Origin of the sequence: Stutzerimonas sp. R40042, assembly GCF_026642215.1 — a bacterium.
In the GTDB taxonomy this organism is placed as follows: domain Bacteria; phylum Pseudomonadota; class Gammaproteobacteria; order Pseudomonadales; family Pseudomonadaceae; genus Stutzerimonas; species Stutzerimonas frequens.
Genome location: NZ_CP113258.1, coordinates 3,281,930 through 3,394,131, shown reverse-complemented (window position 1 = coordinate 3,394,131; position 112,202 = coordinate 3,281,930). Strand labels below are relative to the sequence as shown.

109 protein-coding genes and 4 tRNA genes (2 of these 113 running past the window's edge) are annotated in these 112,202 nt (G+C 65.4%); 66 read left to right on the top strand and 47 right to left on the bottom strand.

Annotated elements, in window-relative coordinates; genetic code table 11:
• The 6 genes from gltX to OUY36_RS16065 form a co-directional block, all read left to right on the top strand.
• Positions 1–183, top strand: the 3' end of a protein-coding gene (gltX, locus tag OUY36_RS16090; RefSeq protein WP_267935101.1) for a glutamate--tRNA ligase. It extends 1,299 nt beyond the left edge of the window; 183 of the gene's 1,482 nt are visible here — the last part of the coding sequence; the start codon falls outside the window, past its left edge; the stop codon is at positions 181–183.
• A gap of 177 nt (positions 184–360) precedes the next feature.
• Positions 361–436 (top strand) — tRNA-Ala (locus OUY36_RS16085).
• A 67-nt stretch (positions 437–503) separates the two neighbouring features.
• Positions 504–579, top strand: a tRNA-Glu gene (locus OUY36_RS16080).
• 44 nt (positions 580–623) lie between these two features.
• A tRNA-Ala gene (locus tag OUY36_RS16075) sits at positions 624–699 on the top strand.
• Positions 700–741: 42 nt separating this feature from the next.
• Positions 742–817, top strand: a tRNA-Glu gene (locus OUY36_RS16070).
• A gap of 183 nt (positions 818–1,000) precedes the next feature.
• A complete protein-coding gene (locus OUY36_RS16065) occupies positions 1,001–1,450 on the top strand; it encodes an acyl-CoA thioesterase (protein ID WP_267935099.1) in 450 nt (149 codons plus the stop codon).
• 9 nt (positions 1,451–1,459) lie between these two features.
• On the opposite strand, the gene OUY36_RS16060 is transcribed toward OUY36_RS16065, so the two are convergent.
• Positions 1,460–1,711 (bottom strand): hypothetical protein, encoded by a 252-nt coding sequence (locus tag OUY36_RS16060; protein WP_063542518.1) that lies wholly within the window; start codon positions 1,709–1,711, stop codon positions 1,460–1,462.
• A 94-nt stretch (positions 1,712–1,805) separates the two neighbouring features.
• On the opposite strand from OUY36_RS16060, the gene dinB reads away from it, so the two are divergent.
• The 17 genes from dinB (at position 1,806) to OUY36_RS15975 (ending at position 19,672) form a co-directional block, all read left to right on the top strand.
• Positions 1,806–2,870, top strand: coding sequence for a DNA polymerase IV (gene dinB / locus OUY36_RS16055; protein WP_267935097.1), 1,065 nt, complete (start codon positions 1,806–1,808; stop codon positions 2,868–2,870).
• Positions 2,871–3,189: 319 nt separating this feature from the next.
• Complete coding sequence (locus tag OUY36_RS16050) at positions 3,190–4,113, top strand: MSHA biogenesis protein MshI (protein WP_208216501.1); 924 nt, start codon at positions 3,190–3,192, stop codon at positions 4,111–4,113.
• A complete protein-coding gene (locus OUY36_RS16045; RefSeq protein ID WP_267935094.1) occupies positions 4,113–4,718 on the top strand; it encodes a PilN domain-containing protein in 606 nt (201 codons plus the stop codon). Before OUY36_RS16050 ends, OUY36_RS16045 begins: the two co-directional genes overlap by 1 nt.
• On the top strand, positions 4,711–5,385 hold the full coding sequence (gene gspM, locus OUY36_RS16040; RefSeq protein WP_110776218.1) for a type II secretion system protein GspM: 675 nt from the start codon (positions 4,711–4,713) through the stop codon (positions 5,383–5,385). Before OUY36_RS16045 ends, gspM begins: the two co-directional genes overlap by 8 nt.
• 91 nt (positions 5,386–5,476) lie before the next feature.
• Positions 5,477–5,704, top strand: coding sequence for a Type II secretory pathway component (locus tag OUY36_RS16035; protein WP_232244563.1), 228 nt, complete (start codon positions 5,477–5,479; stop codon positions 5,702–5,704).
• A complete protein-coding gene (gene mshL / locus OUY36_RS16030; RefSeq protein WP_156244663.1) occupies positions 5,701–7,302 on the top strand; it encodes a pilus (MSHA type) biogenesis protein MshL in 1,602 nt (533 codons plus the stop codon). The genes OUY36_RS16035 and mshL overlap by 4 nt, the downstream gene beginning before the upstream one ends.
• 5 nt (positions 7,303–7,307) lie before the next feature.
• On the top strand, positions 7,308–8,237 hold the full coding sequence (locus OUY36_RS16025) for an ExeA family protein (protein ID WP_267935091.1): 930 nt from the start codon (positions 7,308–7,310) through the stop codon (positions 8,235–8,237).
• Complete coding sequence (locus OUY36_RS16020; protein WP_267935089.1) at positions 8,234–9,604, top strand: tetratricopeptide repeat protein; 1,371 nt, start codon at positions 8,234–8,236, stop codon at positions 9,602–9,604. Before OUY36_RS16025 ends, OUY36_RS16020 begins: the two co-directional genes overlap by 4 nt.
• Positions 9,601–11,325, top strand: a complete 1,725-nt coding sequence (locus OUY36_RS16015) for a GspE/PulE family protein (protein WP_063542532.1) — start codon at positions 9,601–9,603, stop codon at positions 11,323–11,325. The genes OUY36_RS16020 and OUY36_RS16015 overlap by 4 nt, the downstream gene beginning before the upstream one ends.
• A gap of 57 nt (positions 11,326–11,382) precedes the next feature.
• Positions 11,383–12,621 carry a type II secretion system F family protein gene (locus OUY36_RS16010; RefSeq protein ID WP_267935087.1) on the top strand — a complete coding sequence of 413 codons (1,239 nt, stop codon included), beginning with the start codon at positions 11,383–11,385 and terminating at the stop codon, positions 12,619–12,621.
• Positions 12,622–12,665: 44 nt separating this feature from the next.
• A complete protein-coding gene (locus OUY36_RS16005; protein ID WP_267935085.1) occupies positions 12,666–13,190 on the top strand; it encodes a prepilin-type N-terminal cleavage/methylation domain-containing protein in 525 nt (174 codons plus the stop codon).
• A gap of 23 nt (positions 13,191–13,213) precedes the next feature.
• A complete protein-coding gene (locus OUY36_RS16000) occupies positions 13,214–13,696 on the top strand; it encodes a pilin (RefSeq protein WP_133456439.1) in 483 nt (160 codons plus the stop codon).
• Positions 13,697–13,871: 175 nt separating this feature from the next.
• Complete coding sequence (locus OUY36_RS15995; RefSeq protein WP_133456440.1) at positions 13,872–14,309, top strand: pilus assembly FimT family protein; 438 nt, start codon at positions 13,872–13,874, stop codon at positions 14,307–14,309.
• A 259-nt stretch (positions 14,310–14,568) separates the two neighbouring features.
• Entirely contained in the window at positions 14,569–15,000 is a 432-nt protein-coding gene (locus OUY36_RS15990; RefSeq protein ID WP_267935082.1) for a type IV pilus modification PilV family protein, read from the top strand.
• 56 nt (positions 15,001–15,056) lie between these two features.
• On the top strand, positions 15,057–15,899 hold the full coding sequence (locus OUY36_RS15985; protein ID WP_166082520.1) for a prepilin-type N-terminal cleavage/methylation domain-containing protein: 843 nt from the start codon (positions 15,057–15,059) through the stop codon (positions 15,897–15,899).
• Positions 15,889–16,305, top strand: coding sequence for a hypothetical protein (locus tag OUY36_RS15980; RefSeq protein WP_041106890.1), 417 nt, complete (start codon positions 15,889–15,891; stop codon positions 16,303–16,305). The genes OUY36_RS15985 and OUY36_RS15980 overlap by 11 nt, the downstream gene beginning before the upstream one ends.
• 1 nt (position 16,306) lies before the next feature.
• Entirely contained in the window at positions 16,307–19,672 is a 3,366-nt protein-coding gene (locus OUY36_RS15975) for a LamG domain-containing protein (RefSeq protein WP_267935079.1), read from the top strand.
• Positions 19,673–19,924: 252 nt separating this feature from the next.
• Here the strand turns inward: OUY36_RS15975 and OUY36_RS15970 are convergent, their stop codons facing one another.
• The 8 genes from OUY36_RS15970 to OUY36_RS15935 all read right to left on the bottom strand — a co-directional run bounded on the left by OUY36_RS15970 (position 19,925) and on the right by OUY36_RS15935 (position 26,853).
• On the bottom strand, positions 19,925–20,329 hold the full coding sequence (locus OUY36_RS15970) for an META domain-containing protein (RefSeq protein ID WP_063542736.1): 405 nt from the start codon (positions 20,327–20,329) through the stop codon (positions 19,925–19,927).
• Positions 20,329–20,763 carry a hypothetical protein gene (locus tag OUY36_RS15965; RefSeq protein ID WP_063542548.1) on the bottom strand — a complete coding sequence of 145 codons (435 nt, stop codon included), beginning with the start codon at positions 20,761–20,763 and terminating at the stop codon, positions 20,329–20,331. Before OUY36_RS15965 ends, OUY36_RS15970 begins: the two co-directional genes overlap by 1 nt.
• A 95-nt stretch (positions 20,764–20,858) precedes the next feature.
• Positions 20,859–21,665 carry a dienelactone hydrolase family protein gene (locus tag OUY36_RS15960; protein WP_267932904.1) on the bottom strand — a complete coding sequence of 269 codons (807 nt, stop codon included), beginning with the start codon at positions 21,663–21,665 and terminating at the stop codon, positions 20,859–20,861.
• A 170-nt stretch (positions 21,666–21,835) separates the two neighbouring features.
• Positions 21,836–22,537 carry an ABC transporter ATP-binding protein gene (locus OUY36_RS15955; protein WP_063542550.1) on the bottom strand — a complete coding sequence of 234 codons (702 nt, stop codon included), beginning with the start codon at positions 22,535–22,537 and terminating at the stop codon, positions 21,836–21,838.
• Between the two features lie 2 nt (positions 22,538–22,539).
• Positions 22,540–23,307: a high-affinity branched-chain amino acid ABC transporter ATP-binding protein LivG gene (gene livG / locus OUY36_RS15950; protein WP_063542552.1), complete on the bottom strand. Its 768-nt coding sequence runs from the start codon at positions 23,305–23,307 to the stop codon at positions 22,540–22,542.
• On the bottom strand, positions 23,304–24,560 hold the full coding sequence (locus OUY36_RS15945) for a high-affinity branched-chain amino acid ABC transporter permease LivM (RefSeq protein ID WP_063542554.1): 1,257 nt from the start codon (positions 24,558–24,560) through the stop codon (positions 23,304–23,306). The genes livG and OUY36_RS15945 overlap by 4 nt, the downstream gene beginning before the upstream one ends.
• The gene (gene livH / locus OUY36_RS15940; protein WP_063542556.1) at positions 24,557–25,480 is read right to left on the bottom strand and encodes a high-affinity branched-chain amino acid ABC transporter permease LivH; all 924 of its coding nucleotides are present in this window, start codon (positions 25,478–25,480) and stop codon (positions 24,557–24,559) included. The genes OUY36_RS15945 and livH overlap by 4 nt, the downstream gene beginning before the upstream one ends.
• A 254-nt stretch (positions 25,481–25,734) precedes the next feature.
• On the bottom strand, positions 25,735–26,853 hold the full coding sequence (locus tag OUY36_RS15935) for a branched-chain amino acid ABC transporter substrate-binding protein (protein ID WP_063542558.1): 1,119 nt from the start codon (positions 26,851–26,853) through the stop codon (positions 25,735–25,737).
• A 199-nt stretch (positions 26,854–27,052) separates the two neighbouring features.
• Here OUY36_RS15935 and OUY36_RS15930 point away from each other — a divergent pair, with 199 nt between their 5' ends.
• The 10 genes from OUY36_RS15930 (at position 27,053) to OUY36_RS15885 (ending at position 33,913) form a co-directional block, all read left to right on the top strand.
• On the top strand, positions 27,053–27,364 hold the full coding sequence (locus tag OUY36_RS15930; RefSeq protein ID WP_110776231.1) for a DUF2288 domain-containing protein: 312 nt from the start codon (positions 27,053–27,055) through the stop codon (positions 27,362–27,364).
• Positions 27,365–27,463: 99 nt separating this feature from the next.
• Entirely contained in the window at positions 27,464–28,876 is a 1,413-nt protein-coding gene (gene atpD / locus OUY36_RS15925) for a F0F1 ATP synthase subunit beta (protein ID WP_267935075.1), read from the top strand.
• Positions 28,873–29,310: a F0F1 ATP synthase subunit epsilon gene (locus OUY36_RS15920; RefSeq protein ID WP_267935073.1), complete on the top strand. Its 438-nt coding sequence runs from the start codon at positions 28,873–28,875 to the stop codon at positions 29,308–29,310. The genes atpD and OUY36_RS15920 overlap by 4 nt, the downstream gene beginning before the upstream one ends.
• Entirely contained in the window at positions 29,307–29,591 is a 285-nt protein-coding gene (locus OUY36_RS15915) for an AtpZ/AtpI family protein (protein WP_267935071.1), read from the top strand. The genes OUY36_RS15920 and OUY36_RS15915 overlap by 4 nt, the downstream gene beginning before the upstream one ends.
• A 10-nt stretch (positions 29,592–29,601) precedes the next feature.
• Positions 29,602–29,868 carry an N-ATPase subunit AtpR gene (locus OUY36_RS15910; protein WP_041106788.1) on the top strand — a complete coding sequence of 89 codons (267 nt, stop codon included), beginning with the start codon at positions 29,602–29,604 and terminating at the stop codon, positions 29,866–29,868.
• Positions 29,865–30,530, top strand: a complete 666-nt coding sequence (locus OUY36_RS15905; RefSeq protein WP_267935069.1) for a F0F1 ATP synthase subunit A — start codon at positions 29,865–29,867, stop codon at positions 30,528–30,530. Before OUY36_RS15910 ends, OUY36_RS15905 begins: the two co-directional genes overlap by 4 nt.
• A gap of 22 nt (positions 30,531–30,552) precedes the next feature.
• Positions 30,553–30,801 carry a F0F1 ATP synthase subunit C gene (locus OUY36_RS15900; RefSeq protein ID WP_041106786.1) on the top strand — a complete coding sequence of 83 codons (249 nt, stop codon included), beginning with the start codon at positions 30,553–30,555 and terminating at the stop codon, positions 30,799–30,801.
• Between the two features lie 7 nt (positions 30,802–30,808).
• The gene (locus OUY36_RS15895) at positions 30,809–31,549 is read left to right on the top strand and encodes a F0F1 ATP synthase subunit delta (RefSeq protein WP_267935067.1); all 741 of its coding nucleotides are present in this window, start codon (positions 30,809–30,811) and stop codon (positions 31,547–31,549) included.
• On the top strand, positions 31,536–33,068 hold the full coding sequence (locus tag OUY36_RS15890) for a F0F1 ATP synthase subunit alpha (protein WP_267935065.1): 1,533 nt from the start codon (positions 31,536–31,538) through the stop codon (positions 33,066–33,068). The genes OUY36_RS15895 and OUY36_RS15890 overlap by 14 nt, the downstream gene beginning before the upstream one ends.
• A complete protein-coding gene (locus OUY36_RS15885; RefSeq protein ID WP_267935063.1) occupies positions 33,065–33,913 on the top strand; it encodes a F0F1 ATP synthase subunit gamma in 849 nt (282 codons plus the stop codon). The genes OUY36_RS15890 and OUY36_RS15885 overlap by 4 nt, the downstream gene beginning before the upstream one ends.
• 10 nt (positions 33,914–33,923) lie before the next feature.
• Here OUY36_RS15885 and phnE read toward each other — a convergent pair whose 3' ends face one another.
• From phnE to OUY36_RS15860, 5 genes are all read right to left on the bottom strand, one after another.
• Positions 33,924–34,691, bottom strand: a complete 768-nt coding sequence (phnE, locus tag OUY36_RS15880; RefSeq protein ID WP_267935061.1) for a phosphonate ABC transporter, permease protein PhnE — start codon at positions 34,689–34,691, stop codon at positions 33,924–33,926.
• Positions 34,688–35,521, bottom strand: a complete 834-nt coding sequence (locus OUY36_RS15875) for a PhnE/PtxC family ABC transporter permease (RefSeq protein ID WP_267935059.1) — start codon at positions 35,519–35,521, stop codon at positions 34,688–34,690. The genes phnE and OUY36_RS15875 overlap by 4 nt, the downstream gene beginning before the upstream one ends.
• On the bottom strand, positions 35,515–36,369 hold the full coding sequence (locus OUY36_RS15870; protein WP_267935057.1) for a phosphonate ABC transporter ATP-binding protein: 855 nt from the start codon (positions 36,367–36,369) through the stop codon (positions 35,515–35,517). Before OUY36_RS15870 ends, OUY36_RS15875 begins: the two co-directional genes overlap by 7 nt.
• A gap of 19 nt (positions 36,370–36,388) precedes the next feature.
• Positions 36,389–37,240 carry a putative selenate ABC transporter substrate-binding protein gene (locus OUY36_RS15865; protein WP_102839907.1) on the bottom strand — a complete coding sequence of 284 codons (852 nt, stop codon included), beginning with the start codon at positions 37,238–37,240 and terminating at the stop codon, positions 36,389–36,391.
• A gap of 470 nt (positions 37,241–37,710) precedes the next feature.
• A complete protein-coding gene (locus OUY36_RS15860) occupies positions 37,711–38,523 on the bottom strand; it encodes an undecaprenyl-diphosphate phosphatase (RefSeq protein WP_267935055.1) in 813 nt (270 codons plus the stop codon).
• A gap of 245 nt (positions 38,524–38,768) precedes the next feature.
• On the opposite strand from OUY36_RS15860, the gene OUY36_RS15855 reads away from it, so the two are divergent.
• The 5 genes from OUY36_RS15855 (at position 38,769) to OUY36_RS15835 (ending at position 44,352) form a co-directional block, all read left to right on the top strand.
• Entirely contained in the window at positions 38,769–39,656 is an 888-nt protein-coding gene (locus OUY36_RS15855; RefSeq protein ID WP_102839909.1) for an NAD(P)-dependent oxidoreductase, read from the top strand.
• Positions 39,653–40,435, top strand: coding sequence for a hydroxypyruvate isomerase family protein (locus tag OUY36_RS15850; protein ID WP_110776243.1), 783 nt, complete (start codon positions 39,653–39,655; stop codon positions 40,433–40,435). The genes OUY36_RS15855 and OUY36_RS15850 overlap by 4 nt, the downstream gene beginning before the upstream one ends.
• A 119-nt stretch (positions 40,436–40,554) precedes the next feature.
• On the top strand, positions 40,555–41,901 hold the full coding sequence (locus OUY36_RS15845; protein ID WP_200599375.1) for a spinster family MFS transporter: 1,347 nt from the start codon (positions 40,555–40,557) through the stop codon (positions 41,899–41,901).
• Between the two features lie 157 nt (positions 41,902–42,058).
• Positions 42,059–43,324 (top strand): Hsp70 family protein, encoded by a 1,266-nt coding sequence (locus OUY36_RS15840; RefSeq protein WP_267935052.1) that lies wholly within the window; start codon positions 42,059–42,061, stop codon positions 43,322–43,324.
• Positions 43,325–43,428: 104 nt separating this feature from the next.
• The gene (locus OUY36_RS15835; protein WP_267935050.1) at positions 43,429–44,352 is read left to right on the top strand and encodes a CHAD domain-containing protein; all 924 of its coding nucleotides are present in this window, start codon (positions 43,429–43,431) and stop codon (positions 44,350–44,352) included.
• A 60-nt stretch (positions 44,353–44,412) separates the two neighbouring features.
• Here OUY36_RS15835 and rapA read toward each other — a convergent pair whose 3' ends face one another.
• On the bottom strand, positions 44,413–47,262 hold the full coding sequence (rapA, locus tag OUY36_RS15830; RefSeq protein ID WP_267935048.1) for an RNA polymerase-associated protein RapA: 2,850 nt from the start codon (positions 47,260–47,262) through the stop codon (positions 44,413–44,415).
• A 149-nt stretch (positions 47,263–47,411) separates the two neighbouring features.
• On the opposite strand from rapA, the gene OUY36_RS15825 reads away from it, so the two are divergent.
• The 4 genes from OUY36_RS15825 (at position 47,412) to ccoM (ending at position 48,862) form a co-directional block, all read left to right on the top strand.
• Positions 47,412–47,708, top strand: a complete 297-nt coding sequence (locus tag OUY36_RS15825) for an aspartate-semialdehyde dehydrogenase (RefSeq protein WP_110776248.1) — start codon at positions 47,412–47,414, stop codon at positions 47,706–47,708.
• 1 nt (position 47,709) lies between these two features.
• Positions 47,710–48,327 carry an alpha-ketoglutarate-dependent dioxygenase AlkB family protein gene (locus OUY36_RS15820; RefSeq protein WP_267935046.1) on the top strand — a complete coding sequence of 206 codons (618 nt, stop codon included), beginning with the start codon at positions 47,710–47,712 and terminating at the stop codon, positions 48,325–48,327.
• Positions 48,324–48,485 (top strand): hypothetical protein, encoded by a 162-nt coding sequence (locus tag OUY36_RS15815; RefSeq protein ID WP_267935044.1) that lies wholly within the window; start codon positions 48,324–48,326, stop codon positions 48,483–48,485. Before OUY36_RS15820 ends, OUY36_RS15815 begins: the two co-directional genes overlap by 4 nt.
• A 263-nt stretch (positions 48,486–48,748) precedes the next feature.
• Positions 48,749–48,862, top strand: a complete 114-nt coding sequence (gene ccoM / locus OUY36_RS22005; RefSeq protein WP_285361209.1) for a cytochrome c oxidase subunit CcoM — start codon at positions 48,749–48,751, stop codon at positions 48,860–48,862.
• A 68-nt stretch (positions 48,863–48,930) separates the two neighbouring features.
• Here the strand turns inward: ccoM and pulA are convergent, their stop codons facing one another.
• A complete protein-coding gene (gene pulA, locus OUY36_RS15810) occupies positions 48,931–52,050 on the bottom strand; it encodes a pullulanase-type alpha-1,6-glucosidase (RefSeq protein ID WP_267935042.1) in 3,120 nt (1,039 codons plus the stop codon).
• Positions 52,051–52,279: 229 nt separating this feature from the next.
• On the bottom strand, positions 52,280–52,750 hold the full coding sequence (locus tag OUY36_RS15805) for a MaoC family dehydratase (protein ID WP_063542590.1): 471 nt from the start codon (positions 52,748–52,750) through the stop codon (positions 52,280–52,282).
• A 274-nt stretch (positions 52,751–53,024) separates the two neighbouring features.
• Between OUY36_RS15805 and fadD2 the strand changes: the two genes are divergently transcribed.
• The 7 genes from fadD2 (at position 53,025) to OUY36_RS15770 (ending at position 66,633) form a co-directional block, all read left to right on the top strand.
• Positions 53,025–54,713 (top strand): long-chain-fatty-acid--CoA ligase FadD2, encoded by a 1,689-nt coding sequence (gene fadD2 / locus OUY36_RS15800; protein WP_133456459.1) that lies wholly within the window; start codon positions 53,025–53,027, stop codon positions 54,711–54,713.
• Positions 54,714–54,936: 223 nt separating this feature from the next.
• A complete protein-coding gene (gene fadD1, locus OUY36_RS15795; RefSeq protein WP_133456460.1) occupies positions 54,937–56,628 on the top strand; it encodes a long-chain-fatty-acid--CoA ligase FadD1 in 1,692 nt (563 codons plus the stop codon).
• 173 nt (positions 56,629–56,801) lie between these two features.
• Positions 56,802–58,487, top strand: coding sequence for a methyl-accepting chemotaxis protein (locus OUY36_RS15790; RefSeq protein ID WP_267935039.1), 1,686 nt, complete (start codon positions 56,802–56,804; stop codon positions 58,485–58,487).
• Between the two features lie 241 nt (positions 58,488–58,728).
• Positions 58,729–60,333, top strand: coding sequence for a M28 family metallopeptidase (locus OUY36_RS15785; RefSeq protein WP_267935037.1), 1,605 nt, complete (start codon positions 58,729–58,731; stop codon positions 60,331–60,333).
• Positions 60,334–60,447: 114 nt separating this feature from the next.
• Positions 60,448–64,566 carry an ATP-dependent RNA helicase HrpA gene (hrpA, locus tag OUY36_RS15780; RefSeq protein ID WP_267935035.1) on the top strand — a complete coding sequence of 1,373 codons (4,119 nt, stop codon included), beginning with the start codon at positions 60,448–60,450 and terminating at the stop codon, positions 64,564–64,566.
• A gap of 32 nt (positions 64,567–64,598) precedes the next feature.
• Positions 64,599–65,510 (top strand): EamA family transporter RarD, encoded by a 912-nt coding sequence (rarD, locus tag OUY36_RS15775; protein ID WP_267935034.1) that lies wholly within the window; start codon positions 64,599–64,601, stop codon positions 65,508–65,510.
• Positions 65,511–65,628: 118 nt separating this feature from the next.
• Positions 65,629–66,633: a potassium channel family protein gene (locus OUY36_RS15770; protein ID WP_267935032.1), complete on the top strand. Its 1,005-nt coding sequence runs from the start codon at positions 65,629–65,631 to the stop codon at positions 66,631–66,633.
• Positions 66,634–66,668: 35 nt separating this feature from the next.
• Here OUY36_RS15770 and OUY36_RS15765 read toward each other — a convergent pair whose 3' ends face one another.
• The 12 genes from OUY36_RS15765 to OUY36_RS15710 all read right to left on the bottom strand — a co-directional run bounded on the left by OUY36_RS15765 (position 66,669) and on the right by OUY36_RS15710 (position 78,367).
• Positions 66,669–67,517 (bottom strand): FHA domain-containing protein, encoded by an 849-nt coding sequence (locus OUY36_RS15765; RefSeq protein ID WP_267935031.1) that lies wholly within the window; start codon positions 67,515–67,517, stop codon positions 66,669–66,671.
• Positions 67,518–67,574: 57 nt separating this feature from the next.
• Complete coding sequence (locus tag OUY36_RS15760) at positions 67,575–69,131, bottom strand: serine/threonine-protein kinase (RefSeq protein WP_267935029.1); 1,557 nt, start codon at positions 69,129–69,131, stop codon at positions 67,575–67,577.
• An 18-nt stretch (positions 69,132–69,149) separates the two neighbouring features.
• Positions 69,150–69,926, bottom strand: a complete 777-nt coding sequence (locus tag OUY36_RS15755; protein ID WP_267935027.1) for a PP2C family protein-serine/threonine phosphatase — start codon at positions 69,924–69,926, stop codon at positions 69,150–69,152.
• Between the two features lie 182 nt (positions 69,927–70,108).
• Positions 70,109–70,924: an alpha/beta fold hydrolase gene (locus OUY36_RS15750; protein WP_267935025.1), complete on the bottom strand. Its 816-nt coding sequence runs from the start codon at positions 70,922–70,924 to the stop codon at positions 70,109–70,111.
• Positions 70,925–71,038: 114 nt separating this feature from the next.
• A complete protein-coding gene (locus OUY36_RS15745) occupies positions 71,039–72,046 on the bottom strand; it encodes a ribonuclease Z (RefSeq protein WP_267935023.1) in 1,008 nt (335 codons plus the stop codon).
• Between the two features lie 159 nt (positions 72,047–72,205).
• On the bottom strand, positions 72,206–73,759 hold the full coding sequence (locus tag OUY36_RS15740) for a type IV pilus assembly protein FimV (RefSeq protein WP_267935021.1): 1,554 nt from the start codon (positions 73,757–73,759) through the stop codon (positions 72,206–72,208).
• Positions 73,760–73,947: 188 nt separating this feature from the next.
• Positions 73,948–75,111 carry a DUF1624 domain-containing protein gene (locus OUY36_RS15735; RefSeq protein WP_267935019.1) on the bottom strand — a complete coding sequence of 388 codons (1,164 nt, stop codon included), beginning with the start codon at positions 75,109–75,111 and terminating at the stop codon, positions 73,948–73,950.
• A 195-nt stretch (positions 75,112–75,306) separates the two neighbouring features.
• A complete protein-coding gene (locus OUY36_RS15730; RefSeq protein ID WP_110776266.1) occupies positions 75,307–75,723 on the bottom strand; it encodes a VOC family protein in 417 nt (138 codons plus the stop codon).
• 16 nt (positions 75,724–75,739) lie between these two features.
• Complete coding sequence (locus OUY36_RS15725; RefSeq protein ID WP_267935017.1) at positions 75,740–76,159, bottom strand: YciI family protein; 420 nt, start codon at positions 76,157–76,159, stop codon at positions 75,740–75,742.
• A gap of 120 nt (positions 76,160–76,279) precedes the next feature.
• Positions 76,280–77,029, bottom strand: a complete 750-nt coding sequence (locus OUY36_RS15720; protein WP_253748482.1) for a CPBP family intramembrane glutamic endopeptidase — start codon at positions 77,027–77,029, stop codon at positions 76,280–76,282.
• Position 77,030: 1 nt separating this feature from the next.
• Complete coding sequence (locus OUY36_RS15715; protein WP_267935015.1) at positions 77,031–77,585, bottom strand: hypothetical protein; 555 nt, start codon at positions 77,583–77,585, stop codon at positions 77,031–77,033.
• 89 nt (positions 77,586–77,674) lie between these two features.
• On the bottom strand, positions 77,675–78,367 hold the full coding sequence (locus OUY36_RS15710) for an MOSC domain-containing protein (protein ID WP_267935013.1): 693 nt from the start codon (positions 78,365–78,367) through the stop codon (positions 77,675–77,677).
• Positions 78,368–78,591: 224 nt separating this feature from the next.
• Here OUY36_RS15710 and OUY36_RS15705 point away from each other — a divergent pair, with 224 nt between their 5' ends.
• The 4 genes from OUY36_RS15705 to OUY36_RS15690 all read left to right on the top strand — a co-directional run bounded on the left by OUY36_RS15705 (position 78,592) and on the right by OUY36_RS15690 (position 81,537).
• Positions 78,592–79,035, top strand: a complete 444-nt coding sequence (locus OUY36_RS15705; protein WP_013983560.1) for an HIT family protein — start codon at positions 78,592–78,594, stop codon at positions 79,033–79,035.
• Between the two features lie 108 nt (positions 79,036–79,143).
• A complete protein-coding gene (locus OUY36_RS15700; protein ID WP_267935011.1) occupies positions 79,144–80,151 on the top strand; it encodes an ABC transporter substrate-binding protein in 1,008 nt (335 codons plus the stop codon).
• Positions 80,148–80,909, top strand: a complete 762-nt coding sequence (locus tag OUY36_RS15695; RefSeq protein ID WP_063542633.1) for an ABC transporter permease — start codon at positions 80,148–80,150, stop codon at positions 80,907–80,909. The genes OUY36_RS15700 and OUY36_RS15695 overlap by 4 nt, the downstream gene beginning before the upstream one ends.
• Complete coding sequence (locus OUY36_RS15690; RefSeq protein WP_267935009.1) at positions 80,902–81,537, top strand: ABC transporter ATP-binding protein; 636 nt, start codon at positions 80,902–80,904, stop codon at positions 81,535–81,537. The genes OUY36_RS15695 and OUY36_RS15690 overlap by 8 nt, the downstream gene beginning before the upstream one ends.
• A gap of 5 nt (positions 81,538–81,542) precedes the next feature.
• Here OUY36_RS15690 and OUY36_RS15685 read toward each other — a convergent pair whose 3' ends face one another.
• On the bottom strand, positions 81,543–82,808 hold the full coding sequence (locus tag OUY36_RS15685) for a DUF445 domain-containing protein (RefSeq protein ID WP_267935007.1): 1,266 nt from the start codon (positions 82,806–82,808) through the stop codon (positions 81,543–81,545).
• Between the two features lie 206 nt (positions 82,809–83,014).
• Entirely contained in the window at positions 83,015–83,413 is a 399-nt protein-coding gene (locus tag OUY36_RS15680; RefSeq protein WP_200593346.1) for a hypothetical protein, read from the bottom strand.
• 205 nt (positions 83,414–83,618) lie between these two features.
• Between OUY36_RS15680 and OUY36_RS15675 the strand changes: the two genes are divergently transcribed.
• The 3 genes from OUY36_RS15675 (at position 83,619) to OUY36_RS15665 (ending at position 84,742) form a co-directional block, all read left to right on the top strand.
• Complete coding sequence (locus OUY36_RS15675) at positions 83,619–83,807, top strand: hypothetical protein (protein WP_110776275.1); 189 nt, start codon at positions 83,619–83,621, stop codon at positions 83,805–83,807.
• A 53-nt stretch (positions 83,808–83,860) separates the two neighbouring features.
• Positions 83,861–84,070: a hypothetical protein gene (locus OUY36_RS15670; protein ID WP_063542643.1), complete on the top strand. Its 210-nt coding sequence runs from the start codon at positions 83,861–83,863 to the stop codon at positions 84,068–84,070.
• Between the two features lie 84 nt (positions 84,071–84,154).
• Positions 84,155–84,742 carry a LysE family translocator gene (locus tag OUY36_RS15665; RefSeq protein ID WP_063542645.1) on the top strand — a complete coding sequence of 196 codons (588 nt, stop codon included), beginning with the start codon at positions 84,155–84,157 and terminating at the stop codon, positions 84,740–84,742.
• On the opposite strand, the gene OUY36_RS15660 is transcribed toward OUY36_RS15665, so the two are convergent.
• Positions 84,739–85,587: an AraC family transcriptional regulator gene (locus tag OUY36_RS15660; RefSeq protein ID WP_267935004.1), complete on the bottom strand. Its 849-nt coding sequence runs from the start codon at positions 85,585–85,587 to the stop codon at positions 84,739–84,741. The two genes, OUY36_RS15665 and OUY36_RS15660, sit on opposite strands and share 4 nt — an antisense overlap.
• A gap of 113 nt (positions 85,588–85,700) precedes the next feature.
• Between OUY36_RS15660 and OUY36_RS15655 the strand changes: the two genes are divergently transcribed.
• The gene (locus OUY36_RS15655) at positions 85,701–86,126 is read left to right on the top strand and encodes a 3-isopropylmalate dehydratase (protein WP_267935002.1); all 426 of its coding nucleotides are present in this window, start codon (positions 85,701–85,703) and stop codon (positions 86,124–86,126) included.
• Positions 86,127–86,160: 34 nt separating this feature from the next.
• Here the strand turns inward: OUY36_RS15655 and OUY36_RS15650 are convergent, their stop codons facing one another.
• Positions 86,161–86,511: a DUF6746 family protein gene (locus OUY36_RS15650; protein ID WP_102839943.1), complete on the bottom strand. Its 351-nt coding sequence runs from the start codon at positions 86,509–86,511 to the stop codon at positions 86,161–86,163.
• 493 nt (positions 86,512–87,004) lie between these two features.
• Here OUY36_RS15650 and OUY36_RS15645 point away from each other — a divergent pair, with 493 nt between their 5' ends.
• Complete coding sequence (locus tag OUY36_RS15645) at positions 87,005–88,624, top strand: methyl-accepting chemotaxis protein (RefSeq protein ID WP_102839944.1); 1,620 nt, start codon at positions 87,005–87,007, stop codon at positions 88,622–88,624.
• Between the two features lie 119 nt (positions 88,625–88,743).
• Entirely contained in the window at positions 88,744–89,757 is a 1,014-nt protein-coding gene (locus tag OUY36_RS15640; RefSeq protein ID WP_267934999.1) for an alpha/beta fold hydrolase, read from the top strand.
• A 6-nt stretch (positions 89,758–89,763) separates the two neighbouring features.
• Here OUY36_RS15640 and OUY36_RS15635 read toward each other — a convergent pair whose 3' ends face one another.
• The gene (locus OUY36_RS15635) at positions 89,764–90,711 is read right to left on the bottom strand and encodes an alpha/beta hydrolase (RefSeq protein ID WP_267934997.1); all 948 of its coding nucleotides are present in this window, start codon (positions 90,709–90,711) and stop codon (positions 89,764–89,766) included.
• Positions 90,712–90,838: 127 nt separating this feature from the next.
• Complete coding sequence (locus OUY36_RS15630; RefSeq protein ID WP_230725523.1) at positions 90,839–92,065, bottom strand: MFS transporter; 1,227 nt, start codon at positions 92,063–92,065, stop codon at positions 90,839–90,841.
• Between the two features lie 348 nt (positions 92,066–92,413).
• Here OUY36_RS15630 and OUY36_RS15625 point away from each other — a divergent pair, with 348 nt between their 5' ends.
• Positions 92,414–94,435, top strand: coding sequence for a methyl-accepting chemotaxis protein (locus OUY36_RS15625; RefSeq protein WP_267934995.1), 2,022 nt, complete (start codon positions 92,414–92,416; stop codon positions 94,433–94,435).
• A gap of 96 nt (positions 94,436–94,531) precedes the next feature.
• Here the strand turns inward: OUY36_RS15625 and OUY36_RS15620 are convergent, their stop codons facing one another.
• The 4 genes from OUY36_RS15620 to OUY36_RS15605 form a co-directional block, all read right to left on the bottom strand.
• Entirely contained in the window at positions 94,532–95,212 is a 681-nt protein-coding gene (locus OUY36_RS15620; protein ID WP_267934993.1) for a transmembrane anchor protein, read from the bottom strand.
• Positions 95,213–95,224: 12 nt separating this feature from the next.
• Entirely contained in the window at positions 95,225–95,956 is a 732-nt protein-coding gene (locus OUY36_RS15615; RefSeq protein WP_267934991.1) for a HupE/UreJ family protein, read from the bottom strand.
• Between the two features lie 58 nt (positions 95,957–96,014).
• Positions 96,015–96,353 (bottom strand): hypothetical protein, encoded by a 339-nt coding sequence (locus OUY36_RS15610; protein ID WP_267934989.1) that lies wholly within the window; start codon positions 96,351–96,353, stop codon positions 96,015–96,017.
• 240 nt (positions 96,354–96,593) lie between these two features.
• Positions 96,594–98,441: an SLC13 family permease gene (locus tag OUY36_RS15605; RefSeq protein WP_267934987.1), complete on the bottom strand. Its 1,848-nt coding sequence runs from the start codon at positions 98,439–98,441 to the stop codon at positions 96,594–96,596.
• Positions 98,442–98,670: 229 nt separating this feature from the next.
• Between OUY36_RS15605 and OUY36_RS15600 the strand changes: the two genes are divergently transcribed.
• A complete protein-coding gene (locus OUY36_RS15600) occupies positions 98,671–99,627 on the top strand; it encodes an alpha/beta hydrolase family protein (protein ID WP_267934985.1) in 957 nt (318 codons plus the stop codon).
• Complete coding sequence (locus OUY36_RS15595; protein WP_267934983.1) at positions 99,624–100,100, top strand: GreA/GreB family elongation factor; 477 nt, start codon at positions 99,624–99,626, stop codon at positions 100,098–100,100. The genes OUY36_RS15600 and OUY36_RS15595 overlap by 4 nt, the downstream gene beginning before the upstream one ends.
• Positions 100,101–100,345: 245 nt before the next feature.
• Here the strand turns inward: OUY36_RS15595 and OUY36_RS15590 are convergent, their stop codons facing one another.
• Entirely contained in the window at positions 100,346–102,292 is a 1,947-nt protein-coding gene (locus OUY36_RS15590) for a DNA topoisomerase III (protein ID WP_267934981.1), read from the bottom strand.
• 188 nt (positions 102,293–102,480) lie between these two features.
• Here OUY36_RS15590 and OUY36_RS15585 point away from each other — a divergent pair, with 188 nt between their 5' ends.
• Positions 102,481–102,690 (top strand): DUF3079 domain-containing protein, encoded by a 210-nt coding sequence (locus OUY36_RS15585; RefSeq protein ID WP_063542673.1) that lies wholly within the window; start codon positions 102,481–102,483, stop codon positions 102,688–102,690.
• Positions 102,691–102,696: 6 nt separating this feature from the next.
• Here the strand turns inward: OUY36_RS15585 and OUY36_RS15580 are convergent, their stop codons facing one another.
• Positions 102,697–103,926, bottom strand: coding sequence for a dicarboxylate/amino acid:cation symporter (locus OUY36_RS15580; RefSeq protein WP_267934979.1), 1,230 nt, complete (start codon positions 103,924–103,926; stop codon positions 102,697–102,699).
• Between the two features lie 200 nt (positions 103,927–104,126).
• Here OUY36_RS15580 and OUY36_RS15575 point away from each other — a divergent pair, with 200 nt between their 5' ends.
• Positions 104,127–104,450 carry a hypothetical protein gene (locus tag OUY36_RS15575; RefSeq protein WP_267934977.1) on the top strand — a complete coding sequence of 108 codons (324 nt, stop codon included), beginning with the start codon at positions 104,127–104,129 and terminating at the stop codon, positions 104,448–104,450.
• 72 nt (positions 104,451–104,522) lie between these two features.
• Positions 104,523–105,248: an SIMPL domain-containing protein gene (locus OUY36_RS15570; protein ID WP_267934975.1), complete on the top strand. Its 726-nt coding sequence runs from the start codon at positions 104,523–104,525 to the stop codon at positions 105,246–105,248.
• Between the two features lie 743 nt (positions 105,249–105,991).
• Here the strand turns inward: OUY36_RS15570 and OUY36_RS15565 are convergent.
• The 3 genes from OUY36_RS15565 to OUY36_RS15555 form a co-directional block, all read right to left on the bottom strand.
• A complete protein-coding gene (locus OUY36_RS15565) occupies positions 105,992–106,918 on the bottom strand; it encodes an ABC transporter permease (RefSeq protein ID WP_011914010.1) in 927 nt (308 codons plus the stop codon).
• Positions 106,919–106,983: 65 nt separating this feature from the next.
• Positions 106,984–108,090 (bottom strand): ABC transporter permease, encoded by a 1,107-nt coding sequence (locus tag OUY36_RS15560; RefSeq protein ID WP_267934973.1) that lies wholly within the window; start codon positions 108,088–108,090, stop codon positions 106,984–106,986.
• 12 nt (positions 108,091–108,102) lie between these two features.
• Positions 108,103–109,659 carry an ABC transporter ATP-binding protein gene (locus tag OUY36_RS15555; RefSeq protein ID WP_267934971.1) on the bottom strand — a complete coding sequence of 519 codons (1,557 nt, stop codon included), beginning with the start codon at positions 109,657–109,659 and terminating at the stop codon, positions 108,103–108,105.
• A gap of 251 nt (positions 109,660–109,910) precedes the next feature.
• Between OUY36_RS15555 and OUY36_RS15550 the strand changes: the two genes are divergently transcribed.
• Positions 109,911–110,831: an AraC family transcriptional regulator gene (locus OUY36_RS15550; protein ID WP_267934969.1), complete on the top strand. Its 921-nt coding sequence runs from the start codon at positions 109,911–109,913 to the stop codon at positions 110,829–110,831.
• 1 nt (position 110,832) lies between these two features.
• On the opposite strand, the gene OUY36_RS15545 is transcribed toward OUY36_RS15550, so the two are convergent.
• The 3 genes from OUY36_RS15545 to OUY36_RS15535 all read right to left on the bottom strand — a co-directional run.
• Positions 110,833–111,288, bottom strand: a complete 456-nt coding sequence (locus OUY36_RS15545) for a carboxymuconolactone decarboxylase family protein (RefSeq protein ID WP_267934967.1) — start codon at positions 111,286–111,288, stop codon at positions 110,833–110,835.
• Positions 111,289–111,298: 10 nt separating this feature from the next.
• Positions 111,299–112,036, bottom strand: coding sequence for an SDR family oxidoreductase (locus tag OUY36_RS15540; protein WP_267934965.1), 738 nt, complete (start codon positions 112,034–112,036; stop codon positions 111,299–111,301).
• A gap of 122 nt (positions 112,037–112,158) precedes the next feature.
• Positions 112,159–112,202 carry the 3' portion of a nucleoside deaminase gene (locus OUY36_RS15535; protein ID WP_267934963.1) on the bottom strand. It continues 427 nt past the right edge of the window, so only the last 44 of its 471 coding nucleotides appear in the window; its start codon lies beyond the right edge, outside the window; it ends in the stop codon at positions 112,159–112,161.

Genomic DNA, 112,202 nt, shown 5'->3' with positions numbered 1-112,202 from the left:
GTGATGCCGTTGATGTTCGCCGCGATTACCGGTCAGGCCAGTTCTGTCTCCGTGCTCGATGCAATGGAGATTCTCGGCCCGGATCTGACGCGCTTCCGCCTGCGCAACGCGCTGGAGCTGCTTGGTGGGGCCTCGAAGAAGGAAGTCAAGGAGTGGGAGAAGCTTCTGGCCAGCCTCGCCTGAGCCGAGGCGGTGCCGAGTCAGGCCCCGCCATGCTGCTTGGTGGTTCGGCAGCATCGTGTTGCGACCGTTGGTCGGCGGTAAGTAATTGTTCCTGCTGCCAAAAAAACTGCGGTCGCGCCGAAATTTGTTGTTGACACTGCCCAGGGGCGCCCCTAATATGCGCCCCGTCCTCGAGATGGGGCTATAGCTCAGCTGGGAGAGCGCTTGCATGGCATGCAAGAGGTCGACGGTTCGATCCCGTCTAGCTCCACCAATCTCGAAGAGCAGAATTGCCACCAGCCTGTAGCCATCGAATTACAGGTTGCGCTTGAAGGGATTGCGTCCCCTTCGTCTAGTGGCCTAGGACACCGCCCTTTCACGGCGGTAACAGGGGTTCGAGTCCCCTAGGGGACGCCACTATTCAGCGATGTTCGCATCGCACGTCGAGAGACGCTAAATCCGGGGCTATAGCTCAGCTGGGAGAGCGCTTGCATGGCATGCAAGAGGTCGACGGTTCGATCCCGTCTAGCTCCACCAAATTGCCAGCGATTCCAAAATTTCGGAATCGTCGAAGGTTTCGTCCCCTTCGTCTAGTGGCCTAGGACACCGCCCTTTCACGGCGGTAACAGGGGTTCGAGTCCCCTAGGGGACGCCATTTTTATTGCCCGTTTTGGGCTTCAAGGGGTCATCTTTCATGAGATGGCCCTTTTTGTTTTGCGCGGCGAAAATGCGTTGCGTTGGCTGAATGGCTTGTCATAGCCGTCGGCAGCGGGCGTGACTTGCCGGCTCAGCTGCGCTTTCATAGGCCATCGCATCGGTCATCAAGAGTATCTGACGAATGAGCTGGGACCAGCCGCAGGCGTTTATCATTGACCTGCAAGTCGAGATGGAACATATCGACGAGCTTGGGCATGCCAACAACGCGGTCTATGTGACGTGGCTGGAGCAGTGCGCCTGGCAGCACTCGCAGAGCCTGGGGTTGGGAATAGCCGACTATCGGCGGCTCGACCGGGCCATGGCGGTGCTGCGCCATGAAATCGATTACCTCGCCGCGGCCTATGAAGGCGATGAGCTACGGCTCGGCACCTGGATTTCGGAGTCCGATCAGCGCCTGAAGATGAAGCGCAGTTTTCAGCTGATCAGGCCCGCCGACGGCGCGACGCTGCTGCGCGCTCAGACCACCTTCGTCTGCATCGAGCTTTCCAGCGGCAGGCCTAAGCGCATGCCGCCGGAATTCATTGAGGGCTATGGCAAGGCGTTGATACAGCCCTATCCGCTAGAGCTTTAATGGGGTGGCTTAGCCGCGTTGCTCCGGTTTCATCACGTCGCTTTCGCGGCGCTTCTCGGCGTCGTCGCGCCAGTCATCCTGGACTTCTTCCTTCATCCGCTGTTTATCGCCATCCTTGTTGTCGTGCATCTGGTCGTCGCCGTGCTTCTGCTGCTGGATGTTGGTACCTTGCGGCTGCGTGTTCATCATGTCCTGATCGGCGGTCGCCATCGCGGAGAACAAGCTGCCTAGCGTGATGATGCCTGCGTACAAGATTTTCATCTGAGCCTCCGACTATCGGGTGGTAAGGGGCTTGCCCTTTCATTAACGACCCGTCGTGCTGAAGTTTCGTTCATTCCATTCCGGTAGCGGTTCCGTGAGTCAGGCCAGTTCCCGCAAGATCATCCATATCGATTGCGATTGCTTCTACGCCGCGATCGAAATGCGCGACGATCCGAGCCTGGCGCGCCGGCCGATCGCGGTCGGCGGCGCAGCGGACAGGCGTGGCGTCATCGCCACCTGCAACTACGAGGCGCGCGCGTACGGGGTCCGCTCGGCCATGGCGTCCGGCCACGCCCTCAAGCTCTGCCCAGACCTGCTGATCCTGCGTCCTCGGATGGATGCCTACCGTGAAGCCTCGCGTGAGATCCATAACATCTTTCGGACCTATACCGAGCAGATCGAGCCGCTGTCGCTGGATGAGGCCTACCTGGACGTCACCGCCTGCGAGCACTTTTCCGGTAGCGCCACTCGCATAGCGGAGGACATCCGCCGGCGCGTCTGGCAGCAGTTGCGCATCACCGTGTCGGCAGGCGTGGCGCCCAACAAGTTCCTGGCCAAGATTGCCAGCGAATGGAACAAGCCCGACGGGCTGTTCGTGATCACCCCGACGCAGGTCGAGGAGTTCGTGCGGGCGTTGGAAGTGAAGCGTCTGCATGGTGTCGGTCGAGTCACTGCCGAGAAACTTGGGCGCCTGGGAATCCACACCTGCAATGACCTGCGTGAGTGGGGCAGATTGGCGCTGGTCCGCGAGTTCGGGGCGTTCGGCGAGCGGCTCTGGGGGCTGGCGCGCGGCATCGATGAGCGCCCGGTACAGGTGGAAAGTCGTCGCCAGTCGGTGAGTGTCGAGCAGACCTACGACCGCGATCTGCCGGACCTGGCGGCGTGCCTTGAGCGTCTGCCGGAGCTGCTGCAGCAGCTGGCTACGCGCATGGCGCGCCTGGGCAGCGGCTATCGGCCGGGCAAGCCGTTCGTCAAGCTCAAATTCCATGACTTTACCCAGACCACGATGGAGCAGGCTGGCGCTGGACTCGAGCTCGACGACTATGCCGATCTGCTTGCCATCGCCTTCTCCCGCGGTGCCCGGCCGGTTCGCTTGATCGGTGTCGGCATACGCTTGGTCGATCTGCGCGGTGGTTTCGAGCAGCTCACTCTGTTTTAGCTCGTCATTTCCTGGCGCCGTCGCTTGGCGCTCTGCTGGTTACCGTTCGTCAGGTGCGGAATTTGTGATGACCTCGCGCGACGAAAGGACTTAAGCCGATATAGCGCGAGCTAATTAATTGACCCAGAATGCCGCGTTCGTTGACGTCCGTGGATTGACGGTTTTCTGTTGCGCGATTGATTTACGACAATATTTGGACCTGTGCGCCGGATATTGTTAGAGTCCGGGTAGATGGCAATATGCTATCTATTGACGTCATCCGTATCGATCATCTGTTTTCTGGCGGTTGAAGCCTGACGTCCTGGCAGGGGAGCCATTGGTGGGTCTGTTTTCTTCTTCATCCAGAAAGTCCAAGCCGGCCGGCACGCTGGGCATCGAGCCGGGACCGCAAGGTATCGCGCTGGCGCATCTGCTGCGCTCACCAGGGGAGCGGCCCGCGCTGCTGCGCTGTGAATATTTCGAAGGTCCGGTCGATGCCCACGCTGCGCTGCTGGAGCGGGCGGTGAGCGAGCGCACCCTGCAGGGGCTACCGGTCAATCTCCTGCTACATCCATCCGAGTACCAGCTGTTCCTGCTCGAGGCCGCAGACGTCCCGCCGCAGGAGCTTCGTGACGCCATGCGTTGGCGAATCAAGGACATGATCAGCCAGTCGCTGGACGACGTCGTGATCGACTGTTTCGCCCTTCCGGAGGATGCCTATCGCGGGCGTACGCGCATGGTCTATTGCGCGGTGCTGGACAAAGGCCGCATGCAGCAGTGCGTCGAGCTGGTGCAACAGGCGGGGCTGCGGTTGGCCAGTATCGATATCACCGAAATGGCGTTTCGTAACCTGGGGATGCTCGCCGGCGCCGAGGGCGTCAACATCGCCTTGCTGCGTCTGCGTACCAGCGAAGGTCTGATCTGTATCCAGAACGGTGCGGATCTCTACATGGCACGGCGCATCGAGCAGGGGCTGGCTCGTGCCGCCCAGGAGCTGGGCAGCATGACGCTGGAGATCCAGCGCTCGCTCGACTATTTCGAGAGTCAGCTCGGCAAGGGCTACATCAACCGGCTGATGCTTCTCCCCATGAAGCAGGACGGCGAGCGGACCTACCAGGGGCTTGCCGGCGGATTGGCAGTAAACCTTCAGCGCCTCGATCTGCGCGATCTGTTCCCGGGCCAGCCGGCCGCGGATCTGAGCGAAGCGCAGCAGGCCTTCTGTCTCGGCGCCGTTGGCGCCGCGCTGCGGCAGGACGCCCCCTGATGCAGAACGTCAACCTCTATCAGCGTGAGCGCCGCGCACAGGGTGGGCCGCGCCCGCGGATGATTCTGCTCGGTGCATGCGCGCTGCTCGTGGTGCTGCTGGCGCATGCGGCCTGGCAGGGCTGGATGCTGAAGCAGAGTGCGCTTGCGCGCCAGGCGGCCGAGGCGCAGGCGCTGGCTGCCGAATCCGAGCTGACGGCCTTCAGGGCCGGTTATCGCGAGCCGACGCTGGACAACCGGCTGCCGGAACAGCTGGCGGAACGCGAGGCGCGAAACCGCCAACTGCAAGCGCTGGCGACGCACCTGCAAACGCTCGACAGCCAGCTGCGTGATGGTTTCGCACCGCTGCTCGCGGCGCTCTCCGAGCGCCATCCACCCAGCGGGATCTGGCTGACGCGCATCCGCCTGCAGGCCGGAGGCAACGACATGCTGCTGAGAGGGCTGAGCCAGGATCAGGAGCTGCTGCCGCTCTACCTGGAAAGCCTGGGACGCAGCGACGCCCTGCGCGGACGCGAGTTCGGCAGCTTCGACCTGCAGCGCGAAGACGATGGCCTGCTGCTGTTCCACCTGTCGTCCCGTGCCATCAAGGAGAGCGAGAATGAATGATCGCGTGGATAGCTTGCGGCAACGCTGGCAGGCGCTGGCTCCGCGTGAGCAATGGTTGTGCTTGCTGGTAGGCCTGGCCTTGCTGTCGCTGCTTTATGTGCTTCTGGTTGCCGATCCGCTGACCCGGCGCATCGCTGAAGAGGACAGCCAGCGTCGCCTCGCGGAGGCCCGTCGGCTGGAGGCGACCAATACACGCCTGGAGCTACAGGCGAGACTGGCTGCCGATCCAAATCTGCCTTACCAGCGCGCGATCGAGGCGGCTGATGCCAGCCGCGAACAGATCCTGCGACGTATCGACGAGCAGACCAGCTCGCTGGTGTCACCGTCCCGCATGAAGGTCCTGCTGCAGGACCTGTTGCGTCGCCAGCCGCGGCTGCAGATGGTTGGGCTGCAGAGCTTCAGCACGCCGCTGGAGCTGCCGGGCGCCGCCTCGGTGGACGCCGACGCGACTTCAGCCGCGCCAGGCTTTTATCGTCACGGTCTACGCCTGACGCTGCAGGGTGGTTATTTCGACCTGCTCAGCTATCTGCAGGCGGTGCAGGACAGCGGCTGGCGCCTGCATTGGGACAGCCTCGACTACCTGATCGAGGACGCCGGTCCGGACGCGGCGCGCATTACCTTGGAACTGCATACCCTCAGTCGCCATGCGGGGTGGGTCGGTGTCTAGAGTTCTACCCCTCGTTTGTCTGATGTGCCTGCTGCCGGCTTCGGCATTCGCCCTTGATCCGACACGACCGCCGGCGGCGCTTGTCTCCGCGATGCCTGCACAACAGCCATCGGCCGCGTTGCAATTGCAGGCGATCTTCCGTGGCGCGCAAGGCGCGCGAGCCGTTCTCAATGGCCGTTCGCTGCGAGTCGGCGACAGCCTGGCCGAGGCCCGGCTGCTGGCCATCAATACCAACTCCGTTCTGATCGAGCGCGACGGCCAGCGGCAACTGCTGCGCCTGGTTGCGCCTATCGTCACCCCGAGCCAAACCCGACCATGATGCCGACCTTTCTGCCGCGCCTCGGCTTGCTGAGCCTGTTCTGTCTTCTGGCCGCCTGTCAGACCTTCGAGGATGGCGATCAGCGTCTTTATGAGCAGAGCAATCGGCTGTTCGAGCAGAGCCTGGAACAGAGCCAGGCCAAGGCAGTGCCACCACCTTCGGTACAGGCGGCGCTGATTCCGCCGCTGGACATTGCGGGCGATGCACTCGCCAGCGGTCCGCGCTTCGACGTGGTGGCCAACGATATGCCGGCCCGCGAGTTCTTTCTCAGTCTCATGGACAACGCCGGGCAGAACCTGCTGGTACACCCTGACGTGACCGGCAATATCACCTTCAGCCTGCGCAACGTGACGCTGGAGGAGGTGCTGGCAGCGGTGCGTGACAGCTACGGTTATGACTACCGCCGCACCAGCTACGGCTATCAGATCCAGGCCAATACCGCGGTGACGCGGACCTATGACCTGAACTATCTGAACCTGCAGCGCCAGGGCATGAGCGATACGCGGGTCAGCTCCGGCCAGGTCACGACCAGCGACAATACCGGCACGGGTGCAGGCGGCACCACGACCAGCACCACTTCGAGCACCGTCAATGCCAGCCAGCTGCTGACCAGCAGCAATGTCGACTTCTGGAGCGAAGTACGCGAGGTGGTGGCGATGATGATTGGCGGCGAGGCTGGCAACAGCGTGGTGGTCAATCCGCAGGCCGGCCTGCTGGTGGTGCGCGCATCGAGCAGCGACCAGCAAAGCGTCGAGCGCTTCCTGCAGCAGGCCCAGCGCAATCTGCAGCGCCAGGTGATTCTGGAGACCAAGATTCTCGAGGTGAATCTCTCCGACGGATTCCAGTCCGGCATCAACTGGGCGCAGCTGGGATCGATGGGCAACGCCGAGTTTGCCCTGGGCGTGCAGGGCGACGCGCTGAGTGGCGTGAACAACGTCGGCGGCGTGTTCAGCGCAGCAGTCAGCGTCGGCGATTTCAGCGGTGTGCTGCAGCTGCTCGAGACCCAGGGTGATGTGCGAGTACTGTCCAGTCCGCGCATTTCCACGCTGAACAACCAGAAGGCAGTGATCAAGGTGGGCACCGACGAGTTCTTCGTCACCGACGTCTCGACCACCACCACGTCGCTCGCCGGCGGTACCACCGCGCCCGACCTGGACATCACCCTGACGCCGTTCTTCTCCGGTATTTCGCTGGACGTAACCCCCCAGATCGACGAGCACGAGCAGGTCACGCTGCATGTGCGGCCGACCGTCAGCCGCGTGCAGGACCAGAACAAGAGCATCCAGCTGGGCAGCTCCGACAATGTCTTCAATCTGCCCCTGGCACTGTCTACCACGCGCCAGTCGGATTCCATCGTGCGCGCTCGTAGCGGTCAGGTGGTGGTGATCGGCGGTCTGCTGGAGAACCGCAATACCAACAACGATGCCAACATTCCCTGGGCGTCCAAGCTGCCCATCGTCGGCGGCCTGTTCCAGCAGCAACGCAAGGCGTTCCAGCAGACCGAGCTGGTGATTCTGATGCGCCCGCAGGTGATCGATGATCAGGTCTGGCTCGACGAGCTGCGGCGCAGCGCCGAATCGTTCCGCCAGGTCAGGTAGGGCGCATGTACGAGGCATTCTTCGGGCTGCGCGAAAAGCCGTTCGCTCTGACGCCCAACACCGGCTTCATGGTGCGCCTGCCGCCGTATCAGGCTTGCCTGAACCTGCTGCGCGTGGCGCTGGCCGAAGGCGAGGGCTTCATCAAGGTGACCGGGGAGGTCGGAACCGGCAAGACGCTGCTCTGCCGCGAGCTGCTCAAGCGGCTGGACGCCGAGTGCTATCAGGTCGCCTGGCTGCCGAATCCGGCGCTCGGCCCGATGGCGTTGCGTCAGGCACTGGCGCATGAGCTGCATGTCGCCCATGTAGAGCGCCTGGATGATCACGGTCTGCTGACCGCGTTGCATCGCCGGCTGATCGAGCTGGCGGCCGCCGGACGCAGCACCGTGCTGTTGATCGATGAGGCTCAGGCGTTGCCCGCGGAAACGCTGGAGGCCCTGCGCTTGCTGACCAACCTGGAGACGGAGCAGCGCAAGCTGTTGCAGGTGGTGTTGTTCGGTCAGCCAGAACTGGACGAGACGCTGAGCCATGTGAGCTTTCGCCAGCTGCGCCAGCGCATCACCTTTTCCTACCGGTTGCGGCCGCTCGATGCCAGCGATGTTGGTCGCTATCTGCATGAGCGCCTGACGTTGGCCGGCTATCAGGGCAGCCCGCTGTTCGGGCCTGCCGCGGTGCGATTGCTGGCCCGGGGCAGCGGCGGCATTCCGCGCGTGCTCAACATTCTCGCCAACAAATGCCTGATGGTCGCCTTCGGTGAAGGGCGACCACGGATCACGCGGCGTCACGTGCAAAGGGCACTGGCGGATACCGAAGGGGCGCGCCCGTTCCTGCAGCGCGCGTCGCCACTGCGCTGGGCGATGGCTGCCGGCGTCGCCACCCTGAGCCTGTTGCTGGGTGTTTGGCCTTGGCTCTCGCGCCTGATCGAGGTGCAGCCATGAGTCTGGTCAACGACATGTTGCGCGATCTGGAAGCCCGCGGCGCCGCATCGGGCGGACAAGGGCCGCTGATCGGCATGCAAGCGGTGGATGAAGCTGCGGCGCTACGCCGGCAGCGGTCGGCGCGTGCCAGGCGCTGGTCGGTGTTGGCGGCGGTGGTCGTCGTTCTGGCAGCCGGCGCCGGGCTTGCCGTGAAACGCTGGGCGGCGGTGCCCGAGCGCGCCGAGGCGCCTGCAGCCGTGCCCGCTTCGACGTCGGTCGACGTCGTACGTCTGCTCGATGTGCTGCCGCATCAGGAGCCAGGCCGTTTCGTGCTGCAGCTGCTGCTGGATCGCCCGGTCAGTTACCAGCGTACCGATGAGGGCGGCGCGGTCAGTCTGCGATTGTCTGGTGCCGAGCTTGCCGGTGAGGCGCGTAGCGGACGTTTCGAACAGGATGGGCTGAGCCTGTCCTGGCGTGTCGAGGCTCGCGGCGACGAGGTGCGAGTGCTGCTGTTCGGCTTGACCGAGCGTCTCGACATCCGTGATCGCCTCGAGCCGGCCGGTGGCCATGCTCAGCTCTGGCTGGAGGTGAAGCGGCAGGCGAACGAACCGGCGGTTACGAGCGAGGCCCTTGAATTGCCGGTGGCCGAAGCCGCCGACGTGCAAGTGGATCTACCCGACTGGGTGACCCGCACCGTGCCGGAAGCCGTGACCGCCGATGTTGTGCCACCTGCGCGGCAGCCCACCGAAACGACCGTCGAGCCCGAGCCCGTGCCCGCGCCGGAAATTGCCGCGCAGGCATCGCTGCGTATCGGCAGCCACCGGCCGGACCCGTTGCTCGAGGCGCAGCAGGCCTTGCAGCAGCAGAACTACCCACGTGCCGTCGAGCTGCTGCAAGCGCTGCACGAGGCACAACCGGACAACCCGGAGGCAACGCGCTGGTTGGCCCGGGCCTACCTGGCTGGCGGCCAGCTCGAAGCGCTCATGGCCTGGCTGCCTGGGCAGCTGCGGGCCCGGCCTGAGGATGCCGAACTGCGCATGCTGCTGGGCCGGGCACAGCTGCTCGACGGCGACAAGGCCGCGGCGCTCGCCACCCTCGAACAGAAGTCGCCAGCTCTTGCGGCCAACCCGGGCTATCACGCGCTGCTGGCCGCATTGCGGCAGCAGGTCGGAGATTGGTCGGGCAGCGCTGCGCTCTATCGGCAGCTGGTCGCGCTACAACCGCAGCAAGCCGCCTGGCAGCTGGGTCTGGCCATCGCGCTGGAGCAGCTCGACCAGCCGACCCAGGCCGCCGAACGCTATCGGCTGGCCGTACGTGGCCAGGGGCTGGATGGCAATGCACGGCGTTTCGCCGCCGAACGGGCTGCTGCCCTGGGAGATGGTCGATGACCCAGCAAGACATGCGTCAACGCAAGATCCGCCTGGGCGACCTGCTGGTCCAGGCCGGGCTGATCAGCGAGGCCCAGCTGCAACTGGCCCTGCAGGATCAGAAACGCACCGGCTCCAAACTTGGCCGTACCGTGCTCGACCTCGGCTTCATCGACGAAGGCCGGCTGCTGCGCGCGCTCTCAGAACAGCTGCAGATCCCCTTCGTCGAACTCAAGCATTACAAATTCGACAACGGGCTGACCCAGAGCCTGCCCGAGGCGGTCGCCCGGCGCTTCCGCGTCATCGTGCTGTCGCGGCAGGGCGACGGCTTGCTGGTGGGCATGACCGATCCGCTGGACATCTTCGCCCAGGACGAGATCGAGCGCCTGCTGGGCAAGCGCGTCCACCCGGCGGTGGTGCGTGAGAGCGAGTTGCTCGGCGCCCTGGACCAGCTCTACCGCCGCACCAGCGAAATCGCCTCGCTGGCCGGCGAGCTGGAAGGCGAGCTGCAGGAAAGCGACTTCGACCTCTCGCGCCTCGGTGAAAGCAACAGCGACGCGCCGGTGGTGCGCCTGCTGCAGACGCTGTTCGAAGACGCGGTGCAGATGAAGGCCTCCGACATCCACATCGAGCCGGACGAAGGCGTGGTGCGCATCCGCCAGCGCATCGACGGCGTGCTCAACGAGCAGGTGATGAAGGAGCACCGCGTCGCCTCGGCGCTGGTCATGCGTCTGAAGATCATGTCCGGCCTGGATATCTCGGAAAAGCGCCTGCCGCAGGACGGGCGTTTCAATATCCGGGTGAAAAACCGCAACCTCGATGTGCGGGTCTCGACCATGCCGGTGCAGTTCGGCGAGTCGGTGGTCATGCGCCTGCTCGACCAGAGCGGGGCGATGTTCCAGCTCGACGGGACCGGCATGCCGCCGGTGATGCTCGAGCGCTTCCGCCGCCTGCTGCAGCGTCCGCACGGGATGGTACTGGTCACCGGCCCGACCGGCTCGGGCAAGACCACTACGCTCTATGCCGGGCTTTCCGAGCTGAACAGCCCGGAAAAGAAGATCATCACCGTCGAGGACCCGGTCGAATACCGGCTGCCGCGGGTCAATCAGGTGCAGGTCAACGCCAAGATCGAACTGACCTTCGCCCGCGTGCTGCGCGCCGCGCTGCGCCAGGACCCGGACATCGTGCTGGTCGGTGAGATCCGCGACCAGGAAACCGCCGAGATCGGCCTGCGCGCCGCGCTGACCGGCCACCTCGTGCTCTCGACGCTGCACACCAACGACGCCCTGACCTCGGCCATGCGCCTGATCGACATGGGCGTCGAGCCGTTCCTCGTAGCCACCGCGCTCAACGCCGTGCTGGCCCAGCGTCTGGTGCGCCGGGTGTGCGAGAACTGCATGGAGGACGACACGCCCGATCCGCGCCAGCTGGCCTGGCTGCAGAGCCTGCACGACGCGCCGCTCAGCGACTACCGCTTCAAGCGTGGCAGCGGTTGCCACCATTGCCACAACTCCGGTTATGCCGGGCGCGTTGGCGTCTACGAACTGCTCGAGCTGGACGAACCGATGATCGCCGCGCTTCGTCGGGGTGATCCGCAGGGCTTCGCCGAGGCCGCGCGCCAGCAGGCGCACTATCGACCCTTGGCGGCCTGCGCGCTGGATTACGCCATCGCCGGGGTCACCAGCCTCGAGGAAGTGCTGAAAGTCTGCGCGACGCTCGCCGATGATGAGGTGGCGGCATGATGCTGCGGCGCATGACGCGTTCGACCGGGCCGGCTCGCCAACGGGGGGCAGCCGGCGATGCCTAGCTTCCGCTACACCGGCCGCGATCTGCGTGGCGCGCGGGTCAGCGGCGCGCTGGAAGGTGCCAGTGCCGACGCCGTGGCCAGCGAGCTGATCTCACGGCAGATCACCCCGCTGACCATCGATGCGGAGCGTGCCCAGGCCGATAGCGTCGACGTGTTTGCCGTGCTGCGCGAGAAGCTGCGGCGCAAACGTGTCGATCTGGACGAACTGATCATCTTCAGCCGCCAGATGTACAGCCTGAACAAGGCCGGCGTGCCGATCATTCGCGCCATCGGCGGGCTGGCCGAATCCAATCGCAACCTGTATTTCCGCGGCATCCTGCAGGACGTGCGCGCCAGCCTCGAAAGCGGCCAGTCCATGGCCGTGGCGCTGAACGCGCATCCCAAGGTGTTCAACAATCTGTTCGTCAGCATGGTCAGCGTTGGCGAGAACACCGGTCAGCTCGATCAGGCGTTCAAGCAGCTGTCTGCCTATCTCGAACTGGAGCGAGAGACCCGCAAGCGCATCAAGCAGGCCACGCGCTATCCGATCTTCGTGCTGGTGGCCATGGGGGTGGCGCTGGGCGTCATCAGCCTCTTGGTGATCCCGGCGTTCGCCAAGGTCTTCGCCCAGTTCCACGCGCAACTGCCGTGGGCCACGCGCGTGCTGATCGGCACCTCCAACTTCATGCGCGACTATTGGTGGCTGTTGCTGCTGGGCATCGTTGGTGGGCTTTACGCCTTCTTCAAATGGATCGAAACCGACGCAGGGCGCTTGCGCTGGGACCGCATCAAGCTGCGCCTGCCCATCGTTGGCGGCATCTTCGAACGCATCGCCCTGGCACGCTTCACCCGCACCTTCGCGATGATGTACCGCGCCGGCGTGCCGTTGCTGCAGACCCTCTCGATCAACAGCGCCAGCGTCGGCAACCAGCATATCGGCCAGGCGATTCTCGGCATCCGCGAAAGCGTCGAGCGAGGCGAAGCACTGACCCGCTCGGCGCACAACTCCGGCCTGTTTACCCCATTGGTACTGCAGATGATGGCCGTCGGCGAAGAAACCGGCGCGCTGGATGACCTGTTCATTGAAGTCGCCGACTTCTACGAGCAGGAGGTGGATTACGACCTCAAGCAGCTGGCCGATGCCATCGAGCCGATTCTTATCGTGGCCATGGGCGTGATGGTGCTGGTTCTCGCGCTGGGCGTGTTTCTGCCGATGTGGGAGCTGGGTAGTGCGGCGCAGGGGAGGGGTTGATGGACATACGAATCGCGACATTCCACAGGAGCCACGGAGGCAAGATGCAACGACACAAGGGTTTCACCATGATCGAGTTGGTCGTGGTCATCGCCATCCTCGGCATCCTGGCCGCGGTGGCCTTGCCGCACTTCATCGACTCGGCCAAAGACGCCCACCGCGCCAGCGTACGCAGCGCTGGTGGTGCGCTCACATCCGCCGTCTCGCTGGTGCGCGGCCAGTACGAGCTGAATCGCGGCGGCGGCAGCAATGCCTGCCTGGCCGGCAACTGCCAGATCAACGTTCAGGGCTACGGCAACGGTGCGATGGACGTGAATTCCGCTGGCTGGCCCATCGGCACCGAACGCAGCGGCACTCCGCTCGCCAGCACCAGCATGTCCGCCGATGAATGCCGCAACCTCTGGAGCAACCTGCTGCAGGCGTCCTCGCAGAGCCTGACCGGCACCAATCCGGCATTCACCGCCACGGCCAACGGCACGCGCTGCCTGTTCACCTACAACTTCGATGGCGGCGACGACGTCATCGAATACAACGCCAATACCGGCGAAGTCTTCGTCAACTTTCAATGATTCATAAACAAGGAGCGACAATTATGAAGAAGCAGCAGAGCGGTTTCACCATGATCGAGTTGATTATGGTTATTGTGATTTTGGGGATTCTGGCGGCGTTTGCATTGCCGAGATTTGCGAACTTTGGAACTGATGCTCGCGTAGCTGCGATGCAAGGCTTGGCTGGTGCTGTTAAATCTGCTTCCGCTATAGCACATGCTTCGGCTCTTATTACCCCGCCAGTAAGTAACTCAATAACGCTCGAAGGTGCCTCGATTGCAATGGCGGGGACTTACCCTGCCGCAAGCATGGCAGGAATTGGTGCTGCAGCACAGTTGGAGCAGGGTGGTGCAGATTATGAAGTTACTGCTACTGGTAGCACTTTAACGGTGGCTTCTACGTCGAATGCTGCTTGTTTGTTTACTTACACGACTAATTTTACTGCTGCTAACGGTACTGATCCAGAAGTTGACTCGGCTCCGACTATCAATTCTGCTGCACTAACTGAGGCAAACTGTGGTGGCTAATTGTCTAACCATGTTGGGCGGGTGCAACCCGTCGTTGGCGGCAATTTCGTCTCGGTTATGCTGATTGCACCCCTCCTACAATTCTAGATCGCAACCCGGCTTTGGGCCGGGTTGCACAATTTCCGGAGGCTGGTTGATTCCAGGCTCCAATCCGCTTCGATGAAAGGACCGGCTAATGGTTAAACAGGGCGGTTTTACGATCGTCGAGTTGATCATGGTGATGGTGATTCTCGGCATTATCTCCGCCGTGGCCGCTCCGCGCTTTTTCGACCGCAAGGTCTTCGATGAACGCTTTTATTTCGAGGAAGTGCTCTCAACTGTTCGCTATGGGCAGAAACTGGCAGTGGCGAGTGGTTGCGCAATTGCCTTTCAAGTCGATGCTTCGGGATATTCATTGAGTTACAGCGGCGGTGATTGCGGTGTTATGTCTGTCGGAAACGACTACGTTAAGTCGCTGCCGACTGGCGTTGCTGTCACTAAAACACTCGCCATAAGTTTCAATTCCCTCGGTAGCGTAAACGAAGCCTGCCCAGGCGGGCGGTGTGTGGCCACGATTGGCAGCCACACCTTCACCGTGCACGCCGCCACCGGCTTTATCGAGGTGGGCCAATGACTCGATTCCGGTCTGTAGGTTGGGTTGAGCCTGCGAAGCCCAACGAGCAGAGTATCGGTACGCTCCGGTCATTGCTTCGATGCGCATTAAACGTCGCCGCCATTTGCCTCCACAGCCTAGCGGGCTTCAACGTAGGGTGGATGACGCTTCACCCATCCACGAGCGTGCCTTATGCCACCGGTCATAATCCGAATCCGCGGTGGAAAACGCTGCGCGGTTTTCCACCCTACGGCCGCGTCACGGGACCGAGGTACCAGCCGTGATCCGACCTCAACGCGGCATGACTCTGGTCGAGCTGGTTATCACTATCGTCATCATCGGCATCGCCGCAGCGACATTGTTTTCCGCCATGGCCAGCATCACCGCGCGCTCGGCCGATCCGCTGCTGCGCCAGCAGAGCGTGATGATCGCCGAAAGCTATCTGTCGACGGCGCTGGCGTTGCCCTACGCGCAGTTGAGCAGCGCGGCGCAATCGCCCGCTGCCCCGCGGAATCTTGCTGGCGAACCGGTTAACGAACTGGCCGGCTACTCGGTCGCGCTGTCGGTCGATGGTGCTGCCAAGCTGAACGGTGTTGACGCCACCCGCATCGAGGTGACGGTGACCGATCCGCAGAACCAGTCGTTACAGCTCTCCGGTTGGCGCACCTGCTACGGCGAGTACGATGCGGCGGGGAATGACCTATGCCTCTGATGCGAGCGCCGGGGCGCCAGCACAGTCGGCGAGAAGCGCCCTTTGCGGGCGCTGGCTTGGCATTCTCCCGCAAGGGCTTCAGGCAAACCGTCGGCAGTACCAATGGGTTCACGCTGGTCGAGCTGATCATGGTGATCGCGCTGGCCGGACTCGTTGCGGTGATGGTCGGTACGGTCATGTCGCGGCCGTTGCTAGGCTTCGCCGACAATAGTCAGCGGGCCGAACTGACCGATCGGGCGGCGATCGCGCTCAACCGGATGGCGCGCGACATTCGGCTAGCCGTACCAAACTCCGTCCTTGTAGCCAACACGGGCGATGAAATCAGGCTCGTTCCGATTGCGGCCGCAGGACGCTATCGGGCCAATCTGCCTGTGTCCGATGGGCCACGTCAGGATCCACCGGCCTGTACGCAGACATCCGGCCGCTGCGTGATCGATATCCTCAGCCCGATAGCGCCGGCAGATAGCGGAGAAAACAAGCATTGGCTGATTATCTATAACACCGGTTCGCTCGTCGGGCGCCCCGAGCCCGTCGATGGGGCGGTTTCGCCGATTTCACCCAAGTCCTTCACCTGGAAGAACGGCGTGCTTGAGGCTGACCTCTCGGCTTTCCGCTTCGAGTTTGCCTCTCCGCAACATCGGTTTTTTCTGGCCGACCGGGTCGTCGGCTATCGATGCCGAAATGGTTCGCTGGTGCGCGCTGAATTTGGCGAACTGGCCGCGTCTGATTATTCCGGTGCCGCCACCTTGGTCGATCGTGTCGATTGCGGCCAGAGCGAGTTCAGCTACGACCCCGGCAACAACACGCGCAACGGCCTTGTGACGCTCAAACTGGTACTGACTGGCGCTGGCGGAACCATCACCCTCTTGCAGCAGGTCCAGGTCGATAATGCGCCCTAATTCTTCCTTCCTACAGGGTCGCCAGGGCGGCTTCGGGCTAGTCGCCGCGATGTTCGTCATTATCGTCATCGCCGGCGCGGTCGCGGCCATGGCGCGGATGTCCGCAACCCAGAGCGCCACCAGCAGCATGGCGATCCAGCAGGCGCGGGCCTATCAGGCAGCGCGGGCCGGGATTGAGTGGGGGATCCATAGGGCAATGGCCGATCTTTCTTGTGAAGATCAGTTCATGCTGGAGGGCTTCAAGGTAGAGGTGAAGTGCGACAAGTCCGCTACTACCGTTTCCCTGCCTGAGGAAGACCGTAGCCTGCGCTTCATCTCGCTGCAGGCCAGCGCACAATACGCCTCGCCGGGCAGCCCGGATTATGTGTATCGGCAGTTGAGTGCCGTCGTGGAAAAGGATGACTGACATGCCCGAGAGAACACGGGGCAGCTGGCGGAGACTGGCGGGCTGGATGCGGGTGAAAACATCGTCGCTCGCGGTGCTCTGCTTGCTCGCTATTGCCTGTCTGGGCAGCCCAACCGCGTCGGCGGCGCTCTGTTCAAATGTCTTTCCCCAGGACGCAACGCCCGACACAGGTTCGACACTAGACCTTGCCGTAATGGATCGCCAGGCCTACGGTCCCTTTCCCTCCCGCGGCGCGGCGTACGCCACGGCTGGGGATTATTTCTACAACGCTGGCAAGCTGGACAATGGCAAGACCATCTCGGTAACGGCCGGCCGGCCTGTGCGGATGTTCGTCGATGGCGATCTCGAGCTCGCGCCGCATAGCAGAATCAACCCGAACGGCTCGGCGTCCGACTTGCTGATTGTCGTGCGCGGCAATCTGAGCATCGGCACCAAGAACGATATCAATGCCTTGGTGTATGTGACCGGCGATGTCACCGCCAATCCCAGCGCCCACATAGAGGGCGCCCTAACAGCCGAAGGCAGCATCGATACCAAGGTCAAGGACACCATTACCTACGACGAGGTGGCCGCCTCGGCCTTTGCTCAAGGCGACCTTTGCCAGGATTCGGAGAACATTCCGCTCTACCTGCGCTTCGACGAGGCGAGCTGGGGCGTACCGGCCAATACCGGGCGAGGGGCGTTCGACATCCAGGTGCTTGGCGGGGCGGTTACCGCCGGGGTTGACCCGGCCTGGCCCGTGGATCGTCTGGGCGAAGGTACGTGTCGATATGGGCGATTCGATGCGCCCGCAAGCGCGGTATGGGTACGAGATCACGACTCACTTGATCTCAAGCGTGAATTGAGTGCGAGTTTCTGGCTCAAGGTGGAGGCAACGCCGAGCGGTAACGTCGCCGTATTTACGAAGGGAGCTACATACAGGCTTGAGTTAGATAACCAACGGCGGTTGGTACTAACTTCGCGAGCACCTACCTGGTTCGGCGGAAGGGCTTTGACCGTTGAATCTGGTCCACTCCCGATTGGTAAGTGGGTCCATGTAGGCTTTCAGCTCAAACTAACGGTCGTCTTCTTAGGCATAGACAGGCTAGAAGGGGCACTCTATTTGGATGGAACTGCCGAGTCGGTATCCAGTGAGACATTCTTGTTTGGTTCAACTCCGAACGACACTGCGCCTCTTGTCATCGCAGGTGATCCAAGTGGTCTGGTCGGATCGATCGACGAGGTTCGGTTACAGCAAGGGCTTTGGACAATAGATGACTACAAGAGGCAGATGGCAGCGCGCCATTGGTGTGGCACGCCAGCAAGCATTGATCACTTCGAGTTCATCACCAGTGCCTTGGCACATACCTGCAGCCCCCAAACCGTCACGCTTATGGCCTGTACCAACGTAGCACCCGGGGCCTGCCAGCCCTACCGGGGTGACGTATCGGTAACGCTCAGGGGGGAGGGTTGGCTCGGCGGCAATCAGCAGACGCTCAGAGGCGGCATAGGGACCTTTAAGCTGCAGGGGCTACAGCTGCAGATGCCCTTGGCCGTCCACGCTTCAGAGCCCGATGCCTTTAGATCGACACTTTGCCGCATTGGCGATGCACCGCTTTCTTCCGACTGCCTGCTGAACTTCGCGCAGAGCGGCTTCATCTTCGATGTTCCGGATATGCAGGCCGGTCGCGGGCAGTCAATTGTGCCCATGCGTGCGGTCATCGACGTCGGTGACGAAGGAAGCCCACGCTGCGAGCCGGCGTTCACCGACAGCACGCGTGAGGTGCGTTTCTGGAGCAGCTTCGTCACTCCGTCAGTCAGCGAGCTGTCGGACAGCTCGAAACCGGTTCAGGTGAATGCCGAATCGGTCGGGCAGAACTTTGCAGAGGCTCGGCCGTTCGCGCTTCGTTTCGATCAGAACGGCGCCACCTCGCTCGACGTGAACTACGCCGAAGCCGGCCGAATGCTGCTCAACGCCTACTATCCGGGCAGCGCGGAGGAGGGTGACAGCGGGCCGATGAGCGGCAGCGATGACTTCGTTTCTACACCGGCGGGGTTCTGCATCGAGCCATCGCAGACCTGCTCGGCGGGAGACAGCAGCTGCGATGTGTTCCGAAAGGTTGGGCAGGCGTTTTCAACAACGATCAGACCGGTAACCTGGCGTGCCGATGGCGAAATATGTAAGGCGAGCACGACAAGAAACTATCGACAGGATCAGCTGCAGCTTCGCCCGGTGGTGTTAGCCCCCTCTCCGCTTATCGGTGGGGTGGTTGGACGGGTGCTCGCACCGGTAGACGGGCACTACGATCATCTGCCATCCGGATCGCCAGCGAACTGGGATGGAACGGTTGTCCAGGATGTTGCGCTCTCGGAGGTTGGCGTTTTTCGCCTGCGCGTTGAGCCGCCTCCCTATCTCGGCGTGGCAGTGCCAGCCAGCGATTCGGCTCCGATCGGGCGGTTCATCCCGCGATACCTGAAGGCAAGAATCGAGGGCGCGCTGAAGGCGGGGTGCGGCGTGTTCAGCTATCAGGATCAGCCAGTCGCCGTGACTACGCCGCCTGCGCTGACGATCACCGGCTACGGCGTTGCCGACGGGGCGGAGTACCGCACCGAGAACTACGATTTCGATGGCTTCTGGGGCTTCGCTAGCAGCCCAGCCCCGAGTTGGTTGGCGGCTGACGGGAATCTGGACCTCACCCCTCGACTGGACCAGGGAAAGGGCATGCCGGAGGCGCTGACCTGGAAGACCGTCAAAGACCTCGTGCCCAGCCAGAGCGGGGATAACGACGGTGACGGGCAGCGCACCTATACCTGGGATGCGGGTTGGTTACGCTACCTTCGCGCTGAGCAACCGGATGCCGATGATCATCCATTCCAGATGCTCTTGCGCTTCACTGCGCAAGAGCTGACCGACAGAGACGGTGTCTGTAACGGCAGCGGTTGCCAGGATTCCGAGGCAATCCTGGATCAAAGCGAGTTCCGCCTGGGCCGGCTGCGCATCGGCAACGGCCATGGCTCGGAGTTGCAGGACTTGAGCCTGCCTTGGGTCATCGAGACCTGGCAGGCATCGAATATCTTTCTCCCTGAAGGCGGTGATACCTGCAGTGCTCCGATTTGGGGGGACGCGCAGGCATTCGAACAGGTGGGCAACCTGGCGAGTAAGAGCCTTCAGATCGACGGCGGACAGACGGGGTATGAAGGCAGCCTGGTGATCGGTAGGCCGGAAGCCACCGGCGAAGCTCGTATCGGGTTTCCCGATGTGCCGGAATGGCTCTGGTATGACTGGCAGGGCAAGGGGCGCGAGGCGAGTCGGGGCCTTGCCAGCTTTGGTATCTACCTTGGCCCGCGACCTTTGATCTTCCGTCGCGAGATCTACCGCGGTATGTGAGCGGCTCAGTGAGCGGCCGTCGGGCGTTACGAATAAAAGAGGGGATTCCCGGCCTGCCTGTACCGAGGTCCCCGAAACTGGTCGCTAGAGTCTATGCACTGCGTGTGCCAGTTTCGTTTCAGTCTCGGTGGCCTGGCCAAGGGCGCGATCTACCTGGCGGCGGTCGCGCTGCCACGATTGCTCGGCGGGTCGAGGTAACGGTCCTTGCTAGGATTCGGTGCAGCGCCGACGGCTGTGCCCGATTGTGGCGCGTCAGTTCTGGTCGGGCCAGAAGCGGATCGGCGCGCCCTCTGCTGGCCACAGGCGCAACTGGTCGATGTTCGACACGTCCCAGCGCTCGACTCGGCTGAGCAGATCGAGGAAGCGCTGCTCCTGCTCCATGAGCTCTGGCATGCACATCTTGCGCGTGCTGCCGATGTTCTCGAAGCGCAGGGTTTCACCTTCCAGGTGATAGCTGGCGAACCAGTGGTTGCAGCCGGCATTGCCGTAGGCGCGCTCGGCCGAGAGGGTCAGCGAAACCGGCGTGCGGCCGACCACCGCTTCATCACCAATCCACTCGGCGACGTAGGTGACGTCGTTCTGCAGTGTCAGCGGTTCCACGGCGCAGCCAGAGGCGGCCAGCGTGATGGCGAGCAACGGGATGGTGTAGCGGTGCATCATCGAGCTTCCTTGCAAGTGGGGCAGAAATGCTGACCGTCCCGGCTGGCCCAGCCGAGTTCGGCGATACGGGCTTCGGCAGCCGGGGCCTGTGCGGTTGCACCGAGTGCCGCGTCGACGGCGAACTCGAAGGCCAGCTGTTTGCCGCAGCCATTGCAGTCGACCTGCCAGTTATGGATTGCCAGCTCGCGAAATACCGGCCCGCTGGCCACGGCCATCCATTGCCCGGGCGGGTTGATCAGGTGACGGACCTTTTCAACGGTCAGCCGCTGGGAAAGGTCGCGGCTGCCCTTGAGGGTTACCAGCAGGGTGTCGCCGCTGCGAATCGAACCGCCATTGCCGGTGACCTGATAGCGGCCCGGCGCCAGTGCGCGGCATTCGGTGAGCGTGTGGGCGGGGTTGAGCAGGGTGTAGCGGAAGTCGTGTTCGGCCATGACTCGTGTTCGACGCTGAGTTGTGCGTGCAATGCTAGCACGAGCCCCGGCGGCAGGCGCGCCGCCGGGACGAATCGAGCGTGAGGGATCGAAGGTCACTGTGCCGGAGCGGGGTTCGACTTGCCGAAGGTGTCCTCGAAGAAGCGCTGCATGTCGCGCCAGGAGCGTTCGTCCGCGGCTTTCTGATAGGCCACGTCGAGGCCGTTCTTCTGATGGGCATCGGCACCGGGGTTGGTGAAACCGTGCTTGGCCCCCGGCAGGCTGACGAACTGGTAGTCGGCGCCAGCCTTGACCATCTCGACGTTCAGCGCGGCGATGTCATCGCTGCTGATCATGCTGTCTTCGGCACCATGCTCGACCAGCACGCGCGCCTTGACGCTGCCCGGCGCGGCGCGGGTTTCGGTGGCTAGCGCGCCATGGAAGCTGACCACGCCGTCCAGTGGCACGCCCTGGCGCGCCATGTCCAGCACCACCTTGCCGCCGAAGCAGTAGCCCACCGCGCCGAGCTTGTCGGTTTCCGTCTGGGCCTGCTCCTTGAGCAGGTCCAGCCCGGCATTGAAGCGGCCTTTGGCCGCATCGGCGTCCTTCAGGGCGGCCTGCATGAAGCCCATGGCGTCCTTGGGGTGCTCGGTGTTTTTGCCTTCGCCGTACATGTCGATGGCCAGGGCGCTGTAGCCGAGTTCGGCGAGGTCGCGGGCGCGTTGCTTGGCGTAGTCGTTCAGGCCCCACCATTCGTGCACCACGACGATGCCGGGGCGCTTGCCTTCGATGGCGTCGTCGTAGGCGTAATAGCCGATCATCTTGGTGCCATCGGCAGCGGTGTAGGGGATTTCCTGGGTTTGTACCGCGGCGTTGGCAGTGACGCTGGCAGCCATGAGCAGGCCGAGTAGGCAGTGGCGCATCATGAGGTCTCCTTGACGGGCATCAGGTGAAAGAGGCGGTTCGACGAAGAATAGCGGGTGTTCGACTGTGCGCGCAGCGCCCGGGTTCGTCTGCGACGCGATGGGGATGGCTGAAAACGAAAAAGCCCCGCCGGCTGGCAGGGCTTCGTTCGTCGAGTATGGTTGTGGTGTCAGCCGCCCAGGTAGGCGTCGCGCACCTTCGGATCGGTCAGCAGATCCTCGCCGCTACCCTGCATGACGATGTGGCCGTTCTCCAGCACGTAACCGCGGTCGGCCAGCTTGAGCGCCTGGTTGGCGTTCTGCTCGACCAGGAACACCGTTACGCCATCCTCGCGCAACTGTTCGATGATCTCGAAGATCTGCTGGATGATGATCGGCGCCAGGCCCAGCGATGGCTCGTCGAGCAGCAGCAGCTTGGGTTTGCTCATCAGTGCGCGGGCAATGGCGAGCATCTGCTGTTCACCACCGGACATGGTGCCGCCGCGCTGCTGATAGCGCTCCTTGAGCCGCGGGAACAGGCCGAGCACCTTGTCCAGCTGCTCCTGGAAATCGGCCTTGCCGGTGAAGAAACCGCCCATGGAGAGGTTCTCTTCAACGGTCAGACGAGCAAAGATCCGCCGCCCTTCGGGTACCACGGCAATGGCCTTGCGCATGATGTCGCAGGTCTGCTGGCCGACCAGCTCTTCACCCTGGAAACGGATGCTGCCGCTGGCCGCCTGCGGCGTGCCGCAGAGGGTCATCAGCAGGGTCGACTTGCCGGCACCGTTGGCGCCGATCAGCGTGACGATTTCGCCCTGTTCCACCTGCACGTTGATGTCGTGCAGGGCCTGGATCTTGCCGTAGAAGGTCGAGACGTTTTCGAAAGTCAGCATGCTTACGCCTCTCCCAGATAGGCTTTGATCACGTCCGGGTTGTTGCGGACCTGCTCGGGCGTACCGTTGGCCAGCGGGGTGCCCTGGTTGATCACGTAGATATGGTCGGAAATGCTCATGACCAGCTTCATGTCGTGCTCGATCAGCAGCACGGTGACACCGTGCTCGTCGCGCAGCATGGCGATCAGCGCCTTGAGGTCCTCGGTCTCCTTCGGGTTCAGGCCGGCGGCCGGCTCGTCGAGCATGAGGATGCGCGGGCGCGTCATCATGCAGCGGGCGATCTCCAGGCGGCGCTGCTGGCCGTAGGCGAGGGTGCCAGCCGGGCGGTTGGCGATATCCGTAAGGTTCACCTGTTCCAGCCAGTGTGCAGCGAACTCCATCGCCTCGCGCTCGCTCTTGCGAAACGCCGGCGTCTTGAACAAGCCGGCAAGGAAGCCAGTGTTCAGGTGGCGGTGCTGGGCCACCAGCAGGTTTTCCACCGCCGTCATGTCCTTGAACAGGCGGACGTTCTGGAAGGTGCGCACCACGCCCTGGCGGGCGATCTTGTGGCCGGGCAGGCCGTGGATCGGCGTGCCGTCGAGGAGAATTTCCCCCGCGGTCGGCTGATAGAAGCCGGTCAGGCAGTTGAACACCGTGGTCTTGCCGGCACCGTTGGGGCCGATCATCGATACCACTTGCTTGTCATGTACCTTCAGCCCCACCTCGTTGACAGCCAGCAGGCCGCCAAAACGCATCATCAGGCCGCGTACTTCTAGAATCGGGCGGCTCATTGCTTCAGCTCCAGGTGTGGGCGTTGCATCGGCAGCAGGCCTTGCGGACGCCAGATCATCATCAGCACCATCAGGGCGCCGAACATCAACATGCGGTATTCGCTGAATTCGCGCATCAGCTCAGGCAGCAGGATCATCACGATGGCGGCGAGGATCACCCCGAGCTGCGAGCCCATGCCGCCCAGCACGACGATGGCGAGAATGATCGCCGACTCGATGAAGGTGAACGACTCCGGCGAGACCAGCCCCTGGCGTGCAGCGAAGAAGCTGCCGGCGAAGCCGGCGAAGGTCGCACCGAGGGTGAAGGCCGAGAGCTTGATCACGGTGGGGTTCATGCCCAGGGCGCGGCAGGCGATCTCGTCTTCGCGCAGGGCTTCCCAGGCGCGGCCGATCGGCATGCGCAGCAGACGGTTGATCACGAACAGGGTCAGCAGCACCAGCAGCAGGGCGATCAGGTAGAGAAAGATCACCTTGTTCACCGAGTTGTAGGCCATGCCGAAATACTCGTGGAACGTCTGCATGCCCTCGGCGGCGCGGCGGTCGAAGGACAGGCCGAACAGCGTCGGTTTTTCGATGCCGCTGATGCCGTTCGGGCCGCCGGTGAGATCGGTCATGTTGCGCAGCAGGATGCGGATGATCTCGCCGAAGCCGAGGGTCACGATGGCCAAGTAGTCACCGCGCAGGCGTAGGACAGGGAAGCCGAGCAGGAAGCCGAACAGTGCGGCCATGGCCCCGGCGATCGGCAGCGCGGTCCAGAAACCGACCCCGTAGTAATGCGAGAGCAGCGCGTAGGTATAGGCGCCGACGGCATAGAAACCGACATAACCCAGGTCGAGCAGGCCGGCCAATCCCACGACGATGTTCAGGCCGAGGCCGAGCATCACGTAGATCAGGATCAGGGTGGCGATATCCACCGCGCCGCGCGAACCATAGAACGGCCACGCCAGCGCGAGCACGATCAGCCCCAGAATGATCCAGCGCTGGGTCGACGGCAGGGTAAGGAAGCTACCGGCACCGGCTGGCACGCTCGGCAGGCTCGGGCTGGCCGCCCAGCCGGCGGCCAGATGGGTGCGGAACAGTTGCCAGACGAACATGGCCACCGCGCAGGCGGCGATGATCCAGAAGGTGCTCGCCTCGGCGCCATGCACTTCGACGCGGATGCCGACGGTGGTGAGCTTCAGGCCGAACACCGGCACCGCCACGGCGATGACCAGCAGGGCGCTGAAGAAGGCTGTACGAAGATTGCCGGTCATACCTTTTCGACCTCCGGGCGGCCGAGGATGCCGGTGGGGCGGAACAGCAACACGAGCACGAGCAGGCTGAAGGCCACCACATCCTTGTACTGATCACCGAAGATGTCGGCACCGAAGGCTTCGGCCACGCCGAGCACCAGACCACCGAGCATGGCCCCGGGGATGCTGCCGATGCCGCCGAGAACCGCGGCGGTGAATGCCTTGATGCCGGCCAGGAAGCCGATGTGCGGGTTGATCACGCCATACTGCATGCTGATCAGCACCGCCGCGACGGCAGCCAGAGCTGCGCCGATGACGAAGGTCAGGGCGATGATGCCGTTGGTGTTGATGCCCAGCAGGTTGGCCATCTTCAGATCCTCGGCGCAGGCGCGGCAGGCACGGCCCAGGCGCGAGCGGGAGATGAACAGCGTGAGGCCGTACATGGCGGCGAAGGTGACCACGAAGATCAGGATCTGCATGTAGGAGATCACCACGCCATTCATGGTGCTTTCGCCGAAGACCAGATTGCCCGGCATCAGGTTGGGGATGGCCTTGTCCTTGGAGTCCTGGGCCAGCAGCACGACGTTCTGCAGGAAGATCGACATGCCGATCGCCGAGATCAGCGGGATCAGCCGGTTACTGCCGCGCAGCGGGCGGTAGGCGACCCGTTCGATGCTGTAGCCGTAGGCGCTGGTGACGATCATGGCCGCGACGAAGGCGCCGATCATCAGGATTGGCAGGGCATCCAGGCCCATCATCGACAGGCCGACAATGGCGATGAACGTGACATACGAGCCGATCATGTACACCTCGCCGTGGGCGAAGTTGATCATGCCGATGATGCCGTACACCATCGTGTAGCCGATGGCGATCAGCGCGTAGGTGCTGCCAACGGTCAGCCCGTTGATCAGCTGTTGTAGGTAGTGGTAAAGCTCAGGCATCACTGCTCTCCGAAGTCCCTGCAATTCCATCCGGTCTGGCTGCGCTGCCCACGTCGAACACACCGCCCACCCTGGCGCGGCGCCACTGCGGTACGGCCCCCTGCGGATCACGCACGGCGCCGGTTCGAGGCGGGCCTGCTGTTCAGGCCGCTCGCTGGATTACAGGTATGGCAAGACGGCCCGGTGCTTGTGGCTGGGCCGCCCGCTAAAACAAAGCCCACAAGCGAGTGTGGGCTTTGCGAGGCTGATGGAAATTACTTGGCTTCGGTCTTGGTGCCGTCCTGGTGCCATTCATAGACGACGAAGTTGAAGTTCTTCAGGTCGCCTTTCTCGTCGAACTCCAGGACGCCGGTCGGGGTATCGAAGCTGTTGCTGCGCAGCGCTTCGGCGACCTTGTCGGTGTCGGTGCTGCCCGCCTTCTCGATGCCTTCGGCGATGACCTGAACCGCAGCATAGGCCGGGAACACGAACGGGCCGCTCGGATCCTGCTTCTTGGCCTTGAAGGCCTCGACCAGTTCCTTGTTGCGCGGATCCTGGTCGAAGGATTTCGGCAGTGTCACGTACATGCCTTCGGAGGCCGGGCCGGCGATGGCGGAGATTTCCGAGTTGCCGACGCCTTCCGGACCCATGAAGCGTACGTTCAGGCCCTTTTCCTTGGACTGGCGCAGCAGCAGACCCAGTTCCGGGTGGTAGCCGCCGTAATAGACGAAGTCGACGCCTTCACGCTTGAGCTTGGCGATCAGCGAGGAGAAATCCTTGTCGCCGGCATTGATGCCTTCGAACAGGCCGACCTTGACGTTCTTGCTTTCCAGGGTCTGCTTGACGGCAGTGGCGATGCCTTCACCGTACTGCTGTTTGTCGTGGATGACCGCGACGTTCTTCGGTTTGACGTGGTCGGCGATGAAGTTGCCGGCGGTCGGGCCTTGCAGGCTGTCGAGGCCGATGGTGCGGAAGATCAGTTCGTAACCGCGGGAGGTGATGTCCGGGCTGGTGGACGCCGCGGTGATCATCAGGATGCCTTCGTCCTCATAGATGTCGGATGCCGGCTGAGTGGAGCTGGAGCAGAGGTGGCCGACGACGAACTGCACTTCGTCGTTGACGATCTTGTTGGCTACCGCCACGGCCTGCTTCGGATCGCAGGCGTCGTCGTAGCGAACACCCTCGAGTTGCTGGTCGTTCACCCCGCCGGCCTTGTTGATCTGCTCGATGGCCATTTCGGCCCCGATGAACTGCATGTCCCCGTACTGCGCCACCGGCCCGGTTACCGGCCCTGCCAATCCGATGCGGATGGTATCGGCGGCCAGGGTGTAGCTGGCTGCGCCGGTCAGTGCCATTGCCAGGAAAATTTTCGAAAGACGCTGCTTGGTCTTCATAAGTGCTCCACTTGCATCGTTATTGTTTGAATCCTGCGGGCCGGAGAGCCGTTAAGAGGCGAACATCCCGAAACGCTCCGGCAACTGTACCGGCACAGTGTAGAAGTGTCTCCTCCGTTTGCACAGCCGGCAGATTCAACCGTTTGATGGGAATTGGGGCGCGGGTATCATGGCGCCCTTTTCGTTACGGACGAATCCCATGGCCGACGACGCAAGCACTCTTTATGCCAAGCTGCTGGGCGAAACCGCAGCGATCACCTGGCAGGAACTGCAACCTTTCTTTGCCCGCGGCGCGTTGCTGCAGGTGGCCGGCGAGGCCGATCTGGTCGAGGTGGCGGTGGCAGTAGCCGAAGATGATCAGACCAAGGTGGCCGCCTGGCTGACCAGCGGGCAGTTGGCGAAGATGCCTGCCGAGCAGGCGCAAGACTGGCTGGAGCGCGATCCTGACCTCTGGGCCGTGGTCGTGGCGCCCTGGGTGCTGGTGCAGGAGCGTACCGCCACCGCACCATGACGGTGCCTTGATGGCCTGCGGCGTCGCCGCGCTTGCGGGTTCGCCTGTCCGGTAGTTCACTTTGCTGAGACCCATTGGACCTAGAAGGGGCCAGCGGCGATGGCAGAGGTACTCGAAGGGCGAATCACGGCGGTGCGTGGCGCGGTGCTCGACGTGCGGTTCGAGGGCGGCTTGCCGGCGCTCGGCGAGGCGCTGTCGATCGTGACCGAACCAGTCTCCCTGTTCGCCGAGGTCCAGGCGCACCTCGACGAATCGCGTATTCGCGCCATTGCCTTGGGCAACACCGCGGGTCTGCCACGTGGCCTGCCGGTGAGAGCCCTGGGCGGACCGCTGCAGGTGCCGGTCGGCCCCGCCGTCCTGGGGCGCCTGCTGAACGTGCATGGCGAGGCCGGCGACCTCGGTGATCCGCTCGAATCGACGCTGCCGCGGCGGCCGATCCTGCGCCAGCCGCCACCGCTGGCATCGCAACGGGCCAACCGTGAGCTGTTCGCCACCGGAATCAAGGTCATCGACCTGCTCACCCCGCTGGTGCAGGGCGGCAAGGCGGCGATGTTCGGCGGGGCCGGAGTGGGCAAGACGGTCCTGGTCATGGAGCTGATCCACGCCATGGCAGCGCGCTACCAGGGCATCTCGGTGTTTGCCGGTGTCGGCGAACGCTCGCGTGAAGGGCACGAGATGCTGCTCGACATGCGCAGCTCCGGCGTGCTCGATCACACCGTGCTGGTCTACGGGCAGATGAACGAGCCGCCCGGTGCCCGCTGGCGCGTGCCCTTCACCGCGCTGACCATCGCCGAATACTTCCGCGACGAACGCCGGCAGAACGTGCTGCTGCTGATGGACAACGTCTTCCGTTTCGTGCAGGCCGGCGCCGAGGTCTCCGGTCTGCTCGGCCGGCCTCCGTCACGGGTGGGCTATCAGCCGACGCTGGCCGACGAGGTCGCCGAGCTGCAGGAACGCATCGTATCGGTCGATGGCGTTGCGGTGACTGCCATCGAGGCGGTTTACGTCCCGGCCGACGACTTCACCGACCCGGCGGTCAGCGCGCTGGCCGCACATGTCGACAGCATGGTCGTGCTGTCGCGCAGCATGGCGGCGCAGGGCATGTACCCGGCAGTCGACCCGATCGCCTCGTCGTCGCTGATGCTCGATCCACTGGTGGTAGGGGACGAGCATGTGCGTATCGCCACCGAGGTGCGCCGCGCCATCGAGCGTTACCGCAGCCTGCAGGACGTGATCTCGCTGCTGGGCGTCGAAGAGCTCGGCGTCGACGACCGCCGCATCGTCAACCGCGCACGTCGCCTGCAGCGCTTCCTGACCCAGCCGTTCGCGGTGACCGAGGCCTTTACCGGCATGCCGGGGCATTCGGTGGCGCTGGCCGATACCCTGGCCGGCTGCCGGGCGATTCTCGACGGTGAGTGCGATGACTGGCAGGAGCGCTCGCTGTACATGACCGGCACCCTGGAGGACGCGCGCGCCCGCGAAATGGCCTCACGTCAGGAGGCGCGCTCATGACCTCGCCGTTGCACCTGCTGCTGACCACCCCACAGCGTGTCCTGATCGACGCCGAGGTGGTGGCGCTGCGGGCCGAGGATGCCAGCGGCGCCTTCGGCATCCTGCCGGGGCATACCGACCTGCTCACGGTGCTGGTGCCGACCGTGCTGCGATGGCGCCTCGCCGATGGCAGCAGGCATTACTGCGCCGTCAGCGGCGGCGTGCTCAGCCTCAGCGCAGGCGAGCTGCGCATCGCCTGCCGCGAAGCGGTGCTCGGCGAGCGCCTGGACACGCTGCAGGCGGAGGTGGACAGCGAACGGGAGGCGCGTCGCGAGTGCATGCGCCAGACCCGCGTCGGGCACCTGCAGCTGCACACCAGCGCGGTACGCCAGCTGGTGCGCTATCTGCGCGCCGGCGAGCCGACGCCTTTCACCGAGGATGGGGGCCAATCTTGAAGCGACCAGCGTCCTCGGCAGATCGGCTCGGCGACGCGGCGCGGCAAGCGCAGCGGCGGGAGACCCTGGCGCGCGATGACCCCGAACCCTCCCTGGCGCGGCGACTCGGCCAGGTCGGTCTGCTCGGCTGGATGATCGTCACGCCGTTGCTGCTGGGGCTGCTGGTGGGGCGCTGGCTGGATCGTCTGCTCGGCAGCGGGGTGCTGTTCTCGGCGGCCCTGGTGGTCGCCGGTGCGGGGCTCGGCCTGTGGTCGGCCTGGCGCTGGATGGATCGACAATGAGGAGAAACTGATGCCGACATGGTCGTTCTGGCTGACCGGCGCCGTTGTCGGGTGGCTCACCGGATGGCTGCACTTCTCGGGGCTGGCCTTCAACCTGCGCCTGTTCGGCGAAGGGCGGCTCGCCGCGGCGCTGGCGCTGCAGTGGCTGCGTATCGGGCTCAGCGTGGCCCTGCTGGCCTCACTGATAAACCTGGGGTTGGGTGCCTTGCTCGGCGGTTGCCTGGGCCTGCTGCTGGCGCGCTGGCAGCTGATTCGCCGGCGAGGGCCGGCCTCATGATCCATTCACCCCTGACCCATGAAACGCTGTTCTGGATCGGCCCGCTGCCGATCAGCCACCCGGTGGTTGTCACCTGGGCACTGATGGCCCTGCTCGGCATCGGCAGCTGGTGGCTGACGCGTCGCCTGGCGCTGCATCCGTCGCGCCTGCAGGCCGTGCTCGAGCTGCTGGTGACCACGCTCGACGCGCAGATCCGGGACACCATGCAGGTTGCGGCGGCGGCGCCCTACCGCGGGCTGATCGGCTCGCTGTTCCTGTTCATTCTCGCCGCCAACTGGAGCGAGCTGGTGCCCGGCATCGAGCCGCCGACAGCGAATCTCGAGACCGACACCGCGCTGGCGCTGCTGGTGCTGGTCGCCAGCGTTGGCTACGGCATCGCACGGCGTGGCCTGCGCCGTTACCTGCGTGCCTTTGCCGAGCCCAGCTGGCTGATGGTCCCGCTCAACCTAGTGGAGCAGATCACCCGGACCTTTTCGCTCACCGTGCGGCTGTTCGGCAACGTGATGAGCGGCGTGTTCGTCATCGGCATCGCGCTGTCGTTGGCCGGCTTGCTGGTGCCGATTCCTTTCATGGCGCTGGACGTACTGACCGGCGCCATCCAGGCCTACATCTTCAGCGTGCTGGCGATGGTCTTCATTGGCGCCGCGATCGGCGGCGACTGAACAACCCACTCGGAGTCTTGCCATGGACAACATGATTCAGATCGTCAGCATTCTTGGCGCCGCCCTGGCGGTGTCCTTTGGTGCCATCGGCCCGGCCCTGGCCGAAGGCAAGGCGGTCGCCGCCACGATGGACGCCATCGCGCGCCAGCCGGAGGCCGCCGGAACGCTCTCGCGAACGCTGTTCGTCGGTCTGGCGATGATCGAAACCATGGCCATCTACTGCCTGGTGATCGCCGTGTTGCTGCTGTTCGCCAACCCCTTCGTGCAGTGAGGCGCGAATGAGCCTGGACTGGTGGACCCTTGGCCTGCAGGCGATCAATGTCGTCGTTCTGGTCTGGCTGCTGTCGCGTTTCCTGTTCAAGCCGGTCGCGCGGATCATCGCTGAGCGACAACAGGCCGCCGAGCATCTGCTGGCCGAGGCGGACCAGGCGCGCCAGGCAGCCGACGAGACGCGCACGCGTATCGAGGCCGAGCACCAGGCGCTGCAGGCGCAGCGCGACGCCGCCCTGGCGCAGGTCGAGCAGGACGTGCAGCAGGCACGTGAGCAGCTGTTGCAGGCCGCTCGGGCAGAGGCCGACGAGCACCGTCGCCTGGCCGAAGCACAATGGCAGACCCAGCAGGCGCAGATGCGACAGACGCTCGAAGCACAGGCTGCGCAGTTGGCCTTGGAAATCGCTGCACGCCTGCTGCAACGCCTGCCGGAGTCGGCGCGTGTGAACGGCTTTATCGAGGGGCTTGCCGAGGCTACCGCGCGCTTGCCCGAAGCGGTGCGCCAGGGCCTGGCGGAGCAGTCGGACGCGCTTGTGCTGCACGCCGCGCGTGCGCTGGACGAAGCCGAGCTGGCGGCCTGCCTCGATGCCCTGAGTGGCGTACTCGGGCGCCGACCGACGCTGGTGGTGCGGGTCGATCCGAGCCTCATCGCCGGGCTCGAACTCCAGGGGCGTACTGCGCAGGTGCATAACAGTCTGCGGGCCGATCTCGCCCGGGTGCAGCAGGAGTTGCAGCATGGCGCAGGATGACCTCGATAAGCCGAACGATGGCTGGCTGGCACGCCAGCGGGCGGCGCTGGCGCGGGCGCTGGTCGGCAGCGAGGGTCTCGAGACCGGACGTGTCGAGCAGGTTGCCGATGGCATCGCCCATGTCAGCGGCCTGCCCAGCGTCCGCCTCGACGAGCTGCTGCGCTTCGCCGATGGCAGCCTTGGCTTCGTCATGAGCCTGGAGGAGGGGCACCTGGCGGCCGTGCTGCTCGATCGTCAGACGACGTTGGCGGCCGGCATGCCCGTCTTCGGTTCCGGTCAGGTGCTGCAGGTGCCGGCCGGCCCGGCGCTGCTCGGGCGGGTCGTCGACCCGCTCGGGCGTCCACTGGACGATCGCGCCGCGCCAGAGACGGCCGAATGGCTGCCGGTCGAGCGACCGGCCCCGGCAATCATCGAGCGAGCCTTGGTCAGCGAGCCGCTCGACACCGGCGTGCTGATCGTCGACGCCCTGTTCGCCATCGGCCGCGGCCAGCGTGAGCTGATCATCGGCGACCGGGCCACGGGCAAGACCTCCCTGGCGCTGGACGCGATCATCAACCAGAAGCACTCGGACGTGATCTGCGTCTACGTCGCCGTCGGCCAGCGTAGCGCGGCGGTGCAGCAGGCCATCGAAGCCGTGCGCCGGCAGGGTGCGCCGGAGCGCTGCGTGTTCGTTGTCGCCACTGCTGCCGACAGTGCGGGCCTGCAGTGGCTGGCGCCCTTCGCCGGGTTCAGCATTGCCGAGTACTTCCGCGACCGTGGCCAGCATGCGTTGATCGTCATCGACGACCTCAGCAAACATGCCGCCACCCATCGCGAACTGGCCTTGCTCACCCACGCGCCGCCGGGCCGCGAGGCCTTTCCTGGCGATATCTTCTACCTGCACGCGCGCCTGCTCGAGCGCGCGGCCCGGCTGTCGCTCGAGCGTGGCGGCGGCTCGCTGACCGCCCTGCCGATCGCTCAGACCGAAGCGGGCAACCTGGCCGCCTACATCCCCACCAACCTCATTTCGATCACCGATGGCCAGATCGTTCTGGACAGCCACCTGGCGGCGGCCAATCAGCGCCCGGCGGTCGAGACCGGCCTGTCGGTCAGCCGGGTCGGCGGCAAGGCGCAGCCCAAGGCGCTGCGTCAGGTGGCCGGGCGCTTGCGCCTGGAGTACTCGCAGTTCCTCGAGCTGGAAATGTTCACCCGCTTCGGCGGTCTGGGCGATGCCCGGGTGCGGCAGCAGATGACCCGCGGCGAGCGGATCCGCGCGCTGCTGGTTCAGCCGCGCTTCACTGCCCTGCGGCGCAGCGATCAGATCGCGTTGCTCGCCGCCCTGGCCGAAGGCACCTTCGATGAGCGCCCGGTCAGCGTGATCGCTCCGCTGCAGCAGCGTCTGCCGGGTTGGCTCGATGCCCATGCGCCGACGTTGCGTGAGGCCTTGGAGCAGGGTGGCGAACTGGACGATGCCGCTCGGCAGCGGCTGGTGCAGACGGTGGCCGCGCTGTGCGACGAGCTGCAGCAGGGCGGGGCATGAGCGGCCGGCTGGGTGAGGTTGCGCGCCACCTGGAGACCACCCGCGAACTCGGGCTGGTGATTGGCGCCATGCGTGCGATCGCTTCGGCGCGCTCGCGCGAGGCGCAGCGCTCGCTGGCGGCGGTACGCGACTACGCGCAGACGCTCGGAATCGCCATCGGTGAGGCGCTGGCCTTGCCGCGCGAGCCGGCGGACGAGCTGCCCATGGCAAGGCAGCCGCGGCAGGTGGTCCTGGCTATCTGTGCCGAGCAGGGCTTCGTCGGCGGCTTCGATGCGCGGCTGCTGGAAACCCTGGCCGGTAGCCTGGACGCGGATACCGAGCTTTGGTTGCTGGGCGAGCATGGGCAGGTCGCAGCGCCCGAGCACCGGCTGGTACCGGCCTGGAGCGCATCCATGGCGGTGCATCTGGACGATGTGCCGGAGCTCGCCACAACCTTGCTCGAGCGCATCTACGCCGGGCTCGATGAGCGGCCGCTGCATTTCAGTCTGCTGCATGCCCAGCCAGGTGAAGCCGGGCCGCCAACCCTGCTGTCACGACGTCTGCTGCCGTTCGACTATGGCCGCTTCCCCCAGGCCAGCCGCGGGTCCGCGCCCTGCACGCACCTGTCGTCGGCGGCGCTGGTGGCCGGTCTGGCTGACGAGTACCTATTCGCTGAACTGTGCGAAGCGCTGGTGTTGGCCTATGCCGCGGAAAACGAAGCGCGGATGCAGGCGATGATCTCGGCTGAGGGGCATCTGCAGGAGCGCCGCGAGTCGCTGCTCGGCGAATACCGGAGCCTGCGCCAGGACGAGATCACCGAGGAAATCATCGAGCTCACGCCGCGTGGCCGACCGAGCGGCGGCTGAGTGGCTGGACTCAGCCGCGGACCCAGCGCATGCGCATCCAGCCACTGGTGGCATCGACGACCAGGACCATCAACAGCATCGCCAGGATGACGGTCGAGGCCTGGGCTTCCTGGAACAGGCTGAGGCTCATGTAGAGCATCTGGCCGAGGCCCCCGGCGCCGACGAAGCCCAGCACGCTGGCCATGCGGATGTTGTTTTCCCAGCGATATAGCGTGTAGGCCACCAGCTGCGGCCATAGTGTCGGCAGGGTGCCGTAGCAGAACGCGGTGATCCGGCCGCTACCGGCGAGGCGCAGGGCGTCGGCGGGGGGCGGCGGGGTGTTCTCCAGCGCCTCGGCGAACAGCCGCCCCAACACTCCGGCCGTGTGCAGCGCCAGCGCCAGGGTGCCGGCGTTAGGTCCTAGCCCAGCGGCGAGCACCATCAGCGCCGCCCACACCAGTTCCGGAATCGCCCGCAGCGCATTGAGCAACAGCCGCGATGCAGCTTGCGCAACCAGGCCGAAGCGCCCCGCGGCCGGTAGCGCCAGCAACAGGCCAAGAACTGCCGCGAGCAGGGTGCCGATGGCCGACATGGCCAGGGTTTCCAGCGTGCCGTGAGCGATCGCCCGTAGATGACTGGCCGATAGATCCGGGGTCATGAAGCCTGACGCGTAGGCAGCCATCTGGGTCAGGCCGTCGCGGCTGAGCAGCGCGGCACTGTCCAGTTGCAGGAAGGCGAATGCTGCCACCACGGCACCGAGCAGACCCAGCGGGATGAGCAGGCGCGACAGCAGCCTCATGCGAACCTCCAGCGCAGCAGCCGGCTGAGCAGGTCCGCCAGCAGCACCAGGGCGAGGAAGGTCAGCAGCATGCTGGCCACCTCGCCGCCAGCGAACATGCGCATCGACAGATCCATCTGCTGACCCAGGCCGCCGGCGCCGACGAAGCCCATCACCACCGATGCACGAATCGCGCACTCCCAGCGGTAGACGCTGTAGGACAGCATCTCTCCGGTGGCCTGCGGCAGCACGCCGTAGAAGAACGCCTGCAGCCGGGAGGCACCGCCGCCGAGCAGCGCGCGGGTCGGCAGCGGATCGACCGATTCGAAGATCTCCGCATAGACCTTGCCGAGCATGCCGGCGTAGGTGATGGCGATGGCCAGCACGCCGGCCGTTGGGCCGAGGCCGACGGCGCGAACAAACAGCAGCGCCCAGACGATTTCCGGGATGCTGCGCAGCACGATCAGCAGGCCGCGCACCGGCCAGCGCAGGGCGTGCGTCCACCAGGCCGGACGGCCGCCTCGGCTGAGCGCCGAAAGCGACAGCGCGCGGGTGGCGAGAAGGGCGCAAGGGATGGCGATGGCCAGCGCCAGAGTCATGCCGGCGGTGGCGATGGCCAGGGTTTCCAGCGTCGCCTGCCAGAGCAGGGCGAGGAATTCGCTGCCATGCTCCGGCGGCCAGAAGGCCGTAACGAAGCTGCCCATGGTATCGGCGTTGCTGCCGTCGAACAGCACGCTCAGGTCCAGCTCGCTCAGCCGCAGGCCCGGCCACAGCAGCGCCACGGCCAGCAGTGTCAGCAGCAGGCGAGAGGTGGCGGCAGGGTCGCGGGGAACGAGCGCGGGGTTCAGCATCGCGGAATGTTCAGCTGCACGCGCGGCGCCGGTGCCGATGCTGGCGGGCGTCCGAGCTGCTCGTTGGCGTACAGCGCGGTCAGCTCGTCCTGACCGACCGCAGCGGCGGGTTTGTCGAACAGGATGCGACCGTCCCGCACGCCGACGATCCGCGGGAAATGCCCCAGTGCCAGCTCCACCGCATGCAGGCTGGCCAGCAGGGTGGCGTTGCGCCGTTGCGCCTCGCAATTGAGCAGGCCGAGGGTGTGGCTAGCCAACACCGGGTCCATTGCCGAAACGGGTTCGTCAGCGAGGATCAGGTCCGCACCCTGGTAGAGCATGCGGGCGATACCGACGCGCTGCAGCTGGCCGCCGGAGAGCTGATCGCAGCGCATGTACAGCTTGTCTGCCAGGTCCAGGCGACCGAGTGCGTCGGCAGCGCCCTGGCGATCCAGTGGGTAGATCAGGCTGAGCAGGCTTTTGGCGAGCGACCACTGGCCAAGACGACCGGCCAGCACCGCGGTGATGACCCGTTGCCGAGGTGGCAGCGGCGGCGCCTGGTGGATCAGGCCAATGCGCGTACGCAGGCGCTGGCGAGCCCCGGCGGAGAGCGACCAGGGACGCTGTCCGAGCAGCTCGACCTCGCCGCTGGCGGGCTTGAGTGCCGTGGCCAGCAGACGCAGCAGGGTGGTCTTGCCGGCACCGGACGGGCCGATGATGGCGACGCGCTCGCCGGGTGCGACCTCCAGGTCGATGCCCCGTAGCGCCAGCTGGCCACCAGCGTGCGTGTGATCGACACCGGCAAGCCTCAGCGCCGGGCCGTGCGCTGCGGCATGGTCCGGCGTCTGGGCGGTTTGCAGGCTGTTCATGAGCGACGCGAACGTGGCGTCACTTCAGCAGGCCGGCCGCGCGCGCAGCCTCCTCGATGCCTTTGTAGTTTTCCGGCTTGGTCTCGATGAAGCGCGAGGCGGCCTGCAGGTCGAGAATCGCCTTGTGCTCCGGGTTGGCCGGGTCGAGGGCGAGGAAGGCTGCCTTGATCTTTTCGACCAGCGCCGGATCGAGATTGCCGCGTACCGTCCAGTTGTAGTCGTAGTAGGGCGGGGTGGTGGAGATCACCCGGACCTTATCGGTATCGACCTTGCCGGCCGCAACGAGCTTGTCCCAGACCGAGGCGTTGAGCACGCCGGCGTCGGCCTTGCCGGCTTCGACCCAGGCCGCAGTGGCGTCATGGGCACCGGAGTAGGCGATGCGCTTGAAGTACTTCTCCGGCTCGATGCCATCCTTGAGCATGAAGTAGCGCGGCATCAGGCTGCCGGAGGTGGAGGACACCGAGCCGAACGCGAAGGTCTTGCCCTTCAGGTCGGCCAGCGATTTGACCTCTGGGTCGGCGGTGATGAACTTGCTGGTGAACTGCTCGTCCTGCTCGCGCTGCACCAGCGGGATAGCATCGCCGGTCTTCAGGCGGGTCTGGACGAAGGTGAAACCGCCGAGCCAGGCGAGGTCGAGGCGATCGGAGGCCAGGGATTCGACGACGGCGGCGTAATCCGACACCGGGGTGAATTTCACCGGCATGCCCAGTTGCTGTTCCAGATACTCGCCCAGCGGCTTGAACTTGCGGATCAGCTCGGTCGGTGCTTCGTCGGGGATGGCGGAAACCCGAAGGGTTTCAGCCGCATGGGTGGTCGTAATAGACAGGGACAGGGCAAGGCCGGCGACGGCTGCCAGGGAGCGCTTCAGCATTGAGGGTTCTCCGGTTCAATAGCGGAAAAAGCGCGCGGATTATAGAACCTCTGCGGCACATCGCGGCAAGGGAAAGCGCCATCCGTGCCTCGGCGCGGCGCCAGGCAAGTAAATCGGCGCGCACGGCGAACTTTTTTCAGCGGCCATACCTAAGGAATCTGTAGTGGCCGAATATCAGCAAAGTGCCACCCGCGCAGGGCAAGGGATACGAATGTGAAAGGCGGTAAGCGGCGGAAAACGACGATGGTCTGGGCGGATGGTCATTCCTTCAGGGAGGTTGCACGGGTAGAGGCTAGCTCGCCGGACACCATGCCCCCGCGCAACGCACCGCTTGGCGAGAAGATGCTGGTCGAGGCGCGTCTGGCCGTGGTTCTACTCGGGCCACTGCTCATCGATCTGCCCCAGACCTGAGGCCGAACCTCGACCTCCCTGCCGCGGATCACTGCGGCAGGGCATTCGCGGCGGGCTGCTCAGACAGCGCTGAACAGCAACAGCAGCACGACACCGAGTATCAGTCGGTAGATCACGAATGGCAGCATGCCGACACGCTCCAGCAGCTTGAGGAAGAGGTGGATGCACAGATAGGCGCTCACCGCCGACAGCACCACGCCCAGCCCCATCGCCGGCCAATCCACTGGCGCACCGCCTTCGACCAGATCCAGTGTGCTCAGCGCACTGGCGAGCACAATCACCGGAATCGACAGCAGAAAGGAGAAGCGCGCCGCGCCCGAGCGCGACAAGCCGAGCAGCAGGCCGGCGGTCATGGTCACACCCGAGCGTGAGGTCCCGGGAATCAGCGCCAGTGCCTGGGCACAGCCGATCAGCAGAATGTCCTTCCAGGAGAGGCTGTGCTCGTCGCGCGGTTGCGCGGTGCGCCGGCTGACCACATCCGCCCACCACAGCAATATGCCAAAGCCGATGGTGGCCCAGGCGATCACCAGCGGTGAGCGCATGTGCACCTCGATGAACCCCTTGAACAGCAGACCGGCGATGCCCACCGGAATCGTGCCGAGAATCACCGCCCAGGCGAGCCGACTGTCGCCGACGCGCTCGCGACGTCCGAGCGAGGTAAACCAGTCGCGGCTCATGCCGAACACCTCCTGGCGGAAATACCAGACCACGGCGGCGAGCGTGCCGAGGTGCACCGCCACGTCGAATGCCAGTCCCTGGTCGTCCCAGCCCACGAGGTGTGGGAAGAGGATCAGATGAGCCGAGCTCGAAACCGGCAAGAACTCGGTAAGCCCCTGCACGATGGCCAGGACGATGATCTGAACTAATTCCATTGCGTACTTCCTGCGATCTGTTCGAATGCGCGCCGCAGCAGGGCGCGTGGTTGAGTGGCGTGATGAGGCCGGGCCTCGGAGCTTCCTTCAGAGGCGCGCGAGGGCGGATCGTTCCGGTTGGCTCGGCGATTTGCTCGTCGGTGGTCTCGATGTACGGCTCGTCGGCGTGAAGCGAAGGCGGATCGCATGGCCGTTCGCGACGGTGCGGCGCTAGAATCAGGGCCTTGTTTGCCAAGGAGCCGTCCATGTCCGATCTGCCAACTCTCGCCTTCGCCGGTATCGGTCTGATGGGCCTGCCGATGTGTCGCCGCCTGCTCGCCGCAGGTTATCAGCTGGTCGTCTGGAACCGCTCGCCCGACAAGTGCCAGCCGCTGATCGAACTTGGCGCCAGGGCCGTGGCGACCCCCGCCGAGCTCTGTGCCGAGGCCGACATCGTGCTGCTGTGCCTGGCCGATACCGCCGCCGTGCGCGAGGTGCTGTTCGGCAAGGGGGGCATCGCCGAGGGCGGCAAGGCCGGCAAGCTGCTGGTCGACCATTCCAGCCTGGAGCCGACAGCGACCCGCGACATGGCCGCCGAGCTGGAATTCCGCAGTGGCATGCGCTGGGTCGATGCGCCGGTCTCCGGTGGCACCGCCGGCGCGGAAGCCGGCACGCTGGCGATCATGGCCGGCGGGCGCGCCGAGGACGTCGAACGGGTACGGCCGATTCTGATGAACCTGGGCCAGCGTCTGACCCATATGGGTGAGGTGGGCGCCGGGCAGGTGACCAAGGTCTGCAACCAGATGATCGTCGCCTGCAATGCCCTGGTGATCGCCGAGGTGGTGGCGCTGGCCGAACGCGCCGGGGTCGATGCCAGCCTGCTGGCGCCGGCACTGGCGGGCGGTTTCGCTGACTCCAGACCGTTGCAGATTCTTGCCCCGCAGATGGCTGCGAGTGAGTTCGAGCCGGTGAAATGGCACGTGCGCACCTTGCTCAAGGATCTCGACACCGCAGTGAAACTGTCCCGCGAGCAGGGGTCGGCGACCCCCTTGAGCGGTTTGGCCGCGCAGCTGATGCGCCTGCACGGCAGCCAGGGCAACCTGGAGCGCGATCCGGCAACGCTGGTCGAGATGTACCGGGAGGGCGACCAGTGAAGATCGCCGCCAACCTCTCGCTGCTGTTCACCGAGCTGCCCCTGGCCGAGCGCATCCTCGCCGCCCGCGTCGCCGGCTTCGATGGCGTGGAAATCCAGTTTCCCTATGAAGTGCCGGCCATCCAGTTGCGCGAGCAGCTCGAGCGCGCCGGCCTGCCACTGGTGCTGATTAACCTGCCGGCCGGCGATCTGATGCAGGGCGGTCCCGGGTTGGCAGCCGTGCCGGAACGGCAGGAGGCCTTCGATGCGGCCCTGCAGGAGGCGCTGACCTATGCACTGATGGTGCGTCCAGCGTGTGTCAACGTGCTGCCGGGCCGCCTGGCGGAGGGCGTCGAGCGCGAACTGGCGCTGGAGACGCTGGAGCACAACCTGTGGAAGACCGCCGATGCCTTCGACATGCTCGGCATCCGCGTGCTCTGCGAAGCGATCAACCCGCTCGACATGCCGGGATTCCTAATCAACAGCGCGGCGGATCTGGAAGCGTTGCTGGAGCGGGTTGACCACCCCAACTGCATGGCGCAGCTGGACTTCTACCACATGGCCCGCCAGGGCCTGGACCTGCCGGAGTGCATCACCCAGCTGGCCGGGCGTATCGGTCACGTACAGTTCGCCGATTGCCCCGGGCGCGGCGCCCCGGGCAGCGGCGAAGTGGACTTCGCGGGTGCGCTGCAGGCGTTGCAGACCAGCGGCTACCAGGGCTGGCTGGGCGCCGAATACAAGCCGGGCGAGCAGGGCAGCGAGGCCAGTCTGGGATGGCTGGCCGATTGGCGTGCCCGCTGACCATCGCGCGGCATAAGCGAGGCTGATGTTCGGAGACAGGATCAGGTACAGACTCTAGAGTCATCGTCGAGTCCCGGCTGGTCTGCGGCCGGAATATAAGAACAATCGAGACCGACGTCATGCAGCCTTCCACCCAAGCTTCCAACGCCTGGCGCGTGCTGTTTCTGCTGTTTCTGGCGAACCTGTTCAACTTCTTCGATCGCACCATCCCGGCGATCATCGCCGAGCCGATTCGTCTGGAATGGAGCCTCAACGACTTCCAGCTCGGCCTGATCGGCACCGCCTTCACCATCGTCTATGCCATTGCCGGGCTGCCGCTCGGGCGCATGGCCGACCTCGGTTCGCGGCGCAAGATCATGGGCTGGGGGCTCACCGCCTGGAGCGGCCTGACGGCGATCAACGGGCTGGCCTGGAATTTCTGGAGCTTCCTGCTGGTGCGTATGGGCATCGGCATCGGCGAGGCCAGCTACGCGCCGGCCGCCAACTCGCTGATCGGCGACCTGTTCCCGGCACACAAGCGGGCGCGGGCCATGGGCATCTTCATGCTGGGCCTGCCGCTGGGACTGCTGTTGGCATTCTTCACCATCGGCTCCATGGTCGAGTTCTTCGGCAGTTGGCGTGCGCCCTTCTTCATCGCCGCGGTGCCGGGGCTGGTGCTGGCGCTGTTCATCTTCCTGATCCGCGAGCCTAAGCGCGGTGCGGCGGAGACCGTCAAGGTCTCGCAGGAGCCGGTGCAGCAGCCGGTGCGCAAAGTCCTGGCCATTCGTACCTTCTGGTGGCTGGTGCTGGCCGGGTTGGCGTTCAACTTCGCCACCTACGCCTGCAACGCCTTCATGGTGCCGCTGCTGATGCGTTACCACGGGGTCTCTTTGGTCAATGCCTCGGTCGCCACCGGCGTGATCGTCGGCCTGACCGGTTTGATCGGGCTGACCCTGGGCGGCTGGGTCGCTGACCGCATCCATCAACGCTTTGCCCGTGGCCGGCTGGTATTCGCCGCGGTGAGCATGCTGATCGCCACGCTCGCGACCGGCTACGCGTTGCTCGCCGGGCGGATCGACGTGGGCCTGTTCGTTGCGGTGTTCAGCATCGGCTGGCTGTTCTCCTACAACTTCTATACCTGCGTCTATACCGCGATCCAGGACGTCGTCGAACCGCGCCTGCGGGCCACGGCCATGGCGCTGTTCTTCGCCGGTCTGTACCTGCTCGGTGGCGGCATGGGCACCGTGGTTGTGGGGCTGCTTTCGGACCACTTCGCCGAGGCGGCAATGCTCGCGGCAGGCGCCAGCGAGATGGCCGAGGCCTTCCGTGCGGAAGGGCTGCACGGGGCGATGTATCTGATTCCGGCGTCGCTGCTGCTGACCATGGTGTTCCTGTTCCAGGCCTCGCGGACCTTCTGTGCCGATGCCAAACGCATGACGGCGGGGATGACCGCCGCAGCGCCCGGCGCGGAGGCGGTACCTGCCTGATACACGTTGCGTCATGGGGTTTGTGCCCGGACCAGCAATGGCCGGGCATTTTTTATCCGGACAAGGCCGGCGAGGGGTTGAGCGACGATAGGCCTGCAACGGCGGACCACCTCCTTTACACTGCGCGGCCGTTTTTTCTGTACCCGCGGACCACGCCATGCTCAATGCTTCACCCGCCCGCGCCTGCGGCATCGATTTCGGCACCTCCAACTCCACGGTCGGCTGGTGGCGGCCGGAAGCCGATCCGCTGATCGCCCTCGAGGGTGATCAGCCGACGCTGCCGTCGGTGGTGTTCTTCAACCTCGAAGAGCGCCGCCCGGTCTACGGCCGCCAGGCGCTGCACGAATACCTCGAAGGCTACGAAGGCCGGCTGATGCGCTCGCTCAAGAGCCTGCTCGGCTCCAAGCTGCTGAAGAGCGAAACCACCGTGCTCGGTAGCGCCATGCCGTTCAAGGAGATCCTTGGCCTGTTCCTCGGCACCCTCAAGCAGCGGGCCGAGACGGCCGCCGGCCGGCCATTCGAGGAAGTCGTGCTGGGGCGGCCGGTGTTCTTTGTCGACGACGACCCACAGGCGGACCGCGAGGCATCGGAGACCCTCGCCGCTGCCGCCCGCAAGATCGGCTTCAAGGAGGTCTCGTTCCAGTACGAGCCGATCGCCGCGGCCTTCGACTACGAGTCGCGCATCGAACGCGAGGAGCGTGTGCTGATCGTGGATATCGGCGGCGGTACCTCCGACTTCTCGCTGGTGCGTCTGGCGCCCGAGCGCCGCGCGGTGGACGACCGGCAGGCGGATATCCTCGCCACTGGTGGCGTGCATATCGGCGGCACCGACTTCGACAAGCAGCTCAGCCTGCACGGGGTGATGCCGCTGTTCGGCTATGGCAGCCGGATGAAGAGCGATGCGCCGATGCCCACCAGCACCCACCTCAACCTCGCCACCTGGCACACCATCAACGCGGTCTACGCGCCAGCGTCGCAGCGCGCGCTGCAGAGCATGCGCTACGACATCGTCGATCCCACCGGTATCGACCGCTTGTTCCGCCTGATCGAACAGCGCGCCGGGCACTGGCTGGCGATGCAGGTGGAGCAGGGCAAGATCGAGCTGACCGAGCAGCAGCGCTTCGCCATCGACTTCCAGCGCATCGAGCCGGATCTGCGCGTCGAGCTGAGCCGGCCGGGCTTCGAGAGCGCCATCGCCGCGCTGCTCGAACGCATCGGCGCCAGCATTGGACAGCTGCTGGCCGATGCCGGTGTGCGTGCCGAGGAGGTCGACACGGTGTTCTTCACCGGCGGTTCCAGTGCCATTCCCGCGTTGCGCGACAGCGTCGCCGAGCTGCTGCCGCGGGCGCGTCATGTCGAGGGCAACCGCTTTGGCAGCATCGGCAGCGGGTTGGCGATCGAGGCACGCAAGCGCTACGGTTGAGGCGGGCCGCAACGTTATGCGCTGATACAAAAACTTCACGCAAGTGAATCAACGCCGGGAGCGAGGTGCGGGTCCCATTAACGGTGCTCAAACGGAGCGTCTTTATGGAGAGCAATTCGATGGGCTATCGCATTCGCCCCAATCGCAATGCCGCCAAAGAGGTGCGCAAGGCCGCCCGGCAGCGCATCGACAAGGCGGTCCAGGCGCTTTCGGTCGATGCGGATGGCCGTGCGGAAGGCGTTCACCAGGCGCGCAAGCGCTTCAAGGAGTTGCGCGCCCTGCTGCGGCTGGTGCGCGAGCCGCTCGGTGCGCGCTTCAAGCTCGAAAACCGGCGGCTGCGCGACATGGGGCGACGCCTTGCCGAGTCTCGCGATGCCACGGCGATGCTGGAAAGCTGGGATGCGCTGGCGCGGGCCAACCAGCCATTGTTCGTCAGCGACGCGTTCCGCCAGATCCGTCTGCAATTGCAGCAGCGCGCTGCGCCGGATGGCGAGGTGCACGGAGATTTCGAGACGGAGCTGACCGAGGTGCTGGGCGAGCTGCGTGCGCTGACCCAGGATGTGCAGCACTGGAAGCTGTCGGGCAAGGGTTTCGGGCTGCTCGCCAATGGGCTGCGCCGCACCTACAGCGATGGGGCGCGGGACCTGGAACGGGCTGAGCGGGACGGTTCGGATGAATTGCTGCACGAATGGCGCAAGCGGGTAAAGGATCACTGGTATCACTGCCAGCTGCTCTCGCCGTGCTGGCCGGATGCGCTGGAAAGCCGCGCCGAGCAGCTCAAGCAGGTCGCCGATGCCTTGGGCGATGACCACGATCTGGCGATGATGGCCCAGCTGATGCAGCGCGAGCCCGACCTGTTCGGCGCACCGGAGACTCGAGAACAGTTGCGGTGTTGTATCGAGCAGCGCCGCGAACAGCTGCAGCAATGCGCGCTGCGCCTTGGCCGGCGGCTCTACGCCGAAAGGCCGAAGGCGCTGGTCACCCGAATTGCGGCCTACTGGTGCATCGCCCGGGCGGAGCGCCGTTAGCTTCGCACGTGGCCCTGAGGGCGGGCCTCAGCCCGCCGATCATGGCCGGGATGCGCCAGCTTATCCGGCAACCAGCACGCGTATGGCTTCCAGGCGCAAGGCAGCCTTCTCCAGCGCTGCCAGGCCGTCTTCGCGCTGCTGACGCAGGGCGTCGATCTCGCTGTCACGTACGCTCGGGTTGACCGCCTGCAGCGCCACCAGTCGCGCCAGTTCCTCGTCCAGCCCGGCCTTGAGCTTGCGCTGGGCTTCGGCGACGCGTTCGACATGGCGCGGCTTGATCTTCGCCTCGGCGGCGGCGATCTGCGTGGCCAGTACGTCGCGCTGGGCCTGGACGAACTTGTTGGCGCTGGCCCGCGGCACGCTTTCCAGCTGATCGTTGAGCGTATCGAAGGCCACTTTGGCCGCCAGATCATTGCCGTTGCCGTCGAGCAGGCAGCGCAGCGCCAGCGGTGGCAGGAAGCGGCTCAGCTGCAGCGCGCGCGGCGCCACCACCTCACTGACGAACAGCAGTTCGAGCAGCACGGTGCCCGGCTTGAGCGCCTTGTTCTTGATCAGCGCGACGGCGGTGTTGCCCATGGAGCCGGACAGCACCAGGTCCATGCCGCCCTGCACCATGGGGTGTTCCCAGGTGAGGAACTGCATGTCCTCGCGGGCCAGGGCCTGCTCGCGGTCGTAGGTGATGGTCACGGCCTCGTCGTCGCCCAGCGGGAAGCTGGCATCCAGCATCTTTTCGCTGGGACGCAGTACCAGAGCGTTTTCCGAATGATCTTCGCTGTCGATGCCGAATGCATCGAACAGCTGCTCCATGTAGATCGGCAGGGCGAACTGGTCGTCCTGCTCCTCGATGGCTTCGACCAGCGCCTTGCCTTGTTCGCCGCCGCCGGAATTGAGCTCCAGCAGGCGGTCACGGCCGGCATGCAGCTCGGCTTCCAGGCGTTCGCGCTCGGCGCGGGCTTCGTCGATCAGCAGTTGATAAGCGTCGTCGTCACCTTCTTCCAGCTGCGCCAGCAGCCGTTGACCAAAGCGGTGCTGCAGTGCGTTGCCGGTCGGGCAGGTGTTGAGGAACGCGTTCAGCGCCTGGTGATACCACTGGAACAGGCGCTCCTGCGGGCTGGTCTCCAGGTACGGCACGTGCAGCTGAATGGTGTGCTGCTGGCCGATGCGGTCGAGACGTCCGATGCGCTGCTCGAGCAGGTCCGGATGCGCCGGCAGATCGAACAGCACCAGATGGTGGCTGAACTGGAAGTTGCGGCCTTCGCTGCCGATTTCCGAGCAGATCAGCACCTGCGCGCCGAACTCCTCGTCGGCGAAGTAGGCCGCGGCGCGGTCGCGCTCGAGGATGCTCATGCCCTCGTGGAAAACCGTGGCCGGGATGCCGGAGCGCACGCGCAGCGCGTCCTCCAGATCCAGCGCGGTCTCGGCATGGGCGCAGATGACCAGCACCTTGTACTTCTTCAGCATCTTCAGGGTGTCGATCAGCCACTCGACACGCGGATCGAACTGCCACCAGCGGCTCTGCTCGTCGGCCGGTTCCTGCTGGCTCTGGAAGGCGACTTCCGGATACAGCTCGGCGTGTTCGCCCAGCGGCAGTTCCATGTATTCGGCCGGGCAGGGCAGCGGATAGGGGTGCAGCTGGCGCTCGGGAAAGCCCTGTACGGCGGCACGGGTGTTGCGGAATAGCAGACGGCCGGTGCCGTGACGGTCGAGCAACTCGCGGATCAGCCGGCTGCTGGCCTCGATATCGCCATCGGTGGCGGCGGCGAGCAGGGCTTCGCCTTCGGCACCAAGGAAATCGTGGATAGTTTGGTGAGACTGCTGCGAGAGACGGCCCTCGTCGAGCAGTTCCTGCACGGCTTCGGCCACCGGCTGGTAGCTGGAGCTCTCGGCGCGGAAGGCGTCGAGGTCGTGGAAACGATTTGGATCGAGCAGGCGCAGGCGTGCGAAGTGGCTGTCCAGGCCCAGCTGTTCCGGGGTCGCGGTCAGCAGCAGCACGCCGGGAATCACCTCGGCCAGCTGTTCGACCAGCGTGTATTCGGCGCTGGCGCCTTCCGGATGCCAGACCAGGTGATGCGCCTCGTCCACCACCAGCAGGTCCCAGCCGGCGGCGAAGGCGGCGTCCTGGGCGCGCTCGTCTTCCTTCAGCCACTCCAGCGATACCAGCGCCAGTTGGGTGTCTTCGAACGGGTTGCTGGCATCGCTCTCGATGAAGCGCTCGGCATCGAACAGCGCGACTTCCAGGTTGAAGCGGCGGCGCATCTCCACCAGCCACTGATGCTGCAGGTTCTCCGGTACCAAGATCAGCACCCGGCTGGCGCGGCCGGAGAGCAGCTGGCGATGGATGATCAGGCCGGCCTCGATGGTCTTGCCCAGACCCACTTCGTCGGCCAGCAGCACGCGCGGGGCGATGCGGTCGGCAACTTCCTTGGCGATGTGCAGCTGGTGCGCAATGGGTTGCGCCCGCACGCCACCGAGGCCCCACAGCGAGGACTGCAGCTGGGCGCTCTGGTGCTGCAGGGTGTGGTAGCGCAGGCTGAACCAGGCGAGCGGGTCGATTTGCCCGGCGAACAGGCGATCGCTGGCCAGGCGGAACTGGATGAAGTTCGACAGCTGGGTTTCCGGCAGGGTGCGGGCTTCGTTCTGCGCGGTCAGGCCGTGGTAGACCAGCAGGCCGTCGACGTCGTCGACCTCGCGCACGGTCATCTTCCAGCCTTCGAAGTGGGTGATCTCGTCACCCGGGACGAAGCGTACGCGGGTCAGTGGCGCGCTGCGCGTCGCATACTGGCGGGTTTCGCCGGTGGCCGGGTAGAGCACGGTGAGCATCCGCCCATCCTGGGTGAGGATGGTTCCGAGGCCGAGTTCCGCCTCGCTGTCGCTGATCCAGCGTTGCCCCGGTAGATACTGCTGCGCCATGCTGCCTCCCGCTGTGAAAAAGCCGGCTATGGTAACGGAACGTCGCCACGAGAGCGACGGCCGATGGCGACTGCTCGACGCATCAAGTGTAGCGGTCCTGCTAAAGTTGGCCGGTGTTGCGCCGACTCATCGGCAAAGAGGGCTCAAACATGCTGCCACCCATTCCAAGCGGCGTATTCCCGGTCAGTGCCCAGCAGGACGCGGTCAAACCGCGCCCCGAGGTGGCGCCGGTGACGCCGGTGCAGCCAAGCTCCGGCGAAAGCGCCGTCACCCTCGATCGCCGGCATCCGCAGGAGAGCGCGGAAATGCTGCGCGACGAGCAAAGGCGCCGGCAACGCCGCGGTTACACCCCGGAAGAGCTGGCCAAGGGCGAGACCGACGAGCAGGATCAGGCCGGTTTGGAAGAGCTTCCACGGCAGGGCCTCTGGGTCGACGTCGAGGTCTGAGGTGTTGACGACCGACCCAAGCGTTGTTTCATCGATCGAGTTGCCTGACGCCGTGTTGGATTACCGGGCGGGCTGGGTAGACGGCGATACTGCCGACGCCTGGCAGCAGGAGCTGCTCCGCGCCACGCCCTGGACGCAACCGGAGATACGCATCTACGGCCGCCGGGTTGCCGTGCCGCGGCTGGCCGCCTGGTATGGCGATGCCGAGGCCGGATACCGCTATTCTGGCCTGCGGCATGAACCGCTGGCCTGGACACCGCTGTTGCAAGACATCCGTCAGCGTCTGCAGAACGAAACTGGTCATCGCTTCAATGGCGTATTGCTGAACCTGTATCGCGACGGACGCGATGCCATGGGCTGGCATAGCGATGACGAAGCCGAGCTGGGTCGCAATCCTGTCGTGGCATCGTTGAGCCTGGGAGCCGAACGACGCTTCGACCTGCGGCGCAAGGGCAGCGGGCGTATTCAGCACTCGCTGCTGCTTGGGCATGGCTCGTTGCTGGTCATGAGCGGCGCGACGCAGCATCATTGGCAGCACCAGATCGCGCGGACCAGCAAGGTATCGCAGCCGCGCCTCAACCTGACCTTTCGCCTTATCCGGCCGGGAAAGAACGCATGAGCAGTGACGAGAACCTGATCGATTTCAGCGCCGAGCGTGCACGCCGCATTCATGACCTGAACGACAAGCGGCTCGAGGAGATGCGCAAGACCTTCGAGCAGGTCCTGCCGCTTGGCAAATCGAAGAAAAAGAGCAAGAAGCCGACAAAGAAACGTTGATCGGCATGCCAGCTCGCGCGCCACACCGGCAATCCATACCGATTCGCTATTAGCGATCGCCTCCGCTATTCGCGGTCTGCCCGTTTCAGGGCCATTTCGTCCGAAACCCTTCCCCAATACCCCCGTTTTCTTGACCTGGATCAGTCGTTGCGCGCGCCTGGGATCGGCATTTTGCGGCCATTGACCCGGGTCAATTTTTTCCCGATCACCCGGGTTTACCTTGCACCCATCGAACAGCGAATCAGGTTTCGGAGGTAGGTCTCATGTTTGTCGATAATGTGGTGCTCGCAGGGGTGGTCACGGTCGGCCTGATGGTCGCCTTCTTCGCAGGTTTCGGATATTTCGTTTGGCGGGATGCCCACAAGAAAAAGGGCTGATTCCGTCGAACACAAGGGCACGCAAGGCATTTAGGCGACCTCTGGTCGCCTTTTTTTTGCCTCGTGATTTACCGACGCGTCTGCGCTTGGACGAACACGGTCGTGGTGAAAGCCGGCACCTCGAATTCCCCATTGCTCACGGTAGCCTGGCGAGCGATCGGGTCGACCGAGCCTTCGAGCAGCGGATGCAGCCGATAGCCATCCGCCCCTGACAGACGAACCTGCTTGTCCGACGCATTGATCACCACCATCAGCGAGCTGTAGCGGGGGTCCAGATCACGGCCGGCGCGCGGTCCATCGGCCAGGCTGTAGGCGATCACCCCGGGCTGCTGCTCGGGTCCGGTGTTGTGGAACTGCAGGCGCCGCTGCACCTCGCGGGCGTTGTCGAGCTGGAATAGCGTGCTGTCGCTGCGAATTTTCAGCAGCTCCAGAAAGCGCCGCTTTGCGGTGACGATGTCGGCGGCGCCCGGTTCGGCCTGCGGGTCGACGATGATCCTGCGAATCAGCGGCCAGTTGTCGCCGTCCTTGTCCGCGCGTGGCAAGCCCTTGTTCCAGTTGTTGTCCTGGTAGCCGAAATCCACCGCGTTGAACCAATCCCCCGAGTCGTAGCTGTCGCGCTGCATGGACTTTGAACGCAGGATGCCCGAGCCGAGATGGATGAACGGCACGCCCTGGCTGAACAGCGGCACCGACAGCGCCACCAGATGCAGGCGGACCCGGTCGGCAACCGACAGGCTGCTGGCGAACTTGTACTGGTTGTTGTCCCACAGCGTCTGGTTATCGTGCTTGGAGACGTAATTGATCGTTTCCTGCGGGTCCAGCGTATAGCCGGCGGGCTGGCCGTTGTAGTCGATCTCGCTGCCCTTGCGTGTGCTGCCGTCGGCAGTGACGAACTGGAAATCACGCAGCCCGCCGGCGATGCCGACGCGGATCAGATCGGCGGCGTGCAGCAGCTGCGCTTTTTCCTGAGCCCCGGCACCGCTCAGCTCGTTGGGCCGCAGGTAGAGGCCGTTGGCGAAGCCCTGGTTGCGACGGATGCTGTCGCCACCATCGAAGGGGCTGCCGCCACGTACCGCATCCCGCTGCCGATCGTTGAAGGTGCCGACACCGGTACCGGCCATGTTCAGCTGGTTGGCATTGATGCCGCGGGCGTTGCCGGCGACCTCGCCGAATTCCCAGCCTTCGCCGTAGAAATAGGTCTCGCGATCGATGCGGCGGACCGCGCGATAGGCATCGACGATCTGCTCGCGCATGTGGTGACCCATCAGATCGAAGCGAAAGCCGGCGATCTTGTAGTCGCGGGCCCAGACCTTCAGCGAGTCGATCATCAGCTTGGCCATCATGCGGTGCTCGCTGGCGGTGTTCTCGCAGCAGGTCGAGGTTTCGACCGCGCCGGTGGTGGGGTTGCGGCGGTGGTAGTAACCGGGCACGACCTTGTCCAGAACCGATTTGTCAGCCAGGCCGGAGGCGTTGGTGTGGTTGTAGACCACGTCCATCACCGTGGCCAGGCCGTTACTGGCGAGCGCCTGCACCATCTGGCGAAACTCGATGATGCGTTGCACGCCTTCGGCGTCACTGGCGTAGCTGCCCTCGGGCGCGGTGAAGTGGAAGGGGTCGTAACCCCAGTTGAAATCGTCCAGCCCGCGCAGGTCGTCGTACAGCGATTGCGCCTGGCCGCTGGCCGGATCGAAGCCCTCAAGCACCTGACGGATGCTCGCCGCTGCGCAGTGCTGCGCCCAGCGCTGACGGGCCTGGTTCGACAGGTCGCAGAGCTTGGCGAAGGGATCGTCGAGGCCGACCCGCCGGGCGGGGTCCTCGTCGATGGTGGCGATGTCGAACACCGGCAGCAGCTGAACGTGGGTGAGCCCGGCCTTCTGCAGGTCACGCAGGTGACGCATGCCGTTGCTGTCATGTCGGGTAAACGCGGCGTAGGTGCCGCGCAGCTCCGCCGGCAGGCTGGTGTCGCTGGCGCTGAAGTCGCGCAGATGGGTTTCGTAGATCACGCTCGCTTCGGGACGCTCCGGGCGTGGCGGACGCACCGCATCCCAGCCGGCGGGCTTGAGGTCATCGGCATTCAGGTCGACCACCTGGGCGTACTGGCTGTTGCGTGACAGGCTCAGGGCGTAGGGGTCGCTGACCAGCGTCGTCTCGACGCTGCCGGTGCTGGGTCGGTAGGCGGTGACTTCATACTGGTAATACTGCCGATCCAGCGAGCGCGGGCCTTCCAGGCTCCAGACGCCGAGCCGCTCTCGCATAGGCTTGGGATAGCCGGGTAGCAGCCGTTTGGCGGCATCGAACACATGTAGGCGAACCCGCTGCGCGGTCGGTGCCCAGAGCTTGAAGGACACACCTCTGGAATCAAGCGTCGCGCCCAGCTTGCCGTTGTAGGCGAACAGCATGTCGAGGATGCCGGCGGTCTGCACTTCGGTGGCATCGATGACCCGGTCGTCCGCATCATAGGCAATTACCACTAGCTGGCTCATCACGGCGCGGCGAATGTCTCTCACACCTGCCGTGAGTTGGTAAGCGGGGGCGTCGGCCAGATGCGGGTGCTGGCGCCTGAGGCCGTTGCGCAGGCTGGACGGCTGCATCGCCAGGACCTGCCCGCCGCTGACGGTGCGCGCCTCGCTGTCGATGCGGATGCTGGCATCGTGGGCATAGCGCAACTCGACGCGGCTGGCGCCCGGTGCGCCGCCCACCAGCGCGAGCGTAAACGGATCGAGCCAGTGCGCACGGGCTCCCTTGATCGCCACGCCGCTGCCGCTTAGTGGCGTGCTGGACAGTTGCGGGTTGCCGCTGACCGTGAAGACGCGACGGCCGAGCTCGTCGAAGCGCCAGACCAGGTCGGTACCGCCCAGATCCTTCTCGTCGCCCTTGTGCATGATCAGGTTCAGGCAGCTGGCGTCGGCGCTCAGCGGGATGCGATAGAGCGCGCCGTATTCGGGGTCGGTTTCCGCCGCCGCGAGCGGTTGCGCCCAGCTGGTTTCGGTCGCACTGCCGTTGCAGCCGGCGGTGTTCCACAGATGTGGCCCCCAGCCGTTGTAGTTGCCATCGGCGCGCTGGTAGTAGAGCAGGGCCTCGTCGGGGCCGGGGTCGAGTGGGGCTGCCGAAGTGGGTTGCACGGCCAGCGACAAGCCGCCGAGGACGAGCGCCGCCAGGCGCCGATAAGCGATCGAGCGAGTGAGCATGGGTGAGGGTCCCGTTGTTGTTGTTCTTGTACTGCTCGCTGGATGGTCGGCGCGGGGTATTCGATGCACATCCTTCCGCTGGGGATCCGCTTTAGGCGTAGGCCAGGGCCGTAATAGCGTTCTGCTTGCCCCCCTTGCCGCGCAAAGGTATGGCTGGAAATGCTGAGGGCGCCCATCAGGCGCCCTCGGATTGCCTCGTCGCGCGACGGGGCAGTGACCGCAGGAGTGCTCAGCCGATGGTGATCGGCGGCAGTTCCTTCAGTTCGACGGTTTCCTGCTTGCGCGGCGCAAGCACTTCGGCTTCGCCGTCGACCACCAATTCGTCGTTCTGATTGAACACGCGGGTGGCGATGCGCACGCGGTTCTTCGGCAGCTTCTCGAGAATTTCCAGGCGCACGCTCAGCGTGTCACCGATTTTCACCGGACGGGTGAACTTCATGGTCTGGCCGAGATAGATGGTGCCCGGGCCCGGCATGGTGCAAGCCACGGCGGCGCTGATCAGTGCGCCACTGAACATGCCATGGGCGATGCGTTCCTTGAACAGGGTGCCGGCAGCGAACTCGGCGTCCAGGTGCACCGGGTTGCGATCGCCGGACATCGCGGCGAACAGCTGGATATCCTTTTCCTCGACGTGTTTTTCGTAGCTCGCCTGCTGGCCGACCTCCAGGTCGGAGTAAGGCGTGTTGCTGATGGTGCTCATGGAATGTCCTCAGGCTGGTCGGCGCACCGGATGCTGCGGCCGATGGATCGAAGCGAGTCGCGCGATCCCAGATGACCGGTGTCGGCGCGCTGGGGCTGCATTCTAGAGGCACGGGCTGCACTTGTCCCGGCGCCGGGCCGCGCGATGCCGTGACGAAAGATTCACAGCAGTGATTAATGCGGCTTGGGCTGTTGCGTCGCGATGCCGACCTGATAAGTTCGCCAGAGCCCGCTGCGCGCGGGCCAGACACTCTCAGGTAACGAGGCCAATAACAATGCAGCCTGAATTCTGGAATGACAAACGCCCTGCCGGCGTGCCCAACGAGATCGATCTAGGTGCTTACCGCTCGGTCGTCGAGGTGTTCGAGCGTGCCTGCAAGACTCACGCGGACCGCCCTGCATTCAGCAACATGGGTGTCACCCTCAGTTACTCCGATCTGGAGCGCCACTCCGCCGCTTTTGCCGCCTGGCTGCAGCACCACACCGATCTGCAGCCAGGCGACCGCATCGCCATTCAGATGCCCAACCTGCTGCAGTACCCCATCGCGGTGTTCGGCGCGCTGCGTGCAGGACTCATCGTGGTCAATACCAACCCGCTGTACACCGCGCGGGAGATGCGGCACCAGTTCCAGGATTCCGGCGCGCGGGCGCTGGTGTACCTCAATACCTTCGGCCACCACGTGCAGGAGGTGCTGCCCGACACCGCCATCGAGCACCTGATCGAAGTGCGCATCGGCGATATGTTGCCAGCCCTGAAAGGTGTGCTGGTCAACGCCGCGGTCAAGCACGTGAAGAAGATGGTGCCGGATTACAGCCTGCCGCAAGCCGTTTCCTTCAAGAGCGTGCTGGGTGACGGGGCCCGCCACAACCACAAGCCGGCAGCCTTGGAGCCCGATCACGTCGCCGTGCTGCAGTACACCGGTGGTACCACGGGTGTGGCCAAGGGCGCGATGCTCACTCATGGCAATCTCGTGGCGAACATGCAGCAGGTTCGGGCAAACATGCAGCAGCTGGATGAGCATGGCCATCCGGTGATCCGTGAGGGTCAGGAAGTGATGATCGCGCCGCTGCCGCTCTACCATATCTATGCCTTCACGGCGAATTGCATGTGCATGGTGGTGACCGGCAACCACAACGTGCTGATCACCAATCCCCGGGATATCAACGGTTTCGTCAAGGAGCTGCAGCGCTGGCAGTTCTCCGGCTTTCTCGGGCTCAACACCTTGTTCGTCGCGCTGATGGCCCACCCGCAGTTCAACAAGATCGACTTCTCCCGTCTCAAAGGCACCAACTCCGGTGGCACCGCGCTGGTTTCGGCGGTCGCCGAGCGCTGGAAGAGCATGACCGGCTGCACCGTCGTCGAAGGCTATGGCCTGACCGAAACCTCGCCGGTTGTTTGCGCGAATCCGTACGGTGAGCACTCCCGTCTTGGTACCGTCGGGCTGCCGGTGCCCGGGACCACGGTGAAGGTCATCGATGACGAGGGCAATGCCTTGCCGCTCGGCGAGCGTGGGGAGCTGTGCGTCAAGGGCCCGCAAGTGATGAAGGGCTATTGGCAGCGTCCCGAAGCGACTGCCGAGGTGCTGGACGAGGAGGGCTGGCTGAAGACCGGCGACATCGCGGTGATCGACCAGGACGGTTTCGTCAGCATCGTCGACCGCAAGAAGGACCTGATCATCGTCTCGGGCTTCAACGTCTACCCCAACGAGATCGAGGACGTGGTGATGGCTCACCCGAAGGTCGCGGCTTGCGCCGCCATCGGTGTGGCGGATGAAAAATCCGGCGAGGCGGTCAAGCTGTTCGTCGTGCCCAGCGATCCGACGCTCACTCAGGAAGAGTTACAGGCTTACTGCCGTGAGAATTTCACCGGCTACAAGATGCCACGGCATTACGTGTTCCGGGATGCACTGCCGATGACCCCGGTCGGCAAGATCCTGCGTCGGGAGCTGCGCGAAAGCGCCTGACGACGCGAGATGCACTGTCGTTGCAGGAGATAAATGAGGTGACCGGGATATATTTTCCGGTCACTTTATGTCGAATCAACGGTTTCCGGACTCTATTCGCTCCTCGGCAAAGCTGCTAACCTCGGGCACGCTTTTAGCCCGATCAGCGGTACAAAAGTTAACAAATCACAACAAAACAGCTGCCATCGCGCAGTAATAAAGCTGTTGCTTAGGAGTGGGGTTCATGACCGATAACTTCTGGAAGGATAAGTATCCCGTTGGTGTTGCCAGCGAGATCAATCCCAACGAGTACCAGAACATTCAGGCTGTGCTCAAGCAGTCCTGCGAGCGTTTCGCGGACAAGCCGGCCTTCAGTAGCCTCGGCAAGACCCTGACCTACGGTGAGCTGTACAAGCTGTCCGGCGACTTCGCAGCCTACCTGCAGCAGAACACCGATCTCCAGCCGGGCGACCGCATCGCCGTACAGCTGCCCAACCTGATCCAGTATCCCATCGTGGTGTTCGGTGCCATGCGCGCCGGGCTCATCGTGGTCAACACCAACCCGCTGTACACCGCGCGGGAGATGGAACACCAGTTCAACGACGCCGGCGCCAAGGCGCTGGTCTGCCTGGCCAACATGGCGCACCTGGCCGAGGAAGTGCTACCCAAGACCGGCATCAAACACGTGGTCATCACCGAAGTCGCCGACATGCTGCCGCCGCTCAAGCGCATGCTGATCAACGCGGTGGTCAAGCACGTGAAGAAGATGGTGCCGGCCTACAGCCTGCCGAAAGCGGTCAAGCTCAACGACGCGCTGGCACTCGGCCGCGGCAAGGCGGTGAGCGAGGCTTCGCCGAAGAGCGACGAGGTGGCCGTGCTGCAGTACACCGGCGGCACCACCGGCGTGGCCAAGGGCGCCATGCTCACGCACCGCAACCTCGTCGCCAACATGTTGCAGTGCAAGGCGCTGATGGGTTCGAACCTCAATGACGGCAGCGAAGTGCTGATCGCGCCGTTGCCGCTCTACCACATCTACGCCTTCACCTTTCACTGCATGGCGATGATGCTCAGCGGCAACCACAACATCCTGATCTCCAACCCGCGCGACCTGCCAGCGATGATCAAGGATCTGTCCAAGTACCGCTTCAGCGGCTTCGTCGGCCTCAATACGCTGTTCGTCGCGCTGTGTAACAGCGAAGACTTCCGCAAGCTCGATTTCTCGGCGCTGAAGATCACGCTGTCCGGTGGCATGGCGCTGCAGCTGGCCACGGCCGAGCGCTGGAAGCAGGTCACCGGATGCTCGATCTGCGAAGGCTACGGCCTGACCGAGACCAGCCCGGTGGCCTCGGTCAACCCGATCGAGCACATCCAGCTCGGCTCCATCGGCATTCCGGTGCCCTCGACGCAGTTCAAGGTCATCAACGACGACGGTCAGGACCTTCCGCAGGGCGAGATCGGCGAGTTGTGCATCAAGGGCCCGCAGGTGATGAAGGGCTACTGGCAGCGCCCCGAGGCCACCGCTGAGGTGATCGACGCGGATGGTTGGTTCAAGACCGGCGACATCGGCGTGATCCAGGAAGACGGCTACATCCGCATCGTCGACCGCAAGAAGGACATGATCCTGGTGTCCGGCTTCAATGTGTATCCCAACGAGCTGGAAGACGTGCTCGCCAGCCTGCCGGGCGTGCTGCAGTGCGCTGCCATCGGCGTCCCGGACGAGAAATCCGGTGAGGCGATCAAGCTGTTCGTGGTGGTCAAGCCGGGCGAGAGCCTGACCAAGGAGCAGGTCATGCAGCACATGCATGACAACCTGACGGGCTACAAGCGCCCGCGCTACGTGGAATTTCGCGACAGCCTGCCGACCACCAACGTCGGCAAAATCCTGCGCCGCGAGCTGCGTGACGAGGAGCTGCGCAAGCTCGGCCACAAGCAGTAAACGCAGCTGTTGTGAAAAGAACCCGCTTCGGCGGGTTTTTTTCGTTTTTGCGAACGGCGTTTCATCGGCAGCGCCTTCGAGAGCTTTAGTTAGCGCTTGGTAGCGTTCTTCTCATCCTGTAGTAGGTGGCACAATAGCCCTACTTAACCATTTAGTTTGTAGGGGAATATCGGATGCTGTCGTCACTACGTCTGCGAGTGAAACTGCTGCTGCTTGCCCTTGGTCCGATCCTGCTCCTCGCGATCCTGCTCAGCGGCGTCGCCGTGGTCGAGCTGCAGGACTTGGCCGATCAGCAGGAAGCACAGACCCGTGCCAGCCTCGTTCGTGATCGCCGGGCCGAGCTCGAGCACTACGTGCAACTGGCACGCAATGCGATTGCGCCGATCTACGAGCGCTCGGCCGAGGGCGATCTGCAGGCGCGGGCTGAGGCCGTGGCGCTGCTCGAGCGGCTGGCCTACGGCCGCGAAGGTTATTTCTGGGGCTACGATGGCCAGTTCTTGCGCGTGTTCCAGGGTGACACCCACGAGCGCATCGGCGAGAGCTTCGCCGATTTTCAGGACCCGAATGGCGTGTATGCCATCCGTGAACTGGTCAAGGCCGGTCAGAATGGCAGCCATTTCGTCGACTACAGCTTCGCGGTGCCGGGCAGCGATGCGCTGGTGCCCAAGGTCGGTTACGCCGAATACCTGCCGAAGTGGAACCTGGCGTTCGGCACGTCGCTGAACCTCGACGACGTCGAGCGCGATGTGGTCGAGGCCCGTGCGGTTTTCCAGGCGCGTATCGACAGCCTGACGATGATCATGCTCGGCGCCGCGTTGCTGCTGCTGGTGCTGATGGCCGGGCTCGCGGTACTGATGAGCAATGCCATCCTGCGTCCACTGCTGCAGATCAAGCAGAACCTCGACGATATGGCGCAGGGCGACGGTGACCTGACGCATCGCCTGCCGATCACCAGCCAGGACGAGCTGGGTGAGCTGGCCACCTCGTTCAATCGCTTCGTCGAGAAGATCCATTCGCTGGTACAGCAGGTGGCCGGCACCACCACCCAGCTGACCGGTCTGGTCGCGGCCGTGGCCAGCCAGGCGCAGCGTTCGGAGCAGGCCATGGCCGACCAGCGCAGCGAGACCGATCAGGTCGCCACGGCGATCAACGAGATGTCCGCTGCGGCCAATGAAGTGGCGATGAGCGCCCAGCGCGCGGCCGAAGCGGCACGCGAGACCGATCAGCAAGGCGTTGCGGCCAAGCAGGTGGTGGACCAGAGCATTCGCCAGATTCATGAACTGGTGGGCGAGCTGCGCGACAGTGGCGAGTCGCTGGAAGGCCTGCAGCAGGACGTGAAAGGCATCGTCGGCGTGCTCGACGTGATCCGCGCCATTGCCGAGCAGACCAACCTGCTGGCGCTCAACGCCGCCATCGAGGCAGCCCGTGCCGGCGAGGCCGGACGCGGTTTCGCCGTGGTCGCCGACGAAGTTCGCGCGCTGGCCAGCCGCACGCAGCAGAGCACCGGCGAGATCCAAGGCATGATCGACCGCCTGCAGAGCGCCACCTCCAACACCGTCGCCACCATGCTGCGGGCGGGCGAGAAGGGCGAGAGCACCCGTGACCAGGCCAACCAGGCCGGCGAATCGCTGGACGCCATCTCCGCTCTGATCGGCACCATCAATTCGATGAACGCGCAGATCGCCGCCGCCGCCGAGGAGCAGACCGCGGTGGCCGAGGAGATCAACCGCAGCGTGCACCATATTGCCGATGCGGTGGACGGCGTCGCCAGCGACGCCGCCCAGGGCGCGCAGACCTCCCGCGAGCTCAACGGCCTGGCCGAGCGCCTGCAAAAGCTGGTGGGCCAGTTCCGCATCTGACCCAGCCAGGCGGCAGGCGCAATGCCTGCCGCCAAGGCGCGGCATTCGCTGCCGAACGCCTGTGATCTTCAGCGAAGTTCCTTCATCCCGATCAGCGGTAGTACCGGCGGGCGGTTGCGCCAGAACGAGACGGTGGCCGTCCGGTCTAGCTCCCTATGGCCGCGTCCGCTGATTGCCGTAGGGGACGATGGCGCAAGCCATGCGGCCTGCCCATCAATCTCGTTGCAAGGATGAGTTACCCATGCACAAGAAAAACAATGCTGTTCGGGTAGTTGCTTCTCTCGCATTGATCGCCAGCAGCGCCGCATTTGCCGCGCCGAATGCCGATACCGCTCAATTCAACGACTTCTGGACGCCGGCCAAGCCGAATGCGGCGCTGTGCCGATCGCCCTTGCTGGTTGGCACGCCGATCGGCCTGCCGCGCTGCATGCAGGCGAGCAACGTCATGAAGCACCTGGAAGCGCTGCAGGACATCGCCGCGCTCAACGGAGGCAATCGTGCCTCCGGCCAGCCGGGCTACCAGGCCTCCCTCGATTATGTGCGCAGCCGGCTGCAGCGCGCCGGCTATCGTGTCGAGGTGCAAACCTTTCCCTTCCTCGCGTTCTATCCGGCCAATCCCGGTACGCTGAGCGCCGTGGCGCCACAAACGGTGCAGTACGTCTGGGAGGAAGATTTCACCTATGCCGATCAGACCGATCCGGGCAATGTCACCGCACCGGTGGTGCCGGTGGACCTGGCGCTCGGTGCCGGCAACACCTCTACCAGCGGCTGTGAACCGGAAGACTTCGCCGGCTTCCCGGCCGGTGCCATCGCGCTGATGCAGCGCGGCAGCTGTGCGTTCGGGCAGAAGGCGACGAATGCCGCCGCAGCCGGCGCGGCCGGAGCCATCATCTTCAACCAGGGCGACACCGAGGACCGTAAGGGCCTGCTGGTCGCCACCCTGGGCGAGGACTATGCGGGCGGCATTCCGGTGCTGTTCTCGACCTACGACAACGGCGTGGCCTGGTCGCAGGTCGCCGGGCTGCAGCTGAGCATGAACGTCGACGTGGTGCGCGAACAGACCGAAACCTACAACCTGCTGGCCGAGACGCGCCGCGGCGATCCGAGCAATGTGGTGATGGTCGGTGCGCACCTGGATTCGGTGTTCGAAGGCGCCGGCATCAACGACAACGGCTCGGGCAGTGCCGCGCTGCTGGAAATGGCGTTGCTGATGAGCAGGGCACGGCCGGAGAACAAGGTTCGCTTCGCCTGGTGGGGCGCGGAGGAGTCGGGGCTGGTGGGCTCGACCTACTACGTCAACCAGCTGCCGGACGAGCAGAAGCAGCGCATCAAGGCCTACCTGAACGTCGACATGATCGGCTCGCCGAACTACGCCAACTTCATCTATGACGGCGACGGCTCGGATTTCGGCCTGCAGGGTCCGCCCGGCTCGGCCGCCATCGAAAGGCTGCTGCGCACCTACTTCCAGCTGCGCAACGCGCCGTCGGAAGGCACCGAGATCGACTTCCGCTCCGACTACGCACAGTTCTTCGAGGACGGCATTGCCTTCGGCGGGCTGTTCACCGGCGCCGAGGACATCAAGACCGAGGAGCAGGCGCAGCGTTACGGAGGCGCAGCCGGCCAGTCGTTCGATCCCTGCTACCACAACGAATGCGACGACCTCGGCAACATCTCCATTGAGGCGCTGGAGTTGCACGGCGATGCGCTGGCCTTCGCCACCAGCTGGCTGTCGCTGTCGACCAAGATGATCGATGACGAGATCGCCGCAGCGGCCGAGCAGAGCATTGGCAGCATGCGCATCCAGCAGGTGCAGGAGAAGTCGCGCTGGGGTCACTGGATCCGTTGATCGGCTGAACACCGCGCCGGCATGCCGGCGCGGTCCCTGCACAACCCTTTCCCTTCGGCCGGCCGGGCAAATCTGCGACAATCGCGCCCTTCTCGAATTGCCCCACGGCTGTCCATGACCGACGCAACGCCCGCTATCGATACCCTGCTGAAGAATCTCGACCAGGCCCTGTTCGCCGATCGCCACCGCCTGCGCCGGCAGCTGCACGAGCTGAGAAAGAAGCCGGACGAGGCCAAACTGGCCCAGTGGCTGGAACGTTTTCAGGCCTCCGCGGCCAAGGTCGAGGCTCGCCGCCAGAGTGTGCCGAGCATTCGCTACGACGACAGCCTGCCAATCGCGGCCAAGCGCGACGAGATCAAGGCCGCACTGGAAAAGCATCAGGTGCTGGTGATCGCCGGTGAGACCGGCTCGGGGAAGACCACCCAGCTGCCGAAGATCTGTCTGGAGATCGGCCGGGGCGTACACGGGCTGATCGGCCATACCCAGCCGCGCCGGCTCGCGGCACGCAGCGTCGCCACCCGCGTCGCCGAGGAGCTCGGCGCGCCCCTGGGCGAGCTGGTGGGCTATCAGGTGCGCTTCGAGGACCAGAGTACCGAGCGCACGCTGATCAAGCTGATGACCGACGGTATCCTGCTGGCCGAGACGCAGCACGATCGCTTTCTGGAAAAGTACGACACGATCATCGTCGACGAGGCCCATGAGCGTTCGCTGAATATCGACTTCCTGCTCGGCTTCCTCAAGACGCTGCTGCCGCGCCGGCCGGATCTGAAGGTGATCATCACTTCGGCGACCATCGATCTGGAGCGCTTTTCCGAGCACTTCGACGGTGCACCCATCGTCGAGGTTTCCGGGCGCACCTACCCGGTGGAAACCTGGTATCGGCCACTGGCGGCGGAGATCGACGAGGACGGCAACCGGGTGGAAGACGACCTGACCGTCGACCAGGGCATCCTCGCCGCGCTGGACGAGATTGCCGCCCACGAGCGCAGCGTTGGCCAGCGTCCCGGCGATGTGCTGGTGTTCCTGCCTGGCGAGCGGGAAATCCGCGACGCCGCCGAGGTGCTGCGCAAGGCCAATCTGAAGTTCACCGAGGTGCTGCCGCTGTATGCGCGGCTGACGCCGGCCGAACAGCAGAAGATCTTCCAGCCGCGACCGGGGCGCAAGATCGTGCTGGCCACCAACGTCGCAGAGACCTCGCTGACCGTGCCGGGCATCCGCTATGTGATCGATTCCGGCACCGCGCGCATCAGCCGCTACAGCTACCGCGCCAAGGTTCAGCGCCTGCCGATCGAGGCGGTGTCCCAGGCCAGTGCCAACCAGCGCAAGGGCCGCTGCGGGCGGGTCGAGCCGGGTATCTGCATTCGCCTGTACAGCGAGGAGGATTTCCTCGGTCGGCCGGAATTCACCGACCCGGAGATCCTGCGCACCAACCTCGCCGCGGTGATCCTACAGATGCTGCATCTGCGCCTGGGCGACATTCAGGATTTCCCCTTCATCGAGCCGCCGGATGGCAAGGCCATCAGCGACGGCTTCAACCTGTTGCAGGAGCTCTCGGCGGTCAACCGCGAGAACCAGCTGACCCCGCTGGGCCGCCAGCTGGCGCGCCTGCCGATCGACCCGCGGCTGGGCCGCATGCTGCTCGAAGCCGCGCAGCAGGGCAGCCTGGCCGAGGTGCTGATCGTGGCCAGCGCTCTGTCGGTGCAGGATGTGCGCGAGCGCCCGGCCGACCGCCAGCAGGCCGCCGACCAGGCCCATGCGCAATGGAAGGACACGGACTCGGACTTCGCCGCACTGATCAACCTCTGGCGCGGCTTCGAGGAGCAACGCCAGGCGCTGGGCTCCAATGCGCTGCGCAGCTGGTGCCGGAAGAACTTCCTCAACTACCTGCGCCTGCGCGAGTGGCGCGATGCCCATCGCCAGCTGACGCTGATCGTGCGCGAACTCAAGCTTGGCGCGGGCCGGGCGGTGGATGGCTCCGGCCATCCACCCTACGCAAAGGGCAAAACCGATGCCCCGGCGGACGGCCACGTCGCTAAGCATCGTAGGGTGGAAGACGGCGCAGCCTCTTCCACGCGTCCGGCGGGGGCTACCTCCCAACCCGCGCTAACCAAGGACAACAAGGTCAACGCCATCGTCCGCCAGCAGGCCGAAGCCAGCGAGGCCGCGCAGAAAGCCAAGGGTTACGCCGCGGTGCACAAGGCGATTCTTGCCGGCCTGCTCAGCCAGATCGGCAACAAGACCGAGGAGGGCGACTTCCTCGGTGCCCGCCAGCGGCGCTTCTGGGTGCATCCGTCGAGCGTGATCGGGCGCAAGAAACCCAACTGGCTGATGGCCGCGGAACTCGTGGAAACCACCAAGCTGTTCGCGCGCATGGTCGCCAGGATCGAGCCCGACTGGATCGAGCCGCTGGCCGGCCACCTGGTCAAGAAGAACCACTTCGAGCCGCACTGGGAGAAGAAGCGCGGCCAGGTGGTGGCCTACGAGCAGGTGACGCTCTACGGCCTGATCGTGGTTGGCCGCCGCCCGGTGCACTACGGGCCCATCGACCCTCCGGCGGCGCGCGAGCTGTTCATCCGCGAGGGCCTGGTGCGCGGCGAGATCAACAGCCGTGCCCGCGCGCTGGCAGCCAACCGCGAGCTGCTCGAGCGCATGGACGAGCTGGAGGCCAAGGCGCGGCGCCGCGACATCCTCGCCGACGAGGAAACCCTGTTCGGTTACTACGATGCGCGCCTGCCGGTGGACATCTACCAGACCGCCAGCTTCGAGAACTGGTACAAGCGCGAGAGCCAGAAGAACCCGCAGCTCCTGATCATGCGCGAGGAGGACGTGCTCGCCCGCGAGGCCAGCGAGGTCACCGCCGCGCAGTATCCGGACCACCTGCGCATCGGCGAGCTGCAGTTGCCGCTGGAATACCACTTCGAACCCAACCACCCGCGCGACGGCGTAACCCTGCGCGTGCCGGCGCCGCTGTTGCCGCAACTGCGCCGCGAACGGCTCGACTGGCTGGTGCCGGGGCTGATCGAGGCCAAGGCGGTCGCGCTGGTGCGCGGCCTGCCCAAGGCGATCCGCAAGAACTTCGTGCCGGTGCCGGACTTCGTCGGCGCGGCGCTGGCCAAGATCAGCTTTGGCGAAGGCGCCTTGCCCGAGGCGCTGGGCCGCGAGCTCACCCGCATGACCGGCGCCCGCGTGCCGGACGAGGCCTGGGCCGAGGCCGCTGCCGGGCTGGAAAACCACCTGAAGATGAACATCGAGGTGGTCGATGCGCGCGGCAAGTTCCTCGGCGAAGGCCGCGACCTGGCCGAGCTGACCGCGCGCTTCGCCGAGGCCAGCCAAGCCGCGCTGGCGCCGCCGCAGCAGAAGGCCGAGCAGAAGCCGGTCGAGGCCAAGGGTTTTGCCCAGGTCGCGGAAAAGGCGCAGGCGAAGATGGCCGGCCTGTCGATGACGGTCTACCCGGCGCTGGTGGAAGAGGCCGGGGTGGTCAAGGAGGCGCGCTTCCCGACCCAGGCCGAGGCCGACTGGCAGCACCGCCGCGCCCTGCAGCGCCTGTTGCTGCAACAGCTGGCGGAACCCGCCAAGTACCTGCGCCACAAGCTGCCGGGCCTTACCGAGCTGGGCTTGCTCTACCGTGACATGGGCAAGGTCGATGCGCTGGTTGAGGACATCCTGCTGGCCAGCCTGGACAGCTGCATCCTCGACGGCGAGGCCGCGCTGCCGCGTGACGGTGCGGCGCTGGCGTCGCTGGCCGAGCGCAAGCGCGGCGACTGGACCGCGCATGCCGAACGGCTGGCGCGCCTGACACTGGAAATACTCAAGCACTGGCACGGCCTGCAGAAGCGCTTCAAGGGCAAGATCGATCTGGCCCAGGCGGTGGCGCTCAACGACATCAAGGCGCAGCTGGGCAACCTGGTCTATCCGGGCTTTGTTCGCGAAACACCGGCCGAATGGCTGAAGGAATATCCGCGCTATCTGAAGGCCATCGAGCAACGCTTCGAGAAGATCGGCGCGCAGCTGCAGCGCGACCGCGTCTGGTCCGGCGAGCTGGGCGGCTACTGGGAGCAGTACCAGGCGCGGCTGCACAAGCACCAGCAGGAGGGCAAGCGCGATCCTGAACTGGCGCTCTATCGCTGGATGCTCGAGGAATATCGCGTCTCGCTCTGGGCACAGCAGTTGGGTACGAAAATGCCGGTATCCGACAAGCGCCTGAACAAGCAATGGAGCCAGGTCAAGCCCTGAGTTCAGGGTCGGCCTCTCATCTGGATCGAGCCATGCACAGCCACAACAGTCTGCCGGGCGTGGCCAGTTCGCTCGGCGCTTCGGCGCTGTTCGCCACGCTGTACTACTACACCACGCTGCTCGAGCCGCTGGACGGCCAGCAGGTCTACGGCTGGCGCATCCTGCTGACCGCCCCCTGCCTGGCACTGCTGCTGCTCGCCATCGGCCGCTGGGGTGAGGTACGGCAGATTGTTGCGCGCTTGCCCGCCGAGCCGCGGCTATGGCTGGCGCTGCCATTGTCCTCGGCGCTGGTCGGGCTGCAGCTGTGGCTGTTCATGTGGGCGCCGATCAACGGCCACGGCCTGGACGTCTCGCTCGGCTACTTCCTGCTGCCGCTGACCCTGGTGCTCACCGGGCGGCTGCTGTTCGGCGAGGCGATCAGCCGGCTGCAGCGCCTGGCCTGCCTGCTCGCCGCGATCGGCGTCGGCAACGAACTGCTCGGCGCCGCGTCGCTGTCCTGGCCGGTGCTGGCGGTCGCCCTCGGCTATCCGTGCTACTTCGCCCTGCGCCGCAGGATGGGCACCGCCAATCTAGGCGGCCTCTGGCTGGACCTGGTGATCAGCCTGCCGGTCGCCGCATTGTTCGCTGTCGCCCACCGCGACACCTTGCAGCTGCTGACCGCCAGCCCGCGGCTGCTGGTGCTGATCGCCGGCCTCGGTGCGCTCAGCGCGCTGGCCCTGGCGCTGATGATCGTCGCAAGCAAACACCTGAACCTGGCCCTGTTCGGCCTGCTCAGCTACGTCGAACCGGTGTTGCTGGTGGTGGTGGCGCTGCTGCTCGGCGAGACCATCACGGCAGGCCAGTGGCTGACCTATGGGGCAATCTGGGCGGCAATCGGCATTCTCGTCGTCGAGGGCGTGGCTGCTTTGCGTCGCAGCCGTGGGGCCAGCGCAGGGCCTGGCTGAAACCGGCACCGCCAGCTGTCCGGGTGGGTTGCTTGCGCGGAGCGCGCCGGGTGAACTTGTGGAGCGTTGCGCTTTTCCTAATCGGTGAACCCTGATCAAGGAGCAAGGCTTCAAGCTCATGGCGCTATTCACCCTCGGTATCCTGCTGTTTCTGCTTATTGCTGCCGACATCATCAAGACCACGCTTTCGACACGCGGCGGTGGAACGCTCACCAACGCTGTCACTCGGTCGGTATGGGCGCTTTTCTTCAGGGCGGCGGGGCGCCAGGGACGATGCGGATTGCTGCAGTATGCCGGGCAATTCGTCGTGCTCTCGGTGCTGCTGAGCTGGATACTGGGCCTCTGGGCGAGCCTGTTCCTGCTTTTTGCCTCACACCCCGGCTCGATTGTCGACGACGCGACCAAGCTGCCTGCCGATTTGTGGGAAACCTTCTACTACGCCGGTTTCACCCTTTCAACGCTGGGCATCGGCGACTACGCCGCAGCCGCGGACGGCTGGCGTGTGCTGACCAGCGCGGCCGCGTTCTGCGGCCTGACGTTCATCACTGCGGCGATCACCTATATCGTTCCGGTGCTGTCGGCGGTCAGTCTGCAGAACCAGCTCAGCCTACTGGTCAGCAGCATGGGCCGGACACCGCAGGAAATCCTGGTCAACAGCTGGAATGGTGCGGATTTCTCCGGTTTCTACGACAACGTCTCGGAGCTGCGGCAGATGCTGGTCCAGCACACCCTGAACCATCATGCGTACCCGGTCATCCAGTGCTTTCACAATTGCGATGCCGGCAAGAACGTGGTGCCGGCGGTGGTTACGCTCAATGAGGTGTTGAGGCTGCTGCAAAGCGTCAGTGCCGAGATCCCCCAGGATCGGCTCAAACGGCAGATGCTGGGTTCGGCGGTGACTCGGCACCTGGAGCTGCAACGTGCCAGCTACCTTGGTCGAACCCGCCCGAGCGTGGGCGAGGGTGATGTCGATCTGACGCCGTTGGCGGCCGCAGCCATACCGCTGGATGAAGACCGCGTCGCCATCGCGGCGCACGACGAGCGCCGCAGGCTGCTGAGTGCCTTGCTTGAATCGGATGGCTGGAGCTGGCGCGACGTCTATGGCGACTCGGACGGAAACTGACGAACTTGCCGAGGGCTGTGGTCGAACGCTGACGACTACAACATCCTTTGCGCCAGGAGGGCTGCGACGAGCGCTGCTGCCAGCACCCCGAGCAGCAGGCCGATGCGCCAGCCCGACCTGCGCGAAGGATGGCCAGCGGGTATCACGGCTGCAGCTGTGGTGGCGGCATGCAACGGGTTCGGTGTAGCCGGGCGCGGACGTGCGGGTTTGGGCGCAGGCGTGGGCAGATCGGCGGCGCGAACGAACACCGTGGCGTCCTCGTCGACGACTTCCGGCGCGCTGACCTTCGGCCCGATCACCAACAGCGTGGTGTTGCCCAGCTGGATCTGATCGCCCGGCTGCAGCACCGCGGTGCTGACCTTCTGCCGGTTCACCAGCACACCGTTGGCCGAGGCCAGGTCCTTCACCTCCAGCACGTCGCCCTTGAGAAAGAACTCGGCATGGCGGCGCGACAGTTCGGCGTCGCTGAAGCAGAGCTCGCACTTCACCGAGCGGCCGAAGGTCATCGAGCCGGTGATGTGGTACTTGTGGCCCTGGTTCTCGCCCTTCACTACCTGCAGCAACCAGCGGGGCGCGGACGCCACCTTGGCGCCGGCCTTGGCCGGATCGACGATCTGCAGCTCAAGCGTGCCTAGCCGCAGGCGATCACCGGAGCGAATCTGGTAGCGCTCGCCGACCTTCTCGTCGTTGACGTAGGTGCCGCCCACCGTGCCGAGGTCGGTGAGGTAGTAGAAGCGGTGTTCCAGCAGCAGTTCGGCGTGGAACGGCTCTATCCCGGCATCGTTCGCGACCAGCTTGTTGCTGCGGTCCGAGCCGAGGGTGAAACGTTCATCGGCCAGCCAGATGGGGCTCTGCCGGTTGTCGACGAAATGAATCCTGAGCATCTCTGAATCACCCTGAGCAGAGAGGCGATCGGGCGCGAGCCGAGCGATCGCCCGTGATTACTGGTTGAAGATCCGGTTCCACAGGCGCTTGACCGGGTTGGCCGGCGCCTGGGAGCTTTGCGTGGTTGTTGGCGCCGTGCGCGAGGTGCTGGCGGCGGTACGCGGCTTGGGCCGAGGCGCACGCGCTTTGGCAACGCGCTGAGCGTGAGCGTCGTGCAGTGCCAGCAGCGGCGCGTGTTCCGGCGCGGCCTCCAGGCCCTGCTGGATATATTTCAACGCCAGGGCGAACTCGCGTCGTGCGTAGGCCGATTCGGCAAGTTCGACATAGCGCTCGCTGACCCGTGTCAGACCTTCGCGTGCGGCCTGATGCTCCGGCAGCCAGCCGAGCACCTGCTGGTAATAGTGGACGGCGCTGTCTTCGGCCGGCTCCAGTAGCTGGTCGCTGGCCAGTCGCTGCGCCGCCAGCTCCAGGGCTTCGGCGATGCGCGCATCGAGCACGCGGCGCAGGCCGTCGAGCGCTTCGGGGTTATCGGCATCCAGGCGCAGGGCCTGGCGGAAGTAGTAGTCGGCATTGTCGAACGCGGGCGTGGTCAGCTGCCCGACGGCCAGGCGTGATTCGGCACGGCCGAGGAAGTCGCTGATGCGGCTGTACTGCCACCACTGGTAACCACCGAAGCCGAGCACCGCCACCGTGGCCACCACGGCTGCGCTGATTGCCGCCCAGCGGCCGAGGCCGCGCCCGCTCCGCCGGCGACGGCGACTGGGCTTGGCTTCGATGATGACGGCCGGCGCGATGCGCGTCTGGTCCATGTCCGGTTCGGTGAGGGTGTCGATGGCGGCCAGCAGTTCGCGACAGCTGGCGAAGCGCTCGTCTGGTTGCTTGGCCAGCATGCGGTCAAGCAGCGGCTGGTAGCCCGTCAGCGCCGGTGGCAACTGCGGCAGCGGCATCTGCACGTGGTTGAGCACGGTTTGCGGATAGCTGCTGGCGCGGAACGGGTTGGTCCCGGTGAGCATCTCGGCCAGGATCACGCCGAGGCTGTAGATATCGCTGCGGGCATCCAGCGGCTGGCACTGGGCCTGCTCCGGGCTGCTGTAGGCGGGGCTGCCGACGGCGATACCGAAATGCGTGAGTTCGTTGTCCAGTTCCACCGCCTTGGCCACGCCGAAGTCGGTGAGCACGACGCTGCCATCGTCGCGAAAGAGGATGTTGGCCGGCTTCACGTCGCGGTGAACCAGCCCGCCGTCATGTACCACCGCGAGGCCGCCGGCCAGCTGGCGAATGATGTCCAGAGCCCGGGCCGGTGAAAAGACGATGCCGCGATGCTGCGCCAGATCGCCGCCGCCGAGGTATTCCATGGCCAGATAGTGGCGGCCATCGGCGATCTGGCCGATGTCGTGGATGGTGATGATGGCCGGATGGCGCAGCGAGGCGACGATATGGCCTTCCTGGATGAAGCGTTCGGTAAAGGCCGCATCCTCGGTGCGCAGCAGCACCTTGACGGCTACCTCGCGATCCAGGGACAGCTGGGTGGCGAGGTAGACCTCGGCCATGCCGCCCTTGCCGAGTCGTTTGTGCAGGCGATAGCCGGGAATTTCTAGCATCCGATGCGTCATGGAAAAGCTCGTGCCTGGTTACGACTTGAGGGGTTTCAACAGCATGTTGATGAAGCGGCGCCCGCGCGACTCGGTCGCCGGCGGTGTTGCGGTACGGCCGATCACGATGCAGGAAATATTGTCCCGCCCGCCATGTTCGTTGGCCTGGGCGATCAGCTGTTCCACCAGATTCTCGAGCGTGTCGGCGAAGGTGCAGCTGGCCTGGATCTGCGCATCGGTCAGTTCGTTGGTCAAGCCGTCGCTGCACAGCAACAGCAGCTCGTCGGGCTTCAGCGTGCCACAGGTGAAGCCGATCTCCAGCGGCTCCTCACGACCCAGGCAGTGCAGGATGATGTTGCGCCAGGCGTGGCCCTCGGCCTCGGCAGGCTTCAGCTCGCCGGCGTCGATCATCATCTGTACCCAGCTGTGGTCGCGGGTGAGCTGCTCGATGCCGGTGGCGCTGACCAGATAGGCCCGGCTGTCACCAACCCAGGCCAGCTCGAAATCGACGCCATGGAACTGCGCTGCCACCAGTGTGGTGCCCATGCCGTCGTCGCCCGCGGCGTCCAGTACGGCCTGATTGGCCAGGTGGACCGCCGGCTCCAGCGGCTCGCCGGCTTCAATGGCCCGCTGCAGTGCCTCCAGCGCCACGCTGCTGGCGACCTCACCGCACTGGTGCCCGCCCATGCCGTCGGCGATCGCCCAGAGTCCCAGTGCCGGCGCGCAAAGCAGAGCATCTTCATTGTGGCTGCGCCTGCGCCCGGGCGAGCTGATTCCGGCGTGGTCCAGCAAGGAGTCGGTGAGGGTAGGTTGCATGCGTTGACCCGCTGCGGCATGACATCGAGCGAGCATGATGCGTTGGGCCTCGGGTACTGTCATCGGCTGGTACCGAGGCAAGCGCAACACTGTTAACTCGCGCACAGGGGCGAAGCAATCGAACGCGCCCGGACCGGCAGCAGGCCGCTTTGATGCGCTTGGCCTGCGCTCGCGTGCATGCACTAGCTGACCGGCCGCAGAAACTGTGCGATGCGTGCCAGCACCTGCTCCGGTTGTTCGCGGTGCGGCACATGACCGACGCCCGCCAGCAGCACCTGTTCCACCGGCCCGCCGGCGTGGCGGGCGACCAGCTGCGGATGTCTCGCCGAGCCGAATTCATCGCCGTCGCCATGGATGGCCAGCGTCGGGCAACGCACGGCCGGTAGTGCCGCTTCCAGTGACCAGTTGCTGAAGTTCGGGGCGAGCCAGGTGTCGATCCAGGCGCTCAGCACCCAGTCGCTGCGTTCGCCGTGATAGCGGCGCAGACGCTCGCGTTGGGTGGGGTCGGCGAACCAGTTCCTGGCCTGACGGATGCCGTCCAGCGTCTGCGACTCGACGAAGGTCACCGCGGACAGGGTGATCAGCGCCTGGCAGGCCTCGGCGAATCGTGCGGCACAATGCACTGCCATGCTGCCCCCAACGCTGTGGCCGGCCACCACGAAGTGCTCGATGCCCAGGTGCTCGCGTACTGCGGCGAAGCCGGTGCTGGCCTCGTCCTCGACGAAGCTCGCTACAGGCGGCGCAGTCAGGCGATCGGAGCGACCATAACCGAGGCGGTCATAGGCCACCACCGTTCGTCCAGTGGCCTGGCTGAGGGCGGCCGGGAAGTCCCGCCACTGCTCGATGCAGCCGAGCGATTCGTGCAGCAGCAGGATCGGGGCGCGGTTCGGGCGCAACGCATCGGCATCGGGAAACCAACTGCGAATGAACAGCCGTCCCCCGGAGCCCTCCAGCCATAGATCGGTCGGGCTGTTGCCGAGCTTGGTGCTGAGGGTCATCGGGTGCTCCTGGCGTAGGCGGAGCGCATAGCAGTACTGCTCTTTTACGTAAACGTCAACATGCGCCTGCGAATGTATCGGCGGTTCGGTGGCGGCTGGCTTCCCTCTGCCGCATCAGGCGCCGCTCTCGCTGTTGCGACGTGGCGGACGCGAGCTGTCGGGTGGCTCGACGCGGGTCAGGTTGCCGTCTTTGCCCAGATGCAGGCGCATGTAGTCCTCGGCGAGCAGCAGCTGGCCGGCGTACAGTGCAGCGGCTTCAGCCCGCAGATGCTCGATCGAGTGGCCGCGACCGGCGCTCTTCTGGTAGCGCGCGCTGAAATGGGTGAGCACCAGGTTCGGCAGCCCGACCGCCTGTGCAAAGCGCGCCACCGCTGCTGCGGTGCTGTGGCCGAAGTCATTGCGCGCGTCGTTGGCCACGGCCTCGGTATAGGTCGCCTCGTGTACCAGCAGCTGCGCGTCACGACAGGCTTCGGCGAGCAGCTCGGGGCGATCGTTATCGCCACCGACGACGATGCGTCGCGGGGAGCGGCTGAAGCTCAGGTAATCGTCGCTGCGCAGCACTCGGCCTTCATGCTCGATGTCGAAGCCGCGCGCCAGCTGGCCCCAGAGTGGGCCGCGCGGCACGCCGTCACGTTCCAGGCGTTCGATGTCCAGGCGCGGATCGGGGCGCGCCTCGCTGAAGCTGTAGCCGTAGCAGGGCACGCGATGGGACAGCTCGGTCGCCTCGATGCGCATGTTCGGGCTGCGCCACTCGCCGAGTGTCTCGACCGCATGAAAGTCCAGCTCGTAGCTCAGCCAGCTCTGGCTCATGCTCAGGGTCGCCCGCACCCAGGTCTCGATGCCCTGCGGGGCGATGATCGTCAGCGGTGCCTTGCGCCCCATCATGCCGGCACTGGCCAGCAGGCCGGGCAGGCCGTAGCAGTGATCGCCATGCACGTGGGTGATGCAGATGGCGCGCAGGTCGTGCAGCGACAGCGGCGTGCGCAGCAGACGATGCTGGGTGCCTTCGCCGCAATCGATCAGGTACCAGGCCTTGCCGGTGTCCTCCAGCAGCGCCAGCGCGCTGACGTTGCGCGCGCGGGTCGGTGTGCCGGATGAGGTGCCGAGAAATAGCAGGTCCACGAGGCATGTTCTCCAGAAGGGGTCTGATCAGTATGCCTGTACGACTGGTGCGCCAGCTGTCGGTTGCGTAATTGTTCCTCGACGTGTGCCGCCGGCTGAGTATTGCGGAGACGAGGCCAGGGCGAGCGTCGATGCGCCAGCGCACGCGCCCCTTCGCTATCAGGCGCTTTGTGCGAGTCGCGCGTCGCTGCAGCGCTGAGCGCTGTCGTCCTGGTCGAGCAGGGTCGCCAGCAGACTGGTCGCGCGGTCGAGCTCTCCGCGGTCGAGGCAGCCGAGGGCTTCGCTGAGGCCCGCGCGCCAAACGGCATCCCTGTTTTCGGCGGATGCGCTTGCGATCAGCTCGTCCAGTTCGCTTGGCTGACGCAGGCCAACGAGGCCCGGCGCGGTTGGCTGCGGCAGTGTTGCGACGGGGGCCGGCCGTTCGGTTGGATGATGGCCGAGATATTCGTCCACGGTCATCTCGGTGACCATCGGCACCTGGCGCTGGAAGGGGTTGATGTCCGGAAAGGATGCTTCCGCCCGCTTGGCGCCAACGGGACGGGGTTCGACCACCAGCGCTGCCGCTGAGGCCGCTGCGGCCGCCCGGGAGCGTCGGCGCAGCAGCAGGCCCGCGAGAAGAAGAAGCAACGCAGGCACAACCAGTAACGAGCTGCTGAGCGAACTATCCGGCTGCTCCGCCAGTGCGGGCGCAGCCAACGCCGAGGCGAACGGCGCGGCGGATGGCTGATGCGCCACGGCGCCCAGGTCGGACGGCGCTACCTGGGCGATGGAGGGTTCGGTGACGGCCGGGCTTGCCTCGCGCTGCGCCAGGCTTTGCTGCGCTTCGGCGAGCAGGCGGTTCTGGGCCTCCATCTGTGCCTGCAGGCTCACCACCTGGGCTTCGAGCTGGCCGAGCACCTGCTCCAGGCTGCGATCGGGCGTCGCTGAAGGCTCGACGGCGACGTGCTCGATCACCTGTACCGCTGCGACAGATACGGGGTCGCTCGCGGTCGTTGGTGCGGTTGGTCGGGGTGCGGAAGCCTCGACGTGGTCTGGCAGCAGCATCTCGGCACCGACCCGCAGGCGGTTGCGGTCACCGCCGATGAAGGCATCCGGATTCAGCGCATAGAGGTCCGTCATCAGCGCTTCGCGTGAGCCGGCCTTGCCACCTTGCAGTCGCGCGGTGATGGCCCAGAGGCTGTCGCCGGGCTGGATCCGATACCGCTTGCCCTGTCCGGCCATCGGCAGCGTGCGTGCTGGTGCCGGTTCGGCGGGCGGCATGCCGACCACGGCCGGCGTCGGCCGGGCAAGCGGCAGCGCCGGCAGATCCGGTTGGTACAGCGGCGGGTCGAGGAGCAGGGTGTACTCGCGCAGTAGCTGGCCGCCCGGTAGCGTCAGCTCGACGATGAAGTTCAGATAGGGCTCGTTCACCGGTGTGGTGGAGCTCACGCGGATACGCTGACTGCCTGCGTCGAGTGCCGGCACGAAGCTCAGCTTGGCGAGAATGTCTGGCCGCTCGACGCCGGCGCGGGCGAACACATGGTTCGGCGCCAGGCGCACTTTAATGTCATCGGCGCCCAGTCCGCGTGCGTCGATCAGCTCGATGTCCGCCTCGAGCGGCTCGGCCAGCGCCGAATGCAGGCTGATCTCGCCCAGCCCCAGGGCACTGGCCAGGGGTGTGTAGCAGGCGGCAAGCAGGATGAAAGGCCAAACGGCAAGACGAAACGACGACATAAACATTCCGGGTGCCAGCAGGGCTTTGGTCGAGGTTCCGCGCAAGGAAACCCGGCCGCGGGCGGCCTGTGGCAGTCAGCCGGCCCGTAGCGAACGCTCGTGCTGGCTATGATGTCCGGAGTGATAGCAATTTGCTAGATGGTTCACATTTTTCGGATCAGTGGCATGGGCGGCGTGCGCTGTCTCGCCTACAGGTACTTGAGCCAGGTGATATCCCGCCGCCGGGCCTTCAGCCGTGCAAACCAGCGCACCGCCGGGTACAGCGCCACCGCCAGCACGACAGTCCACAACCACAGCGGCCAGACCGCCTCGAAGCCGAAGTGGCTGCCACGGTTCAGGCCCCAGATCGCCGCCGCGGCGAGGTAGAGCAGCTTCAGCACGTAGAGGTGCAGCAGGTAGAAGAACATCGGCGCTGCGCCGAACACCGTCAGCGGGCGCAGCCAGGCGCGATCCTGGCGACGCTCGAAGTGGCGCAGCAAAAGCAGGCCGGTGCCCAGGGTCAGGCAGAGGAACAGCAGCGACGGCGGATATTTGGTGATGTTCAGCAGGCTCATCAGTGTCCGCAGTCCATCCTCGCCAACCACCCAGGGCCGCTCGCCGTAACCGTTGATCAGGCGTAGCAGAACGAACAGCAGCAGCGCGGCCCTGCCCCAGTTGGCGAGGTTGTGCTGACGGCGTTCGGCATCGGCGTTGCGTCCGAACCAGGGGCCGGCGGCGTAGCCCAGGGCGATCACGCCGATCCAGGGCAGCAGCGGGTAGGAGGTGCGCAGGCGCAGGCTGTCCGAGACCTCGAGCCAGCTGCGATCATGCAGGATGGCCCACGGCAGGTGCATGGGTGATCCGACGGGGAAGTGCTGCGGATCGAGCAGGTTGTGCCCGCCGATGATCAGCAGTCCGAGCAGCACCAGCCACGGGCGTGGCAGCCAGAGCAGCGCCGAGAGGGCGAGCATGCTCAGGCCGATGGCCCAGATCACCTGCAGGTAGATCACTTGCGGCGGGAACTGGAAGGTCCAGGCGAAGTTGACCAGGGTGAACTCGAGCGCCACCAGAAACAGCCCGCGCTTGAGCAGAAAGCTCGACACCGCGTGGCGGCCCTGATGCTTTTCGCCATAGAGGAACGCTGATAACCCGGTCAGGAAGATGAATACCGGTGCGCACAGGTGCGCCAGGGTGCGGCTGAAGAACAGTGCCGGCTCGGTGACCGCCACGTCCATCGGATCCGGCACCTGCATGTGCAGCAGAAAAGTTTCGCGGACATGGTCCAGCAGCATGAACAGGATCACCAGGCCGCGCAGCGCGTCGATGGATTGCAGGCGCGCCGCAACGGGCGAGGTCAGGTCGGGGGCGGGCATGCACGGCTCACGGCAGGAGGTTTGCGGGCGACGGGCGCGGGGCATGTGGAGCGATGTCTCACATGACCTGGCAACGGTGGCGCCCGGCAAAGGTGCGATACGTTATAACAAAAGTGCCGTGCATCCAAACGCTTGTCCGTCCCGCGCGCCGCTGTGCTACCTGGGGGCGACAGCGGCGCGGGGGCGAGGCGGGCGTTACTCGCAGTTGACCATCCAGGACAAACCGAAGCGGTCGGTCAGCATGCCGAAACGCTCGGCCCAGAAGGTCTTCTCCAGCGGCATGATCACCGTACCGCCTTCGCCCAGGGCAGCGAAAAGCTGCTCGGCCTCGGCCACGCTGGTGGGATGCAGGGAAATCGAGCAACCCTTGATGCCTTCGTACGGTCCTCCGCCACAGGTGTCCCCGGGCAGCGTGTCGGAGGCCATCAGGGTGCTTTCGCCGAGGTCGAGACAGGCGTGCATGATCCGCTCATGGTACTCGGCGGGAAACTGCTCGGCCTCAGGCGCCTGGGCAAAGGTCATCAGCTCCAGGTTGCCGCCCAGCACCTGCTGGTAGAAGGTGAAGGCCTCGCGGGCGTTGCCGTCGTAGGTGAGGTAGGTGGATAGCTTCATTTTGTGCTCCTTGCCGTCAGTGGTTGAGTTGCGCACGCAGGCGTTCTTCCTGCTCGCGCAGTTCGGGGGTGAACTCGGCGCCGAAATCCTCTGCTTCGAAGATCTGGCGGATCTCGATCTCCGCCTCGCCGATGGCGGATGGTGGGCAGCGCCTGACCCAGTCGATCGCCTCCTGCAGCGAGGCGGTCTGGAACAGCCAGAAGCCGGCGATCAGCTCACGGGTCTCGGCGAACGGGCCGTCGACCACGCTGCAGCGCTCGCCGTCGAAGCGCACGCGCGCGCCCTTGCTGCTGGGCTGCAGGCCCTCGCCGCCGAGCAGCACGCCAGCGTTGGCCAGTTCTTCGTTGTAGCGGCCCATGGCCGTAAGCACGTCCTCGCTGGGCATCTCGCCGGCTTCGGTTTGCGGCGTGGCCTTGATCATCACCATGAAACGCATCGGTCGACTCCTTCGTTGGATGGAAAAGGAGCCTAGACGGGGTTGTCGAGATTTCCGCCGGCTCCGATCACTGGTCGAACGAGCGCGGGACGAATCGACAGGGCGTTGAAAAATTTCCGATCAGCGCAGCGGATAGCTCAGCAGGAGCAGATGCAGGCAATTGAGTGCGCCATGCAGCAGCACGGCCACCCACAGCCGGTCGCCGGCACAGTGGAACGCCAGGCCGTAGCCCAACCCGGCCACGCTGGCGAGCAGGGCGAAGCCGACCCCGAAGGGCAGATGCGCCGCGCCGAACAGGGTTGTCGCCAGGCCGATGCCGATGGCCGCGCCAAAGCGGGCGACCAGCTCGCGTTGCAACAGCCCGCGAAAGATCAGCTCCTCGGCTAGACAGGTGACGGCCAGGTTGACGGCCAGCCAGGCGAGGAACTGCGCCGGCCACTTCGGCTGCCAGGCGAGGACGCCGCCGGCCACCGCCAGCAGCGGCACGGATGCCAGGCACGCGACCGAGACCAGCCATGTGCATCGCTTCGAGCGCCAGGCTACGTGCGGCTGGCCCAGCCACCAGGCGAGCAACAGCGCGGCGACCATGGCCTTGTCCGGGCTGAGCCGCAGTTGCCAGGGCGCCGCACCGCCCAGGTCCTGCGGCGGCCCCAGGGGCAAGGGGTTGAAACCGGGCAGCAGATGCGCGGCCAGCAGAATGGCGCCGATCAAGGTGGTTGCCAGCCACGGTAGCCGTGGCAGGTACGGCTCGGCCAGCAGCCAGCCGGCGAACGCCAGCACGAGCAACGCCCCGATCGGCTCGATCAGGCCGAGTGCCAGGCCGCCCAGCAGCGCGGTGAGAGGAAGGCCGTAGGGCAGTGTCGTGCGCATGTCACTGCAGCCGATAGCGCGCCAGCTCACGGTGGGTCAGTACGCGCATGCGCCACGGATCGATCAGTTGCATGTCGTCGGCCAGCCGCGGGTTGACGCCCATGTCGCGCAGGTACGCCTGTGGCGTGCGCCGCGGTCGCTGGCCGCTGGACAGTGCCGACTCGCCGTTGGCGATATACGGCCGATGCAGGCCGACATGCCCGCGTATCGTGCGTTGCCGGCCAGCCGCGAGCAGGTAGATGCAACTGCCCTGGCAGACCGCGCTCGCTGGCACCAGCGCATCGAAGCCGGTTTCGCGCAGCAGGTAGCCCATGCGCATGGCCTCCGGCGCGCTGCCGCCGATGTTGTCGAGGATCAGCAGCTTGCGCGCGTATTTGCCGGGATGAGCCATGATGCCCTTGAGCAACGCCTCGTAGTCGCCCGGCGCGATCTGCTCGGTGACCCGCGCCACCAGTACCAGCCCCTGGTCCTCGTGCTCCAGCGGCAGGACCTCGACCTGGGCGTGGGCGGTGTAGGCGAACAGCGCCAGGGCGCAAAGGGTGGCGAGGCGAAGCATCGAGCGGGCGGTCCTGTGTTGAGAGGTTGGCGAAGATACCTGTGCCGCCGGATTTCGCCTACTGCCTTGGTGTGCTCGCTACGGACCGGTCAGGCATCGGCAAGACCTTGTAGCCGCTTGTTCCAGTCCTCCACCGCATTGCTTTCCAGCCTGCGGTCCACCAGCTTGCGCCAGTTCGGCACCAGCGGCAGCTCGGCCAGTGCATGGAGCTCGGCGCGGTCCAGCGTGCGTCGGTACAGCACGTCCATTACCCGTGTCAGCGGCCAGCCTGGAAAGGGGCGCTGCTCGAGCACGAGCATCTGTCCGGCTTGCAGCTGACCGGGCTCCAGCACCTGGTAATACCAACCGGTCAGAGCGCTCTGCTGCACACGCAAGGCCATATCCGGAACGCCGAAGCGGTCGTTGAGCTTCCAGCAGGGCTGGCGGGTCTGCGCCACCTGCAGCAGCACGTCGCCACAGCGCAGCACGTCGCCCAGGCAGAGGTCGGCCTCGCCGAGGCCGGTGGTGCTGATGTTCTCGCCGAAGGCTCCGGGCCGCTCGAGCAGCGGCGAATGGCCGAGCTGAGCCTGCCAGTAGTGATAGTGCTCGAACGGATAGTGATGCAGCGCCTTGTAGACGCCGCCATGCACACGGCGATCGCCCTGTTCGTCGCCGGCGAGCCCTTCGCTGCCGACCGCCACCGGCCCGGCAGTGGGCTGCTTGGCGATGGCGCTGTGGCTGCCGGGGCGGGTGAAGGGTACGGCTGTGCCGACGAGCAGCTGTTCGATCCTGGCCAGTTGCATGCGGGGCTCCTTGCAGATGGCGGCTGGCGAAGCGCCGATCGTGCCGCAGCGCGTGGCCGTCTGGCGCGTGTTCAGCGGCGCGTGTTCAGCTGGCCACGCATAACTCGCCGATGTCGTTCGGGCTGCACCGTCGCGCGTTGCTGCGTGACGGCAGGCCCTTGCTCGCTTCGCCGGCGCCTGGAGAATGCTAAGGTCAGCCTTTTCCATTCGCCGGAGAACACCAGGTGTCCCTGACCACGACCTACGATCCGCAGAACATCTTCGCCCAGATCATTCGCGGCGACGCCCCCTGCTACAAGCTCTACGAGGACGACGACGTGCTCGCCTTTCTCGATCTGTTCCCGCAGTCCTTCGGCCACACGCTGGTGATCCCCAAGCGCTCGGCGGCCTGCAACATCCTCGACGTGGACAGCGAGGCGCTGGCCAAGGTGATCAAGGTGGTGCAGAAGCTGACCCGGGCCATCGTCGCCGAGCTCGAGCCCGACGGCGTGCAGGTCGCCCAGTTCAATGGCGCGCCGGCCGGGCAGACGGTGTTCCATATCCACATGCACATCGTGCCGCGCTATGCCGGCGAAGGGCTGGGCATCCACGCGGCGGGCAAGGCCGATCCGGCGGAGCTGGAGAAGCTGCAGGCGCGCCTGCTGCAACGCATCGCCACCCAGGCCTGATCGCGGCGCCGGCCATGTCGGCGGCCGGCGCGCTTCGCGACCATCGCAGCAGCAAACAGGCACCAAAGTACAATTCGTGCCCGCCGGGGGGCTTCGTACCCTGCGGGCATGATGCCTCCCACGCTCGTCCTCGTTCGCCGTATACAGCATGCCTTCAGCGCCTGCAGCAGATGGCTGCGGTTCGGCGTACTGCTGATCCTCGCCGTGCTGCCCTGGTGCGCCCGCGCCGAGGCGTTGCCGGTACTGACCCTGAGCGTGCTGCAGTTCGGCACGCCGCACTGGGAGCTGGAACACCTCAAACGACGTCAGCTGGACCACGCCAACGGCTTCGAACTGAAGGTGCGCCTGGCGGCCGATGTGCCGGCGTCGCGCCTGGCATTGTCCAGCGGCAGCGTCGATGGCGCGGTAAGCGACCTGCCCTGGGCGCAGGCGCGGCATGAGGCGGGCAGCAGCTATCGCTACCTGCCGTTTTCCTCGCAGCTCGGTGAAGTGCTGGTGCCGACCGGCAGCGGAGTCCGCACCCTGGCCGATCTGCGCGGCAAGCGTATCGGCGTCGCCGGTGGGCCGGATGGCCTCGGCTGGCGGCTGCTGCAACGTGCCGCGGCGGAGCAGGGCATCGATCTCGCCAGGGAAGCCCGCGTGCAATACGCCGCGCCGCCGCTGCTGGGTCAGGCGCTACGACGCGGCCAGCTGGATGCGCTGCTGACCTTCTGGCACTTCTCCGCGCGCATGCGCGGCGAGGGCGGGGTGCAGGCTGCCTTCGGCCTGGATGACTTGCTGGGCGATCTGCAACTCGATGCGCAGTTGCCGGTACTCGGCTATCTGTTTCCCGAACCCTGGGCGCAGGGCAACGAGGTGCTGCTGCAGCGCTTCGCCAGCGCGCTGCGCCAGAGCAAGCACGAGCTCGCCACCGAACCGGCGTACTGGCAAGCAATCCGTCCGCTCATGCGCGCCGACGATGAGGCAGTGTTCGCCGCGCTGCGCGACAGCTTCGTCGCGGGCATTCCGCAGTCGCTGGACGCGGCACGTATCGCCGACCTGCAGCGGCTGCTGGTGCTGACCGGCAGCGATTCGGCCAAGTTGATGCCGGCCGCGCTGTTCCAGAGCGCACCATGAACGGCTCGCGCTGGGCCTGCTGGGTCGCGTTGCCGTTGGCGCTGCTGCTCTGGGCCGGCATCGCACTGGTGGTGAAGACGCCGTTGCTGCCCACACCCGCCGCCGTGCTCGAGACTTTCTGGCTGGCGCTGCAGAGCGGCGAGCTGCCCGAGCATCTGTTGGTGACCCTGCGCCGGGTGCTGATCGCTTTCGCCCTGGCCATGGCGCTGGGCACGCTGCTCGGTGTGTGGATGGGCCGTTCGCGGCTGGCCAACGCGCTGCTCGATCCGCTGCTGGTGCTGTTCCTCAACCTGCCTGCGCTGGTCACCATCATCCTGCTCTACGTCTGGTTCGGCCTGGTGGAAGCGGCGGCGGTGCTCGCGGTGGTGGTCAACAAGGTGCCCAACGTGGCGGTGACGGTGCGCGAAGGCGCACGCAGTATCGATCCCAAGCTGGAACAGATGGCTATGGTCTACCGTTTCACGCGCTGGCAGCGGATCAGGCATGTCTGGCTACCGCAGCTGTTTCCCTACCTGATGGCGGCGACCCGCGGCGGGCTGGCGCTGATCTGGAAGATCGTGCTGGTGGTGGAGCTGCTCGGGCGTTCGGATGGCATCGGCTTCCAGCTGCACATGGCCTTCCAGATATTCGACGTGGCCAGCATCCTCGCCTATAGCCTGGCGTTCATCGCCGTGGTGCAGCTGATCGAACTGGCGCTGTTGCAGCCGTTGGAGCGTCGCGCATCGTCCTGGCGCGAAGCGGGTGTGCGCCATGCTTGAGCTGCGCCTGGATGGCCGTCACCCGGTGCTCGGTGTGATCGAGGCGCAGGTGCGCGCCGGCGATCGCATCTGTGTGCTCGGGCCGTCCGGTGTCGGCAAGACGACGCTGCTCAACGGCATCGCCGGGCTCGATCCGCAGCTGCGGCCGATGATCGAGCAGCGCGCCGGCTTGCGCGTCGGCTATCTGTTCCAGGAACACCGCCTGCTGCCCTGGCGTACGGTGCGGCAGAACCTGGCGCTGGTCGGCGCCAGCCCGGCCGACATCGAGCGGCTACTGGCCGAGGTGGGGCTGGCCAGCGCCGGCGACTGCCTGCCGGACCAGCTGTCGCTGGGCATGGCCCGCCGCGCGGCGTTGGCCCGCTGTCTGGCGATCGAGCCGGAGCTGTTGCTGCTCGACGAGCCCTTCGCCTCGCTGGATGCCGAACGCGCCGCCGAGCTGCGCGTCCTGATTGCGCAGCTGCTCGATCGGCATCCCGGGATGGCCATGATCTGCGTGACCCATGACCCGCGCGATGCCGACGAACTGGCTAACCGCCGGTGGTGGCTTTCCGGCCGTCCGGCGACGCTGCGCTGCGATGAGCCGCTGGCGGCTGGCAGCCGGATCGGCGCGCCGCTGCGTAGCGCCTGAGCCCTTCAGCCGGCCACCAGCTGCGTCAGCGCATGCAGTACCAGCCCGACCAGGCCACCGACCAACGTGCCGTTGATGCGGATGTACTGCAGGTCCTTGCCAACGCTCTGTTCCAGCTGCTCGACCAGTTCGCGGCTTTCCCAGTTCTCCACGCGCTGAGCGATATAGGCGCCGATCTGCCCGCGGTAGCGTTCCAGCAGCCCGGGGGCGGCGGCGAGCAGTTGTTCGTTGATCCAGTTGCGCATGGACTCGTCCGCGGCCAGGCCGTCGCCGAGGCCGCGGCAGAGCGAGACGATGCGCCGGCCGATGCGTGAGTCGTCGCTGGCCAGGTCGCTTTCCAGCCAGGCCGTCAGCTCCTGCCAGAGATTGCCGAAATAGGCGCTGGTGGCCGGGTGTTCCAGCAGCTGGGCGAGGATGCGCTCGACCTCCAGGGCGTAGTGCGGGTCCTGTTCCAGGCGCTCGATGTATTCGCCGACATGCTCGTCGAAACGCTGGCGGATCAGGTGTTCTGGGTCGGCGGCGATCTCGGCGATCAGCGCGGACAGGCCGTCGACGAACTTGTTCGCCGACCAGCCGCTCACCGGCCGGCTCAGGCCGAGATAGCGCAGGGTACGGATTTCCCGGCTGATGGCGTCGGCGACCAGCGCGCGGGTTTCCTCATCCTGCATGATCGAGTCGAGGCGGATCAGCAGTTCATCGAGCATCGCCTGATGCCGGCCCTGGCTGGTCAGCACGCGCAGTGCCTGGGCCAGCGGCGGGGCGAGGTCGAACTTGCGCAGGCGGCCGATCACCTTGGCTTCGACAAAGGCGCGCACGCGTTCGTCATGCAGCGCGGCGATGCCGAAATGCGCGACCCCGGTGAGCCGGCGACCGACCGCTTCGGCATTGCGCGGATGGCGCAGCCAGTCGGCCAGGCGCGAGGCGAGGTCCAGCTCCTGCAGCTTGGCCAGTACCAGCGGCGTGGCGAGGAAGTGGGTGGTGATGAAGCCCGACAGGTTGCGGCCGATGCGCGCCTTGCTGCGCGGGATGATCGCCGTGTGCGGAATCGGCAGGCCGAGCGGGTGGCGGAACAGGGCGGTGACGGCGAACCAGTCGGCGATCGCGCCGACCATGGCAGCCTCGGCGAAGGAGGCGACATAGCCCCAGGCCGGGTGAACGGTCTCGAAACGGGTCGCGACGATGTACAGCAGGGCGGCCAGCAGCAACAGAAGGCCGGCAACCAGCTTCATTCGCGAAACCGGTGACTGCCAGGCGCTGATCAGCGAATGCATGCGGTTCCTCGTGTCGATGGTGGGCTCGTGTGCAGTAGACAGCGAAGCAGGGGTGCGAGGTCGGTCGACGCAGGGCGGACCGCTCCTTTTCGTGGGTCAGCTGTAGGGTGGTGCTTCAGCCCACCGCTGAATCTGCGGTAATTCTGGTGGGCTGAAGCCCACCCTACGGTTCTCATGAAGCCGTGAGGTGGGCGTTGCCTTGTGAATCAGACCTCGTCTTCTTCCTCGCGGATCAGCACGTACTGGCCTTCGGCGTCGTTCAGGCAGTCCCAGACGTAGAACATCGAGATCTTGCCTGGGCTTTCCGTCACCGCGGCATAGTCGCCGGGCACGGCAGTGAAATAAACGCCAGAATCGGGTGCCGCCTGACAGGCGATGCGGGCGATGACGAAGGCTTCCGGCGCGGTGCCGTCGAAGTAGTCGTCACGGTCCTTGGCATCCCATTCGGTCGGCGCCTGGAAAGGGCCGCTGATGACGATGCGCGCGTCTCCGAGATCCTGCTCTTCCGCTTCCTCGTCATATTCGTCGGGGCGGTAGAGGGTGCATTCCAGAGCGTCCGGGTTTTCGAGAATGGCCGCGCGGGATTGTGGGGTGAGTGTCTGCATGGAATCTCCGACTGCGGTGGGGTGTGAGTGGCCAGTGTGGTGTAGCCGCACAGGCAGCGCAATCGGTTGCATGGTCGCGCCTGCCGAGGGCGTCGGGCGTGGCGATGCTGTCCACCGTTCGGACGGCCGGTGCCTGTCGTGCCGAACGCGGTGATATTTGCCGCCTCCAATCGAATGACAGCCACCACCGCAAGCCGAGGCGATCATGAACGCTAACGACCCGCAGACCGGCGATGAGCCTGACGTCACCATGACCGACGCTGGCGAGAAGAACCCCGGCGAAGATCCTGATTACGACGAACAACCGTCGCGCCTGGACAATCCGGATGAGCCTGAAGTGCTTCCGGACGATCCGGATATCCTCGGCCAGGACGGTTCCGACGAGCCGAGCTAATGGTCATTTTGTGCCCGCCGGCCGGCGGCTAGTTCGCGCCAGGAGACGTCATCATGGATATCTATCAGGTCAGGCCTACCGCGATCGGCTGGGAGCTTGAAGACCAGCAGACGCAGAAGACGGTATTGCGCACCCTCACGAAGGACGAGATGTACAGCGCGCTGGATGCGTTCATGGAGGGGCGCACGGCTTCGGTGGAAGTCATCGGGCGTGACGGCGAGCTGGAGGAAGAGCGGCCCTATCCGGGTAGTCACCACCTCTGAGGCGGTAGGGCAATTTCCTTCAATAAGGCGAGTTGCCGACGCCGGTAGCCTGCAGCCATCTTCGGACTGGCGAGCAGAGTACTAATGGACCCTTATCTTTCAATGGCCGCGTTTGCCCTGGCCTCTTCGATCACGCCGGGGCCGGTCAATCTGGTGGCGCTGAGCTGCGGCGCGCGTTTCGGTTTTCGCGCCAGCGCGCGTCACGTCGCCGGTGCCACCATCGGCTTCACCCTGCTGTTGCTGTTGATCGGCCTCGGTCTGTACGAGCTGCTGGAACGCGCCCCGATACTGCTGCGCGGGATCCAGTGGGGCGGGGTGGCGTTTCTGTTCTACATGGCCTGGCGTCTGGCAGCCGATGACGGGCGGCTGCAGCCTGAAGGCGCCACGAGCGGGCCTTCGCTGTTCGCCGGTGCGCTGATGCAGTGGCTCAACCCCAAGGCCTGGCTGGCGTCGGTTGCCGGCATGGGGCTGTTCGCCGCGAGCGGTGACGTACTGCGGGTCTGGCTGTTCGCCGGGCTGTACTTCGTGATCTGTTACGCCTCGATCGCCTGCTGGGCCGGCGCCGGTGCCTTTCTCGCGCGCTATCTGCAGGAGCCGCAGCGAGTGCGCTGGCTGAACCGGTCAATGGCCGTGCTGCTGGTCGGCAGCGCGCTGTATCTCATGGTCGGCTAGCGGCGCGCCGATGACGCCGGGCGGTCGCGGTATTGGCCGGGGGTTGCCGCGAGCTGGCGCTTGAAGGTGCGCTGGAAATGCGCCTGATCGGCGAAACCGGCGGCCAGCGCCACTTCGGCCAGGTCTCGGCCCTGGCGCAGCCAGTGCTGGCTGCGCTGGATTCGACGGTTGAGCAGGTAGGCATGCGGCGTCATGCCGTAGTGCTGGCGGAAGGTACGAATCAGGTAGGACGGCGACAGCCCGGCGGCCTGGCAGATGTCTTCCAGCCGCAACGCGCGGGTGCAGTGCTCGGCGATGTAGTCGGCCGCCCGTCGCAGCTGCTCGATCGGCTCTATGCCGCGCCCGGCGACAGACGGAGCCAGGGTCTGCTGCAGCAGGGTGAAGTATTCGACCGCTGCACTTTGCTTGTGCAACGTGTCGGCGCGCGGATCGAGCAAGGTGGCGTGAAGTTGCCTCAGCGCGCTGAAAAGCAGTGGGTCGGTGCTCTGGATGGGGCCGTACGGCACGAACGTCCCGTCGGGACTCGCACCCAGCTCGTGTTGCAGGGCGCCCAGCCAGCGGCTGTCGACATAGAACATCAGGTACGACCAGGGCTGGCCGTCGATGGGGTTGCAGGCATGCACGGTCTGCGGGTTAATCAAGACCAGGGTGCCGCGGACGACCCGTTCACGGGCGTCGCCGTTGAAGTAGGTGCTGGCGCCGGCGGTGATCGCGCCGATGGAGAAGGTCTCGTGACAGTGCGGCGCATAGCAGACCTTGCGCCCGTCGGCGACGGCGCGCGCTTCGAGGAACGGCAGGGCCGGGTCGCGCCAGAAGCGGGGTTGATCGTCGTCCGGGTTATTCACGTTGCGCCTGCCGTCATCGATACGAAACTGGGGTCTGACTCTAGCAATCATCCGCCGCTCTGGCATGCTCGATCGTCCGGCTCGCCGCTTCGTCTTCCGAACAAGGAGTTCACATGCGCCCGTTGCTTGTCTTCACCGCACTGCTTTCGCTGGTCGGCTGCTCGTCCTGGCAGCCCGACGCCGAGGACATCGAGCCGGTACCGGCCGAGCGGGTACTGGCCTACCAGCAGCCGCTGGAAAACGCCGGCGAGGTGGTGGTGACGCGGGACTTCGGCCTGCGTGGTGGCGGTTGCTACATCGCCGTGCTGATCGATCGCCAGCTGGCGGCTCGCATTCATGTCGGTGAGATGGTGCGCTTCCAGGTGCCGGCCGGTGCGCGGATCGTCAGCATCGGCACCGATCCGCTGGATGACACCCTGTGCGGCAAGCTCAGCCTGCGCCGCGAGAAGCTGGCGCAGGTGCAGGCGGGGGAGGTGCTGGAATACCGCGTCATCAGCGACAACCGCATCGGCTTCGATATCGTGCCGGTCGAGCGCTGATCGCCCGGCGTAACGGGCGACGGAATGAGCTCGGTTACTTGATCACCGTCCGCGCGGTCTTCAGGTAGTCCGCGCCGTAGCTCTTCAGGTCGTCGGCATTCTCGGCTTCCGAGGCGATGTGGATCTCTTCCAGCGTGTCGTTCAGGCCATCCATTTCCTCGACGATCTTTTCCAGGGCCGCTTTCAACGTGTAGGTCAGCTCGTGGATGTGCGCCATGTTTTCCGGCGTCTGGCCCTGCGCCAGAGCCTGTTCGAGGCGCGAGTTGTAGTCGGAGAAATTCTTCACCGCTTCGGCCAGGTTGCGCGACGGCTGTGCGTCGGCCAGCACATGGCCGGTGGCGAGAGTGGTCAGCGCCAGGGCGGCGGTCCGGATGAGCGTTTTCACGAAAGATCCCTTGCTGGAAAAATGTCGGGCGCGAAGGTATCACCTGCTCATCCGGACGATGTGTGGCAGCGCACAGTCTGCGCTGCGCCATTAGTCGCATGCGCCTGCTGATTCGCTGGCGGTGCGGTCGCGCGGACTTCTGTCCTGCTGATGCCACGGCGATTTGGGAAAAGACCGAGGCGGCCGACCACGGGCGCGAAAGTTCCGCTTGTCGTGACACGCCGGCCGCTCTGGCATGCCTATTGCGACGATCTTTTCGCTAAAGCCGGGAAGTCCTCGGCCGATAGCAGTTCGCTTGCTGGCATATGGCCTTGATGGCCGCCGGCACCTGCGGGGGCTCAACAACAATTCGCCACGCATCTGCTCCGTCTCTTGGATACGCGTCCTGCAACAGGACCATGCGGCACGGCCTGTCGTCTGGCCTGCCGATTCGAACCTCATGCCTTTGCCAATTGCCGATCCATCGGACGGCACGCCATATGGAAAAGAACGAATGATGCAGCAACTGACTATCCGAGCCCGCCTGCTGATGCTGGTCGGGGCCATGCTCGCGGCCTGCCTGGTCATCGGCCTGACCGGGCTGAACGCGCAGCAGCGCAGCGTCGCCGGTCTCAACACCGTGTACCTGGATCGCGTGGTGCCGCTGCGCGATCTCAAGCTCATCGCCGATCTGTACGCGGTGAAGATCGTCGATACCACGCACAAGACCCGCAGTGGCATGCTCAGCTACCCGCAGGCACGGGACGAGGTGCGCAGCGCGCGTGCAGAGATCAGCCGCCTGTGGAGCGCCTACATGAACACTCGGCTGGTCGATGCCGAGCGGCAGATTGCCTCGCGTATCGAGACGCTGATGAAGGCTGCGGACGAGCCGCTCGATGCTCTCGAGCGTACGTTGGACCGCCACAGTGAGAAACGCCTGGCGGCATTCGTCATCAACGACCTGTACCCGTTGATCGACCCTATCTCCGAAGGCTTCAACCAGCTGATCGAACTGCAGCTCGGCGAGGCCAAGGCCGAGTATGAGCAGGCGCAGGCGCTTTATCAGCGCAATCGCCTGCTAAATATCGGCCTGTTGCTGGCGCTGCTGGTAGGTGGTGGACTGTTCGCGACGGTCATGCTGCGCAGCATCAGCCGGCCACTGGATGAGCTGAAGCAGGCGGCGGCCTCGGTGGCCGCGGGCGATCTGAGCCGCGCCATCGAGTGCCGCGGGCGTGACGAAATCACCGAGGTGCAGCGGTCGATCCGCCAGATGCAGCAGACCCTGCGCGATACGCTGCAGGACATCCAGGGCTCGGCGACTCAACTGGCATCAGCCGCCGAGGAGCTGCACGCGGTCACCCAGCACACCGCCCAGGGCATCCATCAGCAGAACGAGGAAGTGCAGATGGCTGCCACTGCGGTCACCGAGATGTCCGCGGCGGTCGACGAAGTGGCCGGCAACGCCAATCGCACCTCCGATGCCTCGCGCGATGCCGAGTCAGTCGCCGACGACGGACGCCGGCAGGTCACCGCCACGCGGCAGACCATCGACCAGTTGAGTGACAAGCTGCAGCAGACCGCAGCGACCGTGACCCATCTGGCCGAAGAGGCGGCGAGCATCGGGCAGGTGGTGGATGTGATTCGTGCGATCGCCGACCAGACCAACCTGCTCGCACTCAACGCTGCCATCGAGGCGGCGCGGGCCGGAGAGGCCGGACGCGGATTCGCGGTGGTCGCCGACGAGGTGCGCAACCTCGCCCAGCGCACGCAGAGCTCGACCCAGGAGATCGAACGCATGATCGGCGCCATTCAGGGTGCTACTGAGGAGTCGGTGCGCGACATGCAGCAGAGCAGCGAGTTTGCCGCGCGCAGCCAGCGTATGGCGGGTGAGGCCGACCAGGCGCTGGGGCTGATCGCCGAGCGGGTCGGGCAGATCAACGAGATGAACCTGGTGATCGCCAGTGCCGCCGAGGAGCAGGCGCAGGTCGCGCGCGAGGTGGACCGCAACCTGGTGGCCATCCGCGACATCTCCGAACAGAGCGCCACCGGCGCGCAGCAGACCTCGGTGGCCAGCGACGAGCTGGCGCGCCTGGCGACGCAGCTCAACCAGCTGGTCGGGCGCTTCCGTCTGTAAGCGAAGAGATGGGCTGACGCGGTCGGGACATGCATTGTCGCAATCCGACCGCGAACCCGGCTGCACGAATGCATTCCTATGTACGGAGTTTCCCGATTCGTACCGAACAGGAGTCGCGCGTGAAAACAGCCGTGTCCGCCATGGCGCTTGCCGCCGGTCTAACCCTGAGCCTGCCGCTGCTGGCCGAAAGCCGAACCGCATACGGCCCGCAGCTGGAAGGCTTCAGCTATCCGCACCCGCTCAAGCACTACCGTTTCGAGTCCCAAGGCAAGGCGCTGGAAATGGCCTTCATGGACGTCGAGCCGCAGGGCAAGGCGAACGGCCGCACGGCGCTGTTGCTGCATGGCAAGAACTTCTGCGGGGCGACCTGGGAGCGCACCATCGAGGTGCTCAGCCAGGCCGGTTACCGGGTGATCGCTCCCGATCAGGTCGGTTTCTGCAGCTCGAGCAAGCCCGAGGGTTACCAGTTCAGCTTCGCCCAGCTGGCGCACAACACCCAGGCGCTGTTGGAGCAGGAAGACATCGAGCAGGTCACAGTAATCGGCCATTCCATGGGCGGCATGCTGGCCGCGCGACTGGCACTGAACTACCCACAGCGAGTCGAGCAGCTGGTGCTGGTCAACCCCATTGGTCTGGAAGACTGGCAGGTTGAAGGCGTGCCGTACGCCTCGATCGATCAGCTCTACCAGTCGGAACTGAAGACCGACTTCGACAGCATCAAGGCCTACCAGCAGAAGTTCTACTACAACGGCAGCTGGAAGCCGGAGTACAACCGTTGGGTCGGCATGCTCGCCGGAATGTATGCCGGGGACGGCAAGGAACAGGTCGCCTGGAACCAGGCACAGACCTCGGAAATGGTTTTCACCCAGCCGGTGATCCATGAGTTTTCGCGGATCAGGACGCCGACCTTGCTGCTGATCGGCGGGCTGGATCGCACCGCACCGGGCGCCAACCGTGCGCCGGAGGATGTCGCCAAGCGCCTGGGCAACTATCCCGAGCTGGGTCGCCAGGCTGCCGCGATGATTCCGGATGCGACGCTGGTGGCCTTCCCTGATCTTGGGCATTCACCGCAGGTCGAGGCACCAGAAGAATTCCACCGTGCGCTGCTCGAGAGGCTGGAGGCGCAGCGCTAATACGTGTCAGCCGCGCTCCGCTGCTTTCACCAGGGGCGGCTGCGCGGCACCCAGGCGTTGCCCGCCCGATTCCAGCAGCGCCTGCAGCGCTCGGCCATAGGCGCCGAGCGCCACGCGCAGGCTGTTGTTGTGGGTGGCGCCCTCGACCAGCAGCAATTGCTTGGGCTGGCGCGCAGCCTGATACAGCTGCTCGCTGAAGCGGGGCGGCACATAGCGGTCATCGGTGCCGTGCACCACCAGCAGCGGCATGCCGATCTGATCGATCTTCTCCAGCGAATCGAACTTCTGCGACAGCAGCCAGCGCACCGGCAGCGAGGTGTCGGACACGGCTGTCGCCACGTCGGCCAGCGAGGTGAAGGTCGACTCGATGATCAGCGCGCGTGCCTCGGCCGGTACGCTGTCGCGCTCGGCCTGCTGCCCGAGTTCGGCGGCCAGGTCGACAGCCACCGCGCCGCCGAGGGAATGGCCGTAGATGAAGCGCTTGCTGGCGTCCGGCTGCAATACTTTCAGGCGTTCCCAGCCGATGCGTGCGTCGGCATACACGCTGCGCTCCGACGGCAGGTCGCCAAGGCTCTGGCCAAAGCCGCGGTAGTCGATGGCCAGCACCGAGAAGCCCAGCTTGCGCAGCTGCTCGAGGCGGAACAGATGGCCGGTGAGATTCCAGCGCACGCCGTGCAGGTAGAGCAGCGCCGGTGCGTCGGTGTCGGCCGCCGGCCACCACCAGGCATGGATGTTCTGCTCGTCGCCGAATGCCGAATCGGTCAGCTGCAGCTCCTCGACGCCGCGCGGCAGGCCGCTGAACCAGGACGCGTTGCCCGGCTCGATGCGGAACACCAGCTCGCGCTCCTTCTGTTCGAGCACCGAGCAGCCGACCGGCAGCCCGACGGCGAACAGGGTAATAAGCAACAGGCAAATCCGCCGGGCTTTGCTGCGGAACAGGTAGAAGTGCTGCAAGGTCAGGGTCTCGAAATCAGGAATCGTAGATAGGACCCGCTTGCCGAATGATCTGCAAGGCGGGCCATCGCTTCACTGATTACTGCATGTTGCGCGCCATTGTCCCCACCGGCGGACGGCTACGGCCTCAGGAGCAGCAGGTCGCCGGCCTGGCGCCGGCGTCCTGCACCGCGCGCTCGATCTTCCAGGCCCAGGCGAACACCAGCAGGCCGCCCACAGCCGTGGCGGCGCCGATATAGCCGGTGGAGGTCCAGCCGAAACCGGCGGTGATCGCCAGTCCGCCCAACCACGGGCCAAGGGCGTTGGCGATGTTGAAGGCGGCGTGGTTGGAGGCCGCGGCGAGGGTCTGCGCGTCCGCCGCGACATCCATCAGGTGGGTCTGCAGCGCCGGCGACAGCGAGACCATGGTGCCTACCGCGAATACCGCCGGAAAGATCGTCCACACCGAGTGCGCGGCCAGCGGGAACATCAGCAGCACCAGTGCGCTCCACAGCAGCAGCCAGGCGACGGCCTTGAAACGCAGCTTGTCGAACAGCCAGCCGCCGACCAGATTGCCGACGATGCCGCCCAGACCGAAGGCGGCGAGGGCGAAGGGAATCCAGCCGGCGCTGACACCAGTGACTTCGAGCAGCGTTGGCGCCATGTAGCTGAATACGCAGAACATGCCGGCGAAGCCGATCGAGCTGATCGCCAGGGCCAGCCAGACCTGCGGCCGGTTGAACGCACGGATCTCATGCAGCGGGCTGTTTCGCGGCTCGTCGCGGTTGAGCGGCAGGAACAGCGCCACCAGAAGTACCGTCAGCAGGGCGATGGCGCCGACCAGGGCGAAGGCGTAGCGCCAGCTCAGCCATTGGCCGAGCCAGGTGGCCAGTGGGTTGCCGATCAGGATCGCCACGGTCAGGCCCATCAGCACCCGCGCCACGGCCTGGGCGCGCTTGTCCGGCGGCACCATGGAGGCTGCCACCAGCATTGCCACGCCGAAATAGGCCCCGTGAGGCAGGCCGGTGACGAAGCGGGCGATCATCAGCGTCGCGTAGTCCGGTGCCAGGGCGCTGGCGAAGTTGCCCAGGGCGAAGAAGCCCATCAGCAACAGCAGCAGGTGTAGGCGGTACAGCCGCGAGCCGAGGATCGCCAGCAGCGGCGCACCCACCACCACGCCCAGCGCATAAGTGCTGATCACGTTACCCACCTGGGGTTCGCTGATGCCCAGCCCCGCTGCGACGTTGGGCATCAGGCCCATGATGGCGAACTCGCCGGTGCCGATGGCGAAGCCGCCCATGGCCAGCGCCAGTTCGATCAGCAGTACGGCACGGGCGGACAGGGGCGGAGTCGCTGCGGTGGCTGGCGCCGTCATGGTTACCTCGTTGCGTCGAAAAGGGGCGGCATTATTCACGCCTGCGGGCGCAGGTAAAGCTCTACCGCCGAAGAAGGAGATGCCCAGGGTGGTGGGATTGCATCCGCGCGCCGGAGTTCGCCAAGGGCACGGTGCGCCAGTCGGAGAATCGACGCGTAACTCCGGACGTTCTGCTGGCGCCTTGAATCTGACGATGATCTTGATTCTGGTCAGGGTGACCGCCAGGTCGGCTCAGTATTTTGCGAACCAGCTCCAGAAAATCATGTGGCCGGCAGAGGCTCCAGCACCTGGAGCGACACGACGTCGAACGGCTTCGTGCAGTGCCTCGTACCGCCCAGGAACCTCCCCATGAAACTCCTCTTCTCGCCTGCCGAGCTGCTGATGAATCGGCTCAGTTATCCAGTCAAGTTCGGTGTGATCGGCCTGCTTGTGTTTCTTGCCTTCGCCAGTCTGATGCTGACCATTGCCGGTCAGCTGAATCGCACCATCGAGCGTGCGGAAAGCGAGCTGGTGGCGTCCTCGCTGGCACGACCATTGTCCCGCCTGATCGAGCTGACCCAGCAGCACCGCGGCGTCTCGTCGATGCTGCTGGGCGGCAACGCCACCGTGGCTGGGCGTCGCGATGCGCTGCAGACCAGCGTCGCGACTGCCTTGGCGGAAATGGAGCGGGCGCTCGCCGAAGACAAGCGCACGCTGCGCGAGTGGCAAGACATCGGCCGCCGCTGGGATGAGATCAAGCGCGCCGGCCTGAACTGGACCCAGGTCGAGAATTTTCAGGCGCATACCGCGCTGATCGGCGAGCTGCTGACATTCCAGACGCTACTTTCGGATGCCTACGGCCTGACCTTCGATCCGGAGCCGCAGACCTACTACCTGATGACCACGGCAGTGAACCGCATGCCGTTTCTGGTCGAGTATCTGGGCCGTTTGCGCGGCAGTGCCTCGGCGGTGCTGGCCAAGGGTGAGATGAGCGATCAGCAACGTACCGCATTGATCGTCCTGACCGAGGAGATCAGGTCGGCGACTGCGGACATGGAACGCAGCATCGCCAAGGTCATCGCCCAGCGGCCTGAACTCCAGGGGCAACTGAGCCGTGCAGTCGCCACCATGCACGAGCGCGGTGAAGCGATCGATGCGGTGGTGCAGGCCATGGTCATGCGTGGAGATTTCACCAGCACCTCATCGGCGCAGTTCTTCGACATGGCGACCGACGCGATCAACATCGGCTACGCACAGATGCGCGACGTCCTGCTGCCCAGCCTGGACAGCCTGCTGCAGCAGCGGATCGACGATGCCCGGCTGATGCTTCATGGCAATCTGGCCGTCCTGCTGGTGGTACTGGCGGTGATCGGCTATCTCTCGATCGGTGCCTACCTGTCGGTGATGACCAGCATCCGCAGTTTGCGCGAAGGCAGTGAACGACTCGCCGCAGGGGATCTCACGGCACACATCGACCTGGCTGCACGCGATGAATTGCGCTACGTGGCCGGCAGCTTCAACGACATGGCCGAGGCCATGCGCCGGCTGATCGGCAGCATCAAGGACAATTCCGATCACGTCGCCGACTCGGCGCGCAGCCTGGTCACTGCCTCGGGGCAGATTCATGTGGCCTCGCAGTGCCAGAGTGATGCGGCCTCGAGCATGGCGGCAGCAGTAGAGCAGATGACCGTGGGCATCGAGAGCATCGCGCGCAACGCCGGTGAAGCCGATGCTCTGGCCCATCGCTCCGGCGAACTGTCGCGCCAGGGTGGCGAGATCGTGGCCGCGGTGGTCGAGGAGATCAGCCAGATCGCCGTCTCGGTGAGCGATTCGGCGCGCACGGTGGCCGAACTGGGCGAGCGCTCCGGACAGATATCCGCGATCGTCGGGGTGATCGGCGACATCGCCGCGCAGACCAACCTGCTGGCGCTGAACGCGGCGATTGAAGCCGCCCGTGCCGGCGACCAGGGCCGCGGCTTCGCCGTGGTGGCCGACGAGGTGCGCAAGCTGGCCGAACGCACTGCCAACTCCACCAAGGAAATCGCGCAGATGGTGGCGGCCATCCAGCAGGGCACCGAGGGCGCGGTGCAGGGCATGGAGCAGGGTGTGACCAAGGTCAACGAGGGCGTCGCCCGGGCCCAGCGTGCCGGCGACGCCATGGGCGGCATTCGCGAAGCGGCCAACCAAGTGCTGTCCACCGTGGCGGAGATTTCCAATGCGTTGCGCGAGCAGAGCGCGGCATCGGCCGAGATCGCCCAGCAAGTCACCACCATCGCCCGCATGGCCGAGGAAAACGGTGAAGCGGTGGGCAGCAATCACCACACCGCCAGCCGCCTGAGTGACCTGGCCGGTACCCTGCTGGACAACGTCAGCCGCTTCAAGGCAGGTTGAGCACCAGCCCGTTCGACGGCACCGCCGGTGCCGTCGAGGTCTGGGCTGTTACAGCAGCTCCATCCCAAGCGGGCGCATGAGCGCTGAAAAGGAAGCTCACAACACCTGTTCGATGGTGATGTACTCGCCGTCGGTGCGCAGGGTGAGTTTCACCGTTTCATCGGTGCGGTTTCGCCAGAACCAGCCGTGCTTGCCGTCGAAAGCGGCGACCAGCTCACCCTTCTGTTCCGGTGTGTTCTTGCCCTTGCCGTAGCCATGGTAGAAGCCCTTTGGCGCCTTGTAGGGATCGCCGTGGGTGTCATAGTTGAGGCGTCCACCGTTGGCCGTCCAGTGGAAGTTCGCCTTGGCACCTTCCTTCATCTCCAACTTGATCTCGGTGGCCTGGTTGGGCTTCAGGGTCAGATTCACCTCGTGCTGCTGCTTGGCGACTTTCGGCGGTTCCGGTTCGGCAGGCGCAGGTGCTGCGGCCGGGGTTGGCTCGGCCTGAGCGATTGCAGGTTCCTCCTGGGCCGGTTTCACCACCGCAGGTTCCGCCGTTGCTGCGGTGGCCGGTGGCTGCGCTTGTGCTGCGGCCTCCTCTGTCAGGGTGTGTTTCAGCTCGCCCATCTGGGTCAGGCCCAGCAGGCGGCCGGCGCCGGTCGGGTCGATGGCGTACTCGGCGGGCATCACCACGGTTACCAGCAGCACGCCGGCGGCGATCAGGGCGATGATGGTGGAGCGCAGCAGCTGGGCGCTGCTCGGCAGTTCGGTCAGGTCGGGTCGATGGTTGTTGTACATACGAACAATTCCTTACTGGGACACGATCAGGCCGGTGAGCTGGTAACCCATCAAGAGGAAACCGGCGCTCATCATGGCGACGTTGGCGGTGTAGGCGTGGCGCCAGAAACCGGCGCTGCGCCGCCAGTAGCCCATGGCGATCAGGATAGCGCTGAGGGCCAGCAGCTGGCCGATCTCGACGCCGACGTTGAAGGCGATCAGGTTGGGGATCAGGCCATCGGCGGCGATCTGGTAGTCGAGGATCTTGGTGGCCAGGCCGAAGCCGTGGATCAGGCCGAACACCAGGGTGGCCGCGCGGGTATCCGGCTGATAGCCGAACCAGCGCTGGAAGGCGCCCAGGTTGTCGAGCGCCTTGTACACCACCGAGAAGCCGATGATGGCGTCGATTACGTAGGCGCTGACGCTGATCTCCATCAGCACGCCGAGCAGCAGCGTGACCGAGTGGCCGACCGCGAATAGCGTGACGTAGAGCCCCACGTCCTTGAGTCGGTAGAGGAAGAAGATCACCCCGAAGAGGAACAGCAGGTGATCGTAGCCAGTGATCATGTGCTTGGCGCCCATGTAAATGAACGGCAGCAGCATCACGCCGGAGCTTTCCTGGATGAAGCCCTTGTCGCCTTCGGCCACGCCATGGGCGAGTGCGTCGGGCACGAAGAAGAACAGCAGCGTGCCGAATACTGGCAGCAGCGAGTGGCGCAGGCGTGCGTAGAACGCAGCGAGCCCGCGCAGGGATTGCGAATGCATGAAATTGTCCTGAGCTGGTGAGAACAGGTCACCGCAGGTGACCGCCATCAGAGCGAGGCTAGGTGCGAGGAGGGCGCTCGATGCGCGACACCGGGCTTTCCGGTAAGGCAGGGCGCAGCCAGGCAGGCACGCCAGCACGCTCGGGTTGCGCAGACAGGCTCAGCAGCATGGGATGAGGGGTTTCGTGGATGTGCTCCCCGAGCGAGTGCACATGCTGCAACTCGCAAAGGGCGCAGCTGGACACCTGCTCAACCGCATGAACGTGATGATGATCGTGGTTGCGGAATGAATGTTGCGCCGGACTGATCAGCCAAGAGGTCGTATGGCTGCCCCAGCCCATCAGCAGGGCGATGAGCAGTGCGAACACCAGCGAAGTCTTGGAGCGTTGGTTGAACATCGGCGATCTCTGGGACCAGCTGCCACTCGCAATCGTAGAACTGCGCAGTTCCGGCCAGTTAGACGCGATAGCCTGGCGGAGCTAAGAGCAGACCTCCACCGGTGTGGGTCGGAGCGCATTGCCGGCTATACATCTGGCAGTCATCGTCGGATCTGTCTGCCTGTAACGCCATTGCTCTATGGGCGGCATCCCTTCCGCCTTCAGTCGTAGACGTCGGAACGCCGCCGGTTGGTCAGTTGGCTACAGCGGCCAGATCCAGAGGATCGTCGGCACCGCGCAGAGCACCACCAGGATCGACAGCGGCAACCCCAGCCGCCAGTAATCACCGAAGCGGTAACCGCCCGGGGCCATCACCAGGGTGTTGGACTGATGCCCGATGGGCGTCAGGAAGGCACAGGAGGCACCGATCGCCACCGCCATCAGGAAGGGGTCGACCGAGGCGTCCATGCCGCGCGCCAGGCTGATCGCCACTGGCGCGGCGAGCACCGCGGCGGCGGCATTGTTGACCACGTTGGAGATCAGCATCACCGCCACCATCAGCAGCGCCAGCGTCGCTGCTGCTGGCAGTGACTGGCCGACCGACAGCAGGGCGTCGGCGATAAGTTGCGAGCCGCCACTGGTCTCCAGCGCCTGGCCTACCGGCAGCATCGCGGCCACCAGCACGATCACGGGCATGTCGATGCTCTCGTAGATGCGTCCGACGGGAATCAACCCGACCAGGATCATCACCAGCGCGCCGGTGACCAGCGCGGTGGCAGCCGGCAGCAGGCCGAAGGCGATGGTTGCGAGGGTGATGGCGAAGACCGCGCTGGCCAGCAGTACGTTGCGCGGGGTGGTGATACTCAGGCCGCGCGATGCCAGTGGCAGGCAACCCAGGTTGTTGAGAGTCGACTGCAGAGCATCCTCGCGGGTCTGCAGCAGGAGAATGTCGCCCGTGGCGAAGCGGATCTTGCCGAGCCGCTGGCGCAGCCGCTGCCCTTGGCGAGCGACGGCTAGCACGTTGACGCCGTGGCGCTCGCGCAGATCGAGGCCGCTGGCGGTCGTGCCCACCAGTATCGAGCCGGGGGAGATGATGGCTTCGGCCAGCGTCAGCTCGCCGTGTCGGCTCTTGTGGCTCTTGCGTGCTTTCTCTTGCTCGACGATTTGCTCAGTGGCGTCCCGCTCTTCGCGGGCCTCATCGTCATGCTCGTCGACATTGGCGGCCAGTTCGACGCCGGTTACGTCGAGCAGCGCCTTGAGGCTGTCCGAATCCGCTTCCACCAACAGGATGTCGCCCTCGCGCAGCACCTCGTAGGTCGACGGCATGCGCTGGCGCTCGTCGCCGCGGACCAGGGCGATCACCTGAACGTCGGCTTCCTCCTTCACCGCACCGATCAGCGCGTGCAGCGTGCGCCCGGCGTACTTGCAGCCCTCCGGCACGCGCACTTCGGTGAGGTAGGCGCTGATCTCGAAGAGGTCGCCGTTGCCTTCCTGTTCCTGGCGCCGCGGCACCAGGCGCCAGCCGAGCAGGGCAATGAACAGCACGCCGGCGACCGTCACCGCGGCGCCCACCGGCAGGAAGGCGAACATGCCGAAGGGCGACTCGCCGGCCTCGGCGCGGTAGCCGGCGATGATCAGGTTGGGCGGGGTGCCGATTAGCGTCAGGGTGCCGCCGAGCAGCGAACCGAACGCCAGTGGCATCAGCAGATACGACGGTGAGCGCCCGCTCTGGCGTGACATCCAGATCGCCACCGGCATGAACAGCGCCAGCGCGCCGACATTGTTCATGAAGCCCGAGCTGAGCGCGACGATCCCGGTCAGCGCGGCGACCTGTGCCCAGGGCCGATCGCCGACCTGCATCAGCCGCCGCGCCACGCTGTCCACCACGCCGGCATTGAGCAGGCCGCGGCTGAGCACCAATACCGCGGCCACCGAAATCACCGCCGGATGGCCGATACCGGCGAACACCTCGTCCGCCGGCACCACGCCGGTCAGTGCGCAGGCGAGCAGCGCGCCGAGGGCGACCAGGTCGTAGCGCCAACGATTCCAGACGAACAGCACCAGCGTTGCCGCCAGTACGCCAAAGACGATCAGCTGTTCGCCGGTCATGTACTTTTCTCCGAGCCGCCAGGAACCCGCAGCGCGTCGGCGCTGTAGTTCGGGGCGGTAATGCCAGTGGAAACCACGATGAGGTATTGCGCTGCAGGCCACCTGCCTGCAGGGGTAATGCGGCTGCCATAAACAGACTGCAGCTGCTGCGCAAAGGTGCCAGCAGGTTATGGCAAAAATGTGCGCTGCGGGGCAAGGTGGCGGCACAACAATTCGAAAGGTCCTTGCCATGCCCGAGTCCGTTGTCCTGAGTTGCCGAGATGGTTATGCGCTGTCTGCGCAGCTGTGGAACCCGCAAGGTCCGGCGCGCGGCGCGGTCATCATCAGCTGCGCCACCGGCGTGCTGTCGCGCTATTACGCGCGCTATGCGAGCTTTCTCAACGAGCATGGTTTCACTGCACTAACCTACGACTTTCGCGGCATCGGCGGGTCGAGGCCGCAGCGCCTGCGCAGCATGAAGATGCGCTGGCGCGACTGGGGCGAGTATGACTTCGACGCCGCGGTGCGCTATATGCGTGCGCGTGATCCGCACGGGCTGCTAGTGGCGGTGGGGCACAGCGCCGGCGGCTTCATGCCGGGCTTTGCCGAGGCCGCCAGCGAGGTGGACCGCTACCTCAACGTGGCCGGGCAGTATGCCTACTGGCGCGACTACGCCGCCGAGCAGCGGCTGCGCATGTACGCCAAGTGGCACCTGTTCATGCCGGCGATTACCCGCCTGGTCGGCTACTTTCCCGGGCGCCGCTTCGGCTGGTTGGAAGATCTGCCTGCCGGCGTCGCGCTGGAGTGGTCCCGGCGCGGGGCGCGGCTGGAAGACAGCTATCCGCCTGATGAGCACGAACTGCTGTTCAGCCGCTTTGCCGCCGTCCGTGCGCCGATCCTCGCGGTCAGTACCAGCGACGACGAGTTCGCCACGCCGGCTGCGATGCGTCGGGGCCTAGGCTACTTTCGCAACAGCCCGCGCCAGCTGGTGCAGCTCAATCCCCGCGCGATGGGCTTCGAGCACATCGGCCATTTCGGCCTGTTCCATGACCGGCACCGCAACGGCTTCTGGCGCGAGTCGCTGGAATGGATCGCCGAGGGCCGCAATCCCTGGCTGGCCGACGAGGTGATCGAACCCGGCGCGGCACCGGCGGTTGACGCCGCCATTCCCTTTGGCGCGTCGCCGGGCTATAAGCCTCGCCCATGAGCAAGACCGCCCTTCAGCAGCAGATCATCGCCACCCTCGAAGCCGACCGCGAGGTGGCCAAGGCCGTGCTGGCCGCGACCCACGAGGCCGCCACCCATGCCGAGAGCAAGGCCGAGAACAAGTACGACACTCGCGGGCTGGAAGCCGCCTACCTCGCCGACGGGCAAAGACGACGCCTGCATGAGATCGAGACGGCGCTGGCCGCCTACCGCAACCTGCAGCCCGGTGCGAGCGTGGATGGCCGGGCGCGGGTCGGTGCGCTGCTCTGCCTGGATCACGACGGCGCCGAGCGCTGGTTCTTTCTCGGGCCGGATGCGGCGGGGTTGAAGCTGCAGCATGACGGGCGGGAAATCCTGGTCATCACGGCGCGTTCGCCGCTGGGACAGGGGCTGCTCGGCCGTGACGTAGGAGATGAGGTGGAGCTGCGGGTCAATGGCCAGCTGCAGCGCTACGAGGTGCTGCAGATCGCCTAGAGCCGGTTATGTGGCGTGGGCTTCAGCCCACCAAAGGCATTGGTGTGTGTGTGGCGGGCGGTGGGCTAAAGCCCACCCTACGGGTCCGTTGGCAACGGCTAGGACGTTGCGGATCGTGTAGCGCCGGCTATGTAGGGTGGGCTTCAGCCCACCGAAGGCAATGGTGTGGCGGGCGGCGGGCTAAAGCCCACCCCAGGGGGCGAGTAGGTTTCAACGCGTCTGTGGGGCACGGCGCAAAGGCCCGCTCAATCGGCCGCGCGCGGTTTTCTCGTCCGAGCGCCGCTCCCTCTGCGTGGCGAGGCGCTGCGTTTCTTCTTCCACGGTTTGCCGTTGCGGCCGGCGGCCACCGGTGGACCGCTGATCGTCATGCGCAGCCCGGCGCAGCGTTCGACCAGCTTGCTCATCCATGCCGATTGCTTGGCGACGAATTCTTCCAACGGCATTTCGCCGCTCTGCACCATGTCCAGCGCCTGTTCCCAGATCGCCGTGGTGCCGGGGTCGGCGATCGGCCGCGGCACGGCGTCGATCAGGCTGAACGCCGCCGGTGTCGCCGCCAGCGCCTTGCCCTGGCGAACCAGATAGCCGCGGTCGAGCAGGCCCTGAATTATCCCGGCGCGGGTCGCCTCGGTGCCGATGCCGGTGGTGTCCTTGAGTTTCTGCTTCAGCCGCGGGTCGTCCACGAGCTTGGCGACGTTCTTCATGGCCTTGATCAGGTCGCCTTCGGTGAAGGGCTTCGGCGGTTGTGTCTGCTGGTCCTTGAGCGTGATCTCGCCCACCGCATAATCCTGGCCCTGTTGCAGGGCTGGCAGGCTCTGCGGCGCATGTGCCTCGAGATTGCCCCGGGCCGGCGCCAGTGCTTCGGGCATGGCGCGTTTCCAGCCCGGTTCGACGACGCGCTTGCCCACCGCGCGCAGCGCCTGGCCAGCGCAGTCGAAGTCGGCCTGGGTGCGGTCGTACTCGTGGTTGGGCAGGAACTGCGCCAGGTAGCGCGCACGGATCAGCTCATACACCGCGCGCGGGCGCCCGGCCAGGCGTTCCAGACCACGCGCCGCGGCGGTGGGAATGATGCCGTGGTGGGCGCCGACCTTGGCGTCATTCCAGGCCCGCGAGCGACGCGACAGGTCCAGATGCGGCTGCAGCGCCGCGAGCGCCGGGTCGGCCTGCATCAGCGCCGCGACGATGGCCCGCGCTTCGCCGTGCTGGCTCAGCGGCAGATAGCCGCAGTCGCTGCGCGGGTAGGTGATCAGTTTGTGCGTTTCGTACAGCGCCTGGGCGATGTCGAGGGTTTCCTGGGCGCCGAGGCCGAGCTTCTTCGAGCAGACTTCCTGCAGCGTGCCGAGATCGAACGGCAAGGGTGCCGCTTCGCGCTGCCGCTCGGTCTTGAGCTTCAGCAGGCGAGCACTGGCGGCGTTGCGCATGGCGTCCGCAGCCTGCTGCGCACGAGCCTGATCGAGGCAGCGGCCCTGGTCGTCGCAAAGCTCGTCCGGCGCCTGCCACTGCGCGGTGAACGCGGCGCCATTGGCGAGCAGCTGCACGTCGATGGCCCAGAACGGCACCGGGATGAAATCGGCGATGCTGCGGTCGCGGTCCACCACCAGACGCAGCGTCGGCGTCTGCACGCGGCCCACCGGCAGCACGCCCTGATAGCCGGACTGGCGGCCGAGCAGGGTGAACAGCCGGCTCATGTTCATGCCGATCAGCCAGTCGGCGCGTGAGCGGCCGAGGGCGGCATGGTAGAGGTTGAAGGTCTCGGCGCCGGGCTTGAGTGCGGCCAGCGCCTTGCGGATCGAGGCATCGTCCAACGCCGAAAGCCACAGCCGGCGGATCGGCCCGCGGTAGCGGCAGTGCTCGACCAGCTCGCGGGCGATCATCTCGCCTTCGCGGTCGGCGTCGGTGGCGATCACCAGCTCGCTGCATTCGCCGAGCAGGCGCTTGACCGCCTTGAACTGGCTGGCGGTCTTTGGCTTGACCAGCATCTTCCAGCGCTCCGGCACGATTGGCAGGTCCGCCAGCACCCAGCGCTTGTAGCGTGGGTCGTAGGCGTCCGGCGGGGCGGTCTCCAGCAAGTGGCCGATGCACCAGGTCACCGTCACCCCTGCACCCTGCAGGCAGCCGTCGCCGCGCCGGTTGGCGCCGAGAACTTTGGCGATGTCGCGGGCCTGGGAGGGTTTTTCGCAGAGGAAGAGCTGCATGCGCGGCGATGACGGCGGTGGGTGATGGCGCGAAGCATGTGCACAAATGGCGCGTCAGGCAATCATTATCTGTATGTGCATACAGTTATTTTGCGCGGATGCCCTGCGTTCTTGAGCGTGATCAAGTCTGGAGACGGCACGCAGGCTTAGCCTGTACAGCCTGCAACAACGCCACGAAGGCATGTGCGATGGCCAAGAAATTCCCGCTCAACCCACCGCATCCGGAGCGCATCTGCTGGGGCTGCGACCGCTATTGCCCGGCCACCTCGCTGGCCTGTGGCAATGGTGCCGACCGCACCATGCATCCGTCTGAAATCCTCGGCGAGGACTGGCACACCGTCGGCGGCTGGGGCAACGAGGCGGAGATCATCGTCAGCACCCGGAACGAGCCCTCCTGAGCCGGGCTATTCACGATCGGCGAAACGCTGCACCACCACACTGCCGATGATGTCGCCTTCGACGTTGACCGCCGTGCGCACGGTATCCAACAAGCGGTCGATCGGCAGCAGGATCGCCACCGCTTCGGCCGGTAGGCCGACCGCCTGCAACACCATCACCATGGTCACCATGCCGGCGCTGGGAATGCCCGGGGCGCCGGTCGAGGCGATCATCGCCGTGAAGAACACCACCGCCTGCTGCGCCAGGCTCAGCTCGATACCCATCAGATTGGCGACGAACAGCGCTGCTGCCGCTTCGTAGAGTGCGGTGCCGTCCATGTTCATCGTCGCGCCCAGCGGCAGCACGAAGCCGGCGATGCCCGGGCGCACCTTGAGGTTGTCCTCCGCGCAGCGCAGAGAGATCGGCAACGTCGCCGCGCTGGAGCTGGTGGCAAACGCCGTGATCAGCGCCTCGCGGGTGCCACGGAAGAACCACAGCGGCGACTTGCCGGTTGTGAGAAAGAGAATGCCCGGCAGCACCACGATGCCGTGGAACAGCGTGGTGGCGAACACCAGCACGATGAAGCCGCCCACCGCACTTAGCAGCGCCACATCCTGCTCGGCCACCAGTTTGATCAGCAGCGCGAGGATGCCCAGCGGCGCCAGGCGCATGATCCAGCTGATGATGCGCATCATCAGCTCGAGAAATTCCTGCAGCACCACGAGGATATTGCGGTAGCGGTCGCCACCGGCCACCAGCGCGATGCCGATGAACATGGCGAACACCACGACGGCCAGGATGCTGCCGTTGGCCAGCGCGGCGAAGGGATTCTGGAACAGGTTGGCGAAGAAGTGCAGGAAGAACTCGGGTAGCGTCAGCTGGCGCGCCTCGAAGTCGTTCATCGCCTCGGCGAACAGGTCCAGCGACAGCCCCGCGCCCGGCTTGAAGATGTTCGCCGCGACCAGCGCCACCAGCATCGCCGCACTGGTGGTGAGGGTGAAGTAGACCAGCGCGCCGCCCCACACCCGATGCACCTGGTGATGCGCCTGCAGGTTGGCGACGCCGACCACGATGGAGGTGAAGATCAGCGGGATCAGCACCATTTTCAGTAGGCCGATGAAGATGCTGCCGGCCAGGGTGCTGGCGTAAAGCACGCCTTCGCGCAAGGGTGCGTCGGTCGGCAGCGTGCCGGTCAGCCAGCCGATGGCCACACCCAGGCAGGCCGCGATGAGAATCTGCAGGTTGAGACTGGGCAAAGGGGTGGCTCCTCGAATCGGTAGCGGTAGCGGTGGCGCTGAGCAAGAGAATGAACGCTGCGGCAAAAAGTTCGCATCGCGCGGGGTGCAATCATACAGACGCGACGCAACTGACGTGCCAATGACCTGGCGTCGGCCGGCCGCTGACAAAGTCACGCAGCTGGGTTTTCATGACGGGGCAGGTAGAAGAGGCGCGAGTCATGAGCGATCAGGACATCGAACAACGCATCGCCCGCGACATCGCCAGATGGCAGCGCGGCGTGCAGGAAAAAGGCGAACCGCTGGTGGTGGACGAAGGCTGGCTGCAGACGCCGCCGGGCCTGCGCTTGCCGTTCTCGGTGCTGAAAAGCGCCGGGGTGCCGCCACGGGAAGTGGAGTTGCTGGCGCAGCGCGCCGCGTTGCGCGAACGGCTGGATGCCTGCAGCGATGCGCAGCAGCGCGCGGGACTGGAGCGCGAGCTGAGCGAGCTGGAGCAGCACATCGCCTTCCGGCTGGAGGCGTTGCAGCGTCTGGGTCGCGGTTGAGCGCTGGCAACTGGCGTTCGCCCGGCGCTGGAGTAGCATGCGTATTCGGTCAATTCCTACAGGGAGAAGCACGTGGCTACAGCACGAATCGGATTTCTGCCGGCGGCGTTGATCGCCGCGGCGGTGGCCTTTGCCGGCTGGTCGGTGGGGCAGGGCGTGGAGCGTTTTCGCATGGCCGACCGCACGGTGACGGTCAAGGGCCTGGCGGAGATGGACGTGAAGAGCGACTTCGCGGTGTGGACGCTGGGCTTTCGCCGTGGTGGCGATCAGTTCGCCGAGGTGCAGAAGGGGCTGAGCGAGGATCGCCAGCGGGTGCTGAACTTCCTCCGCGAGCAGGGCTTCACCGACGAGGAGCTCGAGGTACGGCCGTTGCAGGTCCAGGATCTGCTGGCCCGCGAATGGGCTTCGCGCGATGTGGCGCTGCGCTTCAACGGCCAGGGGCAGGTGCTGGTCAAGTCCGAGCGCGTCGATGCCGTGGGCAAGGCGGCCAATGCGGTCGATCCGCTGATTCTGGCCGGTGTGCAGCTGGATACCGAGGTCAACGGCTTCGCCGGACCGCGCTATCAGTTGCGTGGTTTCAACGAGCTGAAGCCGCAGTTGCTGGAAGCGGCGACCAGCAATGCCCGTGAGCAGGCGACGCGCTTCGCCGAGGATGCTGGTGCCACGCTGGGGCGCTTGAAGAATGCCAACCAGGGGGTGATTCGGGTGATCGATGACGACGGCAGCGATATGGACAGTGGGCGGACCATCGGAAAGCGATTGCGGGTGGTGAGTACGTTTGAGTACACGTTGGATTGAGATAGGGCGTTTAAGCGTCCTGTGTGTTTGGCGGCGGAGGGTTTCGCTTGATGGCGGTTGGCGATTGCCGAGTCGCTTGAAGGCTTGGTTTCGCCCTGCTGGGCGAGTCACTTTTTCCAGGCGCTGAAAAAGTAACCAAAAACGCTTTGCCCCTGCATCCGGCCCCGGCTTTGCCGGGGTTCGTTCTCTCCGCCGCCGCTCCGAGGGTCGCCGTACAAGGGCCGTCCATGGCCCTTTACGGCTCTCGCCGCATCCCTGCGGCTCGCCCCTCTGCGCAGCGGCTCCGCTCACCCTCCTGAAGGGGCGTTTGGAGTTGCCTGAGGGTTCTTTAGCCAATTACAGACACAAACCAGGGTTCTCGATCTGTCAGGCAACTCGGACTCGTTCCCCCGTCAGGAGGCCGAGCGCAGGCGTTGCGAGGGGGGCGCAAGGCAGGACGCCGAGCGAGGAGTGAAGGGACAGGGACGTCCCTTCGTGAGGGGCGCCGAGCCCGGCCCCCCGGAGCAACGCGGAGGGAGGGAAGTTTTGCGAAGCAAACCGGGGACGCCTAGTCCGGATGTCGGGGTGGCCTTCTCTTTGGATACTTTCTCTTGGCCCGGGCGGCGCTCCGCAGACAAGAGAAAGTGACTCGGCCGGAGGGCCGAAACCAGATGTGTCGGCTTACTCAGTAATCGCCTGATGTACAAGCTGCCAGCCCAATAGCGCCAGCAACGATCCCCGTTCTTTCCAACCGGCCCGACAAATCAATGCCCCGGCTGCCAGGGCTGCCCCAGCGACACCGGCGCGTACAACCGCGTACGGATCGCATCCCGCGACAGCAGCACCAGCACCAGAATGGTCGCCACATAGGGCAGCATCGCCAGCAGGTTGCCAGGGATCGCCAGGCCGAGACCCTGCGCCACCAGGTGGAGGATGCTGGCCAGACCGAACAGGTAGGCGCCGAGCAGGACGCGGCTCACCCGCCAGCTGGCGAACACCACCAGGGCCAGGGCGATCCAGCCGCGGCCGGCGGTCATGTTTTCCGCCCACATCGGTGTGTACGCCAGCGACATGTAGCCGCCGGCAAGCCCGGCCATGGCGCCGCCGAACATCACCGCCAGGGTGCGCACGCGCAGCACCGGCAGGCCCATGGCGCTGGCGGCGTTGGGGTTTTCGCCGACGGCCTGGATGATCAGGCCGATGCGGCTTTTCAGCAGCACCCAGGCCACCAGCGCGAACAGTGCGAAGGACAGGTACACCAGCAGATCCTGGGCGAACAGCATGCGGCCGATCACGGGGATCTCGCTGAGCAGCGGAATGGCGATCGGCTCGAAACCGGCCAGCGGCTTGCCGACCCAGCTGGCACCGACGAAGGACGACAGGCCGACGCCGAAGATGGTCAGTGCCAGGCCGGTGGCGACCTGATTGGCGTTGAAGCCCAAAGCCACCATGGCGAACAGCAGCGAGAGCAGCACGCCGGCCAGGCAGGCGAACAGCACGCCGAGCCAGAGGTTGCCGCTGGCGAAGGCGACGATGAAGCCGATCACCGCGCCGAACAGCATCATGCCCTCCTGGCCGAGGTTGAGTACGCCGGTCTTCTCGCACACCAGCTCGCCGAGGGCGACCAGCAGCAGCGGCGTACCGGTGCGGATCATGGCGTAGAAGATATTGGTCAGCAGATCCATGTCCATCGGTCAGGCCTCGAACTTCAAGCGGCAGGCAGCGGGTGAAAAGGGAAGTAGCGCAGCGCGGACGATCATGTGGCCGGCTCCTCTTTGGCGCTGACGAGCTGGGGCTTGCGTGCCCACAGTTTCAGGCGCGGGCGGTAGAGGATCAGCACGTCGCAGGCGAGCAGGAAGAAGAGCACCATGCCCTGGAACAGCTGGGTGATGGACTGCGGCAGGTTGGCCGCCATCTGCGCGTTCTCGCCGCCGAGGTAGAGCAGCGCCATCAGCAGGCTGGCGAAGACGATGCCGATGGGGTTGAGACGGCCGAGGAAGGCCACGGTGATCGCCGCGTAGCCGTAGCCCGGCGACACCTGCGGCACCAGCTGGCCGATCGGCCCGGTGACTTCGGCGACACCGGCCAGCCCGGCCAGGCCGCCGCTGATCAGCAGGGCGATCCACACCAGCTTCTTGTCGCGGAAACCGACAAAGCCGGCGGCGCGCTTGTCCAGGCCTAGCACCTTGATCTGGAAGCCGAGAAAGCTCTTCTGCAGCAGCACCCAGACCACCACCAGCGCCAGCAGGGCGAAGTAAAAGCCGGCATGCACGCGCAGCCCTTCGATCAGCTCGGGCAGCCGGGTGGCGTCGCCGAACATCGCCGACTCGGGGAAGTTGAAGCCTTCCGGGTCCTTCAGCGGGCCATGCACGGCGAACAGCAGCAGGTTCAGCGCGATGTAGTTGAGCATGATGCTGGTGAGGATTTCGTTGGCGTTGAACGCCGTCTTCAGCCAGGCGCAGAGCCCGGCCCAGGCGGCGCCGCCAAGGGTGCCGAGCAGCAGCGTCAGCACCAGTGCCCAGCGCGAATCCCAGTCGATGATGTTGACGGCCAGCGTGCTGCCGGCCAGTGCGCCGATGAGCAGCTGGCCTTCGGCGCCGATGTTCCAGATGCGCGCGTTGTAGACCACCGCCAGGCCCAGCGCGCAGAGCAGGATTGGCAGCGCCTTGACCAGCAGTTCGGAGAGGCCGTAGAGATCGCCGAGCGGGTCGATCAGCAGCACCTTGAGGGTTTCCAGTGGCGGATGGCCGAGCAGGGCGAACAGCAGCGCGCCGCTCAGCAGCGTCAGCAGCGCGGCCAGCAATGGCGAGAACCAGAGCATGGCCCGTGAGGCCTCGCCGCGGGGTTGCAGGGATAACAGCATGATGGGTTCTCGTCAGGCGGCAGAGTTGGAAACAGGGGTGTCGCTGGTATCGAACTGGCCGGCCATCCAGCGGCCGACTTCGACCGGGCAGGTGCTGGCAGTAGCGCGCTGTGGCGACAGCCTGCCGTCGCTCAGGGCAGCGATGCGGTCGCTGATCTGGAACAGCTCCTCCAGGTCTTCGGAGATCACCAGGATCGCCGCGCCGGCATCGCGCAGTTCGATCAGCGCGCGATGAATCGCCGCCGCCGCGCCGACATCCACGCCCCAGGTCGGGTGCGCGGCGATCAGCAGTTTCGGCTGCTGCAGGATCTCGCGCCCGAGGATGAATTTCTGCAGGTTGCCACCGGACAGGCTCGCCGCCGGGGTCTGTGCGTCCGGTGTCTTCACGGCAAAACGCTGAATGACCTGTTCGGCGAAGGCGCGCACCTTGCCGCGGCGGATCATGCCCTGCTCGACCATGCCGGTCTGCTGATAGGCGGTGAGCAGGCCGTTGTCGGCCAGGCTCATGCTCGGCACCGCGCCGTGACCGAGACGCTCGGCCGGCACGAAGGCCATACCGTGGCTACGGCGGGCATCGGGGCGCAGATGGGCGACGTCGTCACCGAGAAAGCGGATATGCCTAGCCTGTGCGGCCGGCAGACGCTGTTCGCCACTGAGCAGGGCGAGCAGTTCGTCCTGGCCGTTGCCGGCGACCCCGGCGATGCCGACGATCTCGCCGGCGCGTACCTCCAGGTCCACCTCTTCGAGGGACACGCCGAACGGATCGGCGTTGTGCCAGGACAGCCGCTCCACGCGCAGGAATGGCGCGCGGCCCTCGCTCTTCGGGTATTCGGCTTCCAGCCCCTCGGCATCGCCGACCATCAGCCGCGCCAGTTCCAGGTCCGAGCATTCGGCCGGTACGCACTCGCCGGATACGCGCCCGGCGCGCAGCACCGTAGCGCTCTGGCACAGCGCGCGCACCTCGTTGAGCTTGTGGCTGATGAACAGGATGCTGCAGCCCTCGGCCGCCAGCCGGCGCAGGGTGACGAAGAGCTCGTCGGCCTCCTGCGGAGTGAGCACCGAGGTCGGTTCGTCGAGGATCAGCAGACGGATGTCCTGCATCAGGCAGCGGATGATCTCCACCCGCTGACGCTCGCCGATGGACAGGCTGTGCACCAGCCGTTGCGGCTCCAGCGGCATGCCGTAGCGCTGCGAGACCTCGCGGATCTTCGGCTCCAGCTGCTTCGGCGTACCGGCCTTGGCGCCCAGCGCCAGGGCGATGTTCTCCGCCACAGAGAGCGTCTCGAACAGCGAGAAGTGCTGGAACACCATACCGATGCCGCGTTCACGGGCCTGGGCCGGGTCGCGCATGGTCACCCGTTCGCCCTGCCAGTGGATTTCGCCGGCGTCGGGCTGGGTCACACCGTAGATGATCTTCATCAGGGTGCTCTTGCCGGCGCCGTTCTCGCCTAGCAGGGCGTGGATCTCGCCCGGCTGGATCGACAGGTCGATACGGTCGTTGGCCAGGCAGCCTGGGTACTGTTTGGTGATGCCGCAGAGCTTGAGGCGCGCGGTCTGGGATTCGGGCATGGAGGCGTCCGCTGGGTTTTTCATGACCAGGGTGTAGCAAAAAGCTGGCCAGGCAGTCAGGAATTGAGATGCGACGCGGCCACGGCAGCTGCGCCGCCGGTTGGCCATGCGACGATGTTAGCCGGTGCATCGCTTTGGTGCTTCACTCGATGACACTGCCGTGCCGATGCACCGCCATGGGGCGGGACGACCGCGGGCCGGATGGGCTGCTAAGCTAACCGTCCTTTCCGCTCCCACCGGTTTGCCTGCAAATGAACCAACTGGACCTTCATTCCGCCGAGGAAACGATTGCCCAGCGTGCCGCGCTGGCGCGGCTGATCGATGGCCTCGTGCGCGACGACGGCATGCATCCCACCGCCATCGACGATCTCTTCCTGATCCGCTGCAGCGCACCGAGCGACCTGGTGCACGGGCTGCACAAGCCGGCGCTGTGCATCATCGTGCAGGGCAGCAAGGAGGTGCGCCTGGGCGATGAGCTGTACACCTACGATGCGCTGCACTATCTGGTGGTATCGGTCACTGTGCCAGTGGCCGGTCGCGTGCTGGAGGCCTCGTCCGGCGAGCCGTACCTGTGCATTCGCCTGGATATCGACCCGGCAATGGTCGCCACCCTGGTGGCCGACAGCGCGCCGTTGAGCCAGCCCGTGGAAGGGGCTGCACGTGGGGTCTATCTGGACCGCATCGATGCGCCGTTGCTCGACGCCACGCTGCGCCTGGTGCGACTCTTGGCCAGCCCGCAGGACATCCCGGTGCTGGCACCGCTGGCCATGCGCGAGATCTTCTACCGCCTGCTCTGCGGTCGCCAGGGGCGCCACCTGCACGAGATCGCGGTGCGCGACAGCCAGGGCCATCGCGTCACCCGCGCCATCGAATGGCTGAACCGCAATTACGTCGAGCCGCTGCGCATCGAGGAACTGGCGCAGCGGGTCAATCTCAGCAGCTCGACGCTGCATCACCGTTTCAAGGCGCTCACCTCGATGAGCCCGCTGCAGTACCAGAAGCAGCTGCGCCTGCAGGAGGCGCGGCGGCTGCTGATCGCCGAGGGGCTCGATGTGTCCAGCGCCGGCTACCGGGTCGGCTACGAAAGCCCCTCGCAGTTCAGCCGTGAGTACAGCCGGCTGTTCGGCGCCTCGCCGGTGAAGGATCTGGCCCGACTGCGCAGCACCGCTTAATTCAGCGCGGCGCCGGGTCCGGCACCTCGCGCAATGCCTGGGCGGCATCGATGGCGCGGGGAAAGCCGGCGGTCACGGTGGTCAGGTAGACCACCTCCTTCAGCTCCTCACGGCTGACGCCCAGACGCAGCGCGTAACCGGCGTGGACCTTCATGTAGGGCAGATTGCCCTGGGCGGCGAAGGCGGCGATCACGGCCAGCTGACGAGTGCGGTCATCCAGCTCGCTGCGTCCCCAGACATCGCCCAGCGCATAGCCGGTGATGCCCTCGGCGAGAAACGGATAGTCCTCGCGCAGCGCCTCGAGCACCGGTTGCCCGGCACCGCCGGACAGGTGCTCGATGACCGCCATGCCACGCTCGTGGCGCTCGTTGCCGGCCGCTTCCAGCGAGGCGAAGGTCAGCGAGCCGAACACGGCCAGGTATGCCGCGGCCAGGGTGGTGCTGGTATGAAGGGTCATGGCGGCGTCCTCAGTAGGGGCTGGCGGTGGGGCGCACCACCAGCTCGCTGACATCGACATCGGCCGGCTGGTCGATGGCATAGGCGATGGCGCGGGCGATGGCGTCGGCCGGAATGGCGATGCGGCGGAAGTCGTCCATGGCCGAGCGGGCGGTGTCATCGGAAATGCTCTCGGCCAGTTCCGATTCGGTGACGCCGGGCGAAACCAGGGTCACGCGAATATCGCCGCCGACCTCCTGACGCAGGCCCTCGGAGATGGCGCGCACCGCGTACTTGGTGGCGCAGTACACCGCCGCGGTCGGGCTCACCGCGTAGGCGCCGATGGAGGCGATGTTGACGAACTGGCCGGCGCGCTGGCGCTGCATCAGCGGCAGGCCGGCAGCGATGCCGTGCAGCACGCCACGGATGTTCACGTCGATCATGCGGTTCCACTCGTCGACCTTCAGCGCGTCCAGCGGCGAAAGCGGCATCACCCCGGCGTTGTTGACGATCACATCGACGCGGCCGAAGCGCTGTTCGGCGAAGTCGACGAAGGCCTGGGTGTCCTCGCGGCTGGTTACGTCCAGCGCGCGGCAGGCGGCAACGCCACCGCGTTCGCCGATCTCGGCGACCAGCTTTTCCAGCCGTTCGAGACGCCGCGCGCCCAGCACGACGGTTGCGCCCTGGGCCGCCAGCAGGCGGGCCGTGGCTTCACCGATGCCGCTGCTGGCGCCGGTGACGAGTACGATTTTGCCGGTGATGTTCGACATGGGGTTGTCCTCCGCAGGTGGATTCGGGCGACGCCGGTGACGCCGTGGTTCGAATACTGCGAGGGAGGACGCTGCCGGCGTTATGGCGATCCTGCCGGGCGCTTGCCTGATTCTGGCGCTGCCTACCAGATGCCTTCGTGCAGGGCGGCCGCCTCGTCCTCCAGCA

Bases quoted from the DNA above. Each gene is read 5' to 3' on its own strand.
- OUY36_RS16065 (WP_267935099.1), top strand. From the start codon at position 1,001: ATGAGCTGGGACCAGCCGCAGGCGTTTATCATTGACCTGCAAGTCGAG.
- OUY36_RS16060 (WP_063542518.1), bottom strand. From the start codon at position 1,711: ATGAAAATCTTGTACGCAGGCATCATCACGCTAGGCAGCTTGTTCTCC.
- OUY36_RS16045 (WP_267935094.1), top strand. From the start codon at position 4,113: ATGCAGAACGTCAACCTCTATCAGCGTGAGCGCCGCGCACAGGGTGGG.
- gspM (WP_110776218.1), top strand. From the start codon at position 4,711: ATGAATGATCGCGTGGATAGCTTGCGGCAACGCTGGCAGGCGCTGGCT.
- OUY36_RS16035 (WP_232244563.1), top strand. From the start codon at position 5,477: ATGCCTGCACAACAGCCATCGGCCGCGTTGCAATTGCAGGCGATCTTC.
- mshL (WP_156244663.1), top strand. From the start codon at position 5,701: ATGATGCCGACCTTTCTGCCGCGCCTCGGCTTGCTGAGCCTGTTCTGT.
- OUY36_RS16025 (WP_267935091.1), top strand. From the start codon at position 7,308: ATGTACGAGGCATTCTTCGGGCTGCGCGAAAAGCCGTTCGCTCTGACG.
- OUY36_RS16020 (WP_267935089.1), top strand. From the start codon at position 8,234: ATGAGTCTGGTCAACGACATGTTGCGCGATCTGGAAGCCCGCGGCGCC.
- OUY36_RS16015 (WP_063542532.1), top strand. From the start codon at position 9,601: ATGACCCAGCAAGACATGCGTCAACGCAAGATCCGCCTGGGCGACCTG.
- OUY36_RS16010 (WP_267935087.1), top strand. From the start codon at position 11,383: ATGCCTAGCTTCCGCTACACCGGCCGCGATCTGCGTGGCGCGCGGGTC.
- OUY36_RS16005 (WP_267935085.1), top strand. From the start codon at position 12,666: ATGCAACGACACAAGGGTTTCACCATGATCGAGTTGGTCGTGGTCATC.
- OUY36_RS16000 (WP_133456439.1), top strand. From the start codon at position 13,214: ATGAAGAAGCAGCAGAGCGGTTTCACCATGATCGAGTTGATTATGGTT.
- OUY36_RS15995 (WP_133456440.1), top strand. From the start codon at position 13,872: ATGGTTAAACAGGGCGGTTTTACGATCGTCGAGTTGATCATGGTGATG.
- OUY36_RS15980 (WP_041106890.1), top strand. From the start codon at position 15,889: ATGCGCCCTAATTCTTCCTTCCTACAGGGTCGCCAGGGCGGCTTCGGG.
- OUY36_RS15975 (WP_267935079.1), top strand. From the start codon at position 16,307: ATGCCCGAGAGAACACGGGGCAGCTGGCGGAGACTGGCGGGCTGGATG.
- OUY36_RS15970 (WP_063542736.1), bottom strand. From the start codon at position 20,329: ATGCACCGCTACACCATCCCGTTGCTCGCCATCACGCTGGCCGCCTCT.
- OUY36_RS15965 (WP_063542548.1), bottom strand. From the start codon at position 20,763: ATGGCCGAACACGACTTCCGCTACACCCTGCTCAACCCCGCCCACACG.
- OUY36_RS15960 (WP_267932904.1), bottom strand. From the start codon at position 21,665: ATGCGCCACTGCCTACTCGGCCTGCTCATGGCTGCCAGCGTCACTGCC.
- OUY36_RS15955 (WP_063542550.1), bottom strand. From the start codon at position 22,537: ATGCTGACTTTCGAAAACGTCTCGACCTTCTACGGCAAGATCCAGGCC.
- livG (WP_063542552.1), bottom strand. From the start codon at position 23,307: ATGAGCCGCCCGATTCTAGAAGTACGCGGCCTGATGATGCGTTTTGGC.
- OUY36_RS15945 (WP_063542554.1), bottom strand. From the start codon at position 24,560: ATGACCGGCAATCTTCGTACAGCCTTCTTCAGCGCCCTGCTGGTCATC.
- livH (WP_063542556.1), bottom strand. From the start codon at position 25,480: ATGCCTGAGCTTTACCACTACCTACAACAGCTGATCAACGGGCTGACC.
- OUY36_RS15935 (WP_063542558.1), bottom strand. From the start codon at position 26,853: ATGAAGACCAAGCAGCGTCTTTCGAAAATTTTCCTGGCAATGGCACTG.
- OUY36_RS15930 (WP_110776231.1), top strand. From the start codon at position 27,053: ATGGCCGACGACGCAAGCACTCTTTATGCCAAGCTGCTGGGCGAAACC.
- atpD (WP_267935075.1), top strand. From the start codon at position 27,464: ATGGCAGAGGTACTCGAAGGGCGAATCACGGCGGTGCGTGGCGCGGTG.
- OUY36_RS15920 (WP_267935073.1), top strand. From the start codon at position 28,873: ATGACCTCGCCGTTGCACCTGCTGCTGACCACCCCACAGCGTGTCCTG.
- OUY36_RS15910 (WP_041106788.1), top strand. From the start codon at position 29,602: ATGCCGACATGGTCGTTCTGGCTGACCGGCGCCGTTGTCGGGTGGCTC.
- OUY36_RS15905 (WP_267935069.1), top strand. From the start codon at position 29,865: ATGATCCATTCACCCCTGACCCATGAAACGCTGTTCTGGATCGGCCCG.
- OUY36_RS15900 (WP_041106786.1), top strand. From the start codon at position 30,553: ATGGACAACATGATTCAGATCGTCAGCATTCTTGGCGCCGCCCTGGCG.
- OUY36_RS15895 (WP_267935067.1), top strand. From the start codon at position 30,809: ATGAGCCTGGACTGGTGGACCCTTGGCCTGCAGGCGATCAATGTCGTC.
- OUY36_RS15890 (WP_267935065.1), top strand. From the start codon at position 31,536: ATGGCGCAGGATGACCTCGATAAGCCGAACGATGGCTGGCTGGCACGC.
- OUY36_RS15885 (WP_267935063.1), top strand. From the start codon at position 33,065: ATGAGCGGCCGGCTGGGTGAGGTTGCGCGCCACCTGGAGACCACCCGC.
- phnE (WP_267935061.1), bottom strand. From the start codon at position 34,691: ATGAGGCTGCTGTCGCGCCTGCTCATCCCGCTGGGTCTGCTCGGTGCC.
- OUY36_RS15875 (WP_267935059.1), bottom strand. From the start codon at position 35,521: ATGCTGAACCCCGCGCTCGTTCCCCGCGACCCTGCCGCCACCTCTCGC.
- OUY36_RS15870 (WP_267935057.1), bottom strand. From the start codon at position 36,369: ATGAACAGCCTGCAAACCGCCCAGACGCCGGACCATGCCGCAGCGCAC.
- OUY36_RS15865 (WP_102839907.1), bottom strand. From the start codon at position 37,240: ATGCTGAAGCGCTCCCTGGCAGCCGTCGCCGGCCTTGCCCTGTCCCTG.
- OUY36_RS15860 (WP_267935055.1), bottom strand. From the start codon at position 38,523: ATGGAATTAGTTCAGATCATCGTCCTGGCCATCGTGCAGGGGCTTACC.
- OUY36_RS15855 (WP_102839909.1), top strand. From the start codon at position 38,769: ATGTCCGATCTGCCAACTCTCGCCTTCGCCGGTATCGGTCTGATGGGC.
- OUY36_RS15845 (WP_200599375.1), top strand. From the start codon at position 40,555: ATGCAGCCTTCCACCCAAGCTTCCAACGCCTGGCGCGTGCTGTTTCTG.
- OUY36_RS15840 (WP_267935052.1), top strand. From the start codon at position 42,059: ATGCTCAATGCTTCACCCGCCCGCGCCTGCGGCATCGATTTCGGCACC.
- OUY36_RS15835 (WP_267935050.1), top strand. From the start codon at position 43,429: ATGGAGAGCAATTCGATGGGCTATCGCATTCGCCCCAATCGCAATGCC.
- rapA (WP_267935048.1), bottom strand. From the start codon at position 47,262: ATGGCGCAGCAGTATCTACCGGGGCAACGCTGGATCAGCGACAGCGAG.
- OUY36_RS15825 (WP_110776248.1), top strand. From the start codon at position 47,412: ATGCTGCCACCCATTCCAAGCGGCGTATTCCCGGTCAGTGCCCAGCAG.
- OUY36_RS15815 (WP_267935044.1), top strand. From the start codon at position 48,324: ATGAGCAGTGACGAGAACCTGATCGATTTCAGCGCCGAGCGTGCACGC.
- ccoM (WP_285361209.1), top strand. From the start codon at position 48,749: ATGTTTGTCGATAATGTGGTGCTCGCAGGGGTGGTCACGGTCGGCCTG.
- pulA (WP_267935042.1), bottom strand. From the start codon at position 52,050: ATGCTCACTCGCTCGATCGCTTATCGGCGCCTGGCGGCGCTCGTCCTC.
- OUY36_RS15805 (WP_063542590.1), bottom strand. From the start codon at position 52,750: ATGAGCACCATCAGCAACACGCCTTACTCCGACCTGGAGGTCGGCCAG.
- fadD2 (WP_133456459.1), top strand. From the start codon at position 53,025: ATGCAGCCTGAATTCTGGAATGACAAACGCCCTGCCGGCGTGCCCAAC.
- fadD1 (WP_133456460.1), top strand. From the start codon at position 54,937: ATGACCGATAACTTCTGGAAGGATAAGTATCCCGTTGGTGTTGCCAGC.
- OUY36_RS15790 (WP_267935039.1), top strand. From the start codon at position 56,802: ATGCTGTCGTCACTACGTCTGCGAGTGAAACTGCTGCTGCTTGCCCTT.
- OUY36_RS15785 (WP_267935037.1), top strand. From the start codon at position 58,729: ATGCACAAGAAAAACAATGCTGTTCGGGTAGTTGCTTCTCTCGCATTG.
- hrpA (WP_267935035.1), top strand. From the start codon at position 60,448: ATGACCGACGCAACGCCCGCTATCGATACCCTGCTGAAGAATCTCGAC.
- rarD (WP_267935034.1), top strand. From the start codon at position 64,599: ATGCACAGCCACAACAGTCTGCCGGGCGTGGCCAGTTCGCTCGGCGCT.
- OUY36_RS15770 (WP_267935032.1), top strand. From the start codon at position 65,629: ATGGCGCTATTCACCCTCGGTATCCTGCTGTTTCTGCTTATTGCTGCC.
- OUY36_RS15765 (WP_267935031.1), bottom strand. From the start codon at position 67,517: ATGCTCAGGATTCATTTCGTCGACAACCGGCAGAGCCCCATCTGGCTG.
- OUY36_RS15760 (WP_267935029.1), bottom strand. From the start codon at position 69,131: ATGACGCATCGGATGCTAGAAATTCCCGGCTATCGCCTGCACAAACGA.
- OUY36_RS15755 (WP_267935027.1), bottom strand. From the start codon at position 69,926: ATGCAACCTACCCTCACCGACTCCTTGCTGGACCACGCCGGAATCAGC.
- OUY36_RS15750 (WP_267935025.1), bottom strand. From the start codon at position 70,924: ATGACCCTCAGCACCAAGCTCGGCAACAGCCCGACCGATCTATGGCTG.
- OUY36_RS15740 (WP_267935021.1), bottom strand. From the start codon at position 73,759: ATGTCGTCGTTTCGTCTTGCCGTTTGGCCTTTCATCCTGCTTGCCGCC.
- OUY36_RS15735 (WP_267935019.1), bottom strand. From the start codon at position 75,111: ATGCCCGCCCCCGACCTGACCTCGCCCGTTGCGGCGCGCCTGCAATCC.
- OUY36_RS15730 (WP_110776266.1), bottom strand. From the start codon at position 75,723: ATGAAGCTATCCACCTACCTCACCTACGACGGCAACGCCCGCGAGGCC.
- OUY36_RS15725 (WP_267935017.1), bottom strand. From the start codon at position 76,159: ATGCGTTTCATGGTGATGATCAAGGCCACGCCGCAAACCGAAGCCGGC.
- OUY36_RS15720 (WP_253748482.1), bottom strand. From the start codon at position 77,029: ATGCGCACGACACTGCCCTACGGCCTTCCTCTCACCGCGCTGCTGGGC.
- OUY36_RS15715 (WP_267935015.1), bottom strand. From the start codon at position 77,585: ATGCTTCGCCTCGCCACCCTTTGCGCCCTGGCGCTGTTCGCCTACACC.
- OUY36_RS15710 (WP_267935013.1), bottom strand. From the start codon at position 78,367: ATGCAACTGGCCAGGATCGAACAGCTGCTCGTCGGCACAGCCGTACCC.
- OUY36_RS15700 (WP_267935011.1), top strand. From the start codon at position 79,144: ATGATGCCTCCCACGCTCGTCCTCGTTCGCCGTATACAGCATGCCTTC.
- OUY36_RS15695 (WP_063542633.1), top strand. From the start codon at position 80,148: ATGAACGGCTCGCGCTGGGCCTGCTGGGTCGCGTTGCCGTTGGCGCTG.
- OUY36_RS15690 (WP_267935009.1), top strand. From the start codon at position 80,902: ATGCTTGAGCTGCGCCTGGATGGCCGTCACCCGGTGCTCGGTGTGATC.
- OUY36_RS15685 (WP_267935007.1), bottom strand. From the start codon at position 82,808: ATGCATTCGCTGATCAGCGCCTGGCAGTCACCGGTTTCGCGAATGAAG.
- OUY36_RS15680 (WP_200593346.1), bottom strand. From the start codon at position 83,413: ATGCAGACACTCACCCCACAATCCCGCGCGGCCATTCTCGAAAACCCG.
- OUY36_RS15675 (WP_110776275.1), top strand. From the start codon at position 83,619: ATGAACGCTAACGACCCGCAGACCGGCGATGAGCCTGACGTCACCATG.
- OUY36_RS15670 (WP_063542643.1), top strand. From the start codon at position 83,861: ATGGATATCTATCAGGTCAGGCCTACCGCGATCGGCTGGGAGCTTGAA.
- OUY36_RS15665 (WP_063542645.1), top strand. From the start codon at position 84,155: ATGGACCCTTATCTTTCAATGGCCGCGTTTGCCCTGGCCTCTTCGATC.
- OUY36_RS15655 (WP_267935002.1), top strand. From the start codon at position 85,701: ATGCGCCCGTTGCTTGTCTTCACCGCACTGCTTTCGCTGGTCGGCTGC.
- OUY36_RS15645 (WP_102839944.1), top strand. From the start codon at position 87,005: ATGATGCAGCAACTGACTATCCGAGCCCGCCTGCTGATGCTGGTCGGG.
- OUY36_RS15630 (WP_230725523.1), bottom strand. From the start codon at position 92,065: ATGACGGCGCCAGCCACCGCAGCGACTCCGCCCCTGTCCGCCCGTGCC.
- OUY36_RS15625 (WP_267934995.1), top strand. From the start codon at position 92,414: ATGAAACTCCTCTTCTCGCCTGCCGAGCTGCTGATGAATCGGCTCAGT.
- OUY36_RS15620 (WP_267934993.1), bottom strand. From the start codon at position 95,212: ATGTACAACAACCATCGACCCGACCTGACCGAACTGCCGAGCAGCGCC.
- OUY36_RS15615 (WP_267934991.1), bottom strand. From the start codon at position 95,956: ATGCATTCGCAATCCCTGCGCGGGCTCGCTGCGTTCTACGCACGCCTG.
- OUY36_RS15610 (WP_267934989.1), bottom strand. From the start codon at position 96,353: ATGTTCAACCAACGCTCCAAGACTTCGCTGGTGTTCGCACTGCTCATC.
- OUY36_RS15605 (WP_267934987.1), bottom strand. From the start codon at position 98,441: ATGACCGGCGAACAGCTGATCGTCTTTGGCGTACTGGCGGCAACGCTG.
- OUY36_RS15600 (WP_267934985.1), top strand. From the start codon at position 98,671: ATGCCCGAGTCCGTTGTCCTGAGTTGCCGAGATGGTTATGCGCTGTCT.
- OUY36_RS15595 (WP_267934983.1), top strand. From the start codon at position 99,624: ATGAGCAAGACCGCCCTTCAGCAGCAGATCATCGCCACCCTCGAAGCC.
- OUY36_RS15590 (WP_267934981.1), bottom strand. From the start codon at position 102,292: ATGCAGCTCTTCCTCTGCGAAAAACCCTCCCAGGCCCGCGACATCGCC.
- OUY36_RS15585 (WP_063542673.1), top strand. From the start codon at position 102,481: ATGGCCAAGAAATTCCCGCTCAACCCACCGCATCCGGAGCGCATCTGC.
- OUY36_RS15575 (WP_267934977.1), top strand. From the start codon at position 104,127: ATGAGCGATCAGGACATCGAACAACGCATCGCCCGCGACATCGCCAGA.
- OUY36_RS15565 (WP_011914010.1), bottom strand. From the start codon at position 106,918: ATGGACATGGATCTGCTGACCAATATCTTCTACGCCATGATCCGCACC.
- OUY36_RS15560 (WP_267934973.1), bottom strand. From the start codon at position 108,090: ATGCTGTTATCCCTGCAACCCCGCGGCGAGGCCTCACGGGCCATGCTC.
- OUY36_RS15555 (WP_267934971.1), bottom strand. From the start codon at position 109,659: ATGCCCGAATCCCAGACCGCGCGCCTCAAGCTCTGCGGCATCACCAAA.
- OUY36_RS15550 (WP_267934969.1), top strand. From the start codon at position 109,911: ATGAACCAACTGGACCTTCATTCCGCCGAGGAAACGATTGCCCAGCGT.
- OUY36_RS15545 (WP_267934967.1), bottom strand. From the start codon at position 111,288: ATGACCCTTCATACCAGCACCACCCTGGCCGCGGCATACCTGGCCGTG.
- OUY36_RS15540 (WP_267934965.1), bottom strand. From the start codon at position 112,036: ATGTCGAACATCACCGGCAAAATCGTACTCGTCACCGGCGCCAGCAGC.